The 115,343-nt window shown below is 39.9% G+C and carries 94 protein-coding genes and 9 pseudogenes (1 of these 103 only partly in view); 86 read left to right on the top strand and 17 right to left on the bottom strand.

What is annotated here, in order from left to right; all coding sequences use genetic code 11:
- The 5 genes from infB to AT689_RS12950 all read left to right on the top strand — a co-directional run.
- Nucleotides 1-1,348 carry the final stretch of a translation initiation factor IF-2 gene (gene infB, locus AT689_RS10940; RefSeq protein ID WP_000039205.1) on the top strand. It extends 1,445 nt beyond the left edge of the window, so only the last 1,348 of its 2,793 coding nucleotides appear in the window; the start codon falls outside the window, past its left edge; it ends in the stop codon at nt 1,346-1,348.
- A gap of 250 nt (nt 1,349-1,598) precedes the next feature.
- Complete coding sequence (gene rbfA / locus AT689_RS10935; protein WP_001273601.1) at nt 1,599-1,949, top strand: 30S ribosome-binding factor RbfA; 351 nt, start codon at nt 1,599-1,601, stop codon at nt 1,947-1,949.
- 278 nt (nt 1,950-2,227) lie between these two features.
- The gene (locus AT689_RS10930; protein WP_000840405.1) at nt 2,228-3,007 is read left to right on the top strand and encodes a hypothetical protein; all 780 of its coding nucleotides are present in this window, start codon (nt 2,228-2,230) and stop codon (nt 3,005-3,007) included.
- A gap of 1 nt (nt 3,008) precedes the next feature.
- Complete coding sequence (locus AT689_RS10925; protein WP_001068161.1) at nt 3,009-3,191, top strand: hypothetical protein; 183 nt, start codon at nt 3,009-3,011, stop codon at nt 3,189-3,191.
- The gene (locus AT689_RS12950; RefSeq protein ID WP_000668195.1) at nt 3,188-3,328 is read left to right on the top strand and encodes a hypothetical protein; all 141 of its coding nucleotides are present in this window, start codon (nt 3,188-3,190) and stop codon (nt 3,326-3,328) included. Before AT689_RS10925 ends, AT689_RS12950 begins: the two co-directional genes overlap by 4 nt.
- Before the next feature lie 129 nt (nt 3,329-3,457).
- On the opposite strand, the gene AT689_RS13610 is transcribed toward AT689_RS12950, so the two are convergent.
- Nucleotides 3,458-3,610, bottom strand: coding sequence for a hypothetical protein (locus AT689_RS13610; protein WP_001844592.1), 153 nt, complete (start codon nt 3,608-3,610; stop codon nt 3,458-3,460).
- A gap of 30 nt (nt 3,611-3,640) precedes the next feature.
- On the opposite strand from AT689_RS13610, the gene AT689_RS10920 reads away from it, so the two are divergent.
- From AT689_RS10920 to AT689_RS10875, 10 genes are all read left to right on the top strand, one after another.
- The gene (locus AT689_RS10920; RefSeq protein WP_000368737.1) at nt 3,641-3,874 is read left to right on the top strand and encodes a DUF1858 domain-containing protein; all 234 of its coding nucleotides are present in this window, start codon (nt 3,641-3,643) and stop codon (nt 3,872-3,874) included.
- Nucleotides 3,874-5,208: a DUF438 domain-containing protein gene (locus tag AT689_RS10915; protein WP_000752894.1), complete on the top strand. Its 1,335-nt coding sequence runs from the start codon at nt 3,874-3,876 to the stop codon at nt 5,206-5,208. The genes AT689_RS10920 and AT689_RS10915 overlap by 1 nt, the downstream gene beginning before the upstream one ends.
- Nucleotides 5,209-5,217: 9 nt before the next feature.
- Complete coding sequence (locus tag AT689_RS10910) at nt 5,218-5,472, top strand: DUF1912 family protein (RefSeq protein ID WP_000119708.1); 255 nt, start codon at nt 5,218-5,220, stop codon at nt 5,470-5,472.
- A 95-nt stretch (nt 5,473-5,567) separates the two neighbouring features.
- Nucleotides 5,568-5,963 carry a helix-hairpin-helix domain-containing protein gene (locus AT689_RS10905; protein WP_000038624.1) on the top strand — a complete coding sequence of 132 codons (396 nt, stop codon included), beginning with the start codon at nt 5,568-5,570 and terminating at the stop codon, nt 5,961-5,963.
- A gap of 412 nt (nt 5,964-6,375) precedes the next feature.
- Complete coding sequence (locus tag AT689_RS10900) at nt 6,376-6,825, top strand: flavin reductase (protein ID WP_000580663.1); 450 nt, start codon at nt 6,376-6,378, stop codon at nt 6,823-6,825.
- Nucleotides 6,812-7,372 (top strand): GNAT family N-acetyltransferase, encoded by a 561-nt coding sequence (locus AT689_RS10895; protein ID WP_000124545.1) that lies wholly within the window; start codon nt 6,812-6,814, stop codon nt 7,370-7,372. Before AT689_RS10900 ends, AT689_RS10895 begins: the two co-directional genes overlap by 14 nt.
- Entirely contained in the window at nt 7,372-7,950 is a 579-nt protein-coding gene (locus AT689_RS10890) for an AAA family ATPase (RefSeq protein WP_000550021.1), read from the top strand. Before AT689_RS10895 ends, AT689_RS10890 begins: the two co-directional genes overlap by 1 nt.
- The gene (locus tag AT689_RS10885; RefSeq protein WP_000032223.1) at nt 7,943-10,594 is read left to right on the top strand and encodes a valine--tRNA ligase; all 2,652 of its coding nucleotides are present in this window, start codon (nt 7,943-7,945) and stop codon (nt 10,592-10,594) included. The genes AT689_RS10890 and AT689_RS10885 overlap by 8 nt, the downstream gene beginning before the upstream one ends.
- Nucleotides 10,595-10,663: 69 nt before the next feature.
- Nucleotides 10,664-11,419 (top strand): DUF3883 domain-containing protein, encoded by a 756-nt coding sequence (locus AT689_RS10880; protein ID WP_000033774.1) that lies wholly within the window; start codon nt 10,664-10,666, stop codon nt 11,417-11,419.
- Nucleotides 11,420-11,693: 274 nt separating this feature from the next.
- Nucleotides 11,694-12,497: a Fic/DOC family protein gene (locus AT689_RS10875; protein WP_001192124.1), complete on the top strand. Its 804-nt coding sequence runs from the start codon at nt 11,694-11,696 to the stop codon at nt 12,495-12,497.
- Between the two features lie 115 nt (nt 12,498-12,612).
- Here the strand turns inward: AT689_RS10875 and AT689_RS12720 are convergent.
- Nucleotides 12,613-13,884 (bottom strand): annotated as a pseudogene (locus tag AT689_RS12720) (IS3 family transposase).
- A gap of 246 nt (nt 13,885-14,130) precedes the next feature.
- Between AT689_RS12720 and AT689_RS13825 the strand changes: the two are divergent.
- The 7 genes and pseudogenes from AT689_RS13825 to pheT all read left to right on the top strand — a co-directional run bounded on the left by AT689_RS13825 (nt 14,131) and on the right by pheT (nt 25,860).
- A pseudogene (locus AT689_RS13825) lies at nt 14,131-16,810 on the top strand (TOTE conflict system archaeo-eukaryotic primase domain-containing protein).
- A gap of 300 nt (nt 16,811-17,110) precedes the next feature.
- Nucleotides 17,111-17,950, top strand: coding sequence for a BglG family transcription antiterminator LicT (gene licT / locus AT689_RS10840; RefSeq protein WP_000584538.1), 840 nt, complete (start codon nt 17,111-17,113; stop codon nt 17,948-17,950).
- A gap of 17 nt (nt 17,951-17,967) precedes the next feature.
- A complete protein-coding gene (locus AT689_RS10835; RefSeq protein WP_000120566.1) occupies nt 17,968-19,806 on the top strand; it encodes a beta-glucoside-specific PTS transporter subunit IIABC in 1,839 nt (612 codons plus the stop codon).
- Nucleotides 19,807-19,818: 12 nt separating this feature from the next.
- Nucleotides 19,819-21,234 carry a glycoside hydrolase family 1 protein gene (locus AT689_RS10830; protein WP_000151832.1) on the top strand — a complete coding sequence of 472 codons (1,416 nt, stop codon included), beginning with the start codon at nt 19,819-19,821 and terminating at the stop codon, nt 21,232-21,234.
- Nucleotides 21,235-21,825: 591 nt separating this feature from the next.
- On the top strand, nt 21,826-22,872 hold the full coding sequence (gene pheS, locus AT689_RS10825; protein WP_001813261.1) for a phenylalanine--tRNA ligase subunit alpha: 1,047 nt from the start codon (nt 21,826-21,828) through the stop codon (nt 22,870-22,872).
- A complete protein-coding gene (locus tag AT689_RS10820) occupies nt 22,872-23,381 on the top strand; it encodes a GNAT family N-acetyltransferase (RefSeq protein WP_000619941.1) in 510 nt (169 codons plus the stop codon). Before pheS ends, AT689_RS10820 begins: the two co-directional genes overlap by 1 nt.
- 76 nt (nt 23,382-23,457) lie before the next feature.
- A complete protein-coding gene (pheT, locus tag AT689_RS10815; RefSeq protein WP_000909142.1) occupies nt 23,458-25,860 on the top strand; it encodes a phenylalanine--tRNA ligase subunit beta in 2,403 nt (800 codons plus the stop codon).
- 67 nt (nt 25,861-25,927) lie between these two features.
- Here the strand turns inward: pheT and AT689_RS10810 are convergent, their stop codons facing one another.
- Nucleotides 25,928-26,929, bottom strand: a complete 1,002-nt coding sequence (locus AT689_RS10810; protein WP_000597991.1) for an endonuclease/exonuclease/phosphatase family protein — start codon at nt 26,927-26,929, stop codon at nt 25,928-25,930.
- Nucleotides 26,930-27,084: 155 nt separating this feature from the next.
- On the opposite strand from AT689_RS10810, the pseudogene AT689_RS10805 reads away from it, so the two are divergent.
- The 19 genes and pseudogenes from AT689_RS10805 to AT689_RS10710 form a co-directional block, all read left to right on the top strand.
- Nucleotides 27,085-27,532: pseudogene (locus tag AT689_RS10805) on the top strand (IS30 family transposase); the annotation flags it as partial.
- A gap of 125 nt (nt 27,533-27,657) precedes the next feature.
- Complete coding sequence (locus tag AT689_RS10795) at nt 27,658-27,924, top strand: helix-turn-helix domain-containing protein (RefSeq protein WP_001844589.1); 267 nt, start codon at nt 27,658-27,660, stop codon at nt 27,922-27,924.
- A gap of 259 nt (nt 27,925-28,183) precedes the next feature.
- The gene (gene metE, locus AT689_RS10790) at nt 28,184-30,433 is read left to right on the top strand and encodes a 5-methyltetrahydropteroyltriglutamate--homocysteine S-methyltransferase (RefSeq protein ID WP_000108204.1); all 2,250 of its coding nucleotides are present in this window, start codon (nt 28,184-28,186) and stop codon (nt 30,431-30,433) included.
- 63 nt (nt 30,434-30,496) lie between these two features.
- A complete protein-coding gene (gene metF, locus AT689_RS10785) occupies nt 30,497-31,363 on the top strand; it encodes a methylenetetrahydrofolate reductase [NAD(P)H] (RefSeq protein WP_000089982.1) in 867 nt (288 codons plus the stop codon).
- A 558-nt stretch (nt 31,364-31,921) separates the two neighbouring features.
- Nucleotides 31,922-34,135 (top strand): polyribonucleotide nucleotidyltransferase, encoded by a 2,214-nt coding sequence (gene pnp, locus AT689_RS10775; protein ID WP_001118983.1) that lies wholly within the window; start codon nt 31,922-31,924, stop codon nt 34,133-34,135.
- A 15-nt stretch (nt 34,136-34,150) separates the two neighbouring features.
- Complete coding sequence (gene cysE / locus AT689_RS10770; RefSeq protein ID WP_000539991.1) at nt 34,151-34,768, top strand: serine O-acetyltransferase; 618 nt, start codon at nt 34,151-34,153, stop codon at nt 34,766-34,768.
- An 11-nt stretch (nt 34,769-34,779) separates the two neighbouring features.
- Nucleotides 34,780-35,664 (top strand): GNAT family N-acetyltransferase, encoded by an 885-nt coding sequence (locus AT689_RS10765; RefSeq protein ID WP_000613655.1) that lies wholly within the window; start codon nt 34,780-34,782, stop codon nt 35,662-35,664.
- Between the two features lie 81 nt (nt 35,665-35,745).
- Nucleotides 35,746-37,089 carry a cysteine--tRNA ligase gene (gene cysS / locus AT689_RS10760; protein ID WP_000591096.1) on the top strand — a complete coding sequence of 448 codons (1,344 nt, stop codon included), beginning with the start codon at nt 35,746-35,748 and terminating at the stop codon, nt 37,087-37,089.
- Nucleotides 37,082-37,468 (top strand): Mini-ribonuclease 3, encoded by a 387-nt coding sequence (locus tag AT689_RS10755; RefSeq protein WP_000567914.1) that lies wholly within the window; start codon nt 37,082-37,084, stop codon nt 37,466-37,468. The genes cysS and AT689_RS10755 overlap by 8 nt, the downstream gene beginning before the upstream one ends.
- A gap of 3 nt (nt 37,469-37,471) precedes the next feature.
- Nucleotides 37,472-38,356, top strand: a complete 885-nt coding sequence (locus AT689_RS10750) for a helix-turn-helix domain-containing protein (RefSeq protein ID WP_001208177.1) — start codon at nt 37,472-37,474, stop codon at nt 38,354-38,356.
- Nucleotides 38,357-38,726: 370 nt separating this feature from the next.
- Nucleotides 38,727-39,092 (top strand): hypothetical protein, encoded by a 366-nt coding sequence (locus AT689_RS13755; protein WP_001066708.1) that lies wholly within the window; start codon nt 38,727-38,729, stop codon nt 39,090-39,092.
- Nucleotides 39,093-39,234: 142 nt separating this feature from the next.
- Nucleotides 39,235-39,405, top strand: a pseudogene (locus tag AT689_RS12710) (group II intron maturase-specific domain-containing protein); the annotation flags it as partial.
- Nucleotides 39,406-39,760: 355 nt separating this feature from the next.
- Nucleotides 39,761-41,038 carry an ABC transporter permease gene (locus AT689_RS10735; protein ID WP_001068293.1) on the top strand — a complete coding sequence of 426 codons (1,278 nt, stop codon included), beginning with the start codon at nt 39,761-39,763 and terminating at the stop codon, nt 41,036-41,038.
- A gap of 12 nt (nt 41,039-41,050) precedes the next feature.
- A complete protein-coding gene (gene vex2, locus AT689_RS10730; RefSeq protein ID WP_000173747.1) occupies nt 41,051-41,698 on the top strand; it encodes an ABC transporter ATP-binding subunit Vex2 in 648 nt (215 codons plus the stop codon).
- A 51-nt stretch (nt 41,699-41,749) separates the two neighbouring features.
- The gene (gene vex3, locus AT689_RS10725) at nt 41,750-43,129 is read left to right on the top strand and encodes an ABC transporter permease subunit Vex3 (protein WP_000902984.1); all 1,380 of its coding nucleotides are present in this window, start codon (nt 41,750-41,752) and stop codon (nt 43,127-43,129) included.
- A gap of 180 nt (nt 43,130-43,309) precedes the next feature.
- Nucleotides 43,310-43,393, top strand: coding sequence for a putative autolysis signal peptide Pep27 (gene pep27, locus AT689_RS13115; RefSeq protein ID WP_199862660.1), 84 nt, complete (start codon nt 43,310-43,312; stop codon nt 43,391-43,393).
- Between the two features lie 48 nt (nt 43,394-43,441).
- Entirely contained in the window at nt 43,442-44,098 is a 657-nt protein-coding gene (gene vncR, locus AT689_RS10720; RefSeq protein WP_000697960.1) for a response regulator transcription factor VncR, read from the top strand.
- Nucleotides 44,095-45,423, top strand: coding sequence for a sensor histidine kinase VncS (vncS, locus tag AT689_RS10715; protein ID WP_000831375.1), 1,329 nt, complete (start codon nt 44,095-44,097; stop codon nt 45,421-45,423). Before vncR ends, vncS begins: the two co-directional genes overlap by 4 nt.
- A gap of 140 nt (nt 45,424-45,563) precedes the next feature.
- Complete coding sequence (locus AT689_RS10710; protein ID WP_001019003.1) at nt 45,564-46,445, top strand: class II fructose-bisphosphate aldolase; 882 nt, start codon at nt 45,564-45,566, stop codon at nt 46,443-46,445.
- 320 nt (nt 46,446-46,765) lie between these two features.
- Here the strand turns inward: AT689_RS10710 and AT689_RS10705 are convergent, their stop codons facing one another.
- The 5 genes from AT689_RS10705 to AT689_RS10685 form a co-directional block, all read right to left on the bottom strand.
- Nucleotides 46,766-47,956: a ferredoxin reductase family protein gene (locus AT689_RS10705; protein WP_000843709.1), complete on the bottom strand. Its 1,191-nt coding sequence runs from the start codon at nt 47,954-47,956 to the stop codon at nt 46,766-46,768.
- 248 nt (nt 47,957-48,204) lie between these two features.
- On the bottom strand, nt 48,205-48,864 hold the full coding sequence (locus AT689_RS10700; protein WP_000443842.1) for an amino acid ABC transporter permease: 660 nt from the start codon (nt 48,862-48,864) through the stop codon (nt 48,205-48,207).
- Nucleotides 48,865-48,873: 9 nt separating this feature from the next.
- Nucleotides 48,874-49,551: an amino acid ABC transporter permease gene (locus AT689_RS10695; protein ID WP_000131135.1), complete on the bottom strand. Its 678-nt coding sequence runs from the start codon at nt 49,549-49,551 to the stop codon at nt 48,874-48,876.
- Between the two features lie 12 nt (nt 49,552-49,563).
- On the bottom strand, nt 49,564-50,358 hold the full coding sequence (locus tag AT689_RS10690) for a transporter substrate-binding domain-containing protein (RefSeq protein WP_000726166.1): 795 nt from the start codon (nt 50,356-50,358) through the stop codon (nt 49,564-49,566).
- 10 nt (nt 50,359-50,368) lie between these two features.
- Nucleotides 50,369-51,127: an amino acid ABC transporter ATP-binding protein gene (locus AT689_RS10685; protein WP_001229596.1), complete on the bottom strand. Its 759-nt coding sequence runs from the start codon at nt 51,125-51,127 to the stop codon at nt 50,369-50,371.
- A 276-nt stretch (nt 51,128-51,403) separates the two neighbouring features.
- On the opposite strand from AT689_RS10685, the gene recJ reads away from it, so the two are divergent.
- The 8 genes from recJ (at nt 51,404) to AT689_RS10645 (ending at nt 62,330) form a co-directional block, all read left to right on the top strand.
- Nucleotides 51,404-53,626, top strand: a complete 2,223-nt coding sequence (recJ, locus tag AT689_RS10680; protein WP_000632594.1) for a single-stranded-DNA-specific exonuclease RecJ — start codon at nt 51,404-51,406, stop codon at nt 53,624-53,626.
- 174 nt (nt 53,627-53,800) lie between these two features.
- A complete protein-coding gene (locus tag AT689_RS10675) occupies nt 53,801-55,462 on the top strand; it encodes a ribonuclease J (RefSeq protein ID WP_000065633.1) in 1,662 nt (553 codons plus the stop codon).
- Nucleotides 55,463-55,530: 68 nt separating this feature from the next.
- A complete protein-coding gene (locus AT689_RS10670; protein WP_000290022.1) occupies nt 55,531-56,310 on the top strand; it encodes an alpha/beta hydrolase in 780 nt (259 codons plus the stop codon).
- Between the two features lie 111 nt (nt 56,311-56,421).
- Nucleotides 56,422-57,642 (top strand): peptidoglycan bridge formation alanyltransferase MurM, encoded by a 1,221-nt coding sequence (murM, locus tag AT689_RS10665; protein WP_001867337.1) that lies wholly within the window; start codon nt 56,422-56,424, stop codon nt 57,640-57,642.
- Nucleotides 57,643-57,646: 4 nt separating this feature from the next.
- Nucleotides 57,647-58,879, top strand: a complete 1,233-nt coding sequence (gene murN, locus AT689_RS10660; RefSeq protein WP_001229509.1) for a peptidoglycan bridge formation alanyltransferase MurN — start codon at nt 57,647-57,649, stop codon at nt 58,877-58,879.
- 78 nt (nt 58,880-58,957) lie between these two features.
- Nucleotides 58,958-59,659, top strand: a complete 702-nt coding sequence (locus AT689_RS10655; protein WP_001267410.1) for a M57 family metalloprotease — start codon at nt 58,958-58,960, stop codon at nt 59,657-59,659.
- Between the two features lie 39 nt (nt 59,660-59,698).
- The gene (gene uvrC / locus AT689_RS10650; protein ID WP_001061132.1) at nt 59,699-61,543 is read left to right on the top strand and encodes an excinuclease ABC subunit UvrC; all 1,845 of its coding nucleotides are present in this window, start codon (nt 59,699-59,701) and stop codon (nt 61,541-61,543) included.
- On the top strand, nt 61,533-62,330 hold the full coding sequence (locus AT689_RS10645; RefSeq protein ID WP_001015781.1) for a metallophosphoesterase family protein: 798 nt from the start codon (nt 61,533-61,535) through the stop codon (nt 62,328-62,330). Before uvrC ends, AT689_RS10645 begins: the two co-directional genes overlap by 11 nt.
- Before the next feature lie 181 nt (nt 62,331-62,511).
- On the opposite strand, the gene AT689_RS10640 is transcribed toward AT689_RS10645, so the two are convergent.
- On the bottom strand, nt 62,512-63,312 hold the full coding sequence (locus AT689_RS10640; protein WP_000736538.1) for an amino acid ABC transporter substrate-binding protein: 801 nt from the start codon (nt 63,310-63,312) through the stop codon (nt 62,512-62,514).
- 170 nt (nt 63,313-63,482) lie between these two features.
- Here AT689_RS10640 and AT689_RS10635 point away from each other — a divergent pair, with 170 nt between their 5' ends.
- The 9 genes and pseudogenes from AT689_RS10635 (at nt 63,483) to ldcB (ending at nt 71,262) form a co-directional block, all read left to right on the top strand.
- The gene (locus tag AT689_RS10635) at nt 63,483-64,088 is read left to right on the top strand and encodes a nitroreductase family protein (RefSeq protein WP_000670162.1); all 606 of its coding nucleotides are present in this window, start codon (nt 63,483-63,485) and stop codon (nt 64,086-64,088) included.
- 12 nt (nt 64,089-64,100) lie between these two features.
- Nucleotides 64,101-65,501, top strand: coding sequence for a dipeptidase PepV (gene pepV / locus AT689_RS10630; protein ID WP_000125039.1), 1,401 nt, complete (start codon nt 64,101-64,103; stop codon nt 65,499-65,501).
- A gap of 53 nt (nt 65,502-65,554) precedes the next feature.
- A complete protein-coding gene (locus AT689_RS10625; RefSeq protein ID WP_000078149.1) occupies nt 65,555-66,133 on the top strand; it encodes a uracil-DNA glycosylase family protein in 579 nt (192 codons plus the stop codon).
- Between the two features lie 159 nt (nt 66,134-66,292).
- Nucleotides 66,293-66,580, top strand: a pseudogene (locus tag AT689_RS13600) (rhodanese-like domain-containing protein).
- 170 nt (nt 66,581-66,750) lie between these two features.
- Nucleotides 66,751-68,076 (top strand): branched-chain amino acid transport system II carrier protein, encoded by a 1,326-nt coding sequence (gene brnQ, locus AT689_RS10605; protein ID WP_001074654.1) that lies wholly within the window; start codon nt 66,751-66,753, stop codon nt 68,074-68,076.
- Nucleotides 68,077-68,173: 97 nt separating this feature from the next.
- Nucleotides 68,174-69,211, top strand: a complete 1,038-nt coding sequence (locus AT689_RS10600; RefSeq protein WP_001077255.1) for a M42 family metallopeptidase — start codon at nt 68,174-68,176, stop codon at nt 69,209-69,211.
- Between the two features lies 1 nt (nt 69,212).
- Nucleotides 69,213-69,653 carry an HIT family protein gene (locus AT689_RS10595; protein ID WP_000335620.1) on the top strand — a complete coding sequence of 147 codons (441 nt, stop codon included), beginning with the start codon at nt 69,213-69,215 and terminating at the stop codon, nt 69,651-69,653.
- Nucleotides 69,654-69,660: 7 nt separating this feature from the next.
- A protein-coding gene (locus AT689_RS12160; protein WP_127820743.1) for an IS5 family transposase occupies nt 69,661-70,465 on the top strand; the annotation gives its coding sequence in 2 pieces (ribosomal slippage) (nt 69,661-70,029 and nt 70,031-70,465; 804 coding nt in all).
- Between the two features lie 80 nt (nt 70,466-70,545).
- Nucleotides 70,546-71,262, top strand: a complete 717-nt coding sequence (gene ldcB / locus AT689_RS10580) for an LD-carboxypeptidase LdcB/DacB (RefSeq protein ID WP_000747778.1) — start codon at nt 70,546-70,548, stop codon at nt 71,260-71,262.
- 39 nt (nt 71,263-71,301) lie between these two features.
- Here ldcB and AT689_RS13595 read toward each other — a convergent pair whose 3' ends face one another.
- Nucleotides 71,302-71,439, bottom strand: a complete 138-nt coding sequence (locus tag AT689_RS13595) for a hypothetical protein (protein ID WP_001845433.1) — start codon at nt 71,437-71,439, stop codon at nt 71,302-71,304.
- 131 nt (nt 71,440-71,570) lie between these two features.
- On the opposite strand from AT689_RS13595, the gene rplK reads away from it, so the two are divergent.
- Together rplK and rplA are read left to right on the top strand one after the other, a co-directional pair.
- A complete protein-coding gene (rplK, locus tag AT689_RS10575) occupies nt 71,571-71,996 on the top strand; it encodes a 50S ribosomal protein L11 (protein WP_001085809.1) in 426 nt (141 codons plus the stop codon).
- Between the two features lie 207 nt (nt 71,997-72,203).
- Entirely contained in the window at nt 72,204-72,893 is a 690-nt protein-coding gene (gene rplA / locus AT689_RS10570) for a 50S ribosomal protein L1 (RefSeq protein WP_001085675.1), read from the top strand.
- Nucleotides 72,894-73,538: 645 nt separating this feature from the next.
- Here rplA and AT689_RS12995 read toward each other — a convergent pair.
- Nucleotides 73,539-73,685 (bottom strand): hypothetical protein, encoded by a 147-nt coding sequence (locus tag AT689_RS12995; RefSeq protein WP_000849989.1) that lies wholly within the window; start codon nt 73,683-73,685, stop codon nt 73,539-73,541.
- Between the two features lie 165 nt (nt 73,686-73,850).
- On the opposite strand from AT689_RS12995, the gene AT689_RS13590 reads away from it, so the two are divergent.
- The 7 genes from AT689_RS13590 to AT689_RS10535 all read left to right on the top strand — a co-directional run bounded on the left by AT689_RS13590 (nt 73,851) and on the right by AT689_RS10535 (nt 78,203).
- Nucleotides 73,851-74,060 (top strand): hypothetical protein, encoded by a 210-nt coding sequence (locus AT689_RS13590; RefSeq protein WP_223200444.1) that lies wholly within the window; start codon nt 73,851-73,853, stop codon nt 74,058-74,060.
- 398 nt (nt 74,061-74,458) lie between these two features.
- On the top strand, nt 74,459-74,704 hold the full coding sequence (locus AT689_RS13750) for a hypothetical protein (protein ID WP_000643401.1): 246 nt from the start codon (nt 74,459-74,461) through the stop codon (nt 74,702-74,704).
- Nucleotides 74,705-75,104: 400 nt separating this feature from the next.
- On the top strand, nt 75,105-76,097 hold the full coding sequence (locus AT689_RS10555; RefSeq protein ID WP_001240810.1) for an ABC transporter ATP-binding protein: 993 nt from the start codon (nt 75,105-75,107) through the stop codon (nt 76,095-76,097).
- Between the two features lies 1 nt (nt 76,098).
- Nucleotides 76,099-76,917: an ABC transporter permease gene (locus AT689_RS10550; protein ID WP_000594189.1), complete on the top strand. Its 819-nt coding sequence runs from the start codon at nt 76,099-76,101 to the stop codon at nt 76,915-76,917.
- 1 nt (nt 76,918) lies between these two features.
- The gene (locus AT689_RS10545; protein ID WP_000760712.1) at nt 76,919-77,704 is read left to right on the top strand and encodes an ABC transporter permease; all 786 of its coding nucleotides are present in this window, start codon (nt 76,919-76,921) and stop codon (nt 77,702-77,704) included.
- 38 nt (nt 77,705-77,742) lie between these two features.
- Entirely contained in the window at nt 77,743-78,021 is a 279-nt protein-coding gene (locus tag AT689_RS10540; protein ID WP_001808956.1) for a hypothetical protein, read from the top strand.
- Nucleotides 78,006-78,203, top strand: a complete 198-nt coding sequence (locus AT689_RS10535; protein ID WP_001808743.1) for a hypothetical protein — start codon at nt 78,006-78,008, stop codon at nt 78,201-78,203. Before AT689_RS10540 ends, AT689_RS10535 begins: the two co-directional genes overlap by 16 nt.
- 317 nt (nt 78,204-78,520) lie before the next feature.
- On the opposite strand, the gene AT689_RS13585 is transcribed toward AT689_RS10535, so the two are convergent.
- On the bottom strand, nt 78,521-78,703 hold the full coding sequence (locus AT689_RS13585) for a hypothetical protein (RefSeq protein ID WP_001844484.1): 183 nt from the start codon (nt 78,701-78,703) through the stop codon (nt 78,521-78,523).
- 232 nt (nt 78,704-78,935) lie between these two features.
- Between AT689_RS13585 and AT689_RS10520 the strand changes: the two genes are divergently transcribed.
- Nucleotides 78,936-85,367 carry a S8 family peptidase gene (locus AT689_RS10520; protein WP_000750087.1) on the top strand — a complete coding sequence of 2,144 codons (6,432 nt, stop codon included), beginning with the start codon at nt 78,936-78,938 and terminating at the stop codon, nt 85,365-85,367.
- A gap of 295 nt (nt 85,368-85,662) precedes the next feature.
- Here the strand turns inward: AT689_RS10520 and AT689_RS12145 are convergent.
- Nucleotides 85,663-86,009 (bottom strand): annotated as a pseudogene (locus tag AT689_RS12145) (transposase); the annotation flags it as partial.
- Between the two features lie 103 nt (nt 86,010-86,112).
- A pseudogene (locus AT689_RS13820) lies at nt 86,113-86,289 on the bottom strand (transposase); the annotation flags it as partial.
- Between the two features lie 15 nt (nt 86,290-86,304).
- Between AT689_RS13820 and AT689_RS13815 the strand changes: the two are divergent.
- The 6 genes and pseudogenes from AT689_RS13815 to bgaA form a co-directional block, all read left to right on the top strand.
- Nucleotides 86,305-87,172 (top strand): annotated as a pseudogene (locus AT689_RS13815) (IS66 family transposase); the annotation flags it as partial.
- A gap of 582 nt (nt 87,173-87,754) precedes the next feature.
- Nucleotides 87,755-88,231, top strand: coding sequence for a PTS sugar transporter subunit IIA (locus tag AT689_RS10510; protein ID WP_000242177.1), 477 nt, complete (start codon nt 87,755-87,757; stop codon nt 88,229-88,231).
- A gap of 37 nt (nt 88,232-88,268) precedes the next feature.
- Nucleotides 88,269-88,574, top strand: a complete 306-nt coding sequence (locus AT689_RS10505) for a PTS sugar transporter subunit IIB (RefSeq protein ID WP_000590563.1) — start codon at nt 88,269-88,271, stop codon at nt 88,572-88,574.
- A 47-nt stretch (nt 88,575-88,621) separates the two neighbouring features.
- Nucleotides 88,622-90,097, top strand: coding sequence for a PTS galactitol transporter subunit IIC (locus AT689_RS10500; RefSeq protein ID WP_000338716.1), 1,476 nt, complete (start codon nt 88,622-88,624; stop codon nt 90,095-90,097).
- A 25-nt stretch (nt 90,098-90,122) separates the two neighbouring features.
- On the top strand, nt 90,123-90,269 hold the full coding sequence (locus tag AT689_RS13575; protein ID WP_001848057.1) for a hypothetical protein: 147 nt from the start codon (nt 90,123-90,125) through the stop codon (nt 90,267-90,269).
- 87 nt (nt 90,270-90,356) lie between these two features.
- Nucleotides 90,357-97,058 (top strand): LPXTG-anchored adhesin/beta-galactosidase BgaA, encoded by a 6,702-nt coding sequence (gene bgaA, locus AT689_RS10490; protein ID WP_000515240.1) that lies wholly within the window; start codon nt 90,357-90,359, stop codon nt 97,056-97,058.
- A gap of 247 nt (nt 97,059-97,305) precedes the next feature.
- Here bgaA and AT689_RS13570 read toward each other — a convergent pair whose 3' ends face one another.
- The 3 genes from AT689_RS13570 to AT689_RS10475 form a co-directional block, all read right to left on the bottom strand.
- Entirely contained in the window at nt 97,306-97,752 is a 447-nt protein-coding gene (locus AT689_RS13570) for a transposase (RefSeq protein ID WP_223200636.1), read from the bottom strand.
- Nucleotides 97,753-97,916: 164 nt separating this feature from the next.
- A complete protein-coding gene (locus AT689_RS13565; RefSeq protein ID WP_001864154.1) occupies nt 97,917-98,162 on the bottom strand; it encodes a transposase in 246 nt (81 codons plus the stop codon).
- 210 nt (nt 98,163-98,372) lie between these two features.
- On the bottom strand, nt 98,373-98,732 hold the full coding sequence (locus tag AT689_RS10475; RefSeq protein WP_000525411.1) for a DUF3397 domain-containing protein: 360 nt from the start codon (nt 98,730-98,732) through the stop codon (nt 98,373-98,375).
- Nucleotides 98,733-98,823: 91 nt separating this feature from the next.
- On the opposite strand from AT689_RS10475, the pseudogene AT689_RS12670 reads away from it, so the two are divergent.
- The 12 genes and pseudogenes from AT689_RS12670 to AT689_RS10410 all read left to right on the top strand — a co-directional run bounded on the left by AT689_RS12670 (nt 98,824) and on the right by AT689_RS10410 (nt 115,339).
- Nucleotides 98,824-99,780 (top strand): annotated as a pseudogene (locus tag AT689_RS12670) (TIGR01212 family radical SAM protein).
- Nucleotides 99,764-100,321, top strand: a complete 558-nt coding sequence (locus AT689_RS10460) for a tRNA (mnm(5)s(2)U34)-methyltransferase (protein ID WP_000828405.1) — start codon at nt 99,764-99,766, stop codon at nt 100,319-100,321. The pseudogene AT689_RS12670 and the gene AT689_RS10460 overlap by 17 nt, the downstream one beginning before the upstream one ends.
- Nucleotides 100,314-100,568 (top strand): hypothetical protein, encoded by a 255-nt coding sequence (locus AT689_RS10455; RefSeq protein ID WP_000361073.1) that lies wholly within the window; start codon nt 100,314-100,316, stop codon nt 100,566-100,568. Before AT689_RS10460 ends, AT689_RS10455 begins: the two co-directional genes overlap by 8 nt.
- Before the next feature lie 11 nt (nt 100,569-100,579).
- Nucleotides 100,580-102,634 carry a cation:proton antiporter gene (locus AT689_RS10450; protein ID WP_000421623.1) on the top strand — a complete coding sequence of 685 codons (2,055 nt, stop codon included), beginning with the start codon at nt 100,580-100,582 and terminating at the stop codon, nt 102,632-102,634.
- 178 nt (nt 102,635-102,812) lie between these two features.
- Nucleotides 102,813-103,673 carry a YihY/virulence factor BrkB family protein gene (locus tag AT689_RS10445; protein ID WP_000759505.1) on the top strand — a complete coding sequence of 287 codons (861 nt, stop codon included), beginning with the start codon at nt 102,813-102,815 and terminating at the stop codon, nt 103,671-103,673.
- Between the two features lie 210 nt (nt 103,674-103,883).
- A complete protein-coding gene (gene ccdA2 / locus AT689_RS10440; protein WP_000509848.1) occupies nt 103,884-104,594 on the top strand; it encodes a thiol-disulfide oxidoreductase-associated membrane protein CcdA2 in 711 nt (236 codons plus the stop codon).
- A 19-nt stretch (nt 104,595-104,613) separates the two neighbouring features.
- Nucleotides 104,614-105,180, top strand: coding sequence for a redoxin family protein (locus tag AT689_RS10435; protein ID WP_000759278.1), 567 nt, complete (start codon nt 104,614-104,616; stop codon nt 105,178-105,180).
- Nucleotides 105,181-105,190: 10 nt separating this feature from the next.
- On the top strand, nt 105,191-106,303 hold the full coding sequence (gene msrB / locus AT689_RS10430) for a peptide-methionine (R)-S-oxide reductase MsrB (RefSeq protein ID WP_000998307.1): 1,113 nt from the start codon (nt 105,191-105,193) through the stop codon (nt 106,301-106,303).
- Between the two features lie 267 nt (nt 106,304-106,570).
- Nucleotides 106,571-107,308, top strand: coding sequence for a response regulator transcription factor (locus AT689_RS10425; protein ID WP_000222616.1), 738 nt, complete (start codon nt 106,571-106,573; stop codon nt 107,306-107,308).
- On the top strand, nt 107,305-108,996 hold the full coding sequence (locus AT689_RS10420; RefSeq protein WP_000831078.1) for a cache domain-containing sensor histidine kinase: 1,692 nt from the start codon (nt 107,305-107,307) through the stop codon (nt 108,994-108,996). The genes AT689_RS10425 and AT689_RS10420 overlap by 4 nt, the downstream gene beginning before the upstream one ends.
- Before the next feature lie 115 nt (nt 108,997-109,111).
- On the top strand, nt 109,112-109,675 hold the full coding sequence (locus AT689_RS10415; RefSeq protein ID WP_001006378.1) for a TIGR01440 family protein: 564 nt from the start codon (nt 109,112-109,114) through the stop codon (nt 109,673-109,675).
- Nucleotides 109,676-109,696: 21 nt separating this feature from the next.
- Nucleotides 109,697-115,339 (top strand): ZmpA/ZmpB/ZmpC family metallo-endopeptidase, encoded by a 5,643-nt coding sequence (locus AT689_RS10410; protein ID WP_000472986.1) that lies wholly within the window; start codon nt 109,697-109,699, stop codon nt 115,337-115,339.
- Nucleotides 115,340-115,343 lie beyond the last annotated feature (4 nt).

The following is a 115,343-nucleotide window of genomic DNA, read 5'->3' as shown; positions in this document are numbered from 1 at the left end:
GATTACCTTCCTTGATACACCAGGACACGCGGCCTTTACATCAATGCGTGCGCGTGGTGCTTCTGTTACCGATATTACGATCTTGGTCGTAGCGGCAGATGACGGGGTTATGCCTCAGACTATTGAAGCCATCAACCACTCAAAAGCAGCTAACGTTCCAATCATCGTAGCCATTAACAAGATTGATAAACCAGGTGCTAACCCAGAACGCGTTATCGGTGAATTGGCAGAGCATGGTGTGATGTCAACCGCTTGGGGTGGAGATTCTGAATTTGTTGAAATCTCAGCTAAATTCAACCAAAATATCGAAGAATTGTTGGAAACAGTCCTTCTTGTAGCTGAAATCCAAGAACTCAAGGCAGACCCAACAGTGCGTGCAATCGGTACGGTTATCGAAGCGCGCTTGGATAAAGGAAAAGGTGCGGTCGCAACCCTTCTTGTACAACAAGGTACCTTGAATGTTCAAGACCCAATCGTTGTCGGAAATACCTTCGGTCGTGTCCGTGCTATGACCAACGACCTTGGTCGTCGTGTTAAAGTTGCTGGACCATCAACACCAGTCTCTATCACAGGTTTGAACGAAGCACCGATGGCGGGTGACCACTTTGCCGTTTACGAGGATGAAAAATCTGCGCGTGCAGCAGGTGAAGAGCGTGCCAAACGTGCCCTCATGAAACAACGTCAAGCTACCCAACGTGTTAGCCTTGAAAACCTCTTTGATACCCTTAAAGCTGGGGAACTCAAATCTGTTAATGTTATCATCAAGGCTGATGTACAAGGTTCTGTTGAAGCCCTTTCTGCCTCACTTCAAAAGATTGACGTGGAAGGTGTCAAAGTGACTATCGTCCACTCAGCGGTCGGTGCTATCAACGAATCAGACGTGACCCTTGCCGAAGCTTCAAATGCCTTTATCGTTGGTTTCAACGTACGCCCTACACCACAAGCTCGTCAACAAGCAGAAGCTGACGATGTGGAAATCCGTCTTCACAGCATTATCTACAAGGTTATCGAAGAGATGGAAGAAGCTATGAAAGGGATGCTTGATCCAGAATTTGAAGAAAAAGTTATTGGTGAAGCGGTTATCCGTGAAACCTTCAAGGTGTCTAAAGTGGGAACTATCGGTGGATTTATGGTTATCAACGGTAAGGTTGCCCGTGACTCTAAAGTCCGTGTTATCCGTGATGGTGTCGTTATCTATGATGGTGAACTCGCAAGCTTGAAACACTATAAAGACGACGTTAAGGAAGTTACAAACGGCCGTGAAGGTGGATTGATGATCGACTGCTACAATGATATTAAGATGGATGATGTGATTGAGGCGTATGTCATGGAAGAAATCAAGAGATAAGATTTTTTGCTCCTTTCTTAGGTGGTGAGGGACGCAAGCAAACCGATGGTTTCATTGCTTATTTTTGAGCCTAGGGTCTCAAAAATCCCCTGTGATGGGACTGATAAATCAGTTCCATCACTTTCACCACGGCGAAAGAAGCAGATGACTTCAAATTGAACTTCGTTTCAATTTAAACTGAAAATCAAGAAGTTTAAAATAGCTAGGTCTGCTGGCCTAGCTTTTGGTTCAAAGTAGAGAAAGGAATATCATGGCAAATCATTTCCGTACAGATCGTGTGGGCATGGAAATCAAGCGTGAAGTCAATGAGATTTTGCAAAAGAAAGTCCGTGATCCACGTGTCCAAGGTGTGACCATCACAGATGTTCAGATGCTGGGTGACTTGTCTGTTGCCAAGGTTTATTACACCATTTTGAGTAACCTTGCTTCGGATAACCAAAAAGCCCAAATCGGGCTTGAAAAAGCAACTGGTACCATCAAACGTGAACTTGGTCGCAATTTGAAATTGTACAAAATCCCAGATTTGACCTTCGTCAAAGACGAGTCCATCGAGTATGGAAACAAGATTGACGAGATGCTACGCAATCTGGATAAGAACTAAAGAAGAGGGGTTGCCCCTCTTTTTTGGTGGAGGAAAATAGGTTGAATTTGAAATGGAAAAATATTCTTTTATAATAGTTTGAAACTAGAATAGTACGCATCTACTTCTAAAATATTGTTAGAAATCGATTTGACTGTCCTGATCGATTTGTCCTGTTCTTGTTTCATTTTACTATAAAAAAGGGGTTCTGTATTTTTTAATGTTATCTAATTAGAAAATGCTTTTTTTGTAGGAAATATAATATGATAAGGTGCAAAAAAGAAATAAGGAGTTTGTATATGGCTGAACAAGACTTAGCTATGCAAGTATTGCAACAAGTGGTGAAACTACCTGTTGTTAAGGTTGATCGTTCGAAATTTTTAGTGGATAAGTTTTCCAAAGAATTGGGTCCACAGGACATTCCTACCTTATTGGAACAAGGTCCAACGTCTCTCTTATCTCAAGAAATCTTAGATCGAGTGGCTAATGCCTGTATTAGGGATAATGTTTTATTAGCGAGTGGGACTTCTGTTTTGGCAGGATTACCTGGAGGGCTTGCTATGGCAATTACCATTCCAGCTGATGTGGCTCAATTTTATGGTTTCTCTCTGAAATTGGCCCAAGAATTAGGTTATATTTATGGTTATGAGGATCTTTGGGCTTCACGCGATGAGTTGAGTGAAGATGCTCAAAATACCCTTTTGCTTTATCTAGGCGTCATGTTGGGGGTGAATGGAACTGCTGCTTTGCTACGTGCTGGTGGTATAACAATTGCCAAACAGGTAATGAAAACAGTACCTAATAAAGCTTTAACAAAGACGCTTTGGTATCCTATTTTGAAGAAAGTCTTAAGAATATTTGGTGTGAATCTTACCAAGGGAGGGCTGGCCAAAGGAATGGGGAAATTTATTCCTATCTTGGGTGGTATCATTTCAGGTGGTTTAACCTTTGCAACTATGAAACCAATGGGGGAAAGCTTGCAGAAAGAATTATCCAAGCTAGTCAACTATAGTGAAGTTCAATATCAAGAAGATGTTGAAACAATCCGAAAAGAGGCTGAAATCATCAAAGGAGAGTAATATGAATCCTATCAAAGCTTTTGCTAAAATTTATGGTAATTACTTTTTGACCGTGCAAGGTGTAAAAGTAATGAAAACGATAAAGAAAGATGATAATGCCGTTGTCGGTCTGGGGAAACTTTTTATTGCCGACAAGTTAATGGATACGGCTCGGTGGCTCATTAAGCCAGAGGATAAAAAATGAAATTTTTCTGGGGACTTCTTGCCATTATTTTTATCAAACCGATTATTGGGATTGTGAAATTCTTTTGGATGATCATCTCTTTTGCAGTCCAATTGCTGTTTTACAAGATATTGGATTGGTTCTTTAAACTTATCTAGATGGTAATCCAAGTCGCAGAGAACTAGCAGGAACTCCACTGCTAGTTTTTTATTCTCTTTCCATATGGTATAATATAAGCAGTAAAATCATTTTATACTCTTCGAAAATCTCTTCAAACCACGTCAGCTTCACCTTGCTGTATATATGTTACTGACTTCGTCAGTTCTATCCGCAACCTCAAAACGGTGTTTTGAGCTGACTTCGTCAGTTCTATCTACAATCTCAAAGCACTGTTTTGAGCAACCTGCGGCTAGCTTCCTAGTTTGCTCTTTGATTTTCATTGAGTATTAGAACATATAATGGAGGTCGTCATGGACAATATCATCGATGTGTCAATTCCTGTTGCAGAAGTGGTGGACAAGCATCCAGAAGTCTTGGAAATTCTAGTGGAGTTGGGTTTTAAACCCCTTGCCAATCCCTTAATGCGCAATACAGTTGGTCGTAAAGTATCACTTAAACAGGGTTCTAAGCTAGCAGGAACTCCTATGGACAAGATTGTACGCACACTGGAAGCGAATGGCTACGAAGTGATTGGATTAGACTAATGGCAGATGAACGGATTCATGTCCTACGGGATATTTTATTAGAATTGCATAATGGCGCCTCTCCTGAGTCGGTTCAGGAGCGTTTTGATGCGACCTTTGCGGGTGTCTCAGCCATTGAGATTTCCCTTATGGAGCACGAGCTGATGAACTCGGATTCGGGCGTCACTTTTGAAGATGTTATGGAACTCTGTGATGTCCATGCCAATCTTTTTAAAAATGCTATCAAAGGTGTCGAAGTTTCAGATACTGAGCATCCAGGTCACCCAGTTCGTGTCTTCAAAGAAGAAAATCTGGCTCTCCGTGCGGCCTTGATTCGCATTCGTAGATTGTTAGATACCTATGAGTCTATGGAAGACGAGGAAATGCTGGCGGAGATGCGTAAGGGTTTGGTGCGTCAGATGGGACTTGTGGGTCAATTTGACATCCATTACCAACGTAAGGAAGAACTCTTCTTTCCTATCATGGAGCGCTATGGACACGATTCACCTCCCAAAGTTATGTGGGGAGTGGATGATCAGATTAGGGAACTCTTTCAAACAGCTCTAACGACAGCCAAGTCACTACCAGAAGTGTCAATTAGCAGTGTAAAGGAAGCTTTTGAAGCTTTTGCGACAGAGTTTGAAAGTATGATTTTCAAGGAAGAGTCCATCCTGCTCATGATTCTCCTTGAGTCTTTTACTCAGGATGACTGGCTTCAGATTGCGGAGGAGAGTGATGCCTATGGCTATGCCATCATCCGTCCGTCAGAGAAATGGGTGCCAGAACGACAGATCTTTATTGAGGAAAAGATTGCAGAGGAGCCTGTACAACTAGATACGGCAGAAGGTCAAGTTCAACAAGTCATAGATACGCCAGAAGGCCATTTTACCATTACCTTTACCCCTAAGGAAAAGGAAGCTGTGCTGGACCGCCATAGTCAACAGGCTTTTGGTAATGGCTATCTTTCAGTCGAGCAGGCCAATCTCATCCTCAATCATCTCCCTATGGAGATTACCTTTGTCAATAAAGAAGATATTTTCCAGTATTACAATGACAATACGCCAGCTGATGAGATGATTTTCAAACGGACGCCGTCCCAAGTCGGGCGCAATGTCGAACTCTGTCATCCGCCTAAGTATTTGGACAAGGTCAAGGCTATCATGAAGGGACTTCGTGAGGGGACCAAGGACAAGTATGAAATGTGGTTCAAGTCTGAGTCGCGAGGTAAGTTTGTCCACATCACCTATGCTGCAGTACACGATGAAGACGGAGAATTCCAAGGAGTGTTGGAGTATGTTCAGGATATCCAGCCCTACCGTGAGATTGATACGGACTATTTTCGTGGATTAGAATAAGGAGAAAAAATGAGTTACGAACAAGAATTTATGAAGGAATTTGAAGCTTGGGTCAATACCCAAATCATGATTAACGATATGGCGCACAAGGAAAGTCAAAAAGTTTACGAAGAAGACCAGGACGAGCGTGCCAAAGATGCCATGATTCGCTACGAGAGTCGCTTGGATGCTTATCAGTTCTTGCTTGGTAAGTTTGAAAACTTCAAAGTAGGCAAGGGATTCCATGATTTGCCAGAAGGCTTGTTTGGTGAGCGAAATTATTAAACGAGAAAGATTCTTGATTTTTCACTAAAATCTTGATAGAATGTTTATGTTAAATCCTTGTCAGAGCAGGGATTTTTTATTGAAAGGATTTTATCATGTCAAAGAAACTCAATCGTAAAAAACAATTACGAAATGGCCTCCGTCGCGCAGGTGCCTTTTCAAGTACTGTGACTAAGGTTGTAGATGAGACAAAAAAAGTCGTGAAGCGTGCAGAACAGTCAGCAAGCGCAGCTGGTAAGGCTGTTTCTAAAAAAGTTGAACAAGCAGTAGAAGCTACCAAAGAGCAAGCTCAAAAAGTAGCTAATTCTGTAGAAGATTTTGCAGCAAATTTGGGTGGACTTCCACTTGATCGTGCCAAGACTTTCTATGATGAAGGAATCAAGTCTGCTTCACATTTCAAAAACTGGACTGAAAAAGAACTCCTTGACTTGAAAGGAATCGGCCCAGCTACCATCAAGAAATTGAAAGAAAATGGCATCAAGTTCAAGTAATTTTTCTTGAGCCTTGCATTTCCGAAAAAATCTTGCTACAATAGAGCCATTAGAGGTGTTTTGAATCCCACATTTTACAGAAAGTGGCGGCGCTGAGAAGTCCACAAATGTGTCAAAACTGGTTGCTAATGGATGAAAAATTGAAATAAAAGTGTCTTTTTGCTTTAAAGACGAGAGTTGCGGGCAACTGCCCGAAATTGGGTGGTACCGCGGATAAACACATTCGTCCCTGTCATGTAGATGGCAGGGCTTTTCTTTTACGTCTTAGTCAAAGGGGGTTGTTATGAAGCAATCTTTTAACACAAGTAAACTATATTATGGTTTTCCTGTTTTTATTTTAGGATATCAAGATTAGAATTTTGGCTATAACATCACGACCTGTAGTTCCTCTTATAGTCTAGGAGATTGGGTTGTGATTGGAGTCGTTGCGAGAGAGAATGCCGCAGAGCAGATCAAACAGTATCAAAAATTTACTGTGAATATTTCTGATGAAACTTCTATGCTTGCGATGGAGCAGGCTGGTTTTATCAGTCATCAGGAGAAATTGGAACGTTTGGGAGTGCATTATGAAATTTCTGAACGAACTCAGACTCCTATTTTAGACGCCTGTCCACTTGTTTTAGATTGTCGGGTAGATAGGATTGTTGAGGAAGACGGTATTTGCCACATCTTTGCCAAGATTCTTGAGCGACTTGTTGCCCCAGAACTCCTGGATGAAAAGGGACATTTTAAAAATCAACTGTTTGCCCCAACCTATTTCATGGGAGATGGATATCAGCGCGTTTATCGCTATCTGGACAAGCGTGTAGATATGAAGGGCAGTTTCATCAAAAAAGCGAGGAAGAAGGATGGCAAGAACTGAGCTGCCAGATAAAATCGAAACAGAACGTCTCGTTTTACGAGTCCGTACTGTGGCGGATGCTGAGGATATCTTTGACTATGCTAGTTTGCCAGAGGTCGCCTATCCAGCAGGTTTTCCTCCAGTCAAGACCTTGGAAGATGAGATTTATTATCTGGAGCACATTCTTCCGGAGCGTAATCAAAAGGAAAATCTCCCAGCAGGCTACGGGATTGTCGTCAAAGGAACGGATAAGATCGTTGGCTCTATCTATTTCAACCATCGCCATGAAGATGATGTGATGGAAATCGGCTATACCTTACACTCAGACTATTGGGGGCGAGGTTATGTGCCAGAAGCTGCGCGTGCCTTGATTGACTTAGCCTTTAAAGATTTGGGTCTTCACAAGATTGAACTAACTTGCTTTGGATATAACCTTCAAAGTCAACGAGTCGCGGAAAAGCTTGGCTTTACCCTCGAAGCTCGCATAAGAGACCGTAAAGATGCTCAAGGCAACTGCTGTGATGATTTGAGATATGCCTTGCTGAAGAGTGAGTGGGGGGTGATTTGATGCATCTTTTCATCATTGGTGCTCCAGCATCAGGAAAAATGACCATTGGTCAAGAATTATCTCGACTGACGGATGCTACCCTATTTTATAACCATCAAGCCATTGATTTTGCACTAGAAATCTATCAGGACTATACAGAGGAAATGTGGGAATTTGTTCGTGGAATCACTTTTTCATTCCTTGGAGCAAGTGCAAGAAATCAGCGATCAGTAATTTTAACAGATGTAATTGATTTTTCAAATCAGTATCATCTGATATATTTAAAGCAAATTCAGAATTTGTTGGATGATTATCATCAAGAGATTCTTTTTGTTGAGTTGGAAACAAGTCTTGAAGAGTGCATACGTCGAAATCGAACGGAGAATCGATTAAAGCACAAACCCTTAAAACGACATATTGAGGTATCTGAAAGAGAAATTTTAGAGACCGCTGAAACACTTCAATTAAATTCCCAATATCAACCGAATGAGTTGCACCACTACTTTAAAATAAATAATACGAATTTGTCTGCAGAAGAAGCTGCTAAGCAAATTCAAAATAAAATAAACAAAATAGAGAAAGGACACACACATGTCTAAAGAACTTTCATCTAAATACAATCCAGCCGAGGTTGAGGCTGGTCGTTACCAAAAATGGCTTGATGCTGATGTTTTCAAGCCTTCAGGCGATCAAAAGGCTAAGCCTTATTCAATCGTTATTCCACCACCAAACGTTACAGGTAAACTTCACCTTGGTCACGCTTGGGATACAACTTTGCAAGATATTATCATCCGTCAAAAACGCATGCAAGGTTTTGATACCCTTTGGCTTCCTGGGATGGACCACGCAGGGATTGCCACTCAGGCTAAGGTAGAGGAGCGCTTGCGTGGTGAGGGCATTTCCCGCTATGACCTTGGTCGTGAGTCTTTCTTGACGAAAGTCTGGGAATGGAAAGACGAATATGCCACTACTATCAAGGAACAATGGGGCAAGATGGGGCTCTCTGTAGACTACTCTCGTGAGCGTTTCACTCTTGACGAAGGTTTGTCAAAAGCTGTTCGTAAGGTCTTTGTGGACCTTTACAAGAAAGGCTGGATCTACCGTGGTGAGTTTATCATCAACTGGGACCCAGCAGCTCGCACAGCCCTTTCTGATATTGAGGTGATTCACAAGGATGTCGAAGGTGCCTTCTACCACATGAACTACATGCTGGAAGATGGTTCACGCGCCCTTGAAGTTGCTACAACTCGTCCTGAGACTATGTTTGGGGACGTTGCGGTTGCGGTTAATCCAGAAGACCCGCGCTACAAGGACTTGATTGGTAAAAACGTCATCCTTCCAATCGCTAATAAACTCATCCCAATCGTTGGAGATGAGCACGCAGATCCTGAGTTTGGTACTGGTGTCGTGAAAATCACACCTGCCCACGATCCAAATGACTTCTTGGTTGGCCAACGTCATAACTTGCCACAAGTCAACGTCATGAACGACGACGGAACTATGAATGAGCTTGCCTTTGAATTTTCAGGCATGGATCGTTTTGAAGCTCGTAAGGCAGTCGTTGCTAAGTTGGAAGAAATCGGTGCCCTTGTCAAAATCGAAAAACGTGTCCATTCAGTCGGTCACTCAGAACGGACAGGTGTCGTAGTTGAGCCACGCTTGTCTACTCAATGGTTCGTCAAGATGGACCAATTGGCTAAGAACGCCATTGCCAACCAAGACACAGAGGACAAGGTCGAATTCTACCCACCTCGTTTCAACGATACCTTCCTTCAATGGATGGAAAATGTCCACGACTGGGTTATCTCTCGTCAGCTTTGGTGGGGTCACCAAATCCCTGCCTGGTACAATGCTGATGGTGAAATGTATGTCGGCGAAGAAGCTCCAGAAGGTGACGGATGGACTCAGGACGAAGACGTCTTGGATACTTGGTTCAGTTCTGCCCTCTGGCCATTTTCAACCATGGGCTGGCCTGAAGTCGACTCAGAAGACTTTAAACGTTATTTCCCAACTTCAACCTTGGTAACAGGTTACGACATCATCTTCTTCTGGGTGTCTCGTATGATCTTCCAGTCATTGGAATTCACAGGCCGTCAACCATTCCAAAACGTCCTTATCCATGGTCTAATTCGTGATGAAGAAGGACGTAAGATGTCTAAATCTCTTGGAAATGGCATTGACCCAATGGATGTTATTGATAAATATGGTACAGATAGTCTTCGTTGGTTCTTGTCAAACGGCTCAGCTCCTGGTCAAGACGTTCGTTTCTCTTACGAGAAAATGGATGCTTCATGGAACTTTATTAACAAAATTTGGAACATTTCTCGCTATATCCTCATGAACAATGAAGGTTTGACGCTGGATGTGGCGCATGACAATGTCACAAAAGTTGCAACAGGTGAGGCTGGTAATGTGACGGACCGCTGGATTCTCCACAATCTCAACGAAACCATTGCAAAAGTTACTGAAAACTTTGATAAGTTCGAGTTTGGTGTGGCTGGTCATATCCTTTACAACTTCATTTGGGAAGAATTTGCCAACTGGTATGTTGAATTGACCAAGGAAGTCCTTTACAGCGACAATGAAGACGATAAGGTCATTACTCGATCTGTTCTCCTTTACACTCTGGACAAGATCCTTCGTCTCCTTCACCCAATCATGCCATTCGTGACAGAGGAAATCTTTGGACAAATCTCAGAAGGTTCTATCGTGACAGCTGCATACCCAACTGTTAATCTAGCCTTTGAAGACCTTGCGGCTCATACTGGTGTAGAAAGTCTCAAAGACTTGATCCGTGCCGTTCGTAATGCGCGTGCGGAAGTAAACGTAGCACCAAGCAAGCCTATCACCATCCTTGTTAAGACAAGCGATAGCGACTTGGAAGCCTTCTTTAACAGCAATGTCAACTATATCAAACGCTTTACAAATCCAGAACACTTGGAAATCGCATCAACCATCCCTGCACCTGAACTGGCTATGTCAAGCGTCATTACAGGAGCAGAAATCTACCTGCCATTGGCTGACCTCCTCAATGTCGAAGAAGAACTGGCTCGTCTTGACAAGGAACTTGCTAAATGGCAAAAAGAACTGGACATGGTCGGTAAGAAGCTCTCTAACGAACGCTTCGTAGCCAACGCCAAACCAGAAGTCGTCCAAAAAGAACGCGACAAACAAGCTGACTACCAAGCCAAGTATGATGCGACCGTAGCACGTATTGATGAGATGAAGAAGTTGGTGAAATAAACACAGAAACATGGTGTAATGCCGTGTTTTTTGGGATAATGAAATTACTATCTATTGATGGAGAAAGTGATGTCTAAACACCCGCATTATGAATTGTTAAATTTAATTGGCTACGGTCTTGCCAAGTTTGCCAAGCTTTTTATAAAAGAATTTCAATATTCTAGTAAGTCGGAGTTTTATCGCTATGTGGTTTCTTTGGGAATTGCTGAAACAACTGGAGTTGTAAAAAATAGAATGGATTTATTTGATCCTTATTTTGACAATAGTCGAAAAGGTTGGTGGCAGAAAGCTGAAGTTTACCGTTTTCGTAAAGATTTAATTGATATGATGTTTGGAAATGAAGATGTTCATAGTTATGTTGAAATTGTTAAAATGTTACTTGCTAGTGAAGGAAAGCAAACAGGCATTACTATAATTGAAAAACCAATTATTCGAACTAAATTCAAACGTCTACAGGAAACGGGGATGGAGGCAGAGAATTATTTTATCCTTCATTTTGATAAAGAAGAAAAATTTCAAGGTGGACAGTTAACCGATGCATGTCTTTATGGTGATGGATATGATTTCCAAGTAGATATTCAAGAACATTCCTACCTTGCCGAAGTTAAAGGGATTCGAAAACCTAAGGGTCGTGTCCGTTTAACTGCCTACGAATTTGAGAAAGCTAAAGAGTTTCAATCAGATTTTATTTTATCTCTGGTCACCAACCTAGATGATATTCCAAAGTTAGTATTAGTTGATAATCCTCTAAAACATTTTGAGTTTAAAAAGAATATTATAAAAAATGAAATCATTGAATATAGAAGCGTAGAGGATTTGTATTAGTTCCCCCTTAACTTTTCCAGTTGAAGGAACGAGAAGTCTTGACAGGTCAACGACTTAATGAACTGGAAATCAACGGTATTCGTTTGACTAAGTTTTAAGATGGCGAAATCGGTATTGAATTTATCAGTAGTGCTGATTATAACTCTTTTATTATTTACATGAAGTATATATATATCATAGAACCTATTGTGAGGACTTTTTATAGTTTAAGCCAGTTTCCAACCAATTTCGTGATTTACTGGTAATGAAGAAAAACAATTGAAAGGATATTTCTATGCAATCAACTTACAACATTGACAATCCAAACTTGTCTTATGAAGCGAAGCGTGATTTATGGCGGATAGGTTTTGGTCTGCAGAAAGTTGACAATCTAGTGCCATCAGCGTATATGGAATCTTTGGCTGAGAAACAGTCCCGGGGAGAACTGACTTATGAGCAGGTTTATGAGGATGCAACGGCTTATCACCATACTATTGATGCAAGTACGGAAGAGGCAGACTTGGTTTCTCTACGTATTGTAGAACTATTGTCTCGAAGAGGCTTTAGCTTTAGTCCTGCGACCTTACTTGCTATTCATAAGGAGTTGTTTCAAGATATATTTGAACCCTCTATTCCGGTGGGGCAATTTCGTCAGACCAATATCACAAAGAATGAACCTGTTTTGAATGGTGAAAGTGTTGTGTACTCTGATTACTCCATGATTCAAATGACCTTAGATTATGATTTTAATCAGGAAAAACAAGTTGCATATGCGACACTAACTCAGGCGGATGTGGTTAAACAAATCCAGCATTTTATTTCAGGAATCTGGCAGATTCATCCATTTCGCGAAGGAAACACTCGGACAGTAACGGTCTTTTTGATTCAGTATCTTCGTGAGTTTGGTTTTGATATTGATAATATACCATTTCAGCAACATTCCAAGTATTTTCGTGATGCCTTGGTATTAGATAATGCAAAGATTTTACAGCGACGTCCTGAGTTTTTAACAGCTTTTTTTGAAAATCTCTTGCTCGGTGGTCAAAATGATTTGTCTTCAGAAAAAATGTATCTAGATTTAGACCTCGATTTTTCATAATCCAAATACTGAGTAAACATTGAATTTTAGGAAAAAATGAAGTAAACATTCCCACAATAAAACGCATAGTATCAAGTGTTAAAATGTACTGACCCCAAACAGTTAGACAATTAATTTATCCGAAGGATTTAGTTCTGTATTGCACAGGGCTAAGTCCTTTTAGTTTTACCTTAATTCGTTTATTGTTGTAATAATCAATATAGTCTATAATGGCTTGTTCCAATTGATTAAGTGATTTAAATGTTTTCTCATAGCCATAAAACATTTCGGATTTTAAAATGCCAAAGAAAGATTCCATCCTACCGTTGTCTTGGCTGTTGCCCTTACGTGACATGGATGCTTGAATTCCCTTACTCTCTAGGAACCGATGATAAGAATCGTGTTGGTATTGCCAGCCTTGGTCACTATGGAGAATCGTATTCTCGTAGTGCTTCTCTGTGAATGCCTGTTCCAACATTGTTTGTACTTGTTCTAAGTTGGGTGAAGTTGAAAGATTATAGGCGATAATTTCGCTATTAAAGCCATCTAAAACTGGTGATAAGTAAAGCTTTTAAGTACTTACTGGAATGGCAAATTCAGTCACATCTGTGTAGCACTGTTCCATTGTTTTAGAGCCTTCAAATTGGCCTTGAATGAGATTCTCTGCCTTCTTGCCAACGTCTCCTTTATGAGAAGAATATTTTCGTTTCTGTCGCGTTTTAGCTTGTAAATTGAGTACTTTCATCAAGCCTTGAACTCTTTTATGATTTACCAGATAAGCACGATTTCTTAGTTCTAAATGAATACAGCGATAAGCATAATTTCCCTTGTGTTCGATAAAAATGGATTGAATTTCAGCTTTAAGCTCTTGGTCCTTATCTGGTTTGTCTAGCTGTTTCAAGTGATAGTAGTAGGTCCAACGAGCTAGTTTAATAGCTTTTAGAAGAAGATCTAACGAAAACTCAGTCATTAATTCTTGAACAATTTCTGTCTTTCTTCTTTCTCTTTTTCCTCCTTCAATCGGAGTTCTCTTAACTTTTTTAGGATGGCATTCTCCGCTCTCAGGTACTCTCCCTCTTGTTTTCTCAACAATAGTATACCCGTTTTTCCTGTATTGTGCTAGCCAGTTAAGAAGTATCGTACGACTTGGGAGACCGTATTCAAGAGAAACTCTATCTTTAGTCCAGCCTTCATGTAAGACTTTATTAATCATTTCTTGTTTTAAATCAGGAGAATAGTAACGATTTTTTCCTTTTTTGACGAACTCTATTCCATAACGATCAATCAATTTAATCATGTACCTAATATTAGAATTGTTTATCCCAAATTTATTTGAAAGCTTCTCTAAGCTATATCCTTGTTTTCTAAGTTCATAGATCTGAACTTTATCATCATAACTTAATTTCATAATAAAAACACCCCAAAAGTTAGATTTTTTCTGTCTAACTTTTGGGGTGTAGTTCATGTACACCTGATATGATGCGTTTTTTGAATTTTATAGACTGCTCGTTTAAACTCTATTTACTTCGTACATTCCGGAGCGAGATGGACTATTAGTCGCATACAAAATGAGTGCTATTCGGATTTTATTTTCGTGTACAATTTCAGCCATTCTTGTTATAATCAGCCTATAGGAATCAAGGAGGTGATTGTTATGGCTATTTTTGTGTCTTTGGATGGAATTGTGGTAGAAGTACTTGATGTCTTTTCTTCTTTTAATGGGGATAGTGAGTTTTTCTTGTGTAAACGTCTTAAAGACAAGAGTCAGTTTGTGATGGAACGCTCTCGGTTCGAGGAGATGTTCCAACTTCAAAGTAGTCACTTGACGACGCAAGAAAAATTACAATTGTTTACCTCCGTGTTTGCTGGCCGTTATGATGTTTATGCTAAGAGTTTTATCAATGATCAAGGGAAAATTCAGTATTTTCCTTCCTATGATTATGGTTGGAAGCAGTTGCCACTTGAAAAACGGAGTTTCCAGACATTGACGGACTCCGTTTTGAAATCTCATTTTCGTGGGGAGACAGCTATCGGTATCTTTCCTATGCACTTAGATGATAGCTGTCATTTTTTGGTACTGGATTTTGATGAAGGAGATTGGAAAGAAGCTGGTTTAACCATTCGAAGAATAGCCAGGGAACGCCAGATGGAAGCCCATTTAGAGATTTCTCGTTCGGGTCACGGACTCCATATTTGGTTCTTCTTTGAGGAAGCGATTCCGAGTCGAGAGGCTCGCTTGTTTGGAAAGAAACTGATAGAACTGGCAATGCAGGAAAGTATGCAACTGTCCTTTGATTCTTTTGATCGCATGTTTCCAAATCAGGATGTCCTTCCTAAGGGGGGGATTTGGAAATTTGATTGCCTTGCCTTTTCAAGGAGAAGCTTACCATCAAGGGCGAACGGTCTTTGTGGATGAACAGTTTCAGCCTTATGAAGACCAATGGAGGTATCTACAAGAAATTCAGAGGGTTTCAACTGCTAAAGTGGCACTGTTAATCCAAGAAGAGTTAGGCAAGCAAGAATTGGACAAGGAGTTGAAGATCGTCTTATCCAATATGATCCAACTTGAAAAATCGTCTGTGACACCCAAGACACTGTTTTTCTTGAAAAATATGGCTTCATTTTCTAATCCCGAATTTTATTTAAAGCAGGCTATGCGACAGCCAACCTATCAAATTCCTGAGAGAATGTATTTATTTGGAGAATCCGATTATTATTTATGGCTGCCAAGAGGCTTGTTATATCCATTGCAAGATAAATTTAAGCAGGTATCTGTGGAAGATAGGAGAAAGGTACAAAGGTCTATTAGCGTGGAATTTAAGGGAGAACTCACTTTTGAGCAAGAGTTAGCCCTGTCAGATATGACTTCTAAAGAAAATGGTTTACTTCATGCGGAGACTGGTTTTGGGAAGACCGTTTTAGGTGCTGCTCTTATCTCTGAACGGAAAACAAAAACAATTATTCTAGTCCATAATAAGCAACTCTTAGACCAATGGCTAGATCGCTTAAACTGCTTTTTGACTTTCGAAGAGGAGGAGGCTATCCGTTATACGGCATCAGGTCGTGAAAAGGTAATCGGCTATGTTGGACAGTACGGTGGGACTAAGAAATGGCTGAGTAAACTGGTTGATGTCGTTATGATTCAATCTCTATTTAAGTTGGAAAATAGTCAAAGTCTTTTGGATGAGTATGAGATGATGATTGTGGATGAGTGTCATCATGTCTCTGCCTTGATGTTTGAAAAAGTTGTTGCTCAGTTTAGAGGGAAGTATCTTTACGGTTTGACGGCTACGCCTGAGCGTAAGAATGGTCATGAGCCTATTGTTTTTCAGAGAATTGGTGAGATACTCCATACTGCTGATAAGAGGGAAACGGATTTTAAACGGCAATTGCAATTAAGATTCACTTCTTTTGGTCATTTGGAGATTGAAAAGACCAAAGCAAGTAATTTTATACAGCTCAGTGATTGGATTGCTACAGACTCAGCGAGGAATCAGTTGATTCTCAAGGATATTCTAGCCCAAGTGGCAGAAGGACGGAATATCTTGGTTTTAGTTAATCGAATTCAACAGATAGATGTCTTTGAAAAGTTATTGAAAGAGAAAGAGGTTGATGACTGTTACATTATTAGCGGAAAAACCAAAGTCCGAGAAAGAACGAGTTTACTGGAGACGTTAGAACAGTTAGATAAAGGGTTTGTTTTGTTGTCTACTGGAAAATACATTGGCGAAGGTTTTGACTTACCTCAGTTGGACACGCTTATCTTGGCAGCACCCTTTTCTTGGAAAAATAATTTAATTCAGTATGCAGGTCGGATTCATAGAAACTACAAGGATAAGTCTTTGGTGCGTATTTTCGATTATGTGGATATTCATGTTCCTTATTTAGAAAAGATGTTTCAGAAACGACAAGTAGCTTATCGAAAGATGGATTATCGTGTCATCGAGGGTGAGGAGAAACAATTCGTTTATGTTGATAGTAGATATGAGAAGGTGTTGAGAGAGGACTTAGCAGGGGAAAGACAGGAATGTCTGCTTATTTTACCTTATGTGCACCAGACAAAACTGATGAATTTTCTAAAAGAATTTAGGATTAGTCAAATTGAGATATGTATACCAGAGACGGTTGCAAATAAAGCATGGCTAGACCAGTTGAAGAGCCAGAAAATTAAAGTGTCTTTTACTCAATCAAAAATAGTAACGCCTATTCTTTTGGTGAATAAGACTATTGTTTGGTATGGTGCAATGCCATTATTAGGGAAGGTAGATGAGATGACCATATTACGTTTGGAATCAGCTAGTATAGTTTCTGAACTAGTGGCAGGTTTACGATAGAGAAAATTTTTAAAAATTTCTATGTATGATTTTCATTTCTTTAGTGAGACTGTTGCCATTATCACATTCGAATCACACAAAATAAAAAAATTTTTATAAGTACTTGACAAATAGATTGAAATATCATAAAATAAAAACGGTTACAGAGTTATTAATTATTTAAGCTTCATGTCACCATTAAAAATTGAAATAAAAGGATGTTATCACTAATACAAGTGAGCAGGAACCTATTTAATCACATCAGAAGAAGTTTCTTGATGTTTTTTAAGTAGGTTCCTTTTATTTTAAAAGGGAAATTTTATGATCATAAAACGAATACTAAACCACAATGCCGTAATTGCGCAAAGTAAAAAAGATATCGATATTCTTCTTTTTGGAAGGGGAATAGCTTTTGGAAGAAAAACTGGAGATAAAGTAAATCCAATTGATATTGAGAAAAGTTTTTTTCTCAAAAATAGAGATAATATGACCCGTTTTACAGAGATGTTTATTAACGTTCCTTTGGAGTTGGTGTACATCACCGAAAAAATAATTAACCTAGGTAAAATAACATTAGGTAATAATTTTGATGAGATTATCTATATAAATCTAACGGATCATATTTCTTCGAGTATAGAACGTTATAAAGAAGGAGTTATTATTTCGAATCCCCTACGCTGGGAAATCTCGAAATATTATAAAGAAGAATTTGAGCTTGGGAAAAGGGCTTTACAAATAATAAAAAAAGAGTTAGGTATTGAACTTCCAATTGACGAAGCTGCATTCATAGCGCTACATTTTGTTAATGCTAATTTAGAAAATAATTTTCAAGAGTCGTATAAAATCACTGAAATAATTATGGGAATTGAGAAAATCATTCAAGATTTCTATTGTACTGAGTTTAACCAAGATTCTATTGATTATTATAGATTCATAACTCATATAAAATTATTTGCCCATCGCTTGGTTGAAAATACAACTTATTGTGACGATGATGATGAAGACTTGTTAGCATTAATGAAAAATAAATATCCTAGAGAATATGAATGTGGTGAACAGGTGGCAATGTTTATACAAACTGAGTACAATTATTTGCTGACTTCTAGTGAATTAGTTTATTTGATGGCTCATATTCGTCGCTTAACAAAAAATTTAGATTAATAGAATAGGAGAATACCATGAGTTATAAAGATAAGGTACAAAAAATCCTCGATGTAATTGGAGGTGAAAAAAATGTCAATAGAGTTACCCATTGTGTAACACGTTTAAGATTAGAATTAAAAGATGAAAATTTAGTCAATGATGATGATGTGAAGAAGATACCAGGTGTAATAGGTATTATGAAAAAGAATGGACAATATCAAATTATACTTGGTAATGATGTAGCTAATTATTATAAAGAATTCGTTAAACTTGGCAATTTTGAATCCGATTCAGTTGTTCAAGGGCACAAAGGGAATATTTTAGAAAGAATCATTGAGTATATCGCTGGTTCCATGACTCCAATCATTCCAGCAATGTTAGGGGGAGGTATGCTGAAAGTCTTGGTAATTATTTTACCAATGCTTGGTATATTGCAATCAGATTCTCAGACTATTGCTTTTTTGACATTTTTTGGGGATGCTCCATATTATTTCTTACCGCTGTTATTAGCTTATTCTGCATCACAAAAATTAAAAGTAACATCTACATTAGCTATGTCTGTAGCAGGTGTACTTCTCCATCCAAATTTTGTTCAAATGGTGCAATCAGGGAATCCTCTTAGTTTATTTGGTGTACCTGTGATACCAGCTAGTTATGGTTCGTCAGTCGTTCCAATTCTTATTATGGTTTGGTTGATGAAATATATTGAAAAAATGATTGCTAAATTAACACCAGCTGTTACTAAGAGTTTTTTGCAACCTACGCTAGTATTATTAGTATCAAGCTGTATTGCCTTAGTTGTAGTCGGGCCTATTGGAGTAATTGTTGGTGAAGGATTATCAAATCTAGTTGGGCAAATGTATGATGTAGCTGGATGGCTTACATTAGCTATTCTTGGTGCTATTATGCCATTTATTGTTATGACTGGAATGCATTGGGCTTTTGCACCTATTTTTTTGGCGGCATCTATTGCTACTCCAGACGTATTAATTCTTCCAGCAATGTTAGGGTCAAACTTAGCTCAAGGGTCTGCTTCGATGGCTGTTGCATTAAAGAGTAAAAATAATAATACAAAACAAATTGCTTTTGCAGCAGGTTTCTCAGCCTTACTTGCAGGGATTACCGAACCTGCATTATATGGTGTGACTTTAAAATATAAAAAACCGCTTTATGCAGCTATGATTGGTGGTGGATTAGCGGGATTATTTGCAGGTCTTACTAGTGTTAAAGCGTATCTATTTGCTGTCCCATCTTTGATAGCGTTGCCTCAATTTATTTATTCTGATGTACCATCAAATATTGTAAATGCTTTAATTGTGGCGGTTATTTCGGTTGTTATTACCTTTGTATTAGCTTATATATTTGGAATCGATGAAGAAGAGAGTTCTAGCAATTTAGAAGTTAAAGCTGGAGTTTCAAATAAAAAAATGATATTTTCTCCTATATCAGGAGAAATCATTCCGTTAAGCGATGTCCAGGATAAAACATTTTCAGATAAACTAATTGGAGACGGAGTAGCGATTATTCCAAGTGAAGGTAAGGTTTATGCACCATTTGATGGGAAAATTACAAATATTTTTCCGACTAAGCACGCAATTGGATTGAAGAGTGATGAGGGTGTTGAGTTACTAATTCATATTGGATTAGATACTGTTGAGCTAAAAGGTCAAGGTTTTATTAGTCATGTAGAAGAAGGAGACAGAGTTTTCAAAAATCAGTTGATTTTTGAAATGGACTTGAATTTAATCAAGACTAAAGGCTACGAAACAGTTACACCAGTAATTGTAACGAATACCAATGATTTTCTAGATGTATTAGTATTACCTAATAATCAGACAATCGAGCATTCTAAGGAATTACTGGTAATATTATAATGGAGGAAAGTTATGACCATTTTTCCAGATGATTTTCTTTGGGGTGGAGCTGTTGCAGCTAATCAAGTAGAGGGAGCATATAATGAAGATGGTAAGGGCTTATCAGTTCAGGATGTGTTACCCAAAGGTGGATTAGGAGAAGCAACAGAAAATCCTACAGAAGATAACTTAAAATTGATAGGTATTGATTTTTATCATAAATATAAGGAAGATATATCCTTGTTTTCTGAAATGGGCTTTAATGTTTTTCGTACTTCTATTGCATGGAGTAGAATTTTTCCAAAAGGAGATGAGGAAGAACCTAACGAAGCTGGGTTGAAATATTATGATGAATTGTTTGATGAACTACATGCTCACGGGATAGAACCACTTGTAACTCTTTCACACTATGAGACTCCATTATATTTAGCAAGAAAATATCATGGATGGATTGATAGGAGAATGATTCATTTTTATGAAAAATTTGCTCGAACAGTTTTAGAAAGGTATAAAGATAAAGTTAAATATTGGCTTACATTTAACGAAGTAAACTCTGTTTTGGAATTACCGTTTACTAGTGGAGGAATAGATATACCTAAGGAGAATCTTTCGAAACAAGAATTATATCAAGCTATACATCATGAATTAGTCGCCTCGAGTTTGGTTACAAAAATTGCTCGTGAGATTAATTCAGAGTTTAAGGTGGGGTGTATGGTATTAGCTATGCCAGCTTATCCAATGACTCCAAATCCAAAAGATGTATGGGCGACTCATGAGTATGAGAATCTAAATTATCTATTTTCAGATGTGCATGTTAGAGGTTATTATCCGAATTATGCAAAAAGATATTTTAAGGAAAATGACATTAACATAGAGTTTGCAGCTGAAGATGCAGAGTTATTAAAAAATTATACTGTAGATTTTTTATCCTTTAGCTATTACATGAGTGTGACTCAATCTGCTCTTCCAACACAGTATAATTCAGGAGAAGGGAATATTATTGGTGGTTTAGTAAATCCTTATTTAGAGTCTTCTGAGTGGGGATGGCAAATTGATCCAATTGGACTACGTATAATTTTAAATAGATATTATGACCGTTATCAAATTCCATTATTTATAGTGGAAAACGGATTAGGTGCTAAAGATCAACTAATAAAAGATGAATTTAATAACTTAACAGTCCAAGATGATTATAGAATTCAGTATATGAAAGAACATTTATTGCAAGTAGCTGAAGCTCTACAAGATGGTGTGGAAATTATGGGCTATACGTCTTGGGGATGTATTGACTGCGTTTCTATGTCCACTGCACAGCTTTCTAAGAGGTACGGTCTCATTTATGTTGATCGAAATGATGATGGAAATGGCACATTCAATCGATATAAGAAAATGTCCTTTACTTGGTATAAAGGAGTGATTGAATCAAATGGAGAATCCTTATTCAAATAGTTTGTTTATTGATGATTAGATATTATCACGGTTAAGGCAGCATCTCATTAAATATGAAATAAAGAGGTTTGGAAGACATCAAATTCTAAACCTCTTTATTTTATAGGGGGATTAATTAATTTAATTTTGTTACAGAGAGCCGATTATAAATAGTTAACTTAGGATAGATTGGTTATATATAGTAGACTGAATCTAAAATAGTACGAAACAATTGCTAAAACATTTATAGAAATTAATTTTACTTTCCCAATCGATTTGTTTTCATCTTATTTCAATCCGCTATAAAGTTAGATAAGAATAAGCTAACAAGCAGAAGTAAGATAGGTCTTGCAAGAATGGTAAAAATCTGATAAACTAAGTGGTAATTGAATAGAAATCTGAAAGACTAGTAGCCCAAGGGAAGTATATCAGGGAGGAGAGCCGTGACTGCAAGCTCTCTATATGAAAGCTGGGTGAATTCACTTGCGCATGGATTTAGAAATGAAGGTCTGACTTGTCAGATGAAAACGGATGGTACCGCGTGTCAACGCTCCGAGTGGAGTTTTTGGCATGTGGTTTTCTTTTTATCTACGAGAGACTGATGGAGGAAATATGTCAACTATTGAAGAACAATTAAAAGCGCTTCGCGAAGAAACGCTGACTAGCTTGAAGCAGATTACTGCTGGAAATGAAAAAGAGATGCAAGATTTGCGTGTCTCTGTCCTTGGTAAAAAGGGTTCGCTCACTGAAATCCTCAAAGGGATGAAAGATGTTTCTGCTGAGATGCGTCCAATCATCGGGAAACACGTCAATGAAGCTCGTGATGTCTTGACAGCTGCTTTTGAAGAAACAGCTAAGCTCTTGGAAGAAAAGAAAGTCGCGGCTCAACTGGCTAGCGAGAGTATCGATGTGACGCTTCCAGGTCGTCCAGTTGCGACTGGTCACCGTCACGTTTTGACACAAACCAGTGAAGAAATCGAAGATATCTTCATCGGTATGGGTTATCAAGTCGTGGATGGTTTTGAAGTGGAGCAAGACTACTATAACTTTGAACGTATGAACCTTCCAAAAGACCACCCAGCTCGTGATATGCAGGATACTTTCTATATCACTGAAGAAATCTTGCTCCGTACCCACACGTCTCCAGTTCAGGCGCGTGCTATGGATGCCCATGATTTTTCTAAAGGTCCTTTGAAGATGATCTCGCCAGGGCGTGTCTTCCGTCGCGATACGGACGATGCGACCCACAGTCACCAATTCCACCAAATCGAAGGCTTGGTAGTTGGGAAAAATATCTCTATGGCTGATCTTCAAGGAACGCTTCAGTTGATTGTCCAAAAAATGTTTGGTGAAGAGCGTCAAATTCGTTTGCGTCCATCTTACTTCCCATTCACAGAGCCATCTGTTGAGGTGGATGTTTCTTGCTTCAAGTGTGGTGGAGAAGGCTGTAACGTATGTAAGAAAACAGGTTGGATCGAAATTATGGGAGCCGGTATGGTTCACCCACGTGTCCTTGAAATGAGTGGTATCGATGCGACTGTATACTCTGGTTTTGCCTTTGGTCTTGGACAAGAGCGTGTAGCTATGCTCCGTTATGGAATCAACGATATCCGTGGATTCTACCAAGGAGATGTCCGCTTCTCAGAACAGTTTAAATAATGATTAGAAAAGTAGAAATGGCAGATGTTGAGGTGTTGGCTAAAATTGCCAAACAAGCCTTTCGTGAAACCTTTGCGTATGATAATACGGAAGAGCAGTTACAGGAATACTTTGAAGAGGCTTATAGTCTGAAAACTTTGTCAACTGAGTTGGGAAATCCTGACTCTGAAACCTATTTCATTATGCATGAGGAGGAGATAGCTGGTTTTCTCAAAGTCAACTGGGGAAGTGCTCAAACTGAGAGAGAATTAGAGGACGCTTTTGAAATTCAACGCCTCTATGTGCTACAAAAATTCCAAGGATTTGGACTAGGTAAGCAACTGTTTGAATTCGCACTTGAACTTGCTACAAAAAATAGTTTTTCTTGGGCTTGGCTAGGTGTTTGGGAGCATAATACAAAAGCTCAAGCGTTTTATAATCGATATGGTTTTGAAAAATTTAGCCAACATCATTTTATGGTTGGTCAAAAAGTAGATACGGATTGGTTACTGAGAAAGAAATTAAGGTAAGAAGAGGATTCTTCTATTGAAATGATAGGAAAGGAAAAGAACCAGTGTGGCAATGGTCATTCTGGAGAACTAAATTATGCTTATATCTTATAAATGGTTAAAAGAATTGGTGGACATTGATGTGCCATCACAAGAGTTGGCTGAAAAAATGTCAACTACAGGAATCGAGGTCGAAGGTGTCGAATCACCAGCTGCTGGTCTCTCAAAAATTGTCGTCGGTGAGGTCTTGTCTTGCGAAGATGTGCCAGAGACTCACCTCCATGTTTGTCAGGTTAACGTTGGCGAAGAAGAGCGTCAGATCGTTTGTGGTGCCCCAAATGTGCGTGCTGGGATCAAGGTCATGGTGGCTCTTCCAGGAGCTCGTATCGCTGATAACTACAAAATCAAAAAAGGAAAAATCCGTGGTTTGGAGTCACTTGGAATGATCTGTTCACTTGGTGAATTGGGAATTTCTGACTCAGTTGTGCCTAAGGAATTCGCAGATGGCATCCAAATCTTGCCTGAAGATGCCGTGCCAGGTGAGGAAGTCTTTTCTTACCTAGACTTGGATGATGAAATCATCGAACTTTCCATCACACCAAACCGTGCAGATGCCCTTTCTATGTGTGGAGTGGCTCACGAAGTGGCAGCCATCTATGACAAGGCAGTCAACTTTAAAGAATTTACTCTAACAGAAACTAATGAAGCTGCGGCAGATGCCCTTTCTGTCAGCATTGAGACAGACAAGGCGCCTTACTATGCAGCTCGTATCTTGGACAATGTGACCATCGCACCAAGTCCACAATGGTTGCAAAACCTTCTCATGAACGAAGGAATCCGTCCCATCAATAACGTAGTGGACGTGACCAACTACATCCTGCTCTATTTTGGTCAACCAATGCATGCCTTTGACTTGGATAACTTTGAAGGGACTGACATCCGTGTGCGTGAAGCGCGTGCTGGTGAAAAATTGGTGACCTTGGACGGTGAAGAACGTGACTTGGACGTGAATGACCTAGTCATCACTGTCGCAGACAAGCCAGTAGCCCTTGCAGGTGTCATGGGTGGTCAAGCAACAGAAATCTCTGAAAAATCTAGTCGTGTTGTCCTTGAAGCTGCTGTTTTCAATGGCAAATCTATCCGTAAGACAAGTGGTCGCCTGAACCTTCGTTCTGAGTCATCTTCTCGCTTTGAAAAAGGAATTAATGTGGCAACAGTTAATGAAGCCCTTGATGCGGCAGCTAGCCTGATTGCGGAACTTGCAGGTGCGACGGTGCGTAAGGGCATCGTTTCAGCGGGTGAGCTTGATACTTCAGATGTAGAAGTTTCTTCAACCCTTGCTGATGTTAACCGTGTCCTCGGAACTGAGCTGTCTTATGCTGATGTAGAAGACGTCTTCCGTCGTCTTGGCTTTGGTCTTTCTGGAAATGCAGACAGCTTTACAGTCAGAGTCCCACGTCGTCGTTGGGATATCACAATCGAAGCTGACCTCTTTGAAGAAATTGCTCGTATCTATGGTTATGACCGCTTGCCAACTAGTCTACCAAAAGACGATGGTACAGCAGGTGAATTGACAGCCACACAAAAACTCCGCCGTCAAGTTCGTACTATTGCTGAAGGAGCAGGTTTGACAGAAATCATCACCTATACTCTAACAACTCCTGAAAAAGCAGTTGAGTTTACGGCTCAACCAAGTAACCTTACGGAACTCATGTGGCCAATGACTGTGGATCGTTCAGTCCTCCGTCAAAATATGATTTCAGGTATCCTTGATACCGTTGCCTACAACGTGGCTCGTAAGAATAAAAACTTGGCCCTTTACGAGATTGGAAAAGTCTTTGAACAAACAGGTAATCCAAAAGAAGAACTTCCAAATGAAATCAACAGTTTTGCCTTTGCCTTGACAGGCTTGGTTGCTGAAAAAGATTTCCAAACAGCAGCAGTTCCAGTTGATTTCTTCTATGCTAAGGGAATCCTTGAAGCCCTATTTACTCGTTTGGGACTCCAAGTAACCTATACAGCAACATCTGAAATCGCTAGCCTTCATCCAGGTCGTACAGCCGTGATTTCACTCGGTGACCAAGTTCTTGGTTTCCTTGGCCAAGTGCATCCAGTCACTGCCAAGGCTTACGATATTCCAGAAACGTATGTGGCTGAGCTTAACCTTTCAGCTATCGAAGCTGCGCTTCAGCCAGCGACTCCATTTGTAGAAATCACCAAATTCCCGGCAGTCAGCCGTGACGTTGCCCTTCTCCTCAAGGCAGAAGTGACTCATCAAGAAGTTGTAGATGCTATCCAAGCTGCCGGCGTGAAACGTTTGACAGATATCAAACTCTTTGACGTCTTCTCAGGTGAGAAATTGGGACTTGGTATGAAGTCAATGGCTTATAGCTTGACCTTCCAAAATCCAGAAGATAGCTTAACGGACGAAGAAGTCGCACGCTATATGGAAAAAATCCAAGCATCGCTCGAAGAAAAAGTCAATGCAGAAGTGCGTTAAACGATAGTATGATACAAATTCCCCCTCTAGTTTATGAACACTAGAGGGGTGATTTTATATAAAATAATTAAAATGTGATTTCTGTAAAAATACATCTATGATCAGAGTTTTGAAAACTTACAATGTCTAAATCTTTAACATAGTAGTGGTTTTTAGGCAATAAAATATGATCTATTGTTGCATTAAAAAGTTTTGGACTTTGGCTATTCCAAGTTCCTCTTTCAAAAGGTGGCAGTACATTTAATGCGTCCCTATGAGAGCTTATTTTTGCAAGTGCTCCATGACGCATAGTTGCATTAAAATCACCTGCAATAATAGCCTTTGGATATTTTGAAGCCAATTGATTATGAATGATGTTTAAGTCTTGCTTCCAGATTTCCATTAAACCTGGCAGAGGAGGAGCAGTATGCAAGGCAATGATATCTGGTATATTTTGTTTTCTCGAATGTAATACAATTGTCCCGAACCGTGTTGTATGAAAAGTTTTAGCTTCTGTATAGAAACCATAACTTTTCTTGACAATCACAGTCACAGGAGCTATTCCACTATTGGTAGGTGGAGAAGTGAAAATATCATAGTTGGCCATAGAAAGTCCAACTTGATGAAACAATAGTTTGATTCTCTGGTTTTCTTGCTCACCTCTGATATTGGTAGCTAGTTCAGGGAATATAGCCATATCGGCGTCAAAATGGCTAAAAATTCGCTCAATATGTTGTGCTTCTATTTGATTAGCGACGTTCCAAGTTACTAATTTTAAGGTTTTAGTCTTATTTGATGCAGAAGAAAGGGTTTTATCTGTTCCGAATAATAGTAATATGAGCGATAGTAAGAGCAAAATGCCAGAGTAAAACCGTATTTGTTTATTTTTCTTGTAAAAAGATAGGAAAAAAAATAAGAAACTTAAAATAGCAGCCATAGTTGCAGTAGCTAAGGGGAAGGCATAAATCTGTGCCAAGATAGGTTGGGTAGATAGCCAAATGTTAAGATTAGAAGATGGGAAAAAAGAATAAGTTATGATAGGGATAACAAAGAGAATGACCGAAAGGGCAGAGAGAAATGTTTTAATCATTGTGTGAGTACCTCAATTTGCAATGGTTGCTCGGAGCTAATGTGACTTTGTGACTTTACTTGATTGATATTCTTTTTCTTGTCTTCCTCATAGATTAAGTACAACCCAAGTAAAAAAAGTCCAATTTAAGATTGAAATGATTAAAAGGCACAGAGATGCAAGACAATTATACTACAAAAGGTAAACATTTGACAATCGATAGCCGTCGCTTAATCGAAAGATGGAAAAAAGAAGGAAAATCAAATAGAGAAGTTGCCTCTCTACTTGGAAAAGCTCCTCAAACTATCCACACTGAAATCAAGCGTGGGACAGTCCGAAAATGTCTTGGAAAAGGGCGCTTCAAAGAGGTTTATTCTGCCGACTACGCTCAACAGTCTTATGAAAACAATCGCAAGCGCTCGGTCAAGAAATCAAGCTTGACCAAGGAACTAAAGGAAAAGATTCTCCACTATACATAACCAAAAATTTTCGCCTGAAATGATGGTTATGGCTAAAGGGGTTAACGTGGGAATTTCAACCATTTACTATTGGATTCATCGTGGAAAATTGGGGTTAAGCAAGCAGGATCTGCTTTATCCTAGAAAAGGAAAATCGCTTAAGAAATAGGCTAGCACCAACTTTAAACCCGCTGGTCAATCTATCGAATCATAATTCGCTCATTTTTTTAAAAATACATAGACGTAAAAGAAAGAGGGTTAAGTGATGAAGAATAGTGCTATTGGGAGTAATTGGAAGGATGTCCATCTGAGCTCTTTAGCAAGGAGGAAATCCTTGAAAGTGATATGCGAGTAGCTATCATGAGCGAGTTGATTGAAGCCAGAAATAAGCAAGGAATCAGTCAGAAAAAGCTAGAGGAACTCAGTGGAGTGAGTCAGCCTGTTATAGCTAGGATGGAGACAGGTAAGACTAGTCCACAGTTGGACACAGTCTTAAAAGTCCTAGCTAGTCTAGGAAAGATACTAGCAGTCGTCCGACTTGAACAGGGGAAAAGTTGACTAGAATCAGTTATAGTCTTTTCTAATAACAAGCCATAGTCACTTATAAGAATTACTAATAACGCGTTTGAGCATTCTAACTAAAATACAGCTAAAAACAAGTTATAAAAGGGATTTGAGGCATGTGTCTCAAGTCTTTTTCTTTTGTCTAAAATAGAGGTATAGTTTCAAACTATATCAAAGCCTAATTTTTTACAATTATACAGATGCTTTCTTTTCTGTTAAGATAGTTTCAACAACAAATTTTGGAGGACACATCATGTCAACTACAATCATCGGTTTCCCTCGTTTGGGCGAATTCCGTGAATTAAAATTTACAACTGAAAAATACTTTAGAAAAGAAATCTCAGAAGAAGAACTTTTAGCAGCAGCAAAAGACTTGCGTGCTAAACACTGGAACATTGTCAAAGAAAAAGGCATCACTGAAATTCCATCAAATGACTTTTCTCACTATGATAACTTCCTAGATGCGGCTTTCCTTTTCAACGTGGTGCCTGCATCCGTTCAAAACTTGGACTTGTCTGACCTTGAGCGCTACTTCGCTTTGGGACGTGGTTACCAGGGAGAAAAAGGGGACGTTCGCGCCCTTCCAATGAAGAAATGGTTCAACACTAACTACCACTACATCGTTCCTAAATTTGAAAAAGACACTCAAGTAAAATTGGCTGGTCACAAGATTTTCGATGAGTTCCAAGAAGCAAAAGAACTTGGATTGAACACTCGTCCTGTTCTTGTAGGTCCATTCACTTTCCTTCAATTGTCAGACTTTGAAGAAGGCGTGAAAGCAGACGACTTCGTAGATAGCTTAGTGGCTGCTTACCAAGAAGTTTTTGCTAAATTGGCTGAACTTGGTGCGACTCGCATCCAATTGGATGAAGCGGCTCTTGTAAAAGACTTGACAGCTGAAGAAAAAGCTCTCTTCTTGAACCTTTACAACAAACTCTTGGCTGACAAAAAAGGTCTTGAAGTCTTGCTTCAAACTTATTTCGGTGATGTTCGTGACGTATACGCTGACCTTGTAAACTTGCCAGTAGATGCTATCGGTCTTGACTTTGTTGAAGGTAAGAAAACTCTTGAACTCGTTAAAGGTGGCTTCCCAGCTGACAAGACTCTCTATGTAGGTATTGTCAATGGTAAAAACATCTGGCGCAACAACTACGAAAAGAGCTTGGCTGTTCTTGAGCAAATCCCAGCTGAAAACATCGTTTTGACAAGCTCTTGCTCACTTCTTCATGTGCCATTTACAACTGCTAATGAAGAATTTGAACCAGCACTCTTGAACCACTTTGCCTTTGCAGTTGAAAAATTGGATGAAATCCGTGACTTGGATGCTATCCGCAATGGTCAAGGTTCAGAAGCTCTTGCAGCCAACAAAGAACTCTTTGCGACTGAGCGTGTTGGTGAAAATGCTGAACTTCGTGCGCGTATCGCTGGATTGACAGACGCAGACTACACTCGTTTGCCAGCCTTTGCAGAACGTGAAGCTATCCAAGAAGAAGCTTTCAAACTTCCAGCTCTTCCAACAACAACGATTGGTTCATTCCCTCAAACAAAAGAAGTTCGTGCCAAACGTTTGGCTTACCGTAAAGGTGAATTGTCTCAAAAAGAGTACGATGCTTTCCTTGCTGAAACGATTGACGAATGGATCAAGTGGCAAGAAGATATTGACTTTGATGTCCTTGTTCACGGTGAATTTGAGCGTAATGACATGGTTGAGTACTTCGGTCAAAACTTGTCAGGATACCTCTTCTCTAAAAATGGATGGGTACAATCATACGGTATGCGTGGGGTAAAACCACCAATCATCTGGGGTGATGTCACTCGTCTTAACCCTATCACTGTTAAATGGTCTAGCTATGCACAAAGTCGTACAAACAAACCTGTTAAAGGTATGTTGACTGGACCTGTTACCATTCTTAACTGGTCATTCCCACGTGAAGACATCTCTATCAAGGATTCAACTCTTCAAATCGCCCTTGCTATCAAGGATGAAGTACTTGACCTTGAAGTTGCTGGTGTGAAGATCATCCAAATCGACGAGGCTGCTCTTCGTGAAAAATTGCCACTCCGTCGTAGCGACTGGTACGAAGACTACCTTGACTGGGCAATTCCTGCCTTCCGCTTGGTACACTCAACAGTAGCGCCAGACACACAAATCCACACTCACATGTGTTACTCAGAATTTACAGATATCATCCCAGCTATCGATAACATGGATGCAGACGTTATTTCCTTTGAAGCTAGCCGTTCAAACCTTGAAATCTTGGACGAACTCAAAGCGAAAAACTTCCAAACAGAAGTGGGACCTGGGGTTTACGATATCCACTCACCTCGTGTACCAAACGAAGGCGAAATCGACAACACAATCGAAGCCATCCTTGCTAAAGTGCCAAGCAAGAAAGTTTGGATCAACCCTGACTGTGGTTTGAAAACACGTGGTATCCCAGAAACAAAAGAAAGCTTGATCCGCCTTGTTGAAGCAGCTAAAGCTGCGCGTGAGAAATTGTAAGATTGGATTTCTCTCCATACAGTGGTTGTTCAAAAAGAAATCAACTAGAAAAGGTTATTACATATGTCACGCCAAACACCGTCACTCTCATTTGAAGTGTTCCCTCCAAACCCAGCCGTGGGTAATGGTAACATTATTTCAGCCTTGCAGGATATGCAGGAGTTGGCTCCCCATTTTATCAGTGTAACTGCCAGCAATAATAAATTTAATATCAAGGAAACGACGGTTCGTTTGGCTGACTTTATCCAAAATGACTTGGCGATTCCGACCATTGCCCACTTGCCAGCTATTTATCTAACTAAGGACAAGGTTGCTGAAACTATTGTTGACTTGGACAAAGTTGGGGTTCAGAAAATCTTGGCTCTTCGTGGGGATATTATTCCAGACGTAGAACCACAAAAGGATTTCCGCTATGCAACCGACTTGATTGAGTTTATCAAGGAACAAGCCCCTCACTTTGATATTATTGGAGCTTGCTATCCAGAAGAGCATCCAGATTCGCCAAATCAGATTTCAGATATTCAAAATCTTAAGAAGAAAGTGGATGCAGGCTGTTCGAGCCTCGTAACTCAGCTCTTCTTTGACAATGAGCGCTTCTATGATTTTCAGGACAAGTGTATCTTGGCTGGGATTGATGTTCCCATTCATGCAGGAATTATGCCAATTCTGAATCGAAATCAGGCTCTCCGACTCTTGAAGACTTGTGAGAATATCCATCTTCCACGCAAATTTAAAGCCATCTTAGACAAGTATGAGCATGACCCTGAGTCGCTCAGAGCAGCAGGACTTGCCTATGCAGTGGACCAAATCGTGGACTTGGTAACTCAGGATGTTGCCGGTGTGCATCTCTATACGATGAATAATGCTGATACAGCAAAATACATCCATCAAGCAACCCATGCCTTGTTTAATCACCAGTCTCTAGGATAATAAAAGCAAACCATTCTTCTCAGGTGAGGGGAATGGTTCCTTTTTAATGGTAAAGACCTCACTTTTTAAGAAAAATATGATAAAATAAATTCTGTACGTACTTGATACAAAGATGAAGGTATTAAATAATACAATGCATTTAAACTGTAAGATTTAACGACACGAGTGAGTCAAATCGATGTTATTTGACGAGAGAGTTAGTAAAGCATTTAGCTAATCGCCCGATAGCGATTAGCGTGAAAGCTTTAGATACTTTAGTATTAAACCTTTCTAATGATGTATCTTGAAAACTGAACTTGCCTACAACTCTGTGGAAAAAGATAAATCTCCCTAGGAGTAGTCGCTCCGTCGTTCGATTTCCTATCTTCCTTTGAGTTGCTTGACGGCTTGGTATCTTGAGTAATTGAACACGGCCGAAAAGCTGTGTAAAAAAGATAAACTGTCTTGTCTTCATCGAAGACTTCGTCAGTTTCCTATTTTTACTTTGCTTTTGACGTCCTTGGTATCTTGATCTTTGTAGGCAAGGCGTATAATTTCATCAATCAAAAGGGGATTAAAATGGCAAAACAAGTGTTTCAAACGACTTTTGCGGGTCGTGAGTTAATTGTAGAGACTGGTCAGGTTGCTAAGCAAGCAAATGGATCTGTTGTCGTACGTTACGGTGAGTCAACTGTCTTGACTGCTGCCGTTATGTCTAAGAAAATGGCAACTGGGGATTTCTTCCCACTCCAAGTCAACTACGAAGAAAAAATGTATGCGGCTGGGAAGTTTCCTGGTGGCTTTATGAAACGTGAAGGACGTCCTTCAACAGATGCGACCTTGACAGCGCGTTTGATTGACCGTCCGATTCGTCCTATGTTTGCGGAAGGTTTCCGTAATGAAGTCCAAGTCATCAATACAGTGCTTTCTTATGATGAAAATGCATCTGCACCAATGGCTGCTATGTTTGGTTCATCTTTGGCACTGTCTATTTCAGATATTCCATTTGACGGACCAATTGCTGGGGTACAAGTGGGATATGTAGATGGCCAAATCATCATCAACCCAAGTCAAGAACAAGCAGAGCAATCTCTTCTTGAATTGACAGTAGCTGGAACCAAGCACGCTATCAACATGGTAGAGTCTGGTGCCAAAGAATTGTCAGAAGAAATCATGTTGGAAGCGCTTCTTAAAGGGCACGAAGCTGTCAAAGAATTGATTACCTTCCAAGAAGAAATCGTTGCTGCTGTCGGTAAAGAAAAAGCAGAAGTGGAATTGCTTCACGTGGATGCTGAATTGCAAGCTGAAATCATTGCAGCCTACAACAGTGACCTCCAAAAGGCAGTTCAAGTAGAAGAGAAATTGGCCCGTGAAGCTGCAACTCAAGCAGTGAAAGACCAAGTGACTGCCGTTTACGAAGAAAAATATGCGAACCACGAAGAATTTGACCGTATTATGCGTGATGTGGCTGAAATCTTGGAACAAATGGAACACGCAGAAGTGCGACGTTTAATTACAGAAGACAAGGTGCGTCCTGATGGTCGTAAGGTCGATGAAATCCGTCCTTTGGATGCGGTTGTTGACTTCCTTCCTCGTGTACATGGTTCAGGTCTCTTTACTCGTGGGCAAACTCAAGCTCTTTCAGTCTTGACCTTGGCTCCGATGGGAGAAACTCAAATCATTGATGGTTTGGATCCAGAGTACAAGAAACGCTTTATGCACCACTATAACTTCCCTCAATATTCTGTAGGGGAAACAGGTCGTTACGGTGCGCCAGGTCGTCGTGAAATCGGTCACGGTGCTCTTGGTGAGCGTGCTCTTGCTCAAGTCTTGCCAAGCTTGGAAGAATTCCCATACGCTATCCGTCTAGTAGCAGAAGTTTTGGAATCAAACGGTTCTTCATCTCAAGCTTCTATCTGTGCGGGAACTCTTGCCCTTATGGCTGGTGGTGTGCCAATCAAGGCGCCAGTAGCTGGTATTGCTATGGGACTTATCTCAGATGGAAATAACTACACAGTATTGACAGATATCCAAGGTTTGGAAGATCACTTTGGAGATATGGACTTCAAGGTTGCAGGTACTCGTGATGGGATTACAGCCCTTCAAATGGATATCAAGATTCAAGGGATTACTGCAGAAATCTTGACGGAGGCTCTTGCTCAAGCCAAGAAAGCGCGTTTTGAAATCCTTGATGTCATTGAAGCAACCATTCCAGAAGTTCGTCCAGAATTGGCTCCAACTGCTCCGAAAATTGATACGATCAAGATTGATGTGGACAAGATTAAGATTGTCATCGGTAAGGGTGGAGAAACCATCGACAAGATTATCGCTGAAACAGGTGTTAAGATTGATATAGACGAAGAAGGAAATGTGTCTATCTACTCTAGTGACCAAGATGCTATTAACCGTGCCAAAGAAATTATTGCTGGTTTGGTTCGTGAAGCCAAAGTGGATGAAGTTTACCGTGCTAAAGTCGTTCGTATCGAGAAATTTGGTGCCTTTGTTAACCTCTTTGATAAGACAGATGCCCTTGTTCATATCTCTGAGATGGCTTGGACTCGTACCAATCGTGTAGAGGATTTGGTAGAAATCGGGGATGAAGTTGATGTTAAGGTTATCAAGATTGATGAAAAAGGCCGTATCGATGCCTCTATGAAGGCTCTTCTACCTCGTCCGCCAAAACCTGAGCATGATGAAAAAGGTGAAAAGTCTGAGCGCCCTCACCGCCCACGTCATCAAAAGGATCACAAACCTAAGAAAGAATTTACAGAAACACCAAAAGATTCAGAATAAGAAAAGGAGAAATGTATGGGGTGGTGGCGCGAAACCATTGATATTGTAAAAGAAAATGATCCAGCGGCCCGCACCACTTTGGAGGTTTTGCTGACTTATCCAGGTGTCAAGGCCTTGGCGGCCCACCGTCTCTCGCATTTTCTCTGGAAGCACGGCTTCAAACTATTAGCTCGTATGTACAGTCAGTTTTGGCGCTTTTGGACTCAGATTGAGATTCATCCAGGAGCCCAGATTGATTCAGGTGTTTTTATTGACCATGGTTCTGGTCTGGTGATTGGAGAGACAGCGATTGTTGAAAAAGGCGTTCTTCTCTATCACGGAGTGACTCTCGGGGGAACAGGGAAAGACTGTGGCAAACGCCATCCGACTGTACGAAAGGGAGCCCTCATATCAGCCCATGCCCAAGTTATCGGGCCTGTGGAAATTGGTGAAAATGCCAAGGTCGGTGCTGCAGCAGTTGTCGTAGCAGATGTACCTAGTGACGTGACGGTTGTCGGTATTCCGGCCAAGATTGTCCGTCTTCATGGTAAGAAAGATGAGCCTGTCATTCACGAAGTCGAAGAAAAACGAGAGTATTATGTCAATAAACTCGAGCAGGCTAAAGATGCCAGTCACAGATCGTCTGGTTTGTAGAGGATACCTATATGATTCAAGCAAGAAACAAGTTAAGCCAAGAGGAGCTATCTGAAGCGAAAAAAGTAATTAACTGTTGCCAAAACTATGACGGTACCTATCGCGATCCCTATCTCTCTAACATGCTTAATTTTGACCCAAACATGCCCGCCTTTTTCCTTTATTATGAAAAAGGCGAACTTGTTGGTTTATTAACTGTCTATGCAGATGACCAAGATGTAGAAGTAACGATACTGGTTCATCCAGGTCATCGCCGTCAGGGGATTGCGCGTGCATTGTTTACTAGTTTTGAGAGAGAAATAGCTTCTTTCCCCATTCGGTCAGTCACTTTTCAGACAGAACGTATTTTTTTAGAGAATCATCCTGACTTTGCCAGTAACTGGGGACTAATCGAGGATGAAGAGACAGAAACTTGGTTAGGTAAGGATAGAAGACCTTATCCGTTAGCAAATGTTTCCCATCTTGAAGTTTTGTTAGCAGATAGTTCGTATCAGGATCAAATTAGTCAATTAAAATTTCAGGCATTTTCAGAGGAACATGAATCGAGAGAAGTTGTGGATAGATATGTCGCTGAAGCTCTGAAGGATCCAGAAAGTCGCTTATATATTTTATTAAAAGACGGTCAGGTTATTGGGACTTGTACGGTTGATTTATCGACTAATACGAATTACTTCTACGGTTTAGCAATATTGGAACCTGAACGTGGAAAAGGCTATGGAAGCTACTTAGCAAAATCCCTCGTCAACCAACTAATTGAGCAAAATGACAAGGAATTTCAGATTGCAGTGGAAGATAGCAATGTAGGTGCCAAACGTTTGTATGAAAAAATTGGCTTTGTCAAACAGACTCAGGTGGTTTATCTGAATGAGAAAGGAGCAAGGGATTCCGAAGTGTAGAGATATTCGGACTGAAATTTACTTGAACTTTTAGTGATGAAACTAATTGTTCTTGGATTTCAGCTTTCCTGATTATGATTTATGATTAAAATCTATGACACCATGTCTCGTGATTTGCGAGAATTTGTCCCGATTGAGGACGGCAAGATCAAGATGTATGTTTGTGGGCCAACGGTGTACAACTATATCCACGTGGGAAACGCCCGTTCGACGGTAGCTTTTGATACGATTCGTCGCTATTTTGAGTACCGTGGGTATAAGGTTGCCTATATTTCCAATTTTACAGATGTGGATGATAAGATTATCAACCGTGCCAGGGAAGAAGGCATCACGCCTCAGGAGGTTGCGGATAAGTACATCGCTGCCTTTCGTGAGGATGTGACGGCCTTGGGCGTGAAACCTGCGACTCGCCATCCGCGTGTAGTGGAGTTTATGGCAGACATCATCCGTTTTGTGGAAGACTTGATCGAGAAAGGCTTTGCCTATGAGAGTCAAGGGGATGTCTATTTCCGTGTAGAAAAATCCCACAACTATGCTAAATTGGCTAATAAAACCTTGGAAGATTTGGAGCTAGGTGCTTCAGGTCGTACCGATGAAGAAACGGCTCGTAAGGAAAATCCTGTAGACTTTGCTCTATGGAAATCTTCCAAACCAGGTGAGATTTCTTGGGATAGTCCTTGGGGACCTGGACGTCCGGGTTGGCATATTGAGTGTTCAGTCATGTCGACAGAGATTTTAGGTGATACCATTGATATCCACGGTGGTGGAGCTGACCTAGAGTTTCCACACCACACCAATGAAATTGCCCAATCTGAAGCTAAAACAGGCAAGGCTTTTGCTAACTACTGGATGCACAATGGCTTTGTCAATATCGACAATGTCAAAATGTCTAAGTCCTTGGGTAACTTCATTACGGTACACGATGCCCTTAAAACTCTTGATGGGCAAGTACTTCGTTTCTTCTTTGCGACCCAGCACTACCGTAAGCCTATCAACTTCACGGAAAAGGCAGTTCGCGATGCCGAGACCAATCTCAAGTATCTGAAGAATACTTACGAACAACCATTTACAGGAAACGTGGATGCCCAAGAGTTACAAAACTTTAAAGATAAGTTTGTAGCAGCTATGGATGAAGATTTTAATGCTGCCAACGGTATCACAGTTGTCTTTGAAATGGCCAAATGGATCAACTCAGGGAACTATGATGCAAGTGTCAAGCAAGCTCTTGCAGATATGTTAGAAATTTTTGGAATTGTCTTTGTTGAGGAAGTTTTGGATGCAGAGATTGAAGACTTGATTCAAAAACGCCAAGAGGCGCGTGCCAATCGAGACTTTGAGACAGCAGACCAAATCCGTGACCAATTGGTTACTCAAGGAATTAAGCTCCTTGATACCAAGGATGGAGTGAGGTGGACACGTGATTGATGTCAATCTCATTAACGGGATTGCGCTAGCCTTTGAGGGGGATGCGGTGTATTCTATGTATATTCGCCGTCACCTCATCCTCAAAGGTATGACCAAACCCAATAAACTCCATCAAGAAGCAACCAAGTATGTGTCAGCCAAGGCTCAGGCTCGCCTGATTGCTCTCATGTTGGAGGAGCAGGTCCTAACGGAAAAAGAAGAAGAAATCTACAAACGTGGCCGCAATACCAATAGCCACACAAAGGCTAAAAATGCAGATGTCGTGACTTATCGTATGTCCACGGGATTTGAAGCGGTTATGGGCTATCTCCATATGACTGAGAATCTGGAACGTCTTGAGAGTTTGGTTTCATGGTGCATCCAAAAAGTGGAGGGCTAGAACATGAGGGAAAAAGAACTACAAGACTGGTTTCCTGAGGCTCGGATTTCAGACCAACCAGTAGAGAAAGAGGGCTATCTCACGCTCCCTTTAGCTTCTCAGCAGTGGATTTTGCTGGAGGAAGCTGGGCTCAGCGAGCGTGAAAAGCAGTTGGTTGCCCTTTTGACCCAGCAGGAGCAGGCTCGTTCGCTAAACCCTTGGTATTCCTATCTGGTTGAAGGCAAGGGACAGGCACCGCAAGTTTTTAAAAAGATTCAGTTGGTTTATTGCCATCTTTCTTATTTTCAGCAGGAAAATCTGGCTTCTTGGCTAGATATGATGCGGACTCTTTTTCCGAATTGTCAGACAGTGCTACAGGTCGGATCTCAGGATTATGTTTTCGTGCTTCAACAAGACAAATACACTTATGTAAGAGATATTTTAAGTGATACGATTGAAGCGGTTGAGTATGACTTTGGACTTCGTCTTTCTATCATGTTGGGTCAGGTTTGGTCTCAGACGGGACATCAAGCCCTATCAGACTTAATCAAAGCTGAGCGGGATTTGTTCAAGACATGGTGGCGTCAGGGTCACCAAGGTGTTCATACTTTTTCTCAGCTCTATCTTTGGAGTATGGGAGAAAGACTCGTGGACTTGAAGCCAATCAAGGAATGTCTACACCAGATGATTTTGGATCAAGATCAGATTCAGGAAATCATTCTCTCTCTTTGGGAAAATAGTGCTGTTCTCACTAAAACAGCCCAGCAACTCTATCTGCACCGCAATTCTCTCCAATACAAGATTGATAAATGGGAAGAGTTGACAGGGCTTCAGTTGAAAGAGTTGACCGACCTGACCTTGTGTTATCAATTGATTTTAGGTTCTTTGTCAACTATAGTTGGTTTGTAAAGAAGTTAATATTTGGAGAAGAGGATGGCCATCTTCTCCATTTTTATGTGCAGAGTTATAGTGGCTTGATGCTGGGAAAGTACACTGTGACTGCTAAAACATTCCTAGAAGTTGCTTTGATTTCCCTAATCTATTTATGTGAATTTTATGTTATTTTACTATAACAGTTGTTGCTAAGCTAAATAATAGTGGGGAAGTTTATTTAGACGTAAGCATTGAAGATAATCAGGGAGGTAGTGGGTATAATTTCAGTTCTGTTTCAAGTAGCTCACAAACAGCTAAATATGAAGGAACTGGTTATAATAACAATTCATCATTATATATAACGATTGATAAAACGTCTGATGCAACAGCTCTTTTGAAATTAAAGTTGAATAATGTTGATAATCAACCTGCTACTGAAGTTCCTAGTTCAGGAATTACTGTAAAATTAAATGCTAAAGATAATGCTGGAAACTGGACAAGTGCTTCGAATAAAAAAGAAGTAACAGTAAAAATTGTTTCTGCTAAACCGACATATCCAGACAAAATTTTAGTGAAAAATCCTGATAATATAAAAGATACAGAAAAAAATGCCATTATTGAAAAATTGAAAGAGGCAAATAAAAATCATCCAGCAGGAGCTCCAACCTTTGCTAAAGGTGAAGGAGAGCATGCAAATGATATTGTAGCAACTTATTCAGATGGTACAACTTATTATGTACCGTTAAATGATGTGACAAAATATGCGAGGTAGTGGCTGTACCACTCACTTATTCACCTCCCCGTGATTTGTAGTAGTGATAGGCTTTCTCACTATTATTATAAAACAAAATAAAGATCACAACACTTTTTCATTCTGTGTTGTGCCTTGAGTGAAACGAAAGGAATGAATTATAAATATGAAAAGTATAGTCACTAACATAGATGAGCGCTTGCGTACTCGCCTACGAGTGATTATCTGGAAGCAATGGAAGAAGAAATCGAGACGATTATGGGGATTGCTTAAGTTAGGGGTTCCTAAATGGATAGCAGATAAGGTATCTGGCTGGGGCGAGCACTATCAATTATATTAAAATGAAATAAGAATAGGACGAATCGATCAGGGAAGTCAAATCGATTTCTAACAATATTTTAGAAGTAGAGGTATATTATTCTAGTTTCAATCTACTATAGTAGCTCAGAAGTCGGTACTTAAACGTGCTATATCAAAACCAGTCCTTGAAAAACGTGGACTGGTTTCGTGTTTGGATTATTACCTTGAACGACATGCGTTAAAAGTTAGTTGAACCGCCGTATGCCGAACGGCACGTACGGTGGTGTGAGAGGGGCTAGAGATTATCCCCTACTCGATATTTTTTTTCGTATTTCATAAACATTTCATATTTGGGTTTTATAATAGTCTTACAAATATGGAGGTGACAAATGAATCCAATCCAAAGATCTTGGGCTTATGTCAGCAGAAAGCGACTGAGAAGTTTTATTTTATTTCTGATTTTATTGGTCTTATTGGCCGGAATTTCAGCCTGTTTGACTCTGATGAAGTCCAACAAAACAGTAGAAAGCAATCTTTATAAATCACTCAATACATCTTTTTCTATTAAGAAGATAGAGAATGGTCAGACATTCAAGTTGTCAGACCTAGCATCTGTAAGCAAGATTAAGGGGCTGGAAAATGTCTCTCCTGAACTTGAGACGGTCGCAAAACTAAAAGACAAGGAAGCAGTGACTGGCGAGCAGAGCGTGGAGCGTGATGATTTATCAGCTGCAGACAATAACTTGGTTAGCTTAACGGCTCTTGAGGATTCATCCAAGGATGTAACCTTTACCAGTTCGGCTTTCAATCTAAAAGAAGGGCGACACCTTCAAAAAGGGGATTCCAAGAAAATCCTTATCCACGAAGAATTGGCTAAGAAGAACGGTCTTTCACTTCATGACAAGATTGGCTTGGATGCTGGTCAGTCTGAATCTGGAAAAGGACAAACAGTAGAGTTTGAGATTATCGGCATCTTTTCTGGTAAAAAACAAGAGAAATTCACAGGCTTGTCTTCTGACTTCAGTGAAAATCAAGTCTTTACAGATTATGAAAGTAGCCAAACCCTTTTGGGCAATAGTGAAGCTCAAGTCAGTGCAGCACGCTTCTATGTAGAAAATCCTAAGGAAATGGACGGACTCATGAAGCAGGTAGAAAACTTGGCCTTGGAAAATCAAGGCTACCAAGTCGAAAAGGAAAACAAGGCTTTTGAACAAATCAAAGACTCAGTTGCAACTTTCCAAACCTTCCTGACCATCTTCCTTTATGGGATGTTGATAGCAGGAGCTGGAGCCTTAATTCTGGTTTTGTCTCTCTGGTTGAGAGAACGGGTCTATGAAGTGGGGATTTTACTTGCACTTGGAAAAGGCAAGAGCTCGATCTTCCTACAATTCTGTTTAGAGGTAGTTTTGGTATCTCTTGGAGCTTTGCTTCCAGCATTTGTTGCAGGAAACGGAATCACAACTTACCTACTCCAAACTCTACTAGCAAGTGGAGATCAGGTAAGCTTACAAGATACACTAGCCAAAGCAAGCAGTTTATCAACTAGCATCTTATCTTTTGCAGAATCCTATGTTTTTCTAGTTCTGCTTAGTTGCTTATCTGTAGCCCTTTGTTTCCTATTCTTATTTAGAAAATCACCGAAAGAAATTTTATCATCTATTAGTTAAGAAGGAGAAATCATGACTTTATTACAATTACAAGATGTTACCTACCGTTATAAGAATACTGCTGAAGCAGTCCTATATCAGATCAATTATAATTTTGAACCCGGAAAATTTTACAGTATTATTGGGGAGTCAGGAGCAGGAAAATCCACACTCTTGTCCCTACTTGCTGGTCTAGATAGTCCTGTTGAAGGTTCTATCCTTTTTCAAGGAGAGGATATTCGTAAGAAGGGCTATTCTTACCATCGCATGCACCATATTTCCCTGGTCTTTCAAAATTATAACTTGATAGATTATCTTTCTCCGCTGGAAAATATCCAATTGGTCAACAAAAAGGCAAGCAAGAATACACTTCTTGAGCTTGGTTTGGATGAAAGCCAGATTAAGCGGAATGTTCTCCAGTTATCAGGTGGTCAACAGCAACGTGTTGCCATTGCTCGCAGTTTGGTCTCAGAAGCTCCAGTTATTCTAGCTGATGAGCCAACAGGAAATCTGGATCCTAAAACTGCTGGAGATATTGTCGAACTACTCAAATCACTTGCCCAGAAAACAGGTAAATGTGTGATTGTCGTAACTCACAGTAAAGAAGTGGCACAAGCGTCAGATATTACACTTGAATTAAAGGATAAGAAACTGACTGAAACGCGCAATACTAGTAAATAATTTGAGCTTATTTTGATAGAATGATTAAAACAAAATCTAGAAAGGGAATCTATGTTACACAACGCATTTGCCTATGTTACAAGGAAGTTTTTCAAATCGATTGTCATCTTCCTGATTATTCTCCTTATGGCGAGCTTGAGTTTGGTCGGCTTGTCAATCAAGGGAGCTACTGCCAAGGCTTCTCAGGAGACCTTTAAAAATATCACCAATAGCTTCTCCATGCAAATCAATCGTCGCGTCAACCAAGGAACGCCTCGTGGTGCTGGGAATATCAAGGGTGAAGACATCAAAAAAATCACCGAAAACAAGGCCATTGAGTCTTATGTCAAACGTATCAACGCTATCGGAGATTTGACTGGATATGACCTGATTGAAACGCCAGAAACCAAGAAGAATCTCACTGCTGATCGTGCCAAACGTTTTGGAAGTAGCTTGATGATTACAGGTGTCAATGACTCCTCTAAAGAAGATAAGTTTGTCTCTGGTTCTTATAAACTAGTCGAAGGAGAGCACTTAACCAACGACGACAAGGATAAAATCCTCTTGCACAAGGACTTGGCAGCCAAACACGGCTGGAAAGTAGGGGACAAGGTTAAACTGGACTCTAATATCTACGATGCAGATAATGAAAAAGGAGCCAAGGAAACAGTTGAAGTGACAATCAAGGGACTCTTTGATGGTCATAATAAGTCAGCAGTAACCTACTCACAAGAACTTTACGAAAACACAGCTATTACAGACATTCACACTGCTGCAAAACTTTATGGATACACAGAAGACACAGCCATTTATGGGGACGCAACCTTCTTTGTAACAGCAGACAAGAACTTGGATGATGTTATGAAAGAGTTGAATGGCATCAGTGGTATCAACTGGAAGAGCTACACACTCGTCAAGAGCTCCTCTAACTACCCAGCTCTTGAGCAATCTATCTCTGGTATGTACAAGATGGCCAACCTCCTCTTCTGGGGTAGCTTGAGCTTCTCAGTCCTTCTCCTTGCCCTCTTGCTCAGTCTTTGGATCAATGCCCGTCGCAAGGAAGTGGGAATCCTCCTCTCTATTGGTCTCAAGCAGGCAAGTATCTTGGGTCAATTCATCACCGAATCTATCTTGATTGCTATCCCTGCTCTAGTTTCTGCTTACTTCCTAGCTAATTACACTGCCCGTGCAATTGGAAACACTGTCCTTGCCAATGTGACTTCAGGTGTTGCCAAACAGGCTAGTAAGGCGGCTCAAGCCTCTAACCTTGGTGGCGGTGCAGAAGTAGATGGCTTTAGCAAGACCTTGTCGAGCCTAGACATTTCCATTCAGACATCAGACTTTATCATCATTTTTGTCCTTGCCTTGGTTCTAGTGGTTCTCGTTATGGCGCTTGCTTCAAGCAATCTCCTTAGAAAACAACCAAAAGAGCTCTTGCTGGATGGTGAATAAATTTGAAAAAAATGAGTCTGGAATAAAGATTGCATCTTGTGTTTCTATTCAAGAATAGTGGATAGGAATAGCTATTTAACAATTCAAAATAAATCTGAAAGCAGTGGTGAAAATCATTGCTTTCAGTTGCTTTCTTTGTACTTTAGTGCTTAAATATAATATACTAAAGTTATGGAATTTATGAGAAAGGAATTTCACAACGTTTTATCTAGTGGTCAGTTGCTTACAGACAAAAGGCCAGCAAGAGACTATAATAGAAAATAGAGTAGGTATTTATTCTAAGAAAAATAAAAAATAGAGAGCAGTTAAAGTATGAAAATTTTAATTGTAGAAGATGAAGAGATGATCCGTGAGGGGGTCAGTGATTATTTGACGGATTGTGGCTATGAAACTATTGAGGCAGCGGACGGTCAGGAAGCTCTGGAGCAATTTTCTAGCTATGAGGTGGCCCTGGTTTTACTGGATATCCAGATGCCCAAGCTTAACGGCTTAGAAGTCCTAGCTGAGATTCGTAAAACCAGTCAGGTTCCTGTCTTGATGTTGACAGCTTTTCAGGATGAGGAATACAAGATGAGTGCCTTTGCCTCTTTGGCAGATGGCTATCTGGAAAAACCTTTCTCCCTCTCCCTCTTAAAAGTGAGGGTGGACGCGATTTTCAAGCGCTACTACGATACAGGACGAATCTTTTCTTACAAGGATACCAAGGTGGACTTTGAAAGCTACAGTGCAAGCCTCGCAGGTCAAGAAGTGCCTATCAATGCCAAAGAGTTGGAAATTCTGGACTATCTAGTGAAAAATGAAGGCCGGGCCTTGACTCGGTCTCAGATTATCGATGCCGTCTGGAAAGCGACAGATGAGGTTCCCTTTGACCGTGTTATTGATGTTTATATCAAGGAATTGCGGAAAAAGCTAGACTTGGATTGTATCCTCACTGTGCGCAATGTTGGTTATAAATTGGAGCGAAAATGAAACGAACAGGTTTATTTACAAAGATATTTATCTATACCTTCTCGATATTTAGTGTTCTGGTTATCTGCCTTCATTTAGCTATTTATTTTCTTTTTCCTTCGACTTATCTGAGTCATCGTCAGGAAACCATTGGTCAAAAGGCAACAGCCATTGCCCAGTCCCTAGAAGGGAAAGATAGGCAGAGTATCGAGCAAGTGTTAGACTTGTATTCCCAGACTAGTGATATCAAGGGGACCGTCAAAGGTGAGATGACCGAGGACAAGTTAGAAGTCAAGGACAGTCTTCCTCTGGACACAGACCGCCAGACAACCTCTCTCTTTATTGAGGAGCGCGAGGTGAAAACGCAAGACGGTGGTACTATGATTCTCCAGTTTCTAGCTTCCATGGATTTACAAAAGGAAGCGGAGCAAATCAGTCTCCAGTTTCTTCCCTATACCTTGCTGGCCTCCTTTCTGATTTCCCTCTTGGTGGCCTACATCTACGCTCGGACTATTGTTGCACCGATTTTGGAAATCAAGCGGGTGACCCGTCGGATGATGGACCTGGATTCCCAAGTGCGATTGCGCGTGGATTCTAAGGATGAGATAGGCAATCTCAAGGAACAAATCAATAGCCTCTACCAGCATCTCTTGACTGTTATTGCGGACTTGCATGAAAAGAATGAAGCCATTCTCCAGCTGGAGAAGATGAAGGTCGAATTCCTACGAGGAGCTTCTCATGAATTGAAAACACCGCTGGCTAGTTTGAAAATCCTAATCGAAAATATGAGAGAGAATATCGGTCGTTATAAGAATAGAGACCAGTATCTGGGAGTTGCCTTGGGGATTGTGGATGAACTCAATCACCATGTTCTGCAGATACTTTCCCTCTCTTCTGTGCAGGAATTGCGAGATGATAGGGAAACAATTGACCTCCTCCAGATGACGCAAAATCTGGTCAAAGATTATGCCTTGCTAGCCAAGGAAAGAGAGCTCCAGATAGACAATAGTTTGACCCATCAGCAGGCTTATCTAAACCCATCAGTTATGAAGTTGATTCTTTCTAATCTCATCAGCAATGCCATTAAGCACTCTGTTCCAGGTGGCTTAGTTCGAATTGGAGAAAGAGAAGGAGAACTTTTTATCGAAAATAGCTGTAGCTCAGAGGAACAAGAAAAACTAGCCCAGTCTTTTTCTGACAATGCCAGTCGCAAGGTCAAGGGGTCTGGTATGGGGCTCTTTGTGGTTAAGAGTCTATTAGAACATGAAAAATTAGCTTATCGTTTCGAGATGGAGGAGAATCGTTTAACCTTCTTTATAGATTTTCCAAAAGTCGTCCAAGACTAGGGAGAGAAAGGGTTTACATAGATGGAGTTAGAAGAAAATCAATCGAAACTGCGGGAAAAACTAGATTTTTTTGGCAAAAAGTGATAAAATGAACAATGTAAATGGGATGACCCATAAAAATATACAGGAGGCCTGATAAAATGGCAATCGTTTCAGCAGAAAAATTTGTCCAAGCAGCCCGTGACAACGGTTATGCAGTTGGTGGATTTAACACAAACAACCTTGAGTGGACTCAAGCTATCTTGCGCGCAGCAGAAGCTAAAAAAGCTCCAGTTTTGATCCAAACTTCAATGGGTGCTGCTAAATACATGGGTGGTTACAAAGTTGCTCGCAACTTGATCGCTAACCTTGTTGAATCAATGGGTATCACTGTACCAGTAGCTATCCACCTTGACCACGGTCACTACGAAGATGCACTTGAGTGTATCGAAGTTGGTTATACTTCAATCATGTTTGACGGTTCACACCTTCCAGTTGAAGAAAACCTTAAATTGGCTAAAGAAGTTGTTGAAAAAGCACACGCTAAAGGTATCTCAGTAGAAGCTGAAGTTGGTACTATCGGTGGTGAAGAAGACGGAATCATCGGTAAAGGTGAATTGGCTCCAATCGAAGACGCTAAAGCAATGGTTGAAACTGGTATCGACTTCTTGGCAGCTGGTATCGGTAACATCCACGGCCCTTACCCAGTAAACTGGGAAGGTCTTGACCTTGACCACTTGCAAAAATTGACAGAAGCTCTTCCAGGATTCCCAATCGTATTGCACGGTGGATCAGGTATTCCTGATGAGCAAATCCAAGCAGCTATCAAACTTGGTGTTGCCAAAGTTAACGTTAACACAGAATGCCAAATCGCATTCGCTAACGCAACTCGTAAATTTGCTCGTGACTACGAAGCAAACGAAGCAGAATACGACAAGAAAAAACTCTTCGACCCACGTAAATTCTTGGCTGACGGTGTAAAAGCTATCCAAGCATCGGTTGAAGAACGTATCGACGTATTCGGTTCAGAAGGTAAAGCATAATCTAGCTGAATAATACAGATAAAACCTGCCTGTGAGGGTGGGTTTTTTGATTTCAAGCTACTCGTTTTAGTATAGTAAACTGAATCTAGACTAGCACAATGCTGCTTCTATAGCGTTTCGAAACTAGAATAGGACAACATAACTGCTAAAAGATTTCTATAAATTCATTTGATTTTCCTAATCAATTTGTTCGTATCCTATTTCACTCCACTATAAAATATTCTTATCAATTGATTTGAATGCCAAAATTCCATCGTTCAGGTCTTATTTCATTTGGCTATAAAAAACTCTCCTGGGAAATCCCAGGAGAGTATGATTACTTATTTGAACTTGAATCCTTCGTAAATAAGCTCTGTTTTTGGATTTTGTTTCTTAATCTGTTTGGCAAGTGCCTTCATCATAGAAATAGGACCACACATATAGACGGTTGCATGTTCGGGCACTTTTTTTTGTTCAAAATTAAGATAGCCGTCTTTCGTACTGTCGATTAGATGGAGTTCAAAATTAGGATTTTTCTGAGCATAGTTACGGAGTAAATCTAGGTAGACTGCATTTTCATCTCCACGGAAGTTATAGTAGAAGTGAACCTGTTTATCTAAAATAGGATGTTCACGGATGTAAGAGATGAAGGGGGTGATCCCAATACCTCCAGCAATCCAAACCTGATTTTCTCGTCCTTCTTCTATGATCATGTGTCCGTAAGCTCTGTCTAGGGTTACTTTGCTGCCGGCTTGAAGATTATCATAGATATTATTGGTATGGTCGCCTGAATTTTTAACAGTAAAGTAAAGAGTTTGACCATGACCTCCTGAGATAGAAAAGGGATGCGGAGCACTTTCAAAGCCTTCTTGGAAAATCTTTAGAAAGGCAAATTGTCCTGATTGATAGTTGAAAGGTCTGCTAAGATGGATTTGAATTTCTCTAGTATCGTGATTTAAGCGTTTGAGATGGGTAATTTTTCCTAGATAGGGGAAGGAAATCTTTTGATATAGAAAAATGATATAAAAACCAGCTAGTAAGCCTAAAAGGGCATAGCTACCAACAAGAAAACTTAGAAGATTAAATGTAAGGAGACGATTGCCCATTATCATGTAGATGTGAAAGAGTCCTAAAATATAGGCTAGGTAAACCAGGCGGTGAATCCATCGCCAAGCTTCGTATTGGATGTATTTGCCTAAATAGGCGACAAGGATGATGCTGGCAAAGATATAGATGGCAAGATTGCCAAACTGAGCAGCTAAGCGAGAGCCCCACAAACCGCCCATACTAAAGTTATGAAAGATTAGTAGGATGATGGAGAGAAAGGCTGTGAATTTGTGGACGGTGTAGACCTTCTCCAAACCGTGAAACCAGCTTTCTAGTAGTGGGAGACGAGTGGCTAGGATAAAAGTCAGAGATAGGCTTGTTAAAGCTAGTCCTGGAATCATGAATTGGGGAGAAGTGTTCATCCAAGTCAAAAGAGTCAAGATAAAACTAGCTATGATAAAGAGTAGTCCTTTGACTGATTTCATAGAAAATTCCATTTCATTTAGATTTCGATTTGTTGTAAATGAATTTGTTACATTTTATCATAGAAAATGTATGGTGTCAAATTGAGGTCTATAAATATCTACTCTCATCAAAAAACTCTCCAATTGAACTGGAGAGTGGCTGTTTATACTCAATGAAAATCAAAGAGCAAACTAGGAAGCTAGCCGCAGGCTGTACTTGAGTACGGCAAGGTGAAGCTGACGTGGTTTGAAGAGATTTTCGAAGAGTATTATTCTGCAGCTTGTTGCCAACGTTTGGCTAGCATATGAGACAGGCTAGAAATCGCTAGGTTAAAGCTGAAGTAGATGAGGGCAATCAGGATGTAAAGACTGAAGACCTGCTCTGGTTCGAAATAACGGCCCATGAGAATTTGGCTGGCTCCAAAGAGTTCTTGTAGGGCGATAACAGAGTAGAGGAGACTGGTATCCTTAATCACGGTAACAAACTGAGAAATGATGGCTGGTAGCATTTTGCGGATGGCTTGTGGGAGAATGATGTAGTAGAGGATTTGGGCTGAGGTGAAGCCTTGTGACATTCCTGCTTCGTATTGTCCCTTGTCTACGGCATTGAGACCGCCTCGAATAATCTCAGCCAAGGCTGCTGATGTAAAGAGAGTAAAGGCTGTAATACCTGCTGGTGTGGATTTCATTTTGAACACCAAAAAGATAGTAACAATCCAGAGAAGGTTGGGAACGTTGCGCACAAACTCGATATAAATACTGGAAATAATGCGTAAGATAGGATTTTTTCCATTTCGCATGACGGCAAGCACGGTACCGATGATAGTAGAGAGGATGATGGCAATCAGAGAAATATAGAGGGTCAAGCCAAATCCTTTAAAGATAAAGACTAGGTTATCTGGGGTTAAAATTTCTAAAATAGATTCCATAGTAACCTCCTAAAGTGAATAGGCTTTTTTATTGGCTTGCTCCATCTTGCGACCAAACTGGGCAACAGGGAAGCATAGGGCAAAGTAGAGAAGAGCAGCACCTAAAAAGGCTGGGATATAGTTTCCGTTGAGAGCCGACCAAGACTTAGTCACAAACATCAAGTCTACTCCAGAGATGATAGCTACAGTAGATGTGTTCTTGATGAGGTTAACAATTTGGTTGGTCAATGGAGGGAGAATGATGCGGAAGGCCTGAGGCAAGATAATCAAGCGCATGGCACTGATATAGGTAAAACCTTGCGACAAGGCGGCCTCCATCTGACCACTAGGAATAGACTGAATCCCTGAACGAATAACCTCAGCGATATAAGCGCCGTGATAGAGTCCCACGCAGAGAACGGCTGTCCAATAAATTGGAATCATGATGATGTGGTCACTGATAAGAGGTAGGCCATAAAAAACAATAACAAACTGCACCAAGAGGGGAGTGTTTTGGTAAAATTCCACGAAGATGCGAGCTAAAATGCGTAAAATTGGACGTTTACTGGTTGACATGGCACCAAAGAAGATTCCTAAGACCATGGCGAGGATAAAGGATCCAATCGCTAGGGCAAGAGTAAAGAGGAAACCATTGAAAAATTGTCCAAAATCCTGAAAATAGGCTGTCCAAGATGATAAATCTGTCATAGGGTATCCTCCTTAATCTGCGGTATGACTAGATGGTTTGAGCTTGTAACGGTCATAAAGTTTCTGCAAACTACCATCCTTGCTCCATTTAGTAACCAAGTTATCAAGATAGTCGTTGAGCTCTGTATTTGATTTCTTGGTAACAATACTGTAGTCAGATGGCTTGAAACTATCATCTAGTAGTGCTGTCCGTTTACTAGTGTAGCCAGATAGAATAGAGTGGTCAACGGAAAAGGCATCGATACGATGAGCGTGCAGGGAAGTAATCAATTCTGGGTAGGAACCAAGTTCGACGAATTTAAACTTCAGACCTTTCTTTTTACCCAGTTCAGTAATCAGGCGTTGGGTGATAGAACCTTGGGCGACTCCGATGGTTTTGCCGTTTAGGTCCTCAATCTTTTTGATTTTGGCAGATTTATTGACCAAAAATCCAGAAGCGTCTGTGTAGTAGGGACTGGTAAAGTTGTAGAGTTTTTTGCGTTCGTCCGTGATGGTAAAGGTCGCGATATCCATATCGACCTGTTCATTGTCTAGAAGGGGGCCGCGGGTTTGTGCTGTAACCGGCACATAGCGAATCTTGACCTTGAGTTCATCAGCTACCATCTTGGCCAAGTCGGTTTCGATACCAGAATAAGTACCGGTCTTGGGATCTTTGTAACCAAAATTGGGAACGTCTTGTTTGACACCGACAACCAGTTCGCCTCTTTTTTGAATGTCTGCGATACTAGTATCAGCCTGGACTGGTTTGGCAGCAGCAAGGCCGAAAAGGCTAATCAATAATGCTGATAAAAAGAATTTTTTTTTCATAGGCGCCTCCTTATTTGACTTTGTCACTTTCGTGGTTGATAATTTTGCTGAGGAATTGTTGGGCACGAGGTTTGCTTGGATTGTCAAAAAAGTTATCGACATCTGTCGTATCTAATAAAACTTCTCCGTCGGCCATAAAGATAATGCGGTCCGCAACCTCTCGAGCAAAGCCCATTTCGTGGGTAACGATGATCATGTTCATCCCATCATGCGCCAGTTTCTGCATAACTGCTAGAACATCTCCGATAGTCTCAGGATCAAGAGCAGATGTTGGTTCATCAAAGAGGAGGAGTTCCGGATGCATAGCAAGACCACGAGCGATGGCGATCCGCTGTTTTTGTCCACCAGATAGTATGGCGGGATAGGAATCTTTCTTGTCCCACATATTTACAAATTCCAGATATTTTTGGGCGGTTTTTTCAGCTTCTTTTTTATCAATTCCTAGAACTTTAATGGGCGCAAGTGTCACGTTTTCTAACACCGTTTTGTGTGGATAAAGGTTAAAATGTTGAAAAACCATGCCGACTTCCTTGCGAAGAGGTACCAAATCTTTCTGGCTGGCACCAGCAACTTGGTGCCCATTGACTAGGAGACTTCCTTTGTCAACAGCCTCTAAACCATTGATCGTACGGATAAGAGTGGACTTCCCAGAGCCAGAAGGTCCAAGCAGGACAACAACTTGTCCTTTTTCAAAACGGAGATTGATGTTGCGGAGTGCGTGGTAGTCTCCGTAATATTTTTCGACGTTTTTAAATTCTACTAAAGCCATGAGAGATCTCCTTTATATTAGATTTTATAACACAATTCTACAATAAAAGAATGTTCTTGTCAAACCGTATCTGAAAAAATTCACTATAGTGAAATAAGAAAAGGACAAATCGATCGGGACAGTCAAATCGATTTCTAACAATATTTTATAAGTAGAGGTGTACTATTCTAGTTTCAATATACTATAAAATGTTATAAAAAAGCAATCTGGATAGAGAAAACGTCTAAATCATGTTATAATGAAGCAATAGAATTCTTAGAAAGAGTGGATGTCTTTTTGATAACACCTACTTATGAATGGCAGTTTGCCCTGCAGGTAGAAGATGCGGATTTTACAAAGATAGCCAAGAAGGCTGGACTGGGTCCTGAGGTGGCTCGGTTATTGTTTGAGAGAGGGATTCAGGACCAAGAAAGTCTGAAGAAGTTTTTAGAACCTTCCTTGGAGGACTTACATGATGCTTATCTGCTCCATGATATGGACAAGGCAGTGGAGCGGATTCGTCAGGCTATTGAAGAAGGGGAAAATATTCTCGTTTATGGAGACTATGATGCGGATGGCATGACTTCGGCTTCTATTGTGAAGGAAAGTTTGGAACAACTTGGTGCGGAGTGCCGAGTTTACCTGCCAAATCGTTTTACCGATGGCTATGGCCCTAATGCTAGTGTTTATAAATACTTTATCGAGCAAGAAGGAATTTCCTTGATTGTGACGGTGGACAATGGGGTTGCTGGTCATGAGGCTATTGCATTGGCTCAGTCTATGGGAGTAGATGTCATTGTGACAGACCATCATTCCATGCCTGAAACCCTGCCAGATGCTTATGCTATTGTCCATCCTGAACATCCAGATGCGGATTATCCTTTTAAATATTTGGCTGGTTGTGGAGTTGCTTTCAAGTTGGCTTGTGCCCTGTTAGAAGAAGTGCAAGTGGAATTGCTTGATTTGGTCGCTATTGGAACTATTGCAGATATGGTGAGTCTGACGGATGAAAATCGTATCTTAGTTCAATATGGTCTGGAAATGTTGGGTCATACCCAGCGCATTGGTCTGCAAGAAATGCTGGACATGGCTGGGATTGCTGCCAACGAAGTAACAGAAGAAACGGTTGGTTTCCAGATTGCTCCTCGTTTGAATGCCTTGGGTCGCTTGGATGATCCCAATCCTGCCATTGATTTGTTGACTGGATTTGATGATGAGGAAGCGCATGAGATTGCCCTTATGATTCACCAGAAAAACGAAGAGCGCAAGGAAATCGTTCAGTCTATCTATGAAGAAGCCAAGACCATGGTGGATCCTGAGAAGAAGGTTCAGGTCTTGGCCAAGGAAGGCTGGAATCCTGGGGTTCTAGGAATCGTGGCTGGTCGTTTATTGGAAGAATTGGGACAGACAGTCATTGTTCTTAATATAGAAGACGGTCGTGCCAAGGGCAGTGCTCGTAGTGTGGAAGCGGTCGATATTTTTGAAGCTCTGGATCCCCATCGAGACCTCTTCATCGCCTTTGGAGGTCATGCAGGTGCAGCGGGTATGACGCTGGAAGTTGAGCAACTCTCAGATTTATCTCAGGTTTTGGAAGATTATGTTCGTGAAAAAGGTGCAGATGCTGGTGGCAAGAATAAGTTAAACCTAGATGAAGAGTTGGATTTGGAGGCACTTAGCTTGGAAACGGTCAAAAGTTTTGAACGTTTAGCTCCTTTTGGAATGGATAATCAGAAACCTATTTTTTATATCAAGAATTTTCAGGTCGAAAGTGCTCGTACTATGGGGGCAGGTAATGCCCATCTAAAGCTGAAAATTTCCAAGGGTGAGGCGAGTTTTGAAGTGGTAGCCTTTGGTCAAGGCAGATGGGCGACAGAGTTTTCTCAAACCAAGAATCTAGAGTTAGCGGTTAAATTGTCTGTCAACCAATGGAATGGCCAAACTGCCCTCCAGTTGATGATGGTGGATGCGCGAGTGGAAGGTGTTCAACTTTTTAACATTCGTGGAAAAAATGCAGTCTTGCCAGAAGGTGTTCCAGTCTTGGATTTTCCTGGAGAACTGCCAAATCTTGCGGCTAGTGAAGCTATTGTCGTAAAAAACATTCCAGAGGATATTACTCAGCTGAAGACCATTTTTCAGGAACAGCATTTCTCTGCTGTCTATTTCAAAAATGATATTGACAAGGCCTATTATCTGACAGGTTATGGGACTAGAGATCAGTTTGCCAAATTGTACAAGACTATTTACCAGTTCCCAGAGTTTGATATTCGCTACAAGCTGAAAGATTTGGCTGCATATCTTAATATTCAACAAATCTTGCTGGTCAAGATGATTCAAGTATTTGAAGAACTAGGCTTTGTGACGATAAAAGATGGTGTGATGACAGTCAATAAAGAGGCGCCAAAGCGGGAGATAGGAGAAAGTCAAATTTACCAAAATCTCAAACAAACCGTTAAAGACCAAGAAATGATGGCGCTGGGTACGGTGCAAGAAATTTATGATTTTTTGATGGAAAAAGAGTAGAAGTTAGGAAAGAGTTGGGAAATCAACTCTTTTTTGAAAACAGACCTTCATTTTGAAAATCATCAAAAAAATGGTATAATGGTAGGAAAAGATTCGGCTGAAAGTATTAGAACTTTTAGAATAAGAGGGTAGAGTTGCCCTATAATCAAGATAAACTAAGATTTTGGAGGAAAAATGAGTAATATCAGTTTAACAACACTTGGTGGTGTGCGTGAGAATGGAAAAAATATGTACATTGCTGAAATTGGAGAGTCCATTTTTGTTTTGAATGTAGGGTTAAAATATCCTGAAAATGAACAATTAGGGGTCGATGTGGTGATTCCAAACATGGATTACCTTTTTGAAAATAGCGACCGTATTGCTGGGGTTTTCTTGACCCACGGGCATGCGGATGCCATTGGTGCTCTACCTTATCTCTTGGCAGAGGCTAAAGTTCCTGTATTTGGGTCTGAGTTGACCATTGAGTTGGCAAAGCTCTTTGTCAAAGGAAATGATGCCGTTAAGAAATTTAATGATTTCCATGTCATTGATGAGAATACGGAGATTGATTTTGGTGGGACAGTGGTTTCCTTCTTCCCTACGACTTACTCCGTTCCAGAGAGTCTGGGAATTGTCTTGAAGACATCGGAAGGAAGCATCGTTTATACAGGTGATTTCAAATTTGACCAAACGGCTAGTGAATCTTATGCAACTGATTTTGCTCGTTTGGCAGAGATTGGTCGTGACGGCGTCCTGGCTCTCCTCAGTGATTCGGCCAATGCAGACAGCAATATTCAGGTGGCTAGTGAAAGTGAAGTTAGGGATGAAATTACCCAAACTATTGCTGACTGGGAAGGTCGTATCATCGTTGCAGCTGTTTCCAGTAATCTTTCTCGTATTCAGCAGATTTTTGACGCTGCGGATAAAACAGGTCGACGTATCGTCTTGACAGGATTTGATATTGAAAATATCGTCCGCACAGCGATTCGTCTTAAGAAGTTGTCTTTAGCCAACGAAATTCTCTTGATTAAGCCTAAAGATATGTCTCGCTTTGAAGACCATGAGTTGATTATTCTTGAGACAGGTCGTATGGGTGAACCTATCAATGGACTTCGTAAGATGTCGATTGGTCGCCATCGTTATGTAGAAATCAAGGATGGGGACCTGGTCTATATTGCTACGGCTCCGTCTATTGCTAAAGAAGCCTTTGTTGCGCGTGTGGAAAATATGATTTATCAGGCAGGTGGGGTTGTCAAATTGATTACCCAAAGTTTACATGTATCAGGGCACGGAAATGTGCGTGATTTGCAGCTGATGATCAATCTTTTGCAACCTAAGTACCTCTTCCCTGTCCAAGGGGAGTATCGTGAGTTGGATGCTCACGCTAAGGCTGCCATGGCAGTTGGGATGTTGCCAGAACACATCTTCATTCCTAAAAAGGGGACGACCATGGCTTACGAGAATGGAGACTTTGTTCCAGCTGGATCGGTTTCAGCAGGAGATATCTTGATTGATGGGAATGCCATTGGTGATGTTGGAAATGTTGTTCTTCGTGACCGTAAGGTCTTGTCAGAGGATGGAATTTTCATCGTGGCTATTACAGTCAACCGTCGTGAGAAGAAAATTGTGGCTAGGGCTCGTGTTCATACGCGCGGATTTGTTTATCTCAAGAAGAGTCGCGATATTCTCCATGAAAGTTCAGAATTGATTAACCAAACGGTAGAAGAGTATCTTCAAGGAGATGACTTTGACTGGGCAGATCTTAAAGGGAAGGTTCGAGATAATTTGACCAAGTATCTCTTTGACCAAACCAAGCGTCGTCCAGCTATTTTACCAGTAGTCATGGAAGCAAAATAATCGTTGAAATAAACAGAGAGAAAGTCGAGTTTCGGCTTTTTCTTATAGAAAAATAGAAGGAGAAAATCATGGCAGTAATGAAAATCGAGTATTACTCACAAGTATTGGATATGGAGTGGGGGGTGAATGTCCTCTACCCTGATGCCAATCGAGTGGAAGAACCAGAGTGTGAAGATATTCCCGTCTTGTACCTTTTGCACGGGATGTCTGGAAATCATAATAGTTGGCTTAAGCGGACCAATGTAGAACGCTTGCTTCGAGGAACTAATCTCATCGTTGTTATGCCCAATACCAGCAATGGTTGGTACACCGATACCCAGTATGGTTTTGACTACTACACGGCTCTAGCAGAGGAATTGCCACAGGTTCTGAAACGCTTCTTCCCTAATATGACTAGCAAGCGTGAAAAGACCTTTATCGCTGGTCTTTCTATGGGAGGCTACGGCTGCTTCAAACTGGCTCTTGCGACAAATCGTTTTTCTCATGCAGCTAGCTTTTCAGGTGCCCTCAGTTTTCAAAACTTTTCTCCTGAAAGTCAAAATCTGGGAAGTCCAGCCTACTGGAGAGGTGTTTTTGGAGAGATTAAAGACTGGACAACTAGTCCCTATTCTCTTGAAAGTCTGGCTAAAAAATCGGATAAAAAGACCAAACTTTGGGCGTGGTGTGGCGAACAGGATTTCTTGTACGAAGCCAATAATCTCGCAGTGAAAAATCTCAAAAAACTAGGTTTTGATGTGACCTATAGCCATAGCGCTGGAACTCACGAGTGGTACTACTGGGAAAAACAATTGGAAGTTTTTTTAACAACCCTACCAATTGATTTCAAATTAGAAGAGAGACTGACTTAGTTTGAACTTCAGCATAGGGGGAGTAGAACTAAAATAAAATATGTTTTCACTAGACTTTTCAAACGAAAGTAGTAGAATAGTAATAAAATACTGGAGGAAAGAGAGTAGGAAATGTACCGTTATCAAATTGGCATTCCCACATTAGAATATGATCAGTTTGTCAAAGAACATGAATTAGCCAATGTATTACAAAGTAGTGCTTGGGAGGAAGTTAAGTCTAATTGGCAACATGAGAAGTTTGGTGTTTACAGGGAAGAAAAATTACTGGCGACAGCTAGTATTTTGATTAGAACTCTTCCGCTAGGCTATAAAATGTTTTACATCCCAAGAGGACCTATATTGGATTATGGGGATAAAGAACTCTTGAATTTTGTCATTCAGTCTATTAAGTCCTATGCTCGCAGTAAGAGAGCGGTTTTTGTGACTTTTGACCCAAGTATTTGCCTATCTCAAAGTTTAATCAATCAGGAAAAGACAGAATTTCCTGAAAATCTGGCTATTATTGATAGTTTGCAACAAATGGGAGTAAGGTGGTCAGGAAAAACGGAGGAAATGGGAGACACCATTCAACCTCGTATTCAGGCGAAAATATACAAGGAAAATTTTGAAGAAGATAAACTTTCCAAGTCAACAAAACAGGCTATTCGAACAGCACGAAACAAAGGGCTTGAGATTCAATATGGTGGACTGGAACTATTAGATTCATTTTCGGAGTTGATGAAAAAAACTGAGAAGCGAAAAGAGATTCATTTGAGGAATGAAGCCTATTATAAAAAATTGTTAGATAATTTTAAGGACAAGGCCTATATCACCTTGGCCACCTTGGATGTTTCTAAACGTTCGCAAGAATTAGAAGAACAGTTAGCAAAAAATAGAGCCTTGGAAGAGACCTTTACTGAGTCGACTCGAATTTCAAAAGTAGAAGCGCAGAAGAAGGAAAAAGAACGTTTGTTAGAGGAATTGACCTTCTTGCAGGAATATATAGATGTAGGTCAAGCGAGAGTTCCTTTAGCGGCTACTTTGAGTTTGGAATTTGGTACTACCTCTGTCAATATATATGCTGGTATGGATGATGATTTTAAACGTTACAATGCACCAATTTTAACATGGTATGAAACGGCTCGCTATGCCTTTGAGCGAGGTATGGTTTGGCAAAATTTAGGTGGTCTTGAAAACTCTCTCAATGGTGGACTTTATCATTTTAAGGAAAAATTTAATCCAACGATTGAAGAATACTTGGGTGAATTTACAATGCCCACTCATCCTCTCTATCCTCTGTTAAGACTTGCTCTTGATTTCCGTAAAACATTAAGAAAAAAACATAGAAAGTAAGTATATGGCACTAACAACACTCACGAAAGAAGAGTTTCAGACTTATTCTGATCAGGTTTCTTCTCGTTCCTTTATGCAATCTGTCCAGATGGGGGATTTGCTAGAAAAAAGAGGGGCTCGAATTGTTTATCTTGCTTTGAAACAAGAAGGAGAAATTCAAGTTGCAGCTCTGGTTTATAGCTTGCCCATGCTGGGTGGTCTGCATATGGAACTCAATTCGGGGCCGATTTATACCCAACAAGATGCTCTTCCAGTTTTTTATGCAGAGTTAAAAGAATATGCCAAGCAAAATGGTGTATTAGAGTTGCTTGTAAAACCTTATGAAACTTATCAAACTTTTGATAGCCAAGGTAATCCAATAGATGCTGAGAAAAAAAGTATTATTCAAGGTTTGACTGATTTAGGTTATCAATTTGATGGCTTAACAACAGGTTACCCAGGTGGAGAACCAGATTGGTTATACTATAAAGATTTAACTGAATTAACTGAAAAGAGTTTGCTTAAAAGTTTTAGCAAAAAGGGTAAACCCTTGGTGAAAAAGGCTGAAACCTTTGGCATTCGGTTGAAAAAGTTAAAACGTGAAGAACTATCGATTTTTAAGAATATAACAAAAGAAACCTCTGAACGTAGAGAATATAGTGATAAAAGTTTAGAATATTATGAGCATTTTTATGATACTTTTGGAGAACAAGCGGAGTTTCTCATAGCAAGCTTAAATTTTTCGGACTATATGAGCAAATTGCAAGGTGAACAAAGTAAACTAGAAGAAAACTTGGACAAGTTGCGACTTGATTTGAGTAAAAATCCTCATTCTGAGAAAAAACAAAATCAACTGAGAGAATATTCTAGTCAATTTGAAACGTTTGAAGTTCGAAAAGCAGAAGCGCGAGACTTGATTGAAAAATATGGAGAAGAAGATATTGTTTTAGCTGGGAGTTTATTTGTTTATATGCCTCAGGAAACGACTTATCTCTTTAGTGGTTCCTACACTGAGTTTAATAAGTTCTATGCCCCTGCCCTGCTTCAAAAATATGTTATGTTGGAAAGCATAAAACGTGGAATACCTAAATACAACTTCCTAGGCATTCAAGGGATTTTTGATGGAAGTGATGGTGTTTTGCGTTTTAAACAGAATTTTAATGGCTATATTGTACGCAAAGCGGGTACTTTCCGTTACCATCCATCGCCTTTAAAATACAAAGCTATCCAGTTACTCAAAAAAATAGTAGGACGTTAAGATGAAAAAGTCAGTATTTAGATTTCTTTTAGCTTCTTTTAGTAAAATAATTCTTATTTGCTAGAAAGGTGGAGAGACATGCGCTGGCTTTTTCGTTTGATAGGGGCTTTCTTTTCTTTTGTGTGGCGTTTGTTTTGGCGTCTGGTTTGGATAGTTGTGCTCTTATGTGTGCTTGCTTTCGGACTTCTCTGGTATCTGAACGGGGATTTTCAAGGAGCGCTAAAGCAAGCAGAACGGTCAGTAAAAATTGGTCAACAAAGTATTGACCAATGGGAGAAAACAGGGCAACTGCCTAAGTTAAGCCAGACAGATAGTCACCAGCATTCTGAAGGAAGGTGGGCACAGGCCTCTGCTCGTATTTACCTGGATCCGCAGATGGATTCACGCTTTCAAGAGGCTTATTTAGAAGCAATCCAGAACTGGAATCAAACTGGTGCTTTTAACTTTGAACTCGTGACTGAGTCTAGTAAGGCGGATATTACGGCTACGGAGATGAACGACGGAGGCACTCCTGTGGCAGGAGAGGCGGAAAGTCAAACTAATCTCTTAACAGGGCAATTCTTGTCCGTAACGGTGCGGTTGAATCATTATTATTTGTCCAATCCATACTATGGCTACTCCTATGAACGCCTTGTCCATACGGCAGAACATGAGTTAGGTCATGCGATTGGCTTGGACCATACAGATGAGAAGTCTGTCATGCAACCAGCAGGTTCCTTTTATGGTATCCAGGAAGAGGATGTTGCAAACCTCCGAAAAATATATGAGACTAGTGAGTAGGGTACTATCTTTCCCTACTTTTTTTGCTATAATGGAACTATGAACAACTTGATTAAATCAAAACTAGAGCTCTTGCCGACCAGCCCTGGTTGCTACATTCATAAGGATAAAAATGGCACCATTATCTATGTAGGAAAGGCTAAAAATCTGCGTAATCGAGTACGGTCCTATTTTCGTGGAAGTCATGATACCAAGACAGAGGCTCTGGTGTCTGAAATTGTGGATTTTGAATTTATTGTTACGGAGTCTAATATTGAGGCACTTCTCCTAGAAATCAACCTGATCAAGGAAAACAAGCCCAAGTACAATATCATGCTCAAGGATGACAAGTCCTATCCTTTCATCAAAATCACCAATGAGCGCTATCCACGGCTTATCATTACTCGTCAGGTCAAAAAGGACGGTGGTCTTTATTTTGGCCCTTATCCAGATGTGGGGGCAGCCAATGAAATCAAGCGACTTCTAGATAGGATTTTCCCTTTTCGAAAATGTACCAACCCGCCCTCTAAGGTCTGTTTTTATTACCATATCGGCCAGTGTATGGCCCACACCATCTGTAAGAAGGATGAGGCTTATTTCAAGTCTATGGCTCAGGAGGTGTCTGATTTTCTGAAAGGTCAGGATGACAAAATCATCGATGATCTCAAGAGTAAAATGGCAGTAGCAGCACAAAGTATGGAGTTTGAACGTGCGGCGGAATACCGTGACCTGATTCAGGCTATTGGAACGCTTCGAACCAAGCAACGGGTCATGGCGAAAGATTTGCAAAATCGCGATGTCTTTGGCTACTATGTGGATAAGGGCTGGATGTGTGTGCAGGTTTTCTTTGTCCGTCAGGGTAAGCTTATCGAGCGCGATGTCAATCTCTTCCCCTACTTCAATGATCCAGATGAGGATTTTTTGACCTATGTAGGACAATTCTATCAAGAAAAATCTCATCTAGTTCCCAATGAGGTACTGATTCCGCAGGATATTGACGAAGAGGCTGTCAAGGCCTTGGTGGATTCCAAGATTCTTAAGCCTCAACGTGGAGAGAAAAAACAACTGGTCAATCTAGCCATAAAAAATGCTCGTGTTAGTCTAGAGCAGAAGTTCAATCTGCTAGAAAAATCTGTCGAAAAGACTCAAGGAGCTATTGAAAATCTAGGGCGTTTGCTCCAAATCCCGACCCCAGTACGTATCGAGTCCTTCGATAACTCTAATATCATGGGAACTAGCCCTGTTTCGGCTATGGTGGTCTTTGTCAACGGTAAACCGAGTAAGAAGGATTACCGTAAGTACAAGATAAAAACGGTTGTTGGACCAGACGACTATGCCAGCATGAGAGAGGTCATTCGCAGACGCTATGGTCGAGTACAGCGTGAGGCTTTGACTCCTCCAGATTTGATTGTGATTGATGGGGGGCAAGGTCAAGTCAATATCGCTAAGCAGGTTATCCAAGAGGAACTGGGCTTGGATATTCCAATTGCTGGGCTGCAAAAGAATGATAAGCACCAAACCCATGAATTGCTCTTTGGAGATCCGCTTGAGGTGGTGGACTTGTCTCGCAATTCTCAGGAATTTTTCCTCCTCCAACGCATCCAAGATGAGGTGCACCGCTTTGCTATCACTTTCCACCGCCAACTGCGCTCCAAAAATTCTTTCTCATCTCAATTGGATGGGATTGATGGTCTGGGACCTAAACGCAAGCAAAATCTCATGAGGCATTTCAAGTCTTTGACCAAAATCAAGGAAGCCAGTGTGGATGAGATTGTCGAAGTTGGGGTACCTAGAGTCGTTGCAGAGGCTGTGCAAAGAAAGTTGAACCCGCAGGGAGAAGCCTTGCCTCAAGTAGCAGAAGAAAGAGTAGATTACCAAACGGAAGGAAACCACAATGAACCATAAAATCGCAATTTTATCAGATGTTCATGGCAATGCGACGGCGCTAGAAGCAGTGATTGCAGATGCTAAAAATCAAGGGGCCAGTGAATATTGGCTTCTGGGAGATATTTTTCTTCCTGGTCCAGGCGCAAATGACTTAGTCGCCCTGCTAAAGGACCTTCCTATCACAGCAAGTGTTCGAGGCAATTGGGATGATCGTGTCCTTGAGGCTTTAGATGGGCAATATGGCTTAGAAGACCCACAGGAAGTTCAGCTCTTGCGTATGACACAGTATTTGATGGAGCGAATGGATCCTGCAACGATTGTCTGGCTACGAAGCTTGCCTTTGCTGGAAAAGAAAGAAATTGACGGATTGCGCTTTTCTATCTCTCATAATTTACCTGACAAAAACTATGGTGGTGACTTGCTAGATGCGGAAACGGACGTGGCAGTTTATGGTCATGTTCACAAGCAGTTGCTTCGTTATGGAAGTCAAGGGCAACAAATCATCAATCCAGGGTCGATTGGCATGCCCTATTTTAATTGGGAGGCGTTAAAAAATCACCGTGCCCAGTATGCCGTGATAGAAGTTGAAGATGGGGAATTACTCAATATCCAATTTCGTAAAGTTGCTTATGATTACGAAGCTGAGTTAGAATTGGCCAAGTCCAAGGGGCTTCCCTTTATCGAAATGTATGAAGAACTGCGTCGTGACGATAACTATCAGGGGCACAATCTGGAATTATTAGCCAGCTTAATAGAAAAGCATGGGTATGTAGAGGATGTGAAGAATTTTTTTGATTTTTTGTAAGAGTTTCCTAAAATAGCCAATGCAAACTAAAAAAGCGATTGGCTGGTCCAATCGCTTTTAGTATATCTTATACTCAATGAAAATCAAAGAGCAAACTAGGAAGCTAGCCGTAGGTTGCTCAAAGCACAGCTTTGAGGTTGCAGATAAAGCTGACGTGGTTTGAAGAGATTTTCGAAGAGTGTTATTGTAACTGAGATTGATCTGGGAGGTAAGAACCACCTAGATAGGTATTGCTGAGTTTTTCAAGGGTTCCGTCTTGATAGAGTTCTTTGAGCGCTTTATCAAATTGCTCTTTAAACTCTTTTTGGTCGCTTGAGAAAATGATATAATTGCTGGGGCTATCTGCAGAAGGTAAATCAACGACTGAGAGGTCTAAACCACGGTCCTTGATAATCTTTTGAACGGATACCTTGTCAAAAACTAGGAAATCAAACTCTCCGTTAGCAAGGTCTAGGATTCGTTTACCAATATCCTCACCAGAAAAATTAATTGTAGCGGGATTATCAGTGTGTTTCTGATTCCAGTTATTGATGAATTGAGCGTTAGAAGTTCCGGTATCCTCTTGTGTTGTTTTACCAGCGATCTGGTCAAGAGAAGTCAAAGGATTTTTCTTGTTGCTGACAAGGACGAGGGGATTGTTGGAAATTGGAAGCGAGTAAAGGTATTTTTCAGCACGCTCTTTTGTGTAACTCAAGTTATTGGCCGCAGCCTGATAGTGACCAGAATCAAGTCCTGGGAAGATGCTCTCCCAGGCGGTTCTTTGGAATTGAATCTCGTAGTCGCTGAGTTTTTCATCTACTGCCTTTAAAACTTCGATATCGAAGCCTGTCAGATTGCCCTTGTCTTCGTAGTCAAATGGTGGCACGTCGCCAGCTGTAGCAAGGACGATTGTCTTTTGAGCGCTAGTCTCTTTGGGTGTAGCTTGATTCCCACAGGCAACCAAAAATGGTAGGATAGCTAGTAATAGGCTAAGTTTTTTCATACTGTCTCCATTCAAATGTAAAGTACTTGCTAGTTTATCAGAAACTTTCCTGATAAACCAATATATATCTTTTATGTCTGTGATAGAAAAACTTAATCATGAAAAATCCCTGCAAGCTCTTTCAAATTATGGTAGAATGGAAGCAGTAGAATTAGAAAAGGAAATCGATTATGAAATTTCTTGAATTAAATAAAAAACGTCATGCGACCAAGCATTTCACTGATAAGCCTGTTGATCCAAAAGATGTGCGTACGGCTATCGAAATTGCAACCTTGGCGCCAAGCGCCCACAACAGCCAGCCTTGGAAATTTGTAGTTGTTCGTGAGAAAAATGCTGAACTGGCAAAGTTGGCTTATGGTTCAAACTTTGAGCAGGTATCATCAGCACCTGTAACCATTGCCCTATTTACAGATACAGACCTTGCCAAACGCGCTCGTAAGATTGCCCGAGTTGGTGGTGCTAACAATTTCTCAGAAGAACAACTTCAATACTTCATGAAAAATTTGCCAGCTGAATTTGCACGCTACAATGAACAACAAGTCAGCGACTACCTAGCACTCAATGCAGGTTTGGTTGCTATGAACTTGGTTCTCGCTCTTACAGACCAAGGAATTGGTTCCAATATTATCCTTGGTTTTGACAAATCAAAAGTTAATGAAGTTTTGGAAATCGAAGACCGTTTCCGCCCAGAACTCTTGATCACAGTGGGTTACACAGACGACAAATTGGAACCAAGCTACCGCTTGCCAGTAGATGAAATCATCGAGAAAAGATAGAAAGAAGAAAAAATGACAGCAATTGATTTTACAGCAGAAGTAGAAAAACGCAAAGAAGACCTCTTGGCTGACTTGTTTAGCCTTTTGGAAATCAACTCAGAACGTGATGATAGCAAGGCTGATGCCCAGCATCCATTTGGACCTGGTCCAGTAAAAGCCTTGGAGAAATTCCTTGAAATCGCAGACCGCGATGGCTACCCAACTAAGAATGTCGATAACTACGCAGGACATTTTGAGTTTGGTGATGGAGAAGAAGTTCTCGGAATCTTTGCCCATATGGATGTGGTGCCTGCTGGTAGCGGTTGGGACACAGATCCTTACACACCAACTATCAAAGATGGTCGCCTTTATGCGCGCGGGGCTTCGGACGATAAGGGTCCTACAACAGCTTGTTACTATGGTTTGAAAATCATCAAAGAATTGGGTCTTCCAACTTCTAAGAAAGTTCGCTTCATCGTTGGAACAGACGAAGAATCAGGCTGGGCAGACATGGACTACTACTTTGAGCACGTAGGACTTGCCAAACCAGATTTCGGTTTCTCTCCAGATGCTGAATTTCCAATCATCAATGGTGAAAAAGGAAATATCACGGAATACCTCCACTTTGCAGGAGAAAATACAGGTGCTGCCCGTCTTCACAGCTTTACAGGTGGTTTACGTGAAAATATGGTACCAGAATCAGCAACAGCAGTCGTTTCAGGTGATTTGGCTGACTTGCAAGCTAAACTAGATGCCTTTGTTGCAGAACACAAACTTAGAGGAGAACTCCAAGAAGAAGCTGGCAAATACAAGGTGACGATCATTGGTAAATCAGCCCACGGTGCTATGCCTGCTTCAGGTGTCAATGGCGCAACTTACCTTGCCCTCTTCCTCAGCCAGTTTGGCTTTGCTGGTCCAGCCAAAGACTACCTTGACATCGCAGGTAAAATTCTCTTGAACGATCATGAGGGTGAAAATCTTAAGATTGCTCATGTGGATGAAAAGATGGGTGCTCTTTCTATGAATGCCGGCGTCTTCCGCTTCGATGAAACAAGTGCTGATAATACCATTGCCCTCAACATCCGCTATCCAAAAGGAACAAGTCCAGAACAAATCAAGTCAATCCTTGAAAACTTGCCAGTTGTTTCTGTTAGCCTGTCTGAACACGGTCACACGCCTCACTATGTGCCAATGGAAGATCCACTTGTGCAAACCTTGTTGAATATCTATGAAAAACAAACTGGCCTTAAAGGTCATGAACAAGTCATCGGTGGTGGAACCTTTGGTCGCTTGCTAGAACGCGGAGTTGCCTACGGTGCTATGTTCCCAGACTCGATTGATACCATGCACCAAGCCAATGAATTTATCGCCTTGGATGATCTTTTCCGAGCAGCAGCAATTTATGCCGAAGCTATTTACGAATTGATCAAATAAAACGATAGAAGTCTGAGATCTTATGCTTGGACTTCTTTTTGGAGGGAAAGTAGATGTCTCAAATCGAAAGAATCAAACAGGCTATCATGGCGGATTCACAGAATGCCAGCTATACAGAGCGTGGCATTGAGCCTCTCTTTGCAGCGCCAAAAACTGCTCGCATCAATATCATCGGTCAGGCTCCGGGACTTAAAACTCAAGAAGCAGGCCTTTACTGGAAAGATAAAAGTGGTGACCGCTTGCGGGACTGGCTAGGTGTGGATGAAGATACCTTTTACAATTCAGGTTATTTTGCTGTTTTGCCTATGGATTTCTACTTTCCAGGACATGGCAAGTCGGGTGATCTTCCGCCTCGTACAGGTTTTGCAGAAAAATGGCATCCGCAGCTCTTACAGGAATTGCCTGATATTCAGTTAACCCTCTTGATTGGGCAATATGCCCAAGCCTACTATTTACAGGAGAAAATCAGTGGGAAGGTAACGGAGAGGGTGAAACACTATAAAGACTATCTGCCAGCCTATTTTCCGCTAGTTCACCCATCACCACGAAATCAAATCTGGATGGCCAAAAATCCTTGGTTTGAGGCAGAAGTAGTGCCAGATTTGAAAAAAAGAATTAAAACCATTTTATAGTCAATGAAAATCAAAGAGCAAACTAGGAAGCTAGTCGTAGGCTGCTCAAAGTACAGCTTTGAGGTTGCAGATAAAACTGACGAAGTCGGTAACATACGCACGGTAAGGCGACGCTGACGTGGTTTGAAGAGATTTTCGAAGAGTATTAGAAGAAAAAGAATGAAAGAAATAGCCTTTGACGCATTTTACCAGCTTTACCAAAACGACCAGCTTTCTCTAGTGGATGTGAGAGAAGTGGATGAGTTTGCAGCTCTTCATTTAGAATGTGCCCACAACCTACCGCTTAGTCAATTGGCTGATAGTTATGATTAATTGGACAAAGATCGCTTGCATTATATTATTTGCAAATCTGGAATGAGATCGGCGCGTGCTTGCCAATTCCTGTTAGAACAAGGTTATAATGTTATCAATGTCCAGGGTGGCATGTTAGCCTTTGAAGAACTTTAAAATTTTGCATTTCTCCTACTTGGTGTGGACTGGGTAGGAGAGTTTTATTTTTAGATAATTCTTATTTTTAAGAAAATTGAAAACATTTAATATTTGCCTCGTGATGCTTTTTTCAGACTCCTAATCGTGGTATACTAGGTCAGTATTTTATAAATATGAAGGAGATTTTTATGGCTAAAAAAGGTACCCTAACAGGTTTGCTCCTGTTTGGAATATTTTTTGGTGCGGGGAACTTGATTTTTCCGCCTTCTCTAGGTGCTCTATCTGGAGAACATTTTCTTCCTGCCATCGCAGGTTTTGTCTTTTCAGGCGTTGGTATCGCCGTCTTGACCCTTATTATTGGAACGCTAAATCCTAAAGGATATATCTACGAGATTTCAACGAAGATAGCGCCTTGGTTTGCGACTCTTTACCTCTCAGTTCTTTACTTGTCAATCGGTCCATTCTTTGCTACCCCACGTACTGCTACAACAGCTTACGAAGTAGGGATTAGCCCCCTTTTGTCGGATGCAAATAAAGGACTTGGCTTGATTGTATTTACGGTTCTGTATTTTGCGGCAGCCTATTTGATTTCGCTTAATCCATCAAAAATCTTAGACCGCATTGGACGTATTTTAACGCCAGTCTTTGCAATTTTGATTGTTATCTTGGTCGTTCTGGGAGCTATCAAATATGGTGGAACAAGTCCTCAAGCTGCTTCAGCTGCTTATCAAGCTTCTGCCTTTGGTACAGGTTTCCTAGAAGGTTACAATACCTTGGACGCCCTTGCCTCAGTGGCCTTTAGCGTAATCGCAGTTCAAACCTTGAAACAACTTGGATTTTCAAGTAAGAAAGAATACATTTCAACTATTTGGGTTATTGGTATCGTTGTTGCCCTTGCCTTCAGCGCTCTTTACATTGGTTTAGGTTTTCTTGGAAATCATTTCCCAGTACCAGCTGAAGCGATGAAGGGTGGAACACCAGGTGTTTACATCTTGTCACAAGCCACTCAAGAAATCTTTGGCTCAACAGCTCAACTCTTCCTTGCAGCTATGGTTACCGTAACCTGCTTCACAACGACTGTTGGTTTGATTGTGTCAACAGCTGAGTTCTTTAATGAGCGCTTCCCACAAATCAGCTACAAGGTTTATGCGACAGCCTTTACCTTGATTGGATTTGCTATTGCCAATTTGGGTCTTGATGCGATTATCAAGTACTCAATTCCAGTACTGGTTATCTTGTACCCAATCACGATTGCTATCGTTATGATTGTCATTGTCAACAAATTTGTTGCCCTTTCAAAACCAGGTATGCAGTTGACAATTGCTGTGGTTACAGTTATTGCCATTGCAAGCGTACTAGGAAGCTCGTTTAAGGTTGAGTTTCTTGCAAATCTTGTTAGCGTTCTTCCTTTTGCCAAGGCATCTCTCCCATGGTTGGTGCCAGCCATTGTTGGAATCTTGCTCTCATTGGTTCTACCAAACAAGCAAGAAAGCGATGTTTTTGAAATGAAATAATCACTTAAATCACTTTTGTAGCCAAGTCTACAGGAGTGATTTTCTTTTTTTATCCGATGATAAATGTGTTATAATAGGTAGCGAAAGAGGTGAAGAAATGAATCAAACAGTAGAATATATCAAAGAACTGACAGCCATCGCATCGCCAACGGGCTTAACTCGTGAAATTTCGAATTATTTAGTCAAGACTCTAGAAGGTTTTGGTTACCAGCCAGTTCGCACAGCCAAGGGTGGTGTCAATGTGACCATCAAAGGTCAAAATGATGAGCAACATCGCTATGTGACTGCCCATGTGGACACGCTGGGTGCTATTGTTCGTGCTGTCAAACCAGATGGTCGTCTTAAATTGGACCGTATCGGTGGTTTTCCTTGGAACATGATTGAAGGTGAAAACTGTACCGTTCATGTGGCTAGCACAGGTCAAAAGGTATCAGGAACCATCCTCATCCACCAAACTTCTTGCCATGTCTACAAGGATGCAGGAACTGCAGAACGCACGCAGGACAATATGGAAGTGCGTTTGGATGTAAAAGTAAGCAATGAAAAAGAAACTCGTGCTCTTGGGATTGAGGTCGGTGATTTTATCAGCTTCGATCCACGAACTGTTGTGACTGATACAGGTTTTATCAAGTCTCGTCATTTGGATGATAAGGTCAGCGCAGCGATTTTGCTCAACCTGCTTCGTATTTATAAGAAAGAGAAGATTGAATTGCCAGTAACAACTCATTTTGCTTTTTCAGTTTTTGAAGAAGTAGGACATGGTGCTAATTCTAACATTCCTGCTCAGGTAGTAGAATATCTGGCTGTGGATATGGGAGCTATGGGAGATGACCAGCAGACAGATGAGTACACAGTATCTATCTGTGTCAAGGATGCTTCAGGTCCTTATCACTATGACTTCCGTCAACACTTGGTTGCCTTGGCTAAAGAGCAAGATATTCCTTTTAAGCTGGACATCTATCCATTTTATGGTTCGGATGCTTCAGCGGCTATGTCTGCAGGGGCAGAGGTCAAGCATGCCGTTCTTGGTGCGGGTATCGAGTCTAGTCATTCTTATGAGCGCACTCATATTGACTCGGTGGTCGCAACAGAACGAATGGTCGATGCCTATCTTAGAAGCAATTTAGTAGATTGATATGTGCCTTATTTGCCAGAGAATTGAGCTCATCAAGAAGGGAGAAAATCCCTACTTTGTCAAAGAGTTGGAAACAGGCTATCTTGTGATTGGAGACCATCAGTATTTTGCAGGCTATAGTCTCTTTCTAGCCAAGGAACATGTCACGGAATTGCACCATTTGAAAAAGGAGACAAGACTCCGTTTTCTAGAAGAAATGAGTGTGGTCCAAGAGGCAGTTGCCAAGGCCTTTGCTGCTGAGAAAATGAATATCGAACTGCTAGGAAATGGCGATGCCCATCTTCATTGGCATCTGTTTCCTAGACGAACAGGTGACATGAATGGTCACGGTCTCAATGGACGTGGGCCAGTCTGGTGGGTCCCTTTTGAAGAAATGACCGCAGAAACCCGTCAAGCAAAACCGGATGAGATCAGACTTCCTGCGAAACAAAATATGGTATAGTAGTTCTATGAATGATGAAGCAAGTAAACAACTAACTGATGCACGATTTAAGCGTCTTGTTGGTGTTCAGCGTACCACTTTTGAAGAGATGTTAGCTGTATTAAAAACAGCTTATCAACTTAAACACGCAAAAGGTGGACGAAAACCTAAATTAAGCCTAGAAGACCTTCTTATGGCCACTCTTCAATATGTGCGAGAATATCGAACTTATGAAGAAATTGCGGCTGATTTTGGTATCCACGAAAGCAACTTACTCCGTCGGAGCCAATGGGTTGAAGTAACTCTTGTTCAAAGTGGTTTTACGATTTCAAGAACTCCTCTCAGTTCTGAGGACACGGTAATGATTGATGCGACGGAAGTAAAAATCAATCGCCCTAAAAAAAGAATTAGCGAATTATTCTGGTAAAAAGAAATGCCACGCTATGAAGGCTCAAGCGATTGTCACAAGTCAAGGGAGAATTGTTTCTTTGGATATCACTGTGAACTATTGTCATGATATGAAGTTGTTCAAAATGAGTCGCAGAAATATCGGACAAGCTGGTAAAATCTTGGCTGACAGTGATTATCAAGGGCTCATGAAGATATATCCTCAAGCACAAACTCCACGTAAATCCAGCAAACTCAAGCCGCTAATAGCTGAAGATAAAGCCTATAACCATGCGCTATCTAAGGATAGAAGCAAGGTTGAGAACATCCTTGCCAAAGTAAAAACGTTTAAAATGTTTTCAACAACCTATCGAAATCATCGTAAACGCTTCGGATTACGAATGAATTTGATTGCTGGTATTATCAATCATGAACTAGGATTCTAGTTTTGCAGGAAGTCTATTAAAAGATTAGTCAAACGTTTATCATCAGAAGTAGATAAACTATTAGAAATAAAGGAGTAGAAATGAAGAAAAGATACCTTGTCGTGACAGCCTTGCTAGCCTTGAGTCTAGCAGCTTGTTCACAAGAAAAAGCAAAAAATGAAGATGGCACAGCTAAGACAGAACAGACAGCCAAAGCTGATGGGACAGTCGGCAGTAAGTCTCAAGGGGCTGCCCAGAAAAAAGCAGAAGTGGTCAATAAAGGTGATTACTACAGCATCCAAGGAAAATACGACGAAATCATCGTAGCCAATAAACATTATCCTTTGTCGAAAGACTATAATCCGGGGGAAAATCCAACAGCCAAGGCTGAGTTGGTCAAACTCATCAAAGCGATGCAAGAGGCAGGTTTCCCTATTAGTGATCATTACAGTGGTTTTAGAAGTTATGAAACTCAGACCAAGCTCTATCAAGATTATGTCAACCAAGATGGAAAGGCAGCAGCTGACCGTTACTCTGCCCGTCCTGGCTATAGCGAACACCAGACAGGCTTGGCCTTTGATGTGATTGGGACTGATGGTGATTTGGTGACAGAAGAAAAAGCAGCCCAATGGCTCTTGGATCATGCAGCTGATTATGGCTTTGTTGTCCGTTATCTCAAAGGCAAGGAAAAGGAAACAGGCTATATGGCTGAGGAATGGCACCTGCGTTATGTAGGAAAAGAAGCTAAAGAAATTGCTGCAAGTGGTCTCAGTTTGGAAGAATACTATGGCTTTGAAGGCGGAGACTACGTCGATTAATACTCTTCGAAAATCTCTTCAAACCACGTCAGCGTCGCCTTACCTACTGACTGCGTCGGTTCTATTCACAACCTCAAAACAGTGTTTTGAGCTGACTTCGTCAGTTTTATCTGCAATCTCAAAGCTGTACTTTGAGCAGCCTACAGCTAGCTTCCTAGTTTGCTCTTTGATTTTCATTGAGTATAAAAAATAAACTTTTCTCTTGCAATTCCAGATAAATAGTGTATAATGGATGGGTATGTGAAAAACATACTTGTGGGAGGTAAAAATCTCTAATTACCGCCAAAACCACAAAGGAGGATTTAAAAATGGCTAAAAAAGTCGAAAAACTTGTAAAATTGCAAATCCCTGCTGGTAAAGCTACACCAGCTCCACCGGTTGGACCTGCTCTTGGTCAAGCTGGTATCAACATCATGGGATTCACAAAAGAGTTCAACGCTCGTACAGCTGACCAAGCTGGTATGATCATTCCAGTTGTTATCTCAGTTTACGAAGATAAATCATTTACTTTCGTTACGAAAACACCACCAGCTGCTGTTCTTTTGAAAAAAGCTGCAGGTGTTGAAAAAGGATCAGGTACACCTAATAAAACTAAAGTTGCTACAGTTACTCGTGCACAAGTACAAGAAATTGCAGAAACTAAGATGCCAGATTTGAACGCAGCAAACGTAGAGTCTGCAATGCGTATGATCGAAGGTACTGCTCGTTCTATGGGATTCACTGTTGTTGACTAATCAATAACACAGTAGAAAATCTCACAGCAGTCTATTAGTTGCTTTTCATACTAGGCAAGTGACTGAGGCTTGTACTTGGGTACAGCAAGGGAGCTTAAGGCCGTAGGAAGAGAAAAATAGTAGACTGAAAACCCGCAAGACTTCATCATTTCGAGAAGTAACGTGGGAGATGAAAATCGATTGAACCACTTACAAGGAGAATAGAAAATGGCTAAAAAAAGCAAACAACTTCGTGCTGCTCTTGAGAAAATCGACAGCACAAAAGCATACAGCGTAGAAGAAGCTGTAGCACTTGCAAAAGAAACTAACTTTGCAAAATTTGACGCAACTGTAGAAGTTGCTTACAACTTGAACATCGACGTTAAAAAAGCTGACCAACAAATCCGTGGAGCAATGGTATTGCCAAACGGTACTGGTAAAACTTCACGTGTTCTTGTTTTCGCACGTGGTGCAAAAGCTGAAGAAGCAAAAGCTGCTGGTGCAGACTTTGTTGGTGAAGATGACCTTGTTGCTAAAATCAACGACGGTTGGTTGGATTTCGACGTAGTTATCGCTACACCTGATATGATGGCTCTTGTTGGACGTCTTGGACGTGTCCTTGGACCACGTAACTTGATGCCAAACCCTAAAACTGGTACTGTAACAATGGATGTTGCTAAAGCAGTTGAAGAGTCTAAAGGTGGTAAAATCACTTACCGTGCTGACCGTGCAGGTAACGTTCAAGCAATCATCGGTAAAGTATCATTTGAAGCTGAAAAATTGGTTGAAAACTTTAAAGCTTTCAACGAAACAATCCAAAAAGCAAAACCAGCTACAGCTAAAGGAACTTACGTAACAAACTTGACTATCACAACTACTCAAGGTGTTGGTATCAAAGTTGACGTAAACTCACTTTAATCAGTAGTTAAAGTAATGTAAAAAAGTTGAAGACGCTATGTCTAAACTTTTTTTGATATACGACGGGCATGTCGTATATCTGAGGTGTAAATCCTCGGTGGGCACCTACTACTGGTGAACCCAATAGCGATTCCCAAGTCTGACTATCGTGAGGTAGCGGATTAAAACGGTCTGGGGATAGACCGTTTTAAGTCTGACGCTGGAAATAAGAATCGTCAGAGGAAGGGATAGCGAAATCGTGGCTCTACGAACAGGAACGTGATAATAAGGCCTATATAGCGGATAAGGTATCTGGCTGGGGCGACCACTATCAATTATAGTAAAATGAAATAAGAGTAGGACGAATCGATCAGGGCAGCCAAATCGATTTCTAACAATGTTTTAGAAGAAGAGATGTACTATTCTAGTTTCAATCTACTATAGTAGCTCAGAAGTCGGTACTTAAACGTGCTATATCAAAACCAGTCCTTGAAAAACGTGGACTGGTTTCGTGTTTGGATTATTACCTTGAACGACATGCGTTAAAAGTTAGTTGAACCGCCGTATGCCGAACGACACGTACGGTGGTGTGAGAGGGGCTAGAGATTATCCCCTACTCGATTTCGAAATCTAGTGGAATGAATCTGGAATAGTCCATCGAGCTTTCTAATACTCTTCGAAAATCTCTTCAAACCACGTCAATGTCGCCTTGCCGTGCGTATGGTTACTGACTTCGTCAGTTCTATCCACAACCTCAAAACAGTGTTTTGAGCAACCTGAGGCTAGTTTCCTAGTTTGCTCTTTGGTTTTCATTGAGTATAACACATTGTTAGAAGTTGGTTTAAATTTCCTAATCAGTTTGTTCACATTTACCTTCGATATATTATATCCCATAGTTAAGGTTGGTCATACAGATGATTATAGTCATGGAGCCGTAAAACTTAGTGTTTCTTTAGTTGACAAAGATGCCATGAAAAAATATCTGTAACTGTAATAGGATATTTTGAAATAAATATAGATGAAAATATCACCGATATTCTATACGTAAATGGTACTGCTATTCTTTGTCCTTATTTACGTTCTATTGTTTCAATAGTTTCGGCAATTGATAGCAGTGAAGCAATGTTGCTACCTACCATTAATGTTTTAGAGTTACTAGATAAATCTCAACCTTTTGAAGAAGAATAATTTATTAGCTCACTAAATTGAGGGTAAGGAAAAGTAAAAGCAGTAAGAAAAATGTCTTGCATTATACAGCAACCTTTTGGGAATGAGTAGGTGGATTGAATAAAATTTGATTAAGAGTGGATGATTTATCTGTAGATTATTATTGGACAGTTAGTCTTGAAGTAGTCTAAGAATTAGGTTATAATCAGTAGAAGCCTTGCTAATAATGAGGAGGTTAGTTTATGTATAGTAGACTGAATCTAAAATAGTACGAAACAATTGCTAAAACATTTATAGAAATTAATTTTACTTTCCCAATCGATTTGTTCTCATCTTATTTCAATCCGCTATATATTATGGTATCGAATCTTCATCAGAGTGATAAAATTAATCAATTAATATCTGATTACAAACAGAATATGAAAGCTTTTTATATCACTATTGAAAAATTTATACGAGATGATGAAAGCCTTAAGTGTTATTTTATAAAGGTTATTTCAAGTCGTTCCAAGGTAACAAGTCTAGATCAGATTGAAGCTGATAAAACGATACAAAGAAAATATTCAAGTGAGCTAAAAAAATTTATTGGATTTTATAATGAGATTATTTGTGAGGAAAATAGTTTCCTACATGTACGAAAGAGGTGGTCGAGTTGGTTTAGGTAGTCGGTGCGTGAGTTGATAATTCTCAGGGTATGGACTTCTTTTTCATGAATGAGGTAAAAGAGCAGGTATTGTTTAGAGACAATCATTCTGAGCATATTTTCTGGATAGAGGGAGTATCCGATTTTATGATCAAAGTTAATACCGCCCTCTGGTGAGAAGATGAGTAGGTTGGTAATTTAAACTATTAAACAGAATTTTTGATTAAAAGTATTATTTTATGAGAGAAATCCTAATTTTACAATCCATAGGCAAACGCTTGCATTTCGTTTTTTATTGGACTATAATAGGTTGGTATAAAGCCTTTTGTAGTAATAAAATGTAGAAGGTGTAGAAAGTAAGGATTTAGAATATTTGTAGTTAAAAACACAATGTTGCTATTCCTTACGATAGGGAGATAGATATGGCAATGATAGAAGTGGAACATCTTCAGAAAAATTTTGTGAAGACTGTTAAGGAACCGGGCTTGAAGGGGGCTTTGCGCTCCTTTATTCATCCTGAAAAGCAGACCTTTGAAGCGGTCAAGGATTTGACCTTTGAGGTTCCAAAAGGGCAGATTTTAGGATTTATCGGGGCAAATGGTGCTGGGAAGTCGACAACCATTAAAATGCTGACAGGAATTTTGAAACCAACATCTGGTTTTTGTCGGATTAACGGCAAGATTCCCCAGAACAATCGGCAAGATTATGTCAAAGATATTGGCGTAGTCTTTGGACAACGCACCCAGCTATGGTGGGATTTGGCTCTGCAAGAGACCTACACTGTCTTAAAAGAGATTTATGATGTGCCAAACTCGCTCTTTCATAAGCGCATGGACTTTTTGAATGAAGTCTTGGATTTGAAGGACTTTATCAAGGATCCCGTGCGGACTCTTTCACTGGGACAACGGATGCGGGCGGATATTGCGGCCTCCTTGCTCCACAATCCCAAGGTTCTTTTTTTAGATGAGCCGACCATTGGTTTGGACGTTTCGGTTAAGGATAATATTCGTCGGGCAATTACTCAGATCAATAAAGAGGAAGAAACTACCATTCTTTTGACCACTCACGATTTGAGTGATATTGAGCAACTTTGTGATCGGATTTTCATGATTGACAAGGGGCAAGAGATTTTTGATGGAACGGTGAGCCAACTCAAGGAGACCTTTGGTAAGATGAAGACTCTCTCTTTTGAACTGCTACCAGGTCAAAGTCATCTCGTCTCTCACTATGAAGGTCTGTCTGATATGACCATTGATAGACAAGGAAACAGCCTCAACATTGAATTTGATAGTTCTCGCTACCAGTCAGCTGACATTATCAAGCAAACCCTATCTGATTTTGAAATCCGCGATTTGAAGATGGTGGATACGGATATTGAGGATATTATCCGTCGCTTCTACCGAAAGGAGCTCTAGGATGATCAAATTGTGGAGACGTTATAAACCCTTTATCAATGCAGGGGTTCAGGAGTTGATTACTTACCGAGTCAACTTTATTCTCTATCGGATTGGCGATGTCATGGGGGCTTTTGTGGCCTTTTATCTCTGGAAGGCTGTCTTTGATTCTTCGCAAGAGTCTTTGATTCAGGGCTTCAGTATGGCGGATATCACCCTCTACATCATCATGAGTTTTGTGACCAATCTTCTGACTAGATCCGATTCGTCCTTTATGATTGGGGAGGAGGTCAAGGATGGCTCCATTATCATGCGTTTGTTGCGACCAGTGCATTTTGCGGCCTCCTATCTTTTCACCGAGCTTGGTTCCAAGTGGTTGATTTTTATCAGCGTTGGCCTTCCATTTTTAAGTGTCATTGTCTTGATGAAAATCATATCGGGTCAAGGTATTGTAGAGGTGCTAGGATTAACTGTCCTTTATCTTTTTAGCTTAACGCTCGCCTATCTGATTAACTTTTTCTTTAATATTTGCTTTGGATTTTCAGCCTTTGTGTTTAAAAATCTTTGGGGTTCCAACCTACTTAAGACTTCCATAGTGGCTTTTATGTCGGGGAGTTTGATTCCCTTGGCATTCTTTCCAAAGGTTGTTTCAGATATTCTCTCCTTTTTGCCTTTTTCATCCTTGATTTATACTCCAGTTATGATCATTGTTGGAAAATACGATGCCAGTCAGATTCTTCAGGCACTCCTTTTGCAGTTCTTCTGGCTCTTAGTGATGGTGGGATTGTCTCAGTTGATTTGGAAACGGGTCCAGTCCTTTATCACCATTCAAGGAGGTTAGTATGAAAAAATATCAACGAATGCATCTGATTTTTATCAGACAATACATCAAACAAATCATGGAATATAAGGTGGATTTTGTGGTTGGTGTCTTGGGAGTCTTTCTGGCTCAAGGCTTGAATCTCTTGTTTCTCAATGTCATCTTTCAACATATTCCATTCCTAGAAGGCTGGACCTTTCAAGAGATAGCTTTCATTTATGGATTTTCCTTGATTCCCAAGGGAATGGACCATCTCTTTTTTGACAATCTCTGGGCACTAGGGCAACGCCTAGTCCGAAAAGGAGAGTTTGACAAGTATCTGACTCGTCCCATCAATCCTCTCTTTCACATCCTAGTTGAAACCTTTCAGATTGATGCCTTGGGTGAACTCTTAGTCGGTGGTATTTTATTGGGAACAACAGTGACCAGCATTGTTTGGACTCTTCCAAAATTCCTGCTTTTCCTAGTTTGTATTCCTTTTGCGACCTTGATTTATACTTCTCTTAAAATCGCAACAGCCAGTATCGCCTTTTGGACTAAGCAGTCAGGCGCCATGATTTACATCTTCTATATGTTCAATGACTTTGCTAAGTATCCGATTTCTATTTACAATTCTCTTCTTCGTTGGTTGATTAGCTTTATCGTGCCTTTCGCCTTTACAGCCTACTATCCAGCTAGCTATTTCTTACAGGAAAAGGATGTGTTCTTTAACGTAGGAGGTTTGATGTTGATTTCTCTGGTTTTCTTTGTTATTTCCCTTAAACTTTGGGATAAGGGCTTAGATTCCTACGAAAGTGCGGGTTCGTAAAAGCTAAAGTAAGACTAAAATCAAGAAAGAAACTTATGATGTTTGTAATTGAAGAAGTCAAGGATGAAAATCAAAAAAAGGCAGTTGTAGCTGAGGTTTTGAAGGATTTGCCAGAATGGTTTGGAATCCCAGAAAGCACACAAGCCTATATAGAAGGAACCACGACACTGCAAGTTTGGACCGCCTATCAGGAGAGTGATTTGACTGGATTTGTAAGCTTATCCTATTCGAGTGAAGATTGTGCAGAGATTGATTGTCTCGGCGTAAAAAAGCTTATCAAGGTAGAAAAATTGGGAGCCAATTGCTTGCTACTTTAGAGAGTGAAGCTCGTAAAAAAGTTGGTTATCTGCAGGTCAAAACAGTAGCAGAAGGTTCTAATAAAGATTATGATCGAACAAATGACTTTTATCGAGGTCTTGGCTTTAAAAAGTTAGAGATTTTTCCTCAACTATGGAATCCGCAAAATCCTTGTCAGATTTTGATTAAAAAGCTTGAATAATATTATTTGACATCTATTCTCAGAGTGCTATACTGTAAGTGTAATCGCCGATTTAGCTCAGTTGGTAGAGCAAGGCACTCGTAAAGCCTAGGTTATAGGTAGATAAACGACTGAGGATTTGAAAAAATAGATAGGTAGAAGATAACCGTTAAGCCTTATTCTTAGCGGTTATTTATATTGTTTAATAGCGCTGATATTTCATCAATTATGCCTGTTTTCGTGTTTCTGGTAGTTGTTCAAGTTTATTGCTACTATTTTTGATGGTATGAATGTGCTTATAATGTATCCCGGTTAACGAAAGTTTTGGACTTATACTCTTAGAAAATCTCTTCAAACCACGTCAACGTCGCCTTGCCGTGCGTATGGTTACTGACTACGTCAGTTCTATCCACAACCTCAAAACAGTGTTTTGAGCTGACTACGTCAGTTCCATCTACAACCTCAAAACAGTGTTTTGAGCAACCTGCGGCTAGTTTCCTAGTTTGCTCTTTGATTTTCATTGAGTACTAATCTTATTTTTTAACGTGTTCTAAAAAATAAATTAATGCATGTTAATTTTTCTTGAATTAAATTTTTTTAAATGATATACTGTTTTTATGGAGAGATAACAATTATATATAAATGTACTACTCTATTTCCTAGATAATACTTAGTAAAACTTTTTATAACAAAGGCTAGCAAAGTTAAAGTTTATTATCTATTGGAAGTTATATAAATATGTAAGGAATTAAAATGAAAAAAAGTACAGTATTGTCATTAACTACAGCTGCAGTTATTTTAGCAGCCTATGCCCCTAATGAGGTAGTCTTAGCAGACACATCTAGCTCTGAAGATGCTTTAAGCATCTCTGATAAAGAAAAAGTAGTAGTAGATAAGGAAACAGAAAATAAAGAGAAACATAAAGATATTCATAATGCTATAGAAACTTCAAAGGATACTGAAGAAAAGAAAACAACAATTATTGAGGAAAAAGAAGTTGTTAGTAAAAATCCTGTGATAGACACTAAAACTAGCAATGAAGAAGCAAGAATCAAAGAAGATTCCAATCAATCCCAAGGAGATAATGCACACTCGTCTGCAAATAAAGGCACAGAAAATCCGAAAAAAGAAGATAGACTTGTCTATATTGCTGAATTTAAAGATAAAGAATCTGGAGAAAAAGCAATCAAGGGACTATCAAATCTTAAGAATACAAAAGTTTTATATACTTATGATAGAATTTTTAACGGTAGTGCCATAGAAACAACTCCAGATAACTTGGACAAAATTAAACAAATAGAAGGTATTTCATCGGTTGAAAGGGCACAAAAAGTCCAACCCATGATGAATCATGCCAGAAAGGAAATTGGAGTTGAGGAAGCTATTGATTACCTAAAGTCTATCAATGCTCCATTTGGGAAAAATTTTGATGGTAGAGGTATGGTCATTTCAAATATCGATACTGGAACAGATTATAGACATAAGGCTATGAGAATCGATGATGATGCCAAAGCCTCAATGAGATTTAAAAAAGAAGACTTAAAAGGAACTGATAAAAATTATTGGTTGAGTGATAAAATCCCTCATGCGTTCAATTATTATAATGGTGGCAAAATCACTGTAGAAAAATATGATGATGGAAGGGATTATTTTGACCCACATGGGATGCATATTGCAGGGATTCTTGCTGGAAATGATACTGAACAAGATATCAAAAACTTTAACGGCATAGATGGAATTGCACCTAATGCACAAATTTTCTCTTACAAAATGTATTCTGACGCAGGATCTGGGTTTGCGGGTGATGAAACAATGTTTCATGCTATTGAAGATTCTATCAAACACAACGTTGATGTTGTTTCGGTATCATCTGGTTTTACAGGAACAGGTCTTGTAGGTGAGAAATATTGGCAAGCTATTAGGGCATTAAGAAAAGCAGGCATTCCAATGGTTGTCGCTACGGGTAACTATGCGACTTCTGCTTCAAGTTCTTCATGGGATTTAGTAGCAAATAATCATCTGAAAATGACCGACACTGGAAATGTAACACGAACTGCAGCACATGAGGATGCGATAGCGGTCGCTTCTGCTAAAAATCAAACAGTTGAGTTTGATAAAGTTAACATAGGTGGAGAAAGTTTTAAATACAGAAATATAGGGGCCTTTTTCGATAAGAATAAAATCACAACAAATGAAGATGGAACAAAAGCTCCTAGTAAATTAAAATTTGTATATATAGGCAAGGGGCAAGACCAAGATTTGATAGGTTTGGATCTTAGGGGCAAAATTGCAGTAATGGATAGAATTTATACAAAGGATTTAAAAAATGCTTTTAAAAAAGCTATGGATAAGGGTGCACGCGCCATTATGGTTGTAAATACTGTAAATTACTACAATAGAGATAATTGGACAGAGCTTCCAGCTATGGGATATGAAGCGGATGAAGGTACTAAAAGTCAAGTGTTTTCAATTTCAGGAGATGATGGTGTAAAGCTATGGAACATGATTAATCCTAATAAAAAAACTGAAGTCAAAAGAAATAATAAAGAAGATTTTAAAGATAAATTGGAGCAATACTATCCAATTGATATGGAAAGTTTTAATTCCAACAAACCGAATGTAGGTGACGAAAAAGAGATTGACTTTAAGTTTGCACCTGACACAGACAAAGAACTCTATAAAGAAGATATCATCGTTCCAGCAGGATCTACATCTTGGGGGCCAAGAATAGATTTACTTTTAAAACCCGATGTTTCAGCACCTGGTAAAAATATTAAATCCACGCTTAATGTTATTAATGGCAAATCAACTTATGGCTATATGTCAGGAACTAGTATGGCGACTCCAATCGTGGCAGCTTCTACTGTTTTGATTAGACCGAAATTAAAGGAAATGCTTGAAAGACCTGTATTGAAAAATCTTAAGGGAGATGACAAAATAGATCTTACAAGTCTTACAAAAATTGCCCTACAAAATACTGCGCGACCTATGATGGATGCAACTTCTTGGAAAGAAAAAAGTCAATACTTTGCATCACCTAGACAACAGGGAGCAGGCCTAATTAATGTGGCCAATGCTTTGAGAAATGAAGTTGTAGCAACTTTCAAAAACACGGATTCTAAAGGTTTGGTAAACTCATATGGTTCCATTTCTCTTAAAGAAATAAAAGGTGATAAAAAATACTTTACAATCAAGCTTCACAATACATCAAACAGACCTTTGACTTTTAAAGTTTCAGCATCAGCGATAACTACAGATTCTCTAACTGACAGATTAAAACTTGATGAAACATATAAAGATGAAAAATCTCCAGATGGTAAGCAAATTGTTCCAGAAATTCACCCAGAAAAAGTCAAAGGAGCAAATATCACATTTGAGCATGATACTTTCACTATAGGCGCAAATTCTAGCTTTGATTTGAATGCGGTTATAAATGTTGGAGAGGCCAAAAACAAAAATAAATTTGTAGAATCATTTATTCATTTTGAGTCAGTGGAAGAAATGGAAGCTCTAAACTCCAACGGGAAGAAAATAAACTTCCAACCTTCTTTGTCGATGCCTCTAATGGGATTTGCTGGGAATTGGAACCACGAACCAATCCTTGATAAATGGGCTTGGGAAGAAGGGTCAAGATCAAAAACACTGGGAGGTTATGATGATGATGGTAAACCGAAAATTCCAGGAACCTTAAATAAGGGAATTGGTGGAGAACATGGTATAGATAAATTTAATCCAGCAGGAGTTATACAAAATAGAAAAGATAAAAATACAACATCCCTGGATCAAAATCCAGAATTATTTGCTTTCAATAACCAAGGGATCAACGCTCCATCATCAAGTGGTTCTAAGATTGCTAACATTTATCCTTTAGATTCAAATGGAAATCCTCAAGATGCTCAACTTGAAAGAGGATTAACACCTTCTCCACTTGTATTAAGAAGTGCAGAAGAAGGATTGATTTCAATAGTAAATACAAATAAAGAGGGAGAAAATCAAAGAGACTTAAAAGTCATTTCGAGAGAACACTTTATTAGAGGAATTTTAAATTCTAAAAGCAATGATGCAAAGGGAATCAAATCATCTAAACTAAAAGTTTGGGGTGACTTGAAGTGGGATGGACTCATCTATAATCCTAGAGGTAGAGAAGAAAATGCACCAGAAAGTAAGGATAATCAAGATCCTGCTACTAAGATAAGAGGTCAATTTGAACCGATTGCGGAAGGTCAATATTTCTATAAATTTAAATATAGATTAACTAAAGATTACCCATGGCAGGTTTCCTATATTCCTGTAAAAATTGATAACACCGCCCCTAAGATTGTTTCGGTTGATTTTTCAAATCCTGAAAAAATTAAGTTGATTACAAAGGATACTTATCATAAGGTAAAAGATCAGTATAAGAATGAAACGCTATTTGCGAGAGATCAAAAAGAACATCCTGAAAAATTTGACGAGATTGCGAACGAAGTTTGGTATGCTGGCGCCGCTCTTGTTAATGAAGATGGAGAGGTTGAAAAAAATCTTGAAGTAACTTACGCAGGTGAGGGTCAAGGAAGAAATAGAAAACTTGACAAAGACGGAAATACCATTTATGAAATTAAAGGTGCGGGAGATTTAAGGGGAAAAATCATTGAAGTCATTGCATTAGATGGTTCTAGCAATTTCACAAAGATTCATAGAATTAAATTTGCTAATCAGGCTGATGAAAAGGGGATGATTTCCTATTATCTAGTAGATCCTGATCAAGATTCATCTAAATATCAAAAGCTTGGCGAGATTGCAGAATCTAAATTTAAAAATTTAGGAAATGGAAAAGAGGGTAGTCTAAAAAAAGATACAACTGGGGTAGAACATCATCATCAAGAAAATGAAGAGTCTATTAAAGAAAAATCTAGTTTTACTATTGATAGAAATATTTCAACAATTAGAGACTTTGAAAATAAAGACCTAAAGAAACTCATTAAAAAGAAATATAAGGAAGAAGACGACTTTGTAACTGGTGGAAAAAGAACAGTAGAACTTGATTATAAATATGACGATAAAGGAAATATAACTGCCTATGAAGATGAAAGTGCTCTAGAATATGAAACTGAAAAATTTGACGAAATAAAATCAAAAATTTATGGTGTTCTAAGCCCATCTAAAGATGGACACTTTGAAATTCTTGGAAAGATAAGCAATGTTTCTAAAAATGCCAAGGTATATTATGGAAATAACTATAAATTTATAGAAATCAAAGCGACTAAGTATGACTCACATTCAAAAACGATGATATTTGATTTATACGCTAATATTAATGATATTGTAGATGGATTAGCTTTTGCTGGAGATATGAGATTATTTGTTAAAGATGACAATCAAATAAAAGCTGAAACTAAAATTAGAATGCCTGAAAAAAATAAGGAAACTAAAGCAGAATATCCGTATGTATCAAGTTATGGGAATGTAATCGAATTAGGAGAAGGAGACCTTTCAAAAAACAAACCAGACAATTTAACTAAAATGGAATCTGGTAAAATCTATTCTGATTCAGAAAAACAACAATATCTGTTAAAGGATAACATCATTCTAAGAAAAGGCTATGCACTAAAAGTGACTACCTATAATCCTGGAAAAACGGATATGTTAGAAGGAAATGGAGTCTATAGCAAGGAAGATATAGCAAAAATACAAAAGGCCAATCCTAATCTAAGAGTCCTTTCAGAAACAACAATTTATGCTGATAGTAGAAATGTTGAAGATGGAAGAAGTACCCAAGCTGTATTAATGTCGGCTTTGGACGGCTTTAACATTATAAGGTATCAAGTGTTTACATTTAAAATGAACGATAAAGGGGAAGCTATCGATAAAGACGGAAATCTTGTGACAGATTCTTCTAAACTTGTATTATTTGGTAAGGATGATAAAGAATACACTGGAGAGGATAAGTCCAATGTAGAAGCTATAAAAGAAGATGGCTCCATGTTATTTATTGATACCAAACCAGTAAACCTTTCAATGGATAAGAACTACTTTAATCCATCTAAATCTAATAAAATTTATGTACGAAATCCAGAATTTTATTTAAGAGGTAAGATTTCTGATAAGGGTGGTTTTAACTGGGAATTGAGAGTTAATGAATCGGTTGTAGATAATTATTTAATCTACGGAGATTTACACATTGATAACACTAGAGATTTTAATATTAAGCTGAATGTTAAAGACGGTGACATCATGGACTGGGGAATGAAAGACTATAAAGCAAACGGATTTCCAGATAAGGTAACAGATATGGATGGAAATGTTTATCTTCAAACTGGCTATAGCGATTTGAATGCTAAAGCAGTTGGAGTCCACTATCAGTTTTTATATGATAATGTTAAACCCGAAGTAAACATTGATCCTAAGGGAAATACTAGTATCGAATATGCTGATGGAAAATCTGTAGTCTTTAACATCAATGATAAAAGAAATAATGGATTCGATGGTGAGATTCAAGAACAACATATTTATGTAAATGGAAAAGAATATACATCATTTGATGATATTAAACAAATAACAGACAAGACACTAAACATTAAGATTGTTGTAAAAGATTTTGCAAGAAATACAACCGTAAAAGAATTCATTTTAAATAAAGATACGGGAGAGGTAAGTGAATTAAAACCTCATAGGGTAACTGTGACCATTCAAAATGGAAAAGAAATGAGTTCAACGATAGTGTCGGAAGAAGATTTTATTTTACCTGTTTATAAGGGTGAATTAGAAAAAGGATACCAATTTGATGGTTGGGAAATTTCTGGTTTCGAAGGTAAAAAAGACGCTGGCTATGTTATTAATCTATCAAAAGATACCTTTATAAAACCTGTATTCAAGAAAATAGAGGAGAAAAAGGAGGAAGAAAATAAACCTACTTTTGATGTATCGAAAAAGAAAGATAACCCACAAGTAAACCATAGTCAATTAAATGAAAGTCACAGAAAAGAGGATTTACAAAGAGAAGATCATTCACAAAAATCTGATTCAACTAAGGATGTTACAGCTACAGTTCTTGATAAAAACAATATCAGTAGTAAATCAACTACTAACAATCCTAATAAGTTGCCAAAAACTGGAACAGCAAGCGGAGCCCAGACACTATTAGCTGCCGGAATAATGTTTATAGTAGGAATTTTTCTTGGATTGAAGAAAAAAAATCAAGATTAAGATAAAAGCTATAGAAAAAAATGGTTTATGTACTGAGATTAGATAGTGAGGTGATGACATAGTTTTGTGAAAATAGCCATTTATAACTCAATTATTTAGTTTACTTTACTTTACTAGTGATACTATTTGGAGTTATTAATGGACTTAGTTTATATAACTAATGAATTGATTGAAAGGGTTAGTATTGACAATATTGGTCATATTGACTAGAAAATAGAGTCTATCAAAATTTAAAGGCTAATAGAGGTGATGAGACAATTTCGGCTCTTTGTCAACTGTAGTGGGTTGAAGTCAGCTAAGCTCGAGAAAGGACAAATTTTGTCCTTTCTTTTTTGATATTCAGAGCGATGAAAATCCGTTTTTTGAAGTTTTCAAAGTTTCGAAAACCAAAGGCATTGCGCTTGATAAGTTTGATGAGATTATTGGTCGCTTCCAGTTTGGCATTAGAATAGTGTAGTTGAAGGGCATTGACAATCTTCTCTTTATCTTTGAGGAAGGTTTTAGAGGATGAACTTGATTCAGATTGTCCTCAATGAGTCCGAAAAATTTGTCAGGCTCCTTATTCTGAAAGTGAAAAAGCAAGAGTTGATAGAGATTATAGTGGTGTTTCAAGTCTTCTGAATAGCTCAAAAGTTTATCTATAGTAGATTGAAACTAGAATAGTACACCTCTGCTTCTAAAACATTGTTAGAAATCGATTTGACTGTCCTGAATGATTTGTCCTGTTATTATTTCATTTTACTATAAATCCACGTTTACGAATCTCTTTCCACACTTGTTCAATGGGGTTCATCTCTGGTGTGTATGGAGGAATAAATGCAAAACCAATATTAGTCGGAATCTTTAAGGTACTTGATTTATGCCATATAGCATTGTCCATAACGAGTAAAAGATAATCATCTGGATAAGCTTGTGAAAGCTCCTATTCCTAAAGCCCCTTTATAACCTCTTGCGAGAGAGACTATTGACTCAGCCCTTACTTCATGCGGATGAAACTTCTTATCGGGTTCTAGAGAGTCATAGCCATCTGACCTACTATTGGACCTTTTTGTCTGGGAAAGTTGAGAATCAAGCAATCACGCTGTACCATCATGATCAGAGTCGGAGTGGTTTAGTAGTACAAGAATTCCTAGGAGATTATTCTGGCTATGTTCATTGTGATATGTTGCGGCAGTAACTTAGGACTTTAGTCCTCTAGTTCTGCCTATGCGATAGCAGTCCAAGGTTTAGGAGCAAGGCGACGCTAAGCTTGGTAAACTGCGAACCGCTAGAAGCTTATCGTCAACTGGCAGAAGCTGAACTTGTTGGATGTTGGGCGCATGTGAGAAGGAAATTTTTTGAAGCGACCCCCAAGCAAGCAGATAAATCATCCTTAGGAGCTAAAGGTTTAGCTTATTGTGATCAGTTATTTTCCTTGGAAAGAGACTGGGAGGCTTTGCCAGCTGATGAACGACTACAGAAACGTCAAGAACATCTCCAGCCCCTAATGGAAGACTTCTTTGCTTGGTGCCGCCGTCAGTCAGTTTTAGCAGGTTCAAAACTAGGAAGGGCAATTGAATACAGCCTCAAGTATAAAGAAACCTTTAAGACTATTTTGAAAGACGGACATCTGGTCCTTTCCAATAATCTAGCTGAATGCGCCATTAAATCATTGGTTATGGGACGGAGTAAAAGAGTCCAGTGGACTCTTTTAGCCTAAGCTCAGTTTAAAAAAGCGAGGGTGGTTATTTTCTCAAAGTTTTGAAGGAGCTAAAGCAAGAGCTATTATTATGAGCTTGTTGGAAACAGCTAAACGTCATCAATTATAGTGCGTTGAATCTATAACAGTACGCATCGACTGCTAAAACATTTCTATAAATCAATTTTCCTTTCCTAATCGATTTGTTCATATCTTATTTCAATCCATTATAAATAGTGAGAAATATCTATCCTATCTTCTAGAATGTCTTCCAAACGTGGAAACTCTCGTAAACAAAGAGGTTTTAGAGGCCTATTTACCGTGGACTAAAGTTGTACAAGAAAAGTGCAAATAAGAAATCTCCAGATTAGGAACTATATATGAGTTCACTAATCTGGAGATTTTTCAATAGACTTCGTTATTGGGCGGTTAGGATATGATCACTGACTTCGTCAGTCTTATCTACAACCTCAAAACAGTGTTTTGAGCAACCTGCGGCTAGCTTCCTAGTTTACTCTTTGATTTTCATTGAGTATTAGAACAGAAAAAATGCTTGGAGTATTTGTTTGTGTGTTTATTTTTATATAACAAACTATAAACAAAACAAAAATATAAAAAAAGAGACAAAAAAGAACAGAAAGTAATTGACAACGGTTTCATATAGTGTTATACTTATGGCATAAAGTTAATGGAAAGAAGGGAAAAACTTATGGTATTAGATTATTTCTTTGACAAAAACCTTGTGTTTTGCTTAGAAGCGGATAATCAAGAACATCTCTTTGATCAGGTTGCAACTTTATTGGAAGAACGAGAAATTGTAACTCCAACTTATCGTGAAGCCTTGATCACGCGTGAAAAGTCATTTCCAACTGGTTTAGATATGGAATTTCTAGGAAAGAACTTGCCAAATGTAGCGATTCCTCACACAGATATTGTTCATAATCTAGCTGAGAAAGTGGTGGTTGTTCGATTAGAAAAACCAGTAACTTTTCACAATATGATAGCTCCTGATAAGGAAGTAGAAGTATCCCTACTCTTCTTTATTATTAACAATTCAAGTTCAAGTCAAACAAATATTCTGGCTCAGTTGATGGACTTTTTCACAGGAAATGGACATCTTGAAGACCTATCAAAAATTTCCGAACCAGAAAAACTTTATGCTTACATTGCTGAAGCAACCGCTTAATCTTGTCTATTAAAAAATAAAATCGGAGGAAATCCAAATGATTAAAATTCTTGCTGCCTGCGGTGCAGGTGTTAACTCAAGTCACCAAATTAAAAGTGCTCTAGAAGAAGAACTTTCAAACCGTGGTTATGATGTTCACTGTGATGCAGTCATGGTGAAAGATGTAAACGAAGACCTTATGAAAGGTTACGATATCTTTACACCAATCGCTGCAACAGACCTTGGTTTTGAACCAGGTATCCCAGTTATCGAAGCTGGGCCAATCTTATTCCGTATCCCAGCAATGAGCGCTCCAGTATTTGACAATATTGAAGCAGCTATTAAAGAACACGGATTAAGCTAATTCTAATTTGTTAACATTCATATAACATAAAAAAGGGAGGAACTGTTATGGATGCAATCTTTGACCTAATCGGAAAGGTTTTCAATCCCATCTTAGAAATGGGTGGACCTGTCATCATGTTGATCATTTTGACAGTATTGGCTTTACTTTTTGGAGTGAAATTCTCCAAAGCGCTTGAAGGTGGTATCAAACTTGCCATCGCTCTTACAGGTATCGGTGCTATCATCGGTATGCTAAATGGTGCTTTCTCAGCATCACTTGCAAAATTCGTTGAAAACACTGGTATCCAATTGAGTATTACAGACGTTGGTTGGGCACCACTCGCAACAATCACTTGGGGTTCTGCTTGGACACTATACTTCTTGCTCATCATGTTGATTGTCAACGTAGTGATGCTTGCTATGAAGAAAACCGATACACTTGATGTCGATATCTTTGATATCTGGCACTTGTCTATCACAGGTCTCTTGATTAAATGGTATGCTGATAACAATGGTGTGAGTCAAGGGGTTTCACTCTTTATTGCTACAGCAGCTATCGTCCTTGTCGGTGTGTTGAAAATTATCAACTCTGACTTGATGAAACCTACATTTGATGACCTTCTTAACGCCCCAAGTTCATCACCAATGACATCAACTCACATGAACTACATGATGAACCCAGTTATCATGGTTTTGGATAAGATTTTTGAAAAATTCTTCCCAGGCCTTGATAAATATGACTTTGATGCTGCTAAATTGAACAAGAAAATCGGTTTCTGGGGATCTAAATTCTTCATCGGTTTCATCCTTGGTATCGTTATCGGTATTATGGGAACTCCACATCCAATTGCAGGTGTTGCAGATGCAGATAAATGGCGTCTTGTTATCAAAGGATGGTTGTCTCTTGGTTTGACTGCCGGTGTATCTTTGGAACTCTTCTCACTTATCGGTTCATGGTTCATCGCAGCCGTAGAACCACTATCACAAGGTATTACAAACGTTGCTACTAAACGTCTTCAAGGACGTAAATTCAATATCGGTCTTGACTGGCCATTCATCGCTGGTCGTGCTGAAATCTGGGCTTGTGCCAACGTACTTGCACCAATCATGTTGATTGAAGCAGTGCTTCTTTCAAAAGTTGGAAATGGTATCTTGCCACTTGCAGGTATCATCGCTATGGGTGTTACTCCAGCTCTCTTGGTTGTAACTCGTGGTAAATTGCTCCGTATGATTATCTTCGGAACACTCTTGTTGCCACTCTTCCTTCTTTCAGGTACCCTTATTGCACCATTTGCAACAGAACTTGCTAAAGGTGTAGGTGCCTTCCCAGAAGGTGTGAGCCAAACTCAATTGATTACTCACTCTACTCTTGAAGGACCAATCGAAAAACTTCTTGGTTGGACAATTGGTAACACTACAACTGGTGATATCAAAGCAATCCTTGGTGCAGTAGCCTTCCTTGTATTCTATATCGGTATCTTTGCTTGGTACAGAAAACAAATGATCAAACGTAACGAAGAGTACGCAGCAAAAGCAAAATAATGCGCTCCTATAAAATATAAACTCAATGAAAATCAAAGAGCAAACTAGGAAGCTAGCCGCAGGTTGCTCAAAACACAGTTTTGAGGTTGTAGATGAAACTGACGAAGTCAGTAATCATATCTACGGCAAGGCGACACTGACGAAGTTTGAATTGGATTTTCGCAGAGTGTAAATTGTTGAAACTAGGTTGTCATACCATGTATACCACTTGGGCTTTGGTAGTAGCTAACTGCACTAAATATAATATAAGGAGGGTTTTATGGGGAAAGGCCATTGGAATCGGAAAAGAGTTTATAGCATTCGTAAGTTTGCTGTGGGAGCTTGCTCAGTAATGATTGGGACTTGTGCAGTTCTATTAGGAGGAAATATAGCTGGAGAATCTGTAGTTTATGCGGATGAAACACTTATTACTCATACTGCTGAGAAACCTAAAGAGGAAAAAATGATAGTAGAAGAAAAGGCTGATAAAGCTTTGGAAACTAAAAATGTAGTTGAAAGGACAGAACAAAGTGAACCTAGTTCAACTGAGGCTATTGCATCTGAGAAGAAAGAAGATGAATCCGTAACTCCAAAAGAGGAAAAAGTGTCTGCTAAACCGGAAGAAAAAGCTCCAAGGATAGAATCACAAGCTTCAAGTCAAGAAAAACCGCTCAAGGAAGATGCTAAAGCTGTAACAAATGAAGAAGTGAATCAAATGATTGAAGACAGGAAAGTGGATTTTAATCAAAATTGGTACTTTAAACTCAATGCAAATTCTAAGGAAGCCATTAAACCTGATGCAGACGTATCTACGTGGAAAAAATTAGATTTACCGTATGACTGGAGTATCTTTAACGATTTCGATCATGAATCTCCTGCACAAAATGAAGGTGGACAGCTCAACGGTGGGGAAGCTTGGTATCGCAAGACTTTCAAACTAGATGAAAAAGACCTCAAGAAAAATGTTCGCCTTACTTTTGATGGCGTCTACATGGATTCTCAAGTTTATGTCAATGGTCAGTTAGTGGGGCATTATCCAAATGGTTATAACCAGTTCTCATACGATATCACCAAATACCTTCACAAAGATGGTCGTGAGAATGTGATTGCTGTCCATGCAGTCAACAAACAGCCAAGTAGCCGTTGGTATTCAGGAAGTGGTATCTATCGTGATGTGACTTTACAAGTGACAGATAAGGTGCATGTTGAGAAAAATGGGACAACTATTTTAACACCAAAACTTGAAGAACAACAACATGGCAAGGTTGAAACTCATGTGACCAGCAAAATCGTCAATACGGACGACAAAGACCATGAACTTGTAGCCGAATATCAAATCGTTGAACGAGGTGGTCATGCTGTAACAGGCTTAGTTCGTACAGCGAGTCGTACCTTAAAAGCACATGAATCAACAAGCCTAGATGCGATTTTAGAAGTTGAAAGACCAAAACTCTGGACCGTTTTAAATGACAAACCTGCCTTGTACGAATTGATTACGCGTGTTTACCGTGACGGTCAATTGGTTGATGCTAAGAAGGATTTGTTTGGTTACCGTTACTATCACTGGACTCCAAATGAAGGTTTCTCTTTGAATGGTGAACGTATTAAATTCCATGGAGTATCCTTGCACCACGACCATGGGGCGCTTGGAGCAGAAGAAAACTATAAAGCAGAATATCGCCGTCTCAAACAAATGAAGGAGATGGGAGTTAACTCCATCCGTACAACCCACAACCCTGCTAGTGAGCAAACCTTGCAAATCGCAGCAGAACTAGGTTTACTCGTTCAGGAAGAGGCCTTTGATACGTGGTATGGTGGCAAGAAACCTTATGACTATGGACGTTTCTTTGAAAAAGATGCCACTCACCCAGAAGCTCGAAAAGGTGAAAAATGGTCTGATTTTGACCTACGTACCATGGTCGAAAGAGGCAAAAACAACCCTGCTATCTTCATGTGGTCAATTGGTAATGAAATAGGTGAAGCTAATGGTGATGCCCACTCTTTAGCAACTGTTAAACGTTTGGTCAAGGTTATCAAGGATGTTGATAAGACTCGCTATGTTACCATGGGAGCAGATAAATTCCGTTTCGGTAATGGTAGCGGAGGGCATGAGAAAATTGCTGATGAACTCGATGCTGTTGGATTTAACTATTCTGAAGATAATTACAAAGCTCTTAGAGCTAAGCATCCAAAATGGTTGATTTACGGTTCAGAAACATCATCAGCAACCCGTACACGAGGAAGTTACTATCGCCCTGAACGTGAATTGAAACATAGCAATGGACCTGAGCGTAATTATGAACAGTCAGATTATGGAAATGATCGTGTGGGTTGGGGGAAAACAGCAACCGCTTCATGGACTTTTGACCGTGACAACGCTGGCTATGCTGGACAGTTTATCTGGACAGGTACGGACTATATTGGTGAACCTACACCATGGCACAACCAAAATCAAACTCCTGTTAAGAGCTCTTACTTTGGTATCGTAGATACAGCCGGCATTCCAAAACATGACTTCTACCTCTACCAAAGCCAATGGGTTTCTGTTAAAAAGAAACCGATGGTACACCTTCTTCCTCACTGGAACTGGGAAAACAAAGAATTAGCATCCAAAGTAGCTGACTCAGAAGGTAAGATTCCAGTTCGTGCTTATTCGAATGCTTCTAGTGTAGAATTATTCTTGAATGGAAAATCTCTTGGTCTTAAGACTTTCAATAAAAAACAAACCAGCGATGGGTGGACTTACCAAGAAGGTGCAAATGCTAATGAACTTTATCTTGAATGGAAAGTTGCCTATCAACCGGGTACCTTGGAAGCAATTGCTCGTGATGAATCTGGCAAGGAAATTGCTCGAGATAAGATTACTACTGCTGGTAAGCCAGCGGCAGTTCGTCTTATTAAGGAAGACCATGCGATTGCAGCAGATGGAAAAGACTTGACTTACATCTACTATGAAATTGTTGACAGCCAGGGGAATGTGGTTCCAACTGCTAATAATCTGGTTCGCTTCCAATTGCATGGCCAAGGTCAACTGGTCGGTGTAGATAACGGAGAACAAGCCAGCCGTGAACGCTATAAGGCGCAAGCAGATGGTTCTTGGATTCGTAAAGCATTTAATGGTAAAGGTGTTGCCATTGTCAAATCAACTGAACAAGCAGGGAAATTCACCCTTACTGCCCACTCTGATCTCTTGAAATCGAACCAAGTCACTGTCTTTACTGGTAAAAAAGAAGGACAAGAGAAGACTGTTTTGGGGACAGAAGTAGCAAGAGTTCGTACATTAATTGGTAAAGAACCAAAAATGCCGAAAACAGTAGGTTTTGTATACAGCGATGGTAGTCGTGAAAAACTTCCAGTAACTTGGTCTCAAGTCGATGTTAGTCAAGCAGGAGTTGTGACTGTTAAAGGTACAGCAAATGGACGTGAGGTAGAGGCTCATGTCGAGGTTCTAGCAATTGCGAAAGAATTACCAACAGTTAAACGTATTGCTCCAAATACTGACTTGAATTCTGTAGACAAATCTGTTTCTTATGTTTTGACTGATGGAAGTGTACAAGAGTACGAAGTGGACAAGTGGGAGATTGCCGAAGAAGATAAAGTTAAGTTAGCAATTCCAGGTTCTCGTATTCAAGCGACCGGTTATTTAGAAGGTCAACCAATTCATGCAACCCTTGTGGTAGAAGAAGGAAATGCTGCAGCACCTGTAGTGCCAACTGTTACTGTTGGAGGTGAGGCAGTAACAGGTCTTACTAGTCGACAACCAATGCAATATCGTACTCTATCTTATGGTGCCCAACTGCCAGAAGTCACAGCAAGTGCTGAAAATGCTGATGTGACAGTTCTTCAAGCAAGCGCAGCAAACGGCATGCGTGCGAGCATCTTTATTCAACCTAAAGATGGTGGCCCTCTTCAAACCTATGCAATTCAATTCCTTGAAGAAGCACCAAAAATTGCTCACTTGAGCTTGCAAGTGGAAAAAGCTGACAGTCTCAAAGAAGACCAAACTGTCAAATTGTCGGTTCGAGCTCACTATCAAGATGGAACGCAAGCTGTATTACCAGCTGATAAAGTAACCTTCTCTACAAGTGGTGAAGGGGAAGTCGCAATTCGTAAAGGAATGCTTGAGTTACATAAGCCAGGAGCAGTCACTCTCAAAGCGGAATATGAGGGAGCTAAAGGCCAAGTTGATCTCACTATCCAGGCCAATACTGAGAAGAAGATTGCGCAATCTATCCGTCCAGTAAATGTAGTGACAGATTTACACCAAGAACCTACTCTTCCGTCAACAGTAACGGTTGAGTATGACAAAGGTTTCCCTAAAGCTCACAAAGTCACTTGGCAAGCTATTCCGAAAGAAAAACTAGACTCCTATCAAACCTTTGAAGTACTAGGTAAAGTTGAAGGAATTGACCTTGAAGCGCGTGCAAGAGTCTCTGTAGAAGGTATCGTTTCAGTTGAAGAAGTCAGTGTGACAACTCCAATCGCAGAAGCACCACAATTACCAGAAAGCGTTCGGACATATGATTCAAATGGTCACGTTTCATCAGCTAAGGTTGCATGGGATGCGATTCGTCCAGAGCAATACGCTAAGGAAGGTGTCTTTACAGTTAATGGTCGCTTAGAAGGTACGCAATTAACAACTAAACTTCATGTTCGCGTATCTGCTCAAACTGAGCAAGGTGCAAACATTTCTGACCAATGGACCGGTTCAGAATTGCCACTTGCCTTTGCTTCAGATTCAAATCCAAGCGACCCAGTTTCAAATGTTAATGACAAGCTCATTTCCTACAATAACCAACCAGCCAATCGTTGGACAAACTGGAATCGTACTAATCCAGAAGCTTCAGTCGGTGTTCTGTTTGGAGATTCAGGTATCTTGAGCAAACGCTCCGTTGATAATCTAAGTGTCGGATTCCACGAAGACCATGGAGTTGGTGCACCGAAGTCTTATGTGATTGAGTATTATGTTGGTAAGACTGTCCCGACAGCTCCTAAAAACCCTAGTTTTGTTGGTAATGAGGACCATGTCTTTAATGATTCTGCCAACTGGAAACCAGTTACTAATCTAAAAGCCCCTGCTCAACTCAAGGCTGGAGAAATGAACCACTTTAGCTTTGATAAAGTTGAAACCTATGCTGTTCGTATTCGCATGGTTAAAGCAGATAACAAGCGTGGAACGTCTATCACAGAGGTACAAATCTTTGCGAAACAAGTTGCGGCAGCCAAACAAGGACAAACAAGAATCCAAGTTGACGGCAAAGACTTAGCAAACTTCAACCCTGATTTGACAGACTACTACCTTGAGTCTGTAGATGGAAAAGTTCCGGCAGTCACAGCAAGTGTTAGCAACAATGGTCTCGCTACCGTCGTTCCAAGCGTTCGTGAAGGTGAGCCGGTTCGTGTCATCGCGAAAGCTGAAAATGGCGACATCTTAGGAGAATACCGTCTGCACTTCACTAAGGATAAGAACTTACTTTCTCATAAACCAGTTGCTGCGGTTAAACAAGCTCGCTTGCTACAAGTAGGTCAAGCACTTGAATTGCCGACTAAGGTTCCAGTTTACTTCACAGGTAAAGACGGCTACGAAACAAAAGATTTGTCAGTTGAATGGGAAGAAGTTCCAGCAGAAAATCTGACAAAAGCAGGTCAATTTACCGTTCGAGGCCATGTCCTTGGTAGTGATCTTGTTGCTGAGGTCACTGTACGAGTGACAGACAAACTAGGCGAAGCTCTTTCAGATAACCCTAACTATGATGAAAACAGTAACCAGGCCTTTGCTTCAGCAACCAATGATATTGACAAAAACTCTCATGACCGCGTTGACTATCTCAATGACGGAGATCATTCAGAAAATCGTCGTTGGACAAACTGGTCTCCAACACCATCTTCTAATCCAGAAGTATCAGCGGGTGTGATCTTCCGTGAAAATGGTAAGATTGTAGAACGGACTGTTGCGCAAGCCAAACTTCACTTCTTTGCAGATAGTGGTACGGATGCACCAACTAAACTCGTTTTAGAACGCTATGTCGGTCCAGAGTTTGAAGTGCCAACCTACTATTCAAACTACCAAGCCTACGACGCAGACCATCCATTCAACAATCCAGAAAATTGGGAAGCTGTGCCTTATCGTGCGGATAAAGACATCGCAGCTGGTGATGAAATCAACGTAACATTTAAAGCTGTCAAAGCCAAAGCTATGAGATGGCGTATGGAGCGTAAAGCAGATAAGAGCGGTGTTGCGATGATTGAGATGACCTTCCTTGCACCAAGTGAATTGCCTCAAGAAAGCACGCAATCGAAGATTCTTGTAGATGGAAAAGAACTTGCTGATTTCGCTGAAAATCGTCAAGACTATCAAATTACCTATAAAGGTCAACGGCCAAAAGTCTCAGTTGAAGAAAACAATCAAGTAGCTTCAACTGTGGTAGATAGTGGAGAAGATAGCCTTCCAGTACTTGTTCGCCTCGTTTCAGAAAGTGGAAAACAAGTCAAGGAATACCGTATCCACTTGACTAAGGAAAAACCAGTTTCTGAGAAGACAGTTGCTGCTGTACAAGAAGATCTTCCAAAACTCGAATTTGTTGAAAAAGATTTGGCCTACAAGACAGTTGAGAAAAAAGATTCAACACTGTATCTAGGTGAAACTCGTGTAGAACAAGAAGGAAAAACTGGTAAAGAACGTATCTTTACAGCGATTAATCCTGATGGAAGTAAGGAAGAAAAACTCCGTGAAGTGGTAGAAGCTCCGACAGACCGCATCGTCTTGGTTGGAACCAAACCAGTAGCTCAAGAAGCTAAAAAACCACAAGTGTCAGAAAAAGCAGATACAAAACCAATTGATTCAAGTGAAGCTAGTCAAACTAATAAAGCCCAGTTACCAAATACAGGTAGTGCGGCAAGCCAAGCAGCAGTAGCAGCAGGTTTAGCTCTTCTAGGTTTGAGTGCAGGATTAGTAGTTACTAAAGGTAAAAAAGAAGACTAGAAATTTTGATACCTTCTTTATCATTAAAGACCAAAGAAAAACTCTTGTCCTAAATAGAAGATAAAGAGTCTGGGACAAAATAGTTCTCAACCACAAAAAAGCTAGATATTTCCAATTGCGGAACTCTAGCTTTTTAATTTTGAGTCGTTCTCTTATTGTATAGTGGATTGAAACTAGAATAGTACACTTCTGCTTCTAAAACATTGTTAGAAATCGATTTGACTGTCCTTATCGATTTGTCCTGTTCTTATTTCATTTCACTATATTTTAGGAGGTTATTGGCCATAAGTACCAATCCCATGTCAATTCTCACTTGACGCTTGCCCCTCAGATTACATCTCTTGTGACCCAAACAAGCCTTTATCTGCCCAAAGACAGGTTCCACATCAATCTTGCGTTGAGCGAAAATCTGTCTACCTTGGGGAGATAAAAGCGCCTGACATGCTTTAGCTTTCAAGTTTTGATAGCGTTCGTTCATATACAGTCCCTTTTGAGGGGCTGATTCAGGTTCGTCGGCGTAGTAAACCTTGATTTCCTGTTGAAAGTCTGTCTGTGTTTTCTGATGTTTGGTATGGTGAAAACGATAATACCAGCCATCAGGATGTGTGTAGCTATCCTCCTTGTCATTATAGTGCCAATTCCCTAAGTTTCTAGCTGACTGTTTATACCCTCTCTTCTGTTCCTTATCAAACATGGCATATTTAATCAGAAGGGGAGTGATTTCTTCTTGAAAATAGACTTGTATCTGTTCTTGAAGTTTGGCGGAGAATTTCTCTGTCGTTTTCTTCCACACAAAACTATACTTGTTGGCATTGGCTTCAATCTTAGTTCCGTCAATAAACAAACAATCTAAGGTCACTAACTCTTCCATTTTTCAATTTTTCGACCAGAGAAAATCCCTTGTGAATAGGCAAATAGAAGAGTAGATACAAGCATTTTAAGGTGATAAGACGGGCGATCAAAGGCATGATAGAAGGCGTAGAAGTGATGTTCCTCCAAGGTATTCACCACTTTTTCAATAGTAAAGACGAAATGGTCTTGTGGTAAGAAGGAACTGATTTCTAGTGGTAAAGTTGTTTGATTTGTGTTATAGTGAATATGCATGGGATAGCCTTTCTAAATGGTTTATTAAGCAATTCTATTTTACCAAGACTATCGTAACCATGCAAAAAAGCAACGGCAAATCCGTTGCCTTTTTTGGATATAAGAGACTATTGTCCCAGACTCTTTTCTTTGTATAAAATTGTATAGTGTTATTGTCTATACTATTTTGTAGAGAAAGCAAAAATCCCTAGAAAATGCTTAGGGATTCGACTATTTTATTAAGAACAATTCAACAATCATCTCTATATACATGATAAGGGTTAATAAAAATCCTGTACGCCAGAAGAATTTGATGAATTTAGGATAGTAAAAGCTGCGTTTTTTCAAAAGGAAGAAAAAGACGAGAATAATGGCTAGGATTGAGAGGGCTAGCCCCAGTCTAGGGAGGAAATTATGGGTAAAGGTTTTAGCTGTAATCAGGTAATATTCAAATACCAAGACCGGAAAAGCCAAATCCGCAAAGTTTCGTCCTAGTTTTTTTAATCTAAAAAGTTTGGTTAGGATAATGCAGACGACTAAGGTCAGTATCAATAATAAAATAGATGCTAATTTCATTAAAATCATACCCATATTGTATCATAAAAAAAGGCTAATGGAAACGAGAAACAGAGGAATTTATAGGAAAGTCAGGCTTTTGAGATTGTGGGTGATTTTTGTTATAATGAAAGTTATAAAATCTTATAATACCTTGAATGATTATTATCGAAAACTCTTTGGAGAAAAGACTTTTAAAGTCCCTATTGATGCGGGATTTGACTGTCCCAATCGTGATGGAACTGTGGCTCATGGAGGCTGTACTTTTTGTACGGTTTCAGGTTCTGGAGATACTATTGTAGCCCCAGATGCGCCTATCCGTGAGCAATTTTATAAGGAAATTGGCTTTATGCACCGTAAGTGGCCGGATGTTCAGAAGTATCTGGTTTATTTTCAAAATTTTACCAACACCCATGAAAAGGTGGAAGTTATTCGAGAGCGTTATGAACAGGCTATCAATGAGCCAGGTGTGGTAGGAATCAATATTGGAACGCGCCCAGACTGTTTACCAGACGAAACCATCGAATATTTGGCTGAGTTATCGGAGTGCATGCATGTGACGGTTGAATTGGGCTTGCAAACTACTTATGAAGCAACCTCTGACCTGATTAACCGTGCGCATTCTTATGAATTGTAGGTGGAAACGGTCAAGCGTTTGAGAAAGTATCCAAAAATTGAGATTGTTTCCCATTTGATCAATGGTTTGCCTGGTGAAACCCATGAGATGATGGTTGAAAATGTCCGCCGTTGTGTCACGGATAACGATATTCAAGGGATTAAACTGCATTTGCTCCATCTTATGACAAATACTCGTATGCAACGAGATTACCATGAGGGACGTTTACAATTGATGAGTCAGGACGAATATGTCAGGGTCATCTGTGACCAACTGGAAATTATTCCCAAACATATCGTCATCCATAGAATTACAGGAGATGCGCCTAGGGATATGCTGCTTGGGCCTATGTGGAGCCTCAATAAATGGGAAGCTCTCAACAGCATTGAGATGGAGATGCGACGTCGTGGAAGTGTTCAAGGATGCAAGGCTGTAAAACAGGAGTTTGAAAATGAAAAGACCACTTGAGATGGCACATGATTTTTTGGCTGAGGTCGTGGCAAAAGAGGATGTCGTAGTGGATGCGACTATGGGAAATGGTCATGACACGCTTTTTTTAGCCAAGCTAGCCAAGCAAGTCTATGCCTTTGATATTCAGAAGCAAGCCTTGGAAAAGACCCAAGAGCGTTTGCATCAGGCTGGCTTGACAAATGCCCAGTTAATCTTGCAAGGCCATGAGACACTGGACCAGTTTGTGACAAAAGCTAAGGCAGGGATTTTTAATCTGGGCTATTTGCCGTCAGCTGATAAGTCTGTCATCACCCGACCGCAGACAACGATTGAGGCATTAGAAAAGCTATGTGGCTTACTTGCCAAAGGTGGACGAATTGCTATTATGATTTACTATGGTCATGAAGGAGGCGACCTCGAGAGAGATGCTGTCTTGGATTTTGTGATCCAGTTGAACCAACAAGAGTACACAGCTGCCATTTACCGAACTTTAAACCAAGTCAACAACCCGCCGTTTTTAGTGATGATTGAAAAATTAGAGAGATACAGACATGGATAAACAATACCTACACGAAAAGCTGGATGCCATGCGCCAGAATTTTGTTGAATCAACCCACCACGAACGAGCGGTGGGCGTGCTAGACCAAGCGCATATGAGCAAAAAAATGCTTAAAATCAAGAAAAAATTAGTTGCTCTTGAAATGGAACGGTGCCAGAGAAAAATTGAGCACAAAGATTGTTCCAAGATTGACCAAAAAATCAAAGAGCAGAAGGAGATATTTGAATCCTGTTGTAAAAAAGATTAAGGAGGACGTGCGTGGAATTACTGATTTACCTCATCCTATTTTTACTGGTCTTGATTGTCTCAAGTACAACCAATAAGCTCCTACCCTTTTTGCCTCTCCCTTTGGTGCAGATTCTTTTGGGAATTGTGATTGGTCTCTTTTTACCCAATACTGACTTTCACCTTAATACGGAGTTGTTTTTGGCACTGGTTATCGGACCCTTGCTTTTCCGAGAGGCTGAAGAAGCAGATGTTACGGCTATTTTAAAACACTGGCGAATCATTGTTTATCTCATATTTCCAGTGATTTTTATCTTGACCCTGAGTTTGGGTGGCTTGACCCATCTTCTTTGGTTCAGCCTTCCCTTGGCAGCTTGCTTGGTTGTTGGGGCAGCCCTTGGTCCTACGGACTTGGTGGCCTTTGCCTCTCTTTCGGAGCGTTTTAGCTTTCCTAAGCGCGTGTCCAATATTCTTAAGGGCGAAGGACTCTTGAATGATGCTTCTGGTTTGGTGGCTTTTCAGGTAGCTTTGACAGCTTGGACAACTGGAGCTTTTTCTCTGGGGCAAGCTAGCAGTTCGCTCATCTTTTCAATCCTAGGCGGTTTTTTAATTGGATTTTTAACAGCCATGACCAACCGCTTCCTCCATACCTTCTTGCTAAGTGTGCGCGCAACGGATATTGCCAGTGAACTTTTATTAGAATTGAGTTTGCCTCTAGTGACCTTCTTTCTGGCAGAAGAAGTTCATGTTTCAGGTATTATTGCCGTCGTAGTTGCTGGAATTTTAAAGGCAAGTCGCTTCAAGAAAATCACGCTCCTCGAAGCCCAAGTGGATACGGTGACCGAGACGGTCTGGCATACAGTGACCTTTATGCTCAACGGTTCTGTCTTTGTGATTTTAGGGATGGAGTTGGAAATGATAGCAGAACCTATCTTGACCAATCCAATCTATAATCCTCTACTTTTATTGCTATCTCTCATCGCCCTTACCTTTGTCCTCTTTGTCATTCGTTTTATTATGATCTATGGCTATTATGCCTATAGAACCCGACGCCTCAAGAAAAAGCTAAATAAGTATATGAAGGACATGTTTCTCTTGACCTTTTCAGGTGTTAAGGGAACGGTGTCGATTGCTACGATTCTCTTGATACCAAGTAATCTAGAACAGGAGTATCCTCTCTTGCTTTTCCTTGTTGCAGGTGTGACGCTTGTTAGCTTTTTAACAGGTCTCTTGGTCTTGCCTCATCTTTCTGATGAAGAGGAAGAAAGCAAGGATTATCTCATGCATATCGCCATTTTGAATGAAGTAACGCTAGAGTTGGAAAAAGAGTTGGAAGACACCAGAAATAAACTTTCCCTCTATGCGGCTATTGACAATTATCATGGACGTATTGAAAATCTCATTTTAAGCCAAGAAAACCAGGATGATCAAGAAGACTGGGCTGCTTTGAAACTCTTGATTCTTAGTATTGAAAGTGATGGTTTGGAACAGGCCTATGAAGAGGGGAACATTAGCAATCGTGCTTACCGAGTTTACCAACGTTATCTGAAAAATATAGAACAAGGAATCAATCGTAAACTTGCCTCAAGACTGACCTATTATTTTCTTGTTTCCTTGAGGATTTTACGTTTTCTCCTTCATGAAGTTTTTACTCTTGGAAAGACCTTTCGTAGCTGGAAGGACAAGGAGCAAAGCCGTCTCCGTGCTCTTGATTATGACCAAATTGCAGAGCTCTATCTTGCCAATACAGAGATGATTATTGAAAGTTTGGAAAACCTGAAGGGAGTCTACAGACGCTCTTTGATTAGTTTTATGCAGGAGTCTCGTCTTCGAGAAACAGCTATTATCAGCAGTGGTGCCTTTGTCGAACGGGTTATCAATCGTGTCAAACCCAACAATATCGATGAAATGCTGAGAGGCTATTATCTGGAGCGCAAGTTGATTTTCGAATACGAAGAAAAACGATTGATTACGACTAAGTATGCCAAGAAATTACGACAAAATGTAAATAACTTAGAGAACTATTCCTTGAAGGAAGCTGCCAATACCCTGCCGTATGATATGGTGGAATTGGTAAGAAGAAATTAGTTAATACTCTTCGAAAATCTCTTCAAACCACGTCAGCGTCGCCTTACCGTATGTATGTGACTGACTTCGTCAGTCTTATCTACAACCTCAAAACAGTGTTTTGAGTAGCTTGCGGCTAGCTTTCTAGTTTGCTCTTTGATTTTCATTGAGTATAAGATTATAAATGAAGGAGTATGACATGAAAAAGTGGTGGAAAGAGCTGATAGACAAGCCTTTATTAAAAGCTTTTTTGCATTATTATCAAGCATCAGATAGTGAGTTGACCAGTGTCGCAGTAGCCTACTATTGGTTGATTTCGATTTTCCCCCTGCTTTTGGTGGTGGTCAATATCCTCCCCTATTTTCAGATTCCTGTGGGAGAATTTCTGGGCTTTATGAAAGACGTCATGCCCCCAAGCCTCTATGAAGGTGTGGAAAAAATAGCCAGAGAAGTCTTGACGCAACCTTCAACAGGTTTATTGAGTTTTTCTGTTTTATCGGCGTTATGGAGTTTTTCAAAATCTATGAATTTCTTGCAAAAAGCTTTTAACAAGGCTTATGGCGTCGAAAAGAGTCGTGGACTTATTTCCCATCAGATGCTAAGTCTCCTAGTCAGTTTTGGCTTGCAGCTCCTCTTTGCGTTTGCCTTGTTTTTGATTTTATTTGGTCAGATGATTTTGGCTTTACTTGCTCATTATTGGACAAAAGATGGCATTATCTATCAGGCTTTACAAGGGTTGGCAGGTCCTCTGATTTACGCCCTCCTCTTTGCTATCTTGGTCATGCTTTATTATTTTCTTCCCAATCTATCTAACAGGAAAATTAGCTATACCCTACCAGGCAGTGCCTTTGTTCTCTTAGTGATTTTAGGTTTACTAACTCTGTTCTCTAGTTATCTCAATTACTATGTCCATCATTTGGTGGATGTCCGAATTTTAGGTTCCGTTCTTCTTGTTGTTATGATGTTTTGGTTTATCTTGATTGCTAAAATTGTTATCCTAGGCGCGGTTATCAATGCCAGTATGCAGAGTTTGAAAGATCCGGTCTTTAAAAAAGACTAACTATTTATCCATTATAAAAGCGCATAGTATCAAGACTTTATAGAACCTTGATACTATGCGCTTTTGTGCTTTGACAGTTTTTTGTATAGTTTTTGTCCAAGATTTCTAAATCATCTGATTAAATTCCTATTTTCCCCTATCATTGTCCCTGTTTTTTCGAAAATGGAAGGAGTATAATAAATCTATCAATAAAATGATAGGAGGAACTTTATGGGTCATATTTTCTTTTTTCTAAGTGTCTTTTTGGCAGGGATTCTATCCTTCTTTTCTCCTTGTATCTTACCTTTGTTACCGGTCTATACAGGAGTGTTACTAGATGATAAGGATGGTGCTCAGGCTTCTAGCGGCAAATTTTCAATCTCAGTTACTAGTTTATTACGAACTCTGGCCTTTATAGCAGGAATTTCCTTTATATTTATTTTGTTGGGCTATGGAGCTGGTTTTTTAGGCGATTTGCTTTATGCTTCTTGGTTCCAATATCTTACTGGGGCAATTATTATCCTTCTTGGTTTGCACCAAATGGAGATTCTACACTTTAAGGGGCTTTATAAGGAAAAGAGGCTACAACTGCAAGGACAGGGGCAAAATGGTAAGGGCTATAGTCAGGCATTTTTATTGGGCTTGACCTTTAGTTTTGCTTGGACGCCTTGCGTGGGGCCGGTTCTAGGGTCTGTTTTGGCCTTGGCGGCTTCAGGTGGTTCAGGAGCTTGGCAGGGAGCTGGTCTCATGTTGGTGTATACGCTGGGCTTGGCGCTACCATTCTTGCTTCTAGCTCTGACCTCTAGTTATGTTTTGAAACATTTCCGAAAACTTCATCCCTATCTCGGAATCCTCAAAAAAGTGGGTGGTTTTCTCATTATTGTGATGGGACTCTTGGTTCTGTTTGGAAATGCTTCAATTTTAAGTCAATTATTTGAATAAAATGGAAAGGAATATCAATATGAAAAAATGGCAAACATGTGTTCTTGGAGCAGGTTCGCTCCTTTGTTTGACGGCTTGTTCAGGCAAGTCCGTGACTAGTGAACACCAAACGAAAGATGAAATGAAGACGGAGCAGACAGCTAGTAAAACAAGCGCAGCTAAAGGGAAAGAGGTGGCTGATTTTGAATTGATGGGAGTAGATGGCAAGACCTACCGTTTATCTGATTACAAGGGCAAGAAAGTCTATCTCAAATTCTGGGCTTCTTGGTGTTCCATCTGTCTGGCTAGTCTTCCAGATACGGATGAGATTGCTAAAGAAGCTGGTGATGACTATGTGGTCTTGACAGTAGTGTCACCAGGACATAAGGGAGAGCAATCTGAAGCGGACTTTAAGAATTGGTATAAGGGATTGGATTATAAAAATCTCCCAGTCCTAGTTGACCCATCAGGCAAACTTTTGGAAACTTATGGTGTCCGTTCTTACCCAACCCAAGCCTTTATAGACAAAGAAGGCAAGCTGGTCAAAACACATCCAGGATTCATGGAAAAAGATGCAATTTTGCAAACTTTGAAGGAATTAGCCTAGGAGGTGTCTTATGAATGATAAGTTAAAAATCTTCTTGTTGCTAGGAGTATTTTTTCTAGCCATAACCGGTTTCTATGTTCTATTGATACGAAATGCAGGGCAGACAGATGCCTCGCAAATTGAAAAGGCGGCAGTTAGCCAAGGAGGAAAAGCAGTGAAAAAAACAGAAATTAGTAAAGACGCAGACTTGCACGAAATTTATCTAGCTGGAGGTTGTTTCTGGGGAGTGGAGGAATATTTCTCACGCGTTCCCGGGGTGACGGATGCCGTTTCAGGCTATGCAAATGGTAGAGGAGAAACAACCAAGTACGAATTGATTAACCAAACAGGTCATGCAGAAACCGTCCATGTCACCTATGATGCCAAGCAAATTTCTCTCAAGGAAATCCTGCTTCACTATTTCCGCATTATCAATCCAACCAGCAAAAATAAACAAGGAAATGATGTGGGGACCCAGTACCGTACTGGTGTTTATTACACAGATGACAAGGATTTGGAAGTGATTAACCAAGTCTTTGATGAGGTGGCTAAGAAATACGATCAACCTCTAGCAGTTGAAAAGGAAAACTTGAAGAATTTTGTGGTGGCTGAGGATTACCATCAAGACTATCTCAAGAAAAATCCAAATGGCTACTGCCATATCAATGTTAATCAGGCGGCCTATCCTGTCATTGATGCCAGCAAATATCCAAAACCAAGTGATGAGGAATTGAAAAAGACCCTGTCACCTGAGGAGTATGCAGTTACCCAGGAAAATCAAACAGAACGAGCTTTCTCAAACCGTTACTGGGATAAATTTGAATCCGGTATCTATGTGGATATAGCAACTGGGGAACCTCTCTTTTCATCAAAAGACAAATTTGAGTCTGGTTGTGGCTGGCCTAGTTTTACCCAACCCATCAGTCCAGATGTTGTCACCTACAAGGAAGATAAGTCCTACAATATGACGCGTATGGAAGTGCGGAGCCGAGTAGGAGATTCTCACCTTGGGCATGTCTTTACGGATGGTCCACAGGACAAGGGCGGCTTACGTTACTGTATCAATAGCCTCTCTATCCGCTTTATTCCCAAAGACCAAATGGAAGAAAAAGGCTACGCTTATTTACTAGATTATGTTGATTAATACTCTTCGAAAATCTCTTCAAACCACGTCAGCGTCGCCTTACCGTATGTAGGGTTACTGACTTCGTCAGTTTTATCTACAACCTCAAAGCTATACTTTGAGCTGACTTCGTCAGTTTTATTTACAACCTCAAAGCTATACTTTGAGAAACCTGTGGCTATCTTCCTAGTTTACTTTTTGATTTTTATTGAGTATAAGAGGTCTTTCCTAAGCAGTTAGAGGAGAATTTTGCTATACTGATACTAGTAAGTGGTAAAGGAGCAGAGCATGACCTACACAATCTTAATCGTAGAAGATGAATATCTGGTAAGACAAGGTTTGACTAAACTGGTCAATGTAGCAGCCTACGATATGGAAATCATCGGTCAGGCTGAAAATGGAAGGCAGGCTTGGGAATTGATCCAAAAGCAGGTGCCAGATATCATTTTAACCGATATCAACATGCCTCATCTAAATGGCATCCAGTTGGCCAGTCTGGTACGAGAAACCTATCCTCAGGTTCATTTGGTCTTTTTAACAGGTTACGATGATTTTGATTATGCCTTGTCTGCTGTCAAACTAGGTGTGGACGACTACCTGCTCAAACCCTTTTCTCGTCAGGATATTGAGGAAATGTTGGGGAAAATCAAACAAAAACTAGACAAGGAAGAGAAAGAAGAGCAGTTACAAGATTTATTGACTAATAGGTTTGAAGGAAACATGGCCCAGAAAATCCAGTCTCATCTGGCTGATAGCCAATTTAGTTTAAAGTCTTTAGCCAGTGACTTAGGTTTTAGTCCGACCTATCTGAGTTCCTTGATTAAGAAAGAGTTGGGCTTGCCTTTTCAGGATTATCTGGTGAGAGAACGTGTTAAACAAGCCAAGCTCTTGCTTTTAACTACAGATCTGAAGATTTATGAGATCGCAGAGAAGGTTGGTTTTGAAGATATGAACTATTTTACCCAACGTTTTAAGCAGATTGCAGGTGTGACACCTCGTCAGTTTAAGAAGGGAGAAGACCGATGAAGCGTTCTTCTCTTTTAGTTAGAATGGTTATTTCCATCTTTCTGGTCTTTCTCATTCTCCTAGCTCTGGTTGGAACTTTCTACTATCAATCAAGTTCTTCAGCCATTGAGGCCACCATTGAGGGCAACAGCCAAACGACCATCAGCCAGACTAGCCACTTTATTCAGTCTTATATCAAAAAACTAGAAACCACCTCGACTGGTTTGACCCAGCAGACGGATGTTCTGGCCTATGCTGAGAATCCCAGTCAAGACAAGGTCGAGGGAATCCGAGATTTGTTTTTGACCATCTTGAAGTCAGATAAGGACTTGAAAACTGTTGTGCTGGTGACCAAATCTGGTCAGGTCATTTCTACAGATGACAGTGTGCAGATGAAAACTTCCTCTGATATGATGGCTGAGGATTGGTACCAAAAGGCTATTCATCAGGGAGCTATGCCTGTTTTGACTCCAGCTCGTAAATCAGATAGTCAGTGGGTCATTTCTGTCACTCAAGAACTTGTTGATGCAAAGGGAGCCAATCTTGGTGTGCTTCGTTTGGATATTTCTTATGAAACTCTGGAAGCCTATCTCAATCAACTCCAGTTGGGGCAGCAGGGCTTTGCCTTCATTATCAATGAAAACCATGAATTTGTCTACCATCCTCAACACACAGTTTATAGTTCGTCTAGCAAAATGGAGGCTATGAAACCCTACATCGAGACAGGTCAGGGTTATACTCCTGGTCACAAATCCTACGTCAGTCAAGAGAAGATTGCAGGAACTGATTGGACGGTACTTGGCGTGTCATCATTGGAAAAGTTAGACCAGGTTCGGAGTCAGCTCTTGTGGACCTTGCTTGGGGCCAGTGTCACATCTCTTCTTGTTTGTCTCTGCTTAGTGTGGTTCAGTCTTAAACGCTGGATTGCTCCTTTGAAGGATTTGAGAGAAACCATGTTGGAAATTGCTTCTGGTGCTCAAAATCTTCGTGCCAAGGAAGTTGGTGCCTATGAACTGAGAGAAGTAACTCGCCAATTTAATGCTATGTTGGATCAGATTGATCAGTTGATGGTAGCTATTCGTAGCCAGGAAGAAACGACCCGTCAGTACCAACTTCAAGCCCTTTCGAGCCAGATTAATCCACATTTCCTCTATAACACTTTGGACACCATCATCTGGATGGCTGAATTTCATGATAGTCAGCGAGTGGTGCAGGTGACCAAGTCCTTGGCAACCTATTTCCGCTTGGCGCTCAATCAAGGCAAGGACTTGATTTGTCTCTCTGACGAAATCAATCATGTCCGCCAGTATCTCTTTATCCAGAAACAACGCTATGGAGATAAGCTGGAATACGAAATTAATGAAAATGTTGCCTTTGATAATTTAGTCTTACCCAAGCTGGTCCTACAACCCCTTGTAGAAAATGCTCTTTACCATGGCATTAAGGAAAAGGAAGGTCAGGGCCATATTAAACTTTCTGTCCAGAAACAGGATTCGGGATTGGTCATCCGTATTGAGGATGATGGCGTTGGCTTCCAAGATGCTGGTGATAGTAGTCAAAGTCAACTCAAACGTGGGGGAGTTGGTCTTCAAAATGTCGATCAACGGCTCAAACTTCATTTTGGAGCCAATTACCAGATGAAGATTGATTCTAGACCCCAAAAAGGAACGAAAGTTGAAATATATATAAATAGAATAGAAACTAGCTAACTCCCAGTCAATTCTGGGAGTTTTATGCGTAATTGGGCAGACTTTATAGGTTGTCTATCTTGCTAAAAACAAGAAAAAACGGTATGATAGAAGAGTGACAACAGAGGTAACAGAGATGAACGAGACACAGATTCAAAGAGAAACACGTCAGGTAGTGGAAGATGTTTTAGAAAAGACCAATTTGAAGCAGGGGGTCCTTTTTGTTTTAGGTCTATCTTCTAGTGAGGTGCTAGGTGGTCAGATTGGGAAAGAATCCAGTCAAGAGATTGGTGAGCTGATAGTGGGGACTATCTTGGGTATTCTAGGTAGTAGAGGTATCCATTTAGCAGTTCAAGGTTGTGAGCATGTCAATCGGGCTCTCGTTGTTGAACGTCAGGTGGCAGAGCAGTTTGATCTGGAAATTGTCAGTGTCCATCCTACTCTTCATGCAGGAGGTTCGGGGCAGTTGGCAGCCTTTAAGTTTATGCAGGATCCAGTTGAGGTTGAATTTATCAAGGCTCATGCTGGATTGGATATCGGAGACACTGCAATTGGCATGCATGTCAAGCATGTTCAGGTTCCGATTCGCCCTATTTTGAGAGAGATTGGTCATGCCCATGTAACGGCACTGGCTAGTCGTCCAAAATTAATCGGAGGTGCGCGTGCGCACTATCCGCAAGATGCTATTAGAAAGTCTTGAGAATGAATAAAGGAGATGAAAGTGTTTAAAAAAGACCGTTTTTCAATTCGTAAGATTAAGGGAGTTGTAGGCTCTGTATTTCTTGGAAGCCTTTTGATGGCTCCTTCTGTAGTGGACGCAGCTACCTATCACTATGTAAATAAAGAGATTATTTCACAAGAAGCTAAAGATTTAATTCAGACAGGAAAGCCTGACAGGAATGAAGTTGTATATGGTTTGGTGTATCAAAAAGATCAGTTGCCTCAAACAGGGACAGAAGCATCTGTTTTGACAGCTTTTGGTTTGCTGACTGTTGGGAGCTTGCTTTTAATCTACAAGAGAAAGAAAATTGCTAGCGTCTTTCTAGTTGGAGCTATGGGATTGGTAGTTCTTCCTAGTGCAGGGGCTGTAGACCCAGTTGCGACCTTAGCGCTGGCTAGTCGAGAGGGTGTTGTTGAAATGGATGGCTATCGCTATGTTGGTTATCTATCAGGTGACATCCTCAAAACGCTTGGCTTGGACACTGTTTTAGAAGAAACCTCAGCAAAACCTGGAGAGGTGACTGTAGTCGAAGTTGAGACTCCTCAATCAACAACAAATCAGGAGCAAGCTAGGACAGAAAACCAAGTAGTAGAGACAGAGGAAACTCCAAAAGAAGAAGCACCTAAAACAGAAGAAAGTCCAAAGGAAGAACCAAAATCGGAGGTAAAACCTACTGACGACACCCTTCCTAAAGTAGAAGAGGAGAAAGAAGATTCAGCAGAACCAGCTCCAGTTGAAGAAGTAGGTGGAGAAGTTGAGTCAAAACCAGAGGAAAAAGTAGCAGTTAAGCCAGAAAGTCAACCATCAGACAAACCAGCTGAGGAATCAAAAGTTGAACCACCAGTAGAACAAGCAAAAGTCCCAGAACAACCCGTGCAACCTACACAAGCTGAGCAACCAAGTACACCAAAAGAATCATCACAACAAGAAAATCCTAAAGAAGATAGGGGAGCGGAAGAGACACCGAAACAAGAAGATGAACAGCCAGCAGAAGCCCCAGAAATCAAGGTTGAAGAACCAGTAGAATCAAAAGAGGAGACTAAAACAGCTAAAGGTACGCAAGAAAAAGGTCACGTGGGTGAGGCTCTTGCTCAAGAACAATTACCTGAGTACAAAGTAACTGAGGGAACCCTTGTTGAAACATCGACTACAGACCTAGACTACAAAACTGAAACGACTGAGGATCCAACCAAGTATACGGACGAAGAAACTGTCCTACGAACTGGTGAAAAAGGAAGTCAAGTTACAAAAACAACCTATAAAACAGTAGAAGGTGTTAAAACTGACCAAGTTCTTTCAACCAGTACGGAAGTGACCAAGGAGCCTGTAAATCAACAGGTAATCCGTGGTACAAAACCAATTGAAGGAACTCTTATAGAAGAAAGTCTTGAAAAGATTCCATTTAAGGAAGTTGTTAAAGAAGATGACCAACTGAAAAAAGGCTTAGAAGTTGTAGCTCAAGAAGGAAAAGAAGGCCAGAAAAAAATCACCAAGACCTTTAATACCATTAAGGGAGTTAAAACAGAAGACGCTCCAAAAGTTACAGAGGAAATCCTTGAGGAACCTCAAGACAAAATTTTGAAACGTGGTACCAAGAGCTTTGAAAAACCAGTGTTGACCATCACAGAAATTGAATCTAAGGATTTGAAGCGTACTTCAGATGTTAAGTATAGTTTAGAAAATCCAAGTAAGGCAGCCATTAAATCTATTACCCTAACTCTGAAAAAAGGTGATGAGATTGTCAAAACCTTGAATGTTTCACCAGAAGACTTGACAACTACCCTGACAGATTTGCAGTACTACAAGGATTATAAACTTGAAACAAAGATGGTTTATGACCGTGGTGAGGGGGATGAGGAAGAAGTTCTGAAAGAAGAACCGCTAAGAATTGATCTCAAAAAAGTTGAAATAAAAGATATTATAAGAACGGATTTAATCAAATATGAAAACCAAGTTGAAACTGATGAAACTCGATTGACTTCAGTGCCAACTGATTTGTCAAATTATTATTTAAAAGTTACCTCTAATGACCATAAGACCAATCTACTAGCGGTTCAAAAAATTGAAGAGTCAACAATTGATGGAAAACAAGTCTACAAGGTAATAGCAGTAGCGGATAACTTGGTCCAACGTAATGTCGATAATCGCTTTGAAGAAACTTATACCTACTATATTGAAAAACCCAAAGCTAGTCAGGCTGGTATTTTCTACGACTTTGAAGAATTGATCCAAGCCATTCAGACAAATCCTGCCGGTGAATTTAAACTGGGTCAAAGCATGAGCGCTCGTAACGTTGTTCCTAAAGGGAAATCTTATATTACTTCAGAGTTTACTGGTAAACTATTGAGTGATGGTGATAAACGCTATGCTATCCATAATTTGGAACATCCTTTATTCGATAAGATTAAGGCTGGAACTGTTAAAAATATAAATTTTGAAAATATTGATATTGATTTATCTAATCAAGATAATATCGCTGCAATAGCAAATGAAATCAGTGGAACGACACGTATAGAAAATATCAAAGCAATCGGAACCATAACAGCTAGAAATAATGTTGCTGGGTTCGTAAATAACATAAAAGAAGACGCTACTTTAGAAAATGTGGCATTTATCGGTAGTATAAATTCTGCTGGTAATAATTCAACAGTTGGAGGTATTGCCGGTTCTAACTATATGGGGTTTGTTAATAGAGCCTACGTTGATGCTACTATTACAGCAAATAACGCAAATGCAAGTATGCTTGTTCCTTTCGTTCAATATAAAGCTCATAGCTGGCTATCAGGGACAAAAGGAAAACTTACAAACTCTGTAGCAAAAGGTATTCTTGATGTTAAAAATACTAAATATGTTGGTGGAATAACCTCTAAAACTTGGCCATATGGAGCGGTTCAAGATAATGTAACATATGCGAAAGTTATTAAAGGTCAGGAAATATTCGGTTCAAACGATGTTAATGATGGAGATGCAAATCCTTTTGTGTCTAATTTATTTGGAGTTATTGGATATAGCTCTTCTGAAGATGGAACTGGTAAAGATAATAAAAACAAAAATAAATTAAAACACTTATCTAAATCTGAGGCTGATGCAAAAGTTGCTAGTTTCAATATTACTGCTGCTAAATTCGTAAGTGAACCTTATGAATTGAACAAATTGAATAATGTTAGCAGTCGTGAAGCAGCTTACGAGTCTATTCAAGATTATAATGCAGACTATAAACTTGCTTATAAGAATATTGAAAAACTACAACCATTCTATAACAAAGATTTTATCGTTAATCAAGCTAATAAACTAGATAAGAACAACAAGTTAAATACTAAAGAGATTCTATCGGTTACTCCTATGAACAATAATAACTTTGTAACTGATTTAGGTGATGCAAACAAAATTATCGTTCATTATGCTGATGGAACAAAAGACTACTTCAACCTATCTTCTAGTGATGAAGGTCTAAGTAATGTTAGAGAATACACTATAACTGACTTAGGTATTAAATATACACCTAATATCGTTCAAAAAGATCATAGTGCTTTAATTAACGGTATCGTAAATATCTTAAGCCCTATTGAGCTTCAATCTAATCCAATTTACCAAAAACTTGGCAGAACAGGGTCTAATAGAGTAAATGCAATTAAAGACCTTTATTTAGAAGAAAGTTTTGACCATGTAAAAGCTAATTTAAACATATTAGTAACTAAATTAGTTGAAAATGAAGATCATCAACTGAATAATTCATCTGCAGCTCAACAAATGATTCTTGATAAAGTTGAGAAAAATAAAGCTGCCCTATTATTAGGTTTAACATACTTAAACCGTTACTACGGTGTTAAATTCGGTGATGTTAACATTAAAGAATTAATGTTATTCAAACCAGATTTCTATGGTAAAAATGTAAGTGTATTAGATAGATTAATTGAAATCGGTTCAAGAGAAGATAATATAAAAGGTCATCGGACATATGATGCTTTCAGCGAGATTATTTCTAAGACAACCTTATCAGAAAATTTGGTAAACTTTTTAAATTATAATCGTCGACTATTTACTGCAGATGTAAATATTTATGATTGGTTTAAGAAAGCTACAGAAGGGAATGTCTATATAGCGGAGCGTGCTTCGGAAGTCGATGAAATTAAAGCGGCGAAATATAAAGTTTGGGATAATTTACAATCTGCTACTCATCGGAAGATGATACTCCCATTATTAAATCTAAATAAATCACATGTGTATTTAATCTCGAATTATAGTGCAATGGCTGTTGGAACAGCAGAAAAGTTAGGGCATAGCTCCTTCGATGGAATAAAAAATCAGATTGAAAAAGCAGCGGACAGTTATCGAAATTATTTTGATTTTTGGTATAGATTATCTTTAGATAAGGTTAAGAATATGCTAGTCAAAAATACAGTAACTCCTCTTTGGGAAGGTTATCAAGCACCTGGTGGATGGCCTGATAAGTATGGTAAGAGAAATAATAAAGAAGACTATGCCCCATTGAGAGAGTTGTTTGGACCTATTGGTAAGTATTATGGTAACAATGGAACAGGTGCTTATGCAGTTATTTGGGATAATCCTTTGGATACGCGAACAGAAGTAAATTATATTGCATTAAGTATGATTGATGAGTTTGGAATCTCTGTTTATACACATGAAACTACTCATGTTAATGATCGTGCAATCTATTTAGGAGGATATGGACGTCGCTCAGGGACTCATGCAGAAGCCTATGCACAAGGAATGTTACAAACACCAGTACCAAGTACATGGTTTGATGAATACGGTGCTTTGGGAATTAATATGACTTTCTATCGTCCAAATGATGGAAATCAGTGGTATATTACCGATCCGAAGACTCTTAAAACAAGAGAAGACATTGATAATTATATGAAAGGCTATATAGATACCTTGTCTCTTCTTGATTATGTTGAAGGTGATGCAGTCATTAGTAAACATGATGATAAATTAAATCAACTGTGGTTTAAGAAAGTTGATCCTATTGAACGCACTGTAGGGTCAAAAGATCAATATGACAAGGTTCGAAATATGAGCTCTGATGATTGGAAAGGAATAACATTAAACAGTGTTAATGACTTAGTTGATAATAATCTGATGACTAATCGTATGATGAATAATAATATATATAAGCCAGAAGTATTTGATCCAGGTATTGCCTATGTAGGAATTAAAATGATGAATAGTATCTATGCAGGTAACACAAGTGAGGGTGCACCCGGTGCTGTTACATTTAAGAATAATGCATTTAGACTCTGGGGATATTATGGCTATGATAAAGGATTCTTAGGATATGCTTCAGATAAATTAAAATCTCAAGCTAATAAAGAAGGGAAACAATTTGGAGATCAATATATTATACAAAAAATATCTGACGGCAGATTCCAATCGTTTGCTGATTTTAAGAAAGAATATTATAAAGAATTGTTAGAAAAAGCCAACGCTGGTTTTACTCCTTTTACTATTGATGGTGAGACCATTCATAACTATGATGAATTAAAATCATTATTTGCCAAAGCTCTTGAAGAAGATATGGTTACTAATAAAGTTAATGGTAAACTTGTGCAAGTAAAAGAAAAAGTTTATAAGAAACTTCTTCAACAAACAAATAGCTTTAAAACTTCAATCTTTAAATAATTGA

Origin of the sequence: Streptococcus pneumoniae, from assembly GCF_001457635.1 — a bacterium.
GTDB classification, from domain to species: domain Bacteria; phylum Bacillota; class Bacilli; order Lactobacillales; family Streptococcaceae; genus Streptococcus; species Streptococcus pneumoniae.
This window is presented reverse-complemented; position numbering and strand designations above follow the sequence as displayed.

Excerpts from the sequence above, each read along its gene's own strand:
- AT689_RS10690 (WP_000726166.1), bottom strand. The coding sequence starts at position 50,358 with ATGAAAAAAAAATTCTTTTTATCAGCATTATTGATTAGCCTTTTCGGC.
- AT689_RS10595 (WP_000335620.1), top strand. The coding sequence starts at position 69,213 with ATGTGCCTTATTTGCCAGAGAATTGAGCTCATCAAGAAGGGAGAAAAT.
- AT689_RS10455 (WP_000361073.1), top strand. The coding sequence starts at position 100,314 with ATGGATAAACAATACCTACACGAAAAGCTGGATGCCATGCGCCAGAAT.
- AT689_RS10920 (WP_000368737.1), top strand. The coding sequence starts at position 3,641 with ATGGACAATATCATCGATGTGTCAATTCCTGTTGCAGAAGTGGTGGAC.
- licT (WP_000584538.1), top strand. The coding sequence starts at position 17,111 with ATGATCATAAAACGAATACTAAACCACAATGCCGTAATTGCGCAAAGT.
- AT689_RS13595 (WP_001845433.1), bottom strand. The coding sequence starts at position 71,439 with ATGAAAATCAAAGAGCAAACTAGGAAGCTAGCTGTAGGCTGCTCAAAG.
- AT689_RS10435 (WP_000759278.1), top strand. The coding sequence starts at position 104,614 with ATGAAAAAATGGCAAACATGTGTTCTTGGAGCAGGTTCGCTCCTTTGT.
- AT689_RS10675 (WP_000065633.1), top strand. The coding sequence starts at position 53,801 with ATGAGTAATATCAGTTTAACAACACTTGGTGGTGTGCGTGAGAATGGA.
- msrB (WP_000998307.1), top strand. The coding sequence starts at position 105,191 with ATGAATGATAAGTTAAAAATCTTCTTGTTGCTAGGAGTATTTTTTCTA.
- pnp (WP_001118983.1), top strand. The coding sequence starts at position 31,922 with ATGGCAAAACAAGTGTTTCAAACGACTTTTGCGGGTCGTGAGTTAATT.
- AT689_RS10895 (WP_000124545.1), top strand. The coding sequence starts at position 6,812 with ATGGCAAGAACTGAGCTGCCAGATAAAATCGAAACAGAACGTCTCGTT.
- vncR (WP_000697960.1), top strand. The coding sequence starts at position 43,442 with ATGAAAATTTTAATTGTAGAAGATGAAGAGATGATCCGTGAGGGGGTC.
- AT689_RS13585 (WP_001844484.1), bottom strand. The coding sequence starts at position 78,703 with ATGAAAATCAAAGAGCAAACTAGGAAACTAGCCGCAGGTTGCTCAAAA.
- pheS (WP_001813261.1), top strand. The coding sequence starts at position 21,826 with ATGTCAACTATTGAAGAACAATTAAAAGCGCTTCGCGAAGAAACGCTG.
- AT689_RS10765 (WP_000613655.1), top strand. The coding sequence starts at position 34,780 with ATGATTCAAGCAAGAAACAAGTTAAGCCAAGAGGAGCTATCTGAAGCG.
- AT689_RS10890 (WP_000550021.1), top strand. The coding sequence starts at position 7,372 with ATGCATCTTTTCATCATTGGTGCTCCAGCATCAGGAAAAATGACCATT.
- AT689_RS10700 (WP_000443842.1), bottom strand. The coding sequence starts at position 48,864 with ATGGAATCTATTTTAGAAATTTTAACCCCAGATAACCTAGTCTTTATC.
- AT689_RS10880 (WP_000033774.1), top strand. The coding sequence starts at position 10,664 with ATGTCTAAACACCCGCATTATGAATTGTTAAATTTAATTGGCTACGGT.
- metF (WP_000089982.1), top strand. The coding sequence starts at position 30,497 with ATGTCACGCCAAACACCGTCACTCTCATTTGAAGTGTTCCCTCCAAAC.
- bgaA (WP_000515240.1), top strand. The coding sequence starts at position 90,357 with ATGGGGAAAGGCCATTGGAATCGGAAAAGAGTTTATAGCATTCGTAAG.
- vex3 (WP_000902984.1), top strand. The coding sequence starts at position 41,750 with ATGTTACACAACGCATTTGCCTATGTTACAAGGAAGTTTTTCAAATCG.
- AT689_RS12995 (WP_000849989.1), bottom strand. The coding sequence starts at position 73,685 with ATGAAAACCAAAGAGCAAACTAGGAAACTAGCCTCAGGTTGCTCAAAA.
- ldcB (WP_000747778.1), top strand. The coding sequence starts at position 70,546 with ATGAAGAAAAGATACCTTGTCGTGACAGCCTTGCTAGCCTTGAGTCTA.
- AT689_RS10415 (WP_001006378.1), top strand. The coding sequence starts at position 109,112 with ATGAACGAGACACAGATTCAAAGAGAAACACGTCAGGTAGTGGAAGAT.
- pheT (WP_000909142.1), top strand. The coding sequence starts at position 23,458 with ATGCTTATATCTTATAAATGGTTAAAAGAATTGGTGGACATTGATGTG.
- AT689_RS10640 (WP_000736538.1), bottom strand. The coding sequence starts at position 63,312 with ATGAAAAAACTTAGCCTATTACTAGCTATCCTACCATTTTTGGTTGCC.
- AT689_RS10425 (WP_000222616.1), top strand. The coding sequence starts at position 106,571 with ATGACCTACACAATCTTAATCGTAGAAGATGAATATCTGGTAAGACAA.
- AT689_RS10925 (WP_001068161.1), top strand. The coding sequence starts at position 3,009 with ATGAATCCTATCAAAGCTTTTGCTAAAATTTATGGTAATTACTTTTTG.
- AT689_RS13750 (WP_000643401.1), top strand. The coding sequence starts at position 74,459 with ATGAAAGCTTTTTATATCACTATTGAAAAATTTATACGAGATGATGAA.
- AT689_RS10540 (WP_001808956.1), top strand. The coding sequence starts at position 77,743 with ATGTTTGTAATTGAAGAAGTCAAGGATGAAAATCAAAAAAAGGCAGTT.
- rbfA (WP_001273601.1), top strand. The coding sequence starts at position 1,599 with ATGGCAAATCATTTCCGTACAGATCGTGTGGGCATGGAAATCAAGCGT.
- AT689_RS10685 (WP_001229596.1), bottom strand. The coding sequence starts at position 51,127 with ATGGCTTTAGTAGAATTTAAAAACGTCGAAAAATATTACGGAGACTAC.
- AT689_RS13565 (WP_001864154.1), bottom strand. The coding sequence starts at position 98,162 with ATGCATATTCACTATAACACAAATCAAACAACTTTACCACTAGAAATC.
- brnQ (WP_001074654.1), top strand. The coding sequence starts at position 66,751 with ATGGCTAAAAAAGGTACCCTAACAGGTTTGCTCCTGTTTGGAATATTT.
- AT689_RS10625 (WP_000078149.1), top strand. The coding sequence starts at position 65,555 with ATGTCTCAAATCGAAAGAATCAAACAGGCTATCATGGCGGATTCACAG.
- AT689_RS10420 (WP_000831078.1), top strand. The coding sequence starts at position 107,305 with ATGAAGCGTTCTTCTCTTTTAGTTAGAATGGTTATTTCCATCTTTCTG.
- AT689_RS12950 (WP_000668195.1), top strand. The coding sequence starts at position 3,188 with ATGAAATTTTTCTGGGGACTTCTTGCCATTATTTTTATCAAACCGATT.
- AT689_RS10710 (WP_001019003.1), top strand. The coding sequence starts at position 45,564 with ATGGCAATCGTTTCAGCAGAAAAATTTGTCCAAGCAGCCCGTGACAAC.
- AT689_RS10555 (WP_001240810.1), top strand. The coding sequence starts at position 75,105 with ATGGCAATGATAGAAGTGGAACATCTTCAGAAAAATTTTGTGAAGACT.
- AT689_RS10810 (WP_000597991.1), bottom strand. The coding sequence starts at position 26,929 with ATGATTAAAACATTTCTCTCTGCCCTTTCGGTCATTCTCTTTGTTATC.
- AT689_RS10835 (WP_000120566.1), top strand. The coding sequence starts at position 17,968 with ATGAGTTATAAAGATAAGGTACAAAAAATCCTCGATGTAATTGGAGGT.
- rplA (WP_001085675.1), top strand. The coding sequence starts at position 72,204 with ATGGCTAAAAAAAGCAAACAACTTCGTGCTGCTCTTGAGAAAATCGAC.
- ccdA2 (WP_000509848.1), top strand. The coding sequence starts at position 103,884 with ATGGGTCATATTTTCTTTTTTCTAAGTGTCTTTTTGGCAGGGATTCTA.
- AT689_RS10905 (WP_000038624.1), top strand. The coding sequence starts at position 5,568 with ATGTCAAAGAAACTCAATCGTAAAAAACAATTACGAAATGGCCTCCGT.
- vex2 (WP_000173747.1), top strand. The coding sequence starts at position 41,051 with ATGACTTTATTACAATTACAAGATGTTACCTACCGTTATAAGAATACT.
- murM (WP_001867337.1), top strand. The coding sequence starts at position 56,422 with ATGTACCGTTATCAAATTGGCATTCCCACATTAGAATATGATCAGTTT.
- AT689_RS13570 (WP_223200636.1), bottom strand. The coding sequence starts at position 97,752 with ATGTTTGATAAGGAACAGAAGAGAGGGTATAAACAGTCAGCTAGAAAC.
- AT689_RS10910 (WP_000119708.1), top strand. The coding sequence starts at position 5,218 with ATGAGTTACGAACAAGAATTTATGAAGGAATTTGAAGCTTGGGTCAAT.
- AT689_RS10695 (WP_000131135.1), bottom strand. The coding sequence starts at position 49,551 with ATGACAGATTTATCATCTTGGACAGCCTATTTTCAGGATTTTGGACAA.
- AT689_RS10655 (WP_001267410.1), top strand. The coding sequence starts at position 58,958 with ATGCGCTGGCTTTTTCGTTTGATAGGGGCTTTCTTTTCTTTTGTGTGG.
- AT689_RS10510 (WP_000242177.1), top strand. The coding sequence starts at position 87,755 with ATGGTATTAGATTATTTCTTTGACAAAAACCTTGTGTTTTGCTTAGAA.
- AT689_RS10645 (WP_001015781.1), top strand. The coding sequence starts at position 61,533 with ATGAACCATAAAATCGCAATTTTATCAGATGTTCATGGCAATGCGACG.
- AT689_RS10705 (WP_000843709.1), bottom strand. The coding sequence starts at position 47,956 with ATGAAATCAGTCAAAGGACTACTCTTTATCATAGCTAGTTTTATCTTG.
- murN (WP_001229509.1), top strand. The coding sequence starts at position 57,647 with ATGGCACTAACAACACTCACGAAAGAAGAGTTTCAGACTTATTCTGAT.
- AT689_RS10500 (WP_000338716.1), top strand. The coding sequence starts at position 88,622 with ATGGATGCAATCTTTGACCTAATCGGAAAGGTTTTCAATCCCATCTTA.
- AT689_RS10735 (WP_001068293.1), top strand. The coding sequence starts at position 39,761 with ATGAATCCAATCCAAAGATCTTGGGCTTATGTCAGCAGAAAGCGACTG.
- AT689_RS13575 (WP_001848057.1), top strand. The coding sequence starts at position 90,123 with ATGAAAATCAAAGAGCAAACTAGGAAGCTAGCCGCAGGTTGCTCAAAA.
- pepV (WP_000125039.1), top strand. The coding sequence starts at position 64,101 with ATGACAGCAATTGATTTTACAGCAGAAGTAGAAAAACGCAAAGAAGAC.
- AT689_RS10545 (WP_000760712.1), top strand. The coding sequence starts at position 76,919 with ATGAAAAAATATCAACGAATGCATCTGATTTTTATCAGACAATACATC.
- AT689_RS10635 (WP_000670162.1), top strand. The coding sequence starts at position 63,483 with ATGAAATTTCTTGAATTAAATAAAAAACGTCATGCGACCAAGCATTTC.
- AT689_RS10930 (WP_000840405.1), top strand. The coding sequence starts at position 2,228 with ATGGCTGAACAAGACTTAGCTATGCAAGTATTGCAACAAGTGGTGAAA.
- AT689_RS10550 (WP_000594189.1), top strand. The coding sequence starts at position 76,099 with ATGATCAAATTGTGGAGACGTTATAAACCCTTTATCAATGCAGGGGTT.
- AT689_RS10460 (WP_000828405.1), top strand. The coding sequence starts at position 99,764 with ATGAAAAGACCACTTGAGATGGCACATGATTTTTTGGCTGAGGTCGTG.
- rplK (WP_001085809.1), top strand. The coding sequence starts at position 71,571 with ATGGCTAAAAAAGTCGAAAAACTTGTAAAATTGCAAATCCCTGCTGGT.
- AT689_RS10820 (WP_000619941.1), top strand. The coding sequence starts at position 22,872 with ATGATTAGAAAAGTAGAAATGGCAGATGTTGAGGTGTTGGCTAAAATT.
- AT689_RS13610 (WP_001844592.1), bottom strand. The coding sequence starts at position 3,610 with ATGAAAATCAAAGAGCAAACTAGGAAGCTAGCCGCAGGTTGCTCAAAA.
- metE (WP_000108204.1), top strand. The coding sequence starts at position 28,184 with ATGTCAACTACAATCATCGGTTTCCCTCGTTTGGGCGAATTCCGTGAA.
- AT689_RS10885 (WP_000032223.1), top strand. The coding sequence starts at position 7,943 with ATGTCTAAAGAACTTTCATCTAAATACAATCCAGCCGAGGTTGAGGCT.
- AT689_RS10505 (WP_000590563.1), top strand. The coding sequence starts at position 88,269 with ATGATTAAAATTCTTGCTGCCTGCGGTGCAGGTGTTAACTCAAGTCAC.
- AT689_RS10445 (WP_000759505.1), top strand. The coding sequence starts at position 102,813 with ATGAAAAAGTGGTGGAAAGAGCTGATAGACAAGCCTTTATTAAAAGCT.
- AT689_RS10670 (WP_000290022.1), top strand. The coding sequence starts at position 55,531 with ATGGCAGTAATGAAAATCGAGTATTACTCACAAGTATTGGATATGGAG.
- cysS (WP_000591096.1), top strand. The coding sequence starts at position 35,746 with ATGATTAAAATCTATGACACCATGTCTCGTGATTTGCGAGAATTTGTC.
- uvrC (WP_001061132.1), top strand. The coding sequence starts at position 59,699 with ATGAACAACTTGATTAAATCAAAACTAGAGCTCTTGCCGACCAGCCCT.
- AT689_RS10600 (WP_001077255.1), top strand. The coding sequence starts at position 68,174 with ATGAATCAAACAGTAGAATATATCAAAGAACTGACAGCCATCGCATCG.
- vncS (WP_000831375.1), top strand. The coding sequence starts at position 44,095 with ATGAAACGAACAGGTTTATTTACAAAGATATTTATCTATACCTTCTCG.
- pep27 (WP_199862660.1), top strand. The coding sequence starts at position 43,310 with ATGAGAAAGGAATTTCACAACGTTTTATCTAGTGGTCAGTTGCTTACA.
- AT689_RS10475 (WP_000525411.1), bottom strand. The coding sequence starts at position 98,732 with ATGGGTATGATTTTAATGAAATTAGCATCTATTTTATTATTGATACTG.
- AT689_RS10830 (WP_000151832.1), top strand. The coding sequence starts at position 19,819 with ATGACCATTTTTCCAGATGATTTTCTTTGGGGTGGAGCTGTTGCAGCT.
- AT689_RS10750 (WP_001208177.1), top strand. The coding sequence starts at position 37,472 with ATGAGGGAAAAAGAACTACAAGACTGGTTTCCTGAGGCTCGGATTTCA.
- AT689_RS10520 (WP_000750087.1), top strand. The coding sequence starts at position 78,936 with ATGAAAAAAAGTACAGTATTGTCATTAACTACAGCTGCAGTTATTTTA.
- AT689_RS10915 (WP_000752894.1), top strand. The coding sequence starts at position 3,874 with ATGGCAGATGAACGGATTCATGTCCTACGGGATATTTTATTAGAATTG.
- AT689_RS10875 (WP_001192124.1), top strand. The coding sequence starts at position 11,694 with ATGCAATCAACTTACAACATTGACAATCCAAACTTGTCTTATGAAGCG.
- cysE (WP_000539991.1), top strand. The coding sequence starts at position 34,151 with ATGGGGTGGTGGCGCGAAACCATTGATATTGTAAAAGAAAATGATCCA.